The organism is Herpetosiphon sp., from assembly GCF_003512625.1.
GTDB classification, from domain to species: Bacteria; Chloroflexota; Chloroflexia; order Chloroflexales; family Herpetosiphonaceae; genus Herpetosiphon; species Herpetosiphon aurantiacus.
The window spans coordinates 26,349-121,687 of the sequence record NZ_DOPT01000024.1; the positions used below are offsets into that span (position 1 = coordinate 26,349).

General features: G+C 50.7%; 72 protein-coding genes and 1 pseudogene. 47 read left to right on the forward strand and 26 right to left on the reverse strand.

Going from position 1 to position 95,339, the window contains the following annotated elements; translation table 11 throughout:
* The 3 genes from DEF47_RS05720 to DEF47_RS05730 all read right to left on the reverse strand — a co-directional run.
* Positions 1–197, reverse strand: a 197-nt coding sequence (locus DEF47_RS05720) for a hypothetical protein (protein WP_287045023.1), incomplete at its 3' end; no start/stop codon positions are given.
* 42 nt (positions 198–239) lie between these two features.
* A complete protein-coding gene (locus DEF47_RS05725; protein WP_012190633.1) occupies positions 240–1,334 on the reverse strand; it encodes a magnesium chelatase ATPase subunit I in 1,095 nt (364 codons plus the stop codon).
* Positions 1,335–1,619: 285 nt separating this feature from the next.
* Positions 1,620–2,477: a DUF1028 domain-containing protein gene (locus tag DEF47_RS05730; protein WP_012190634.1), complete on the reverse strand. Its 858-nt coding sequence runs from the start codon at positions 2,475–2,477 to the stop codon at positions 1,620–1,622.
* A gap of 115 nt (positions 2,478–2,592) precedes the next feature.
* On the opposite strand from DEF47_RS05730, the gene DEF47_RS05735 reads away from it, so the two are divergent.
* The 3 genes from DEF47_RS05735 (at position 2,593) to DEF47_RS05745 (ending at position 4,858) form a co-directional block, all read left to right on the forward strand.
* Entirely contained in the window at positions 2,593–3,684 is a 1,092-nt protein-coding gene (locus DEF47_RS05735; RefSeq protein ID WP_041304589.1) for a methyltransferase, read from the forward strand.
* A gap of 72 nt (positions 3,685–3,756) precedes the next feature.
* On the forward strand, positions 3,757–3,915 hold the full coding sequence (locus DEF47_RS05740; RefSeq protein WP_287045024.1) for a hypothetical protein: 159 nt from the start codon (positions 3,757–3,759) through the stop codon (positions 3,913–3,915).
* Positions 3,902–4,858 (forward strand): SPFH domain-containing protein, encoded by a 957-nt coding sequence (locus tag DEF47_RS05745; protein ID WP_012190636.1) that lies wholly within the window; start codon positions 3,902–3,904, stop codon positions 4,856–4,858. The genes DEF47_RS05740 and DEF47_RS05745 overlap by 14 nt, the downstream gene beginning before the upstream one ends.
* A 56-nt stretch (positions 4,859–4,914) precedes the next feature.
* On the opposite strand, the gene DEF47_RS05750 is transcribed toward DEF47_RS05745, so the two are convergent.
* The gene (locus DEF47_RS05750) at positions 4,915–5,532 is read right to left on the reverse strand and encodes a sulfite oxidase-like oxidoreductase (protein WP_012190637.1); all 618 of its coding nucleotides are present in this window, start codon (positions 5,530–5,532) and stop codon (positions 4,915–4,917) included.
* Positions 5,533–5,748: 216 nt separating this feature from the next.
* Here DEF47_RS05750 and DEF47_RS05755 point away from each other — a divergent pair, with 216 nt between their 5' ends.
* The gene (locus DEF47_RS05755) at positions 5,749–9,378 is read left to right on the forward strand and encodes a GAF domain-containing protein (RefSeq protein WP_041304591.1); all 3,630 of its coding nucleotides are present in this window, start codon (positions 5,749–5,751) and stop codon (positions 9,376–9,378) included.
* A 72-nt stretch (positions 9,379–9,450) separates the two neighbouring features.
* Here DEF47_RS05755 and secF read toward each other — a convergent pair whose 3' ends face one another.
* The 3 genes from secF to DEF47_RS05770 all read right to left on the reverse strand — a co-directional run bounded on the left by secF (position 9,451) and on the right by DEF47_RS05770 (position 14,096).
* Positions 9,451–10,419 carry a protein translocase subunit SecF gene (secF, locus tag DEF47_RS05760; RefSeq protein ID WP_012190639.1) on the reverse strand — a complete coding sequence of 323 codons (969 nt, stop codon included), beginning with the start codon at positions 10,417–10,419 and terminating at the stop codon, positions 9,451–9,453.
* Positions 10,420–10,461: 42 nt separating this feature from the next.
* Positions 10,462–11,982, reverse strand: coding sequence for a protein translocase subunit SecD (gene secD, locus DEF47_RS05765; protein ID WP_287045025.1), 1,521 nt, complete (start codon positions 11,980–11,982; stop codon positions 10,462–10,464).
* A 215-nt stretch (positions 11,983–12,197) separates the two neighbouring features.
* Positions 12,198–14,096 carry a M14 family metallopeptidase gene (locus DEF47_RS05770; protein WP_012190641.1) on the reverse strand — a complete coding sequence of 633 codons (1,899 nt, stop codon included), beginning with the start codon at positions 14,094–14,096 and terminating at the stop codon, positions 12,198–12,200.
* Positions 14,097–14,670: 574 nt separating this feature from the next.
* Between DEF47_RS05770 and DEF47_RS05775 the strand changes: the two genes are divergently transcribed.
* The 6 genes from DEF47_RS05775 (at position 14,671) to DEF47_RS05800 (ending at position 20,672) form a co-directional block, all read left to right on the forward strand.
* Entirely contained in the window at positions 14,671–14,997 is a 327-nt protein-coding gene (locus DEF47_RS05775; RefSeq protein ID WP_012190642.1) for an FmdB family zinc ribbon protein, read from the forward strand.
* Between the two features lie 82 nt (positions 14,998–15,079).
* Positions 15,080–15,841 carry a serine O-acetyltransferase gene (gene cysE, locus DEF47_RS05780; protein WP_012190643.1) on the forward strand — a complete coding sequence of 254 codons (762 nt, stop codon included), beginning with the start codon at positions 15,080–15,082 and terminating at the stop codon, positions 15,839–15,841.
* A 25-nt stretch (positions 15,842–15,866) separates the two neighbouring features.
* A complete protein-coding gene (gene cysS / locus DEF47_RS05785) occupies positions 15,867–17,267 on the forward strand; it encodes a cysteine--tRNA ligase (RefSeq protein WP_012190644.1) in 1,401 nt (466 codons plus the stop codon).
* A 137-nt stretch (positions 17,268–17,404) separates the two neighbouring features.
* Positions 17,405–18,370 carry a 50S ribosomal protein L11 methyltransferase gene (locus tag DEF47_RS05790; protein ID WP_012190645.1) on the forward strand — a complete coding sequence of 322 codons (966 nt, stop codon included), beginning with the start codon at positions 17,405–17,407 and terminating at the stop codon, positions 18,368–18,370.
* Positions 18,370–19,113, forward strand: coding sequence for a 16S rRNA (uracil(1498)-N(3))-methyltransferase (locus tag DEF47_RS05795; protein WP_012190646.1), 744 nt, complete (start codon positions 18,370–18,372; stop codon positions 19,111–19,113). The genes DEF47_RS05790 and DEF47_RS05795 overlap by 1 nt, the downstream gene beginning before the upstream one ends.
* 140 nt (positions 19,114–19,253) lie before the next feature.
* Positions 19,254–20,672 carry a S41 family peptidase gene (locus tag DEF47_RS05800; RefSeq protein WP_012190647.1) on the forward strand — a complete coding sequence of 473 codons (1,419 nt, stop codon included), beginning with the start codon at positions 19,254–19,256 and terminating at the stop codon, positions 20,670–20,672.
* A gap of 46 nt (positions 20,673–20,718) precedes the next feature.
* Here the strand turns inward: DEF47_RS05800 and DEF47_RS05805 are convergent, their stop codons facing one another.
* The 4 genes from DEF47_RS05805 to pepF all read right to left on the reverse strand — a co-directional run bounded on the left by DEF47_RS05805 (position 20,719) and on the right by pepF (position 25,829).
* Positions 20,719–21,897 carry a copper amine oxidase gene (locus tag DEF47_RS05805; RefSeq protein WP_012190648.1) on the reverse strand — a complete coding sequence of 393 codons (1,179 nt, stop codon included), beginning with the start codon at positions 21,895–21,897 and terminating at the stop codon, positions 20,719–20,721.
* Positions 21,898–21,907: 10 nt separating this feature from the next.
* Positions 21,908–22,672 (reverse strand): hypothetical protein, encoded by a 765-nt coding sequence (locus tag DEF47_RS05810; protein WP_012190649.1) that lies wholly within the window; start codon positions 22,670–22,672, stop codon positions 21,908–21,910.
* A 179-nt stretch (positions 22,673–22,851) separates the two neighbouring features.
* Positions 22,852–23,955: an aminopeptidase gene (locus DEF47_RS05815; RefSeq protein ID WP_012190650.1), complete on the reverse strand. Its 1,104-nt coding sequence runs from the start codon at positions 23,953–23,955 to the stop codon at positions 22,852–22,854.
* 62 nt (positions 23,956–24,017) lie between these two features.
* Positions 24,018–25,829 carry an oligoendopeptidase F gene (pepF, locus tag DEF47_RS05820; protein WP_012190651.1) on the reverse strand — a complete coding sequence of 604 codons (1,812 nt, stop codon included), beginning with the start codon at positions 25,827–25,829 and terminating at the stop codon, positions 24,018–24,020.
* Between the two features lie 392 nt (positions 25,830–26,221).
* On the opposite strand from pepF, the gene DEF47_RS05825 reads away from it, so the two are divergent.
* The 5 genes and pseudogenes from DEF47_RS05825 to DEF47_RS25150 all read left to right on the forward strand — a co-directional run.
* Positions 26,222–27,202, forward strand: a complete 981-nt coding sequence (locus DEF47_RS05825) for an ABC transporter ATP-binding protein (RefSeq protein ID WP_012190652.1) — start codon at positions 26,222–26,224, stop codon at positions 27,200–27,202.
* Positions 27,199–29,481, forward strand: a complete 2,283-nt coding sequence (locus tag DEF47_RS05830; RefSeq protein ID WP_012190653.1) for an ABC transporter permease subunit — start codon at positions 27,199–27,201, stop codon at positions 29,479–29,481. Before DEF47_RS05825 ends, DEF47_RS05830 begins: the two co-directional genes overlap by 4 nt.
* Before the next feature lie 70 nt (positions 29,482–29,551).
* Complete coding sequence (locus DEF47_RS05835; protein ID WP_012190654.1) at positions 29,552–31,633, forward strand: CHAT domain-containing protein; 2,082 nt, start codon at positions 29,552–29,554, stop codon at positions 31,631–31,633.
* Positions 31,634–31,706: 73 nt separating this feature from the next.
* Positions 31,707–32,270, forward strand: coding sequence for a hypothetical protein (locus DEF47_RS05840; RefSeq protein WP_012190655.1), 564 nt, complete (start codon positions 31,707–31,709; stop codon positions 32,268–32,270).
* Between the two features lie 289 nt (positions 32,271–32,559).
* A pseudogene (locus DEF47_RS25150) lies at positions 32,560–32,859 on the forward strand (YbaN family protein); the annotation flags it as partial.
* Between the two features lie 4 nt (positions 32,860–32,863).
* Here DEF47_RS25150 and DEF47_RS05845 read toward each other — a convergent pair.
* Positions 32,864–34,243 carry a replication-associated recombination protein A gene (locus DEF47_RS05845; RefSeq protein WP_012190656.1) on the reverse strand — a complete coding sequence of 460 codons (1,380 nt, stop codon included), beginning with the start codon at positions 34,241–34,243 and terminating at the stop codon, positions 32,864–32,866.
* A 41-nt stretch (positions 34,244–34,284) separates the two neighbouring features.
* Here DEF47_RS05845 and DEF47_RS05850 point away from each other — a divergent pair, with 41 nt between their 5' ends.
* From DEF47_RS05850 to DEF47_RS05910, 13 genes are all read left to right on the forward strand, one after another.
* On the forward strand, positions 34,285–35,541 hold the full coding sequence (locus DEF47_RS05850; protein ID WP_012190657.1) for a PQQ-dependent sugar dehydrogenase: 1,257 nt from the start codon (positions 34,285–34,287) through the stop codon (positions 35,539–35,541).
* Positions 35,542–35,856: 315 nt separating this feature from the next.
* Positions 35,857–36,441 (forward strand): putative pterin-binding protein, encoded by a 585-nt coding sequence (locus DEF47_RS05855; RefSeq protein WP_012190658.1) that lies wholly within the window; start codon positions 35,857–35,859, stop codon positions 36,439–36,441.
* Positions 36,441–37,580 (forward strand): STAS domain-containing protein, encoded by a 1,140-nt coding sequence (locus tag DEF47_RS05860; protein ID WP_012190659.1) that lies wholly within the window; start codon positions 36,441–36,443, stop codon positions 37,578–37,580. The genes DEF47_RS05855 and DEF47_RS05860 overlap by 1 nt, the downstream gene beginning before the upstream one ends.
* A 449-nt stretch (positions 37,581–38,029) precedes the next feature.
* Entirely contained in the window at positions 38,030–38,671 is a 642-nt protein-coding gene (locus DEF47_RS05865; RefSeq protein ID WP_012190660.1) for a cysteine hydrolase family protein, read from the forward strand.
* 2 nt (positions 38,672–38,673) lie between these two features.
* Positions 38,674–41,562, forward strand: a complete 2,889-nt coding sequence (locus DEF47_RS05870; RefSeq protein ID WP_012190661.1) for an FAD-binding and (Fe-S)-binding domain-containing protein — start codon at positions 38,674–38,676, stop codon at positions 41,560–41,562.
* Between the two features lie 244 nt (positions 41,563–41,806).
* On the forward strand, positions 41,807–43,696 hold the full coding sequence (locus DEF47_RS05875) for a non-ribosomal peptide synthetase (protein WP_012190662.1): 1,890 nt from the start codon (positions 41,807–41,809) through the stop codon (positions 43,694–43,696).
* Entirely contained in the window at positions 43,693–45,006 is a 1,314-nt protein-coding gene (locus DEF47_RS05880) for a glycosyltransferase family 4 protein (RefSeq protein WP_012190663.1), read from the forward strand. Before DEF47_RS05875 ends, DEF47_RS05880 begins: the two co-directional genes overlap by 4 nt.
* A complete protein-coding gene (locus DEF47_RS05885; RefSeq protein ID WP_012190664.1) occupies positions 45,003–50,453 on the forward strand; it encodes a non-ribosomal peptide synthetase/MFS transporter in 5,451 nt (1,816 codons plus the stop codon). Before DEF47_RS05880 ends, DEF47_RS05885 begins: the two co-directional genes overlap by 4 nt.
* A gap of 135 nt (positions 50,454–50,588) precedes the next feature.
* Positions 50,589–51,287 carry a 4'-phosphopantetheinyl transferase family protein gene (locus tag DEF47_RS05890; RefSeq protein WP_287045027.1) on the forward strand — a complete coding sequence of 233 codons (699 nt, stop codon included), beginning with the start codon at positions 50,589–50,591 and terminating at the stop codon, positions 51,285–51,287.
* Between the two features lie 89 nt (positions 51,288–51,376).
* Positions 51,377–53,167, forward strand: coding sequence for a polysaccharide deacetylase family protein (locus DEF47_RS05895; protein WP_012190666.1), 1,791 nt, complete (start codon positions 51,377–51,379; stop codon positions 53,165–53,167).
* Positions 53,134–54,846: an ABC transporter permease gene (locus tag DEF47_RS05900; protein WP_012190667.1), complete on the forward strand. Its 1,713-nt coding sequence runs from the start codon at positions 53,134–53,136 to the stop codon at positions 54,844–54,846. Before DEF47_RS05895 ends, DEF47_RS05900 begins: the two co-directional genes overlap by 34 nt.
* A gap of 8 nt (positions 54,847–54,854) precedes the next feature.
* Positions 54,855–56,129, forward strand: coding sequence for an ABC transporter ATP-binding protein (locus DEF47_RS05905; RefSeq protein WP_041304593.1), 1,275 nt, complete (start codon positions 54,855–54,857; stop codon positions 56,127–56,129).
* A gap of 66 nt (positions 56,130–56,195) precedes the next feature.
* Complete coding sequence (locus tag DEF47_RS05910) at positions 56,196–57,311, forward strand: DUF3048 domain-containing protein (RefSeq protein ID WP_012190669.1); 1,116 nt, start codon at positions 56,196–56,198, stop codon at positions 57,309–57,311.
* Positions 57,312–57,481: 170 nt separating this feature from the next.
* Here the strand turns inward: DEF47_RS05910 and DEF47_RS05915 are convergent, their stop codons facing one another.
* From DEF47_RS05915 to DEF47_RS05925, 3 genes are read right to left on the reverse strand one after another with little or no spacing between them, the layout of a single operon-like run.
* Entirely contained in the window at positions 57,482–58,498 is a 1,017-nt protein-coding gene (locus tag DEF47_RS05915) for a lysylphosphatidylglycerol synthase transmembrane domain-containing protein (RefSeq protein ID WP_012190670.1), read from the reverse strand.
* Positions 58,495–59,412: a glycosyltransferase family 2 protein gene (locus DEF47_RS05920; RefSeq protein WP_012190671.1), complete on the reverse strand. Its 918-nt coding sequence runs from the start codon at positions 59,410–59,412 to the stop codon at positions 58,495–58,497. Before DEF47_RS05920 ends, DEF47_RS05915 begins: the two co-directional genes overlap by 4 nt.
* 38 nt (positions 59,413–59,450) lie before the next feature.
* On the reverse strand, positions 59,451–60,086 hold the full coding sequence (locus DEF47_RS05925) for a TetR/AcrR family transcriptional regulator (RefSeq protein WP_012190672.1): 636 nt from the start codon (positions 60,084–60,086) through the stop codon (positions 59,451–59,453).
* 98 nt (positions 60,087–60,184) lie between these two features.
* On the opposite strand from DEF47_RS05925, the gene DEF47_RS05930 reads away from it, so the two are divergent.
* Complete coding sequence (locus DEF47_RS05930; protein ID WP_012190673.1) at positions 60,185–60,733, forward strand: peroxiredoxin-like family protein; 549 nt, start codon at positions 60,185–60,187, stop codon at positions 60,731–60,733.
* Positions 60,734–61,030: 297 nt separating this feature from the next.
* Here the strand turns inward: DEF47_RS05930 and DEF47_RS05935 are convergent, their stop codons facing one another.
* From DEF47_RS05935 to DEF47_RS05945, 3 genes are all read right to left on the reverse strand, one after another.
* Complete coding sequence (locus tag DEF47_RS05935; protein ID WP_012190674.1) at positions 61,031–62,407, reverse strand: UDP-glucose dehydrogenase family protein; 1,377 nt, start codon at positions 62,405–62,407, stop codon at positions 61,031–61,033.
* Between the two features lie 202 nt (positions 62,408–62,609).
* Positions 62,610–63,245 carry a ribosomal protein S18-alanine N-acetyltransferase gene (gene rimI / locus DEF47_RS05940; RefSeq protein ID WP_012190675.1) on the reverse strand — a complete coding sequence of 212 codons (636 nt, stop codon included), beginning with the start codon at positions 63,243–63,245 and terminating at the stop codon, positions 62,610–62,612.
* 25 nt (positions 63,246–63,270) lie between these two features.
* Positions 63,271–64,083 (reverse strand): hypothetical protein, encoded by an 813-nt coding sequence (locus DEF47_RS05945; protein WP_012190676.1) that lies wholly within the window; start codon positions 64,081–64,083, stop codon positions 63,271–63,273.
* A 266-nt stretch (positions 64,084–64,349) separates the two neighbouring features.
* Here DEF47_RS05945 and cmk point away from each other — a divergent pair, with 266 nt between their 5' ends.
* The 7 genes from cmk (at position 64,350) to DEF47_RS05980 (ending at position 71,401) form a co-directional block, all read left to right on the forward strand.
* Positions 64,350–65,039, forward strand: coding sequence for a (d)CMP kinase (gene cmk, locus DEF47_RS05950; RefSeq protein WP_012190677.1), 690 nt, complete (start codon positions 64,350–64,352; stop codon positions 65,037–65,039).
* A gap of 152 nt (positions 65,040–65,191) precedes the next feature.
* Positions 65,192–65,851 carry a lysophospholipid acyltransferase family protein gene (locus DEF47_RS05955; protein WP_012190678.1) on the forward strand — a complete coding sequence of 220 codons (660 nt, stop codon included), beginning with the start codon at positions 65,192–65,194 and terminating at the stop codon, positions 65,849–65,851.
* Positions 65,852–65,862: 11 nt separating this feature from the next.
* Positions 65,863–67,146 carry a PH domain-containing protein gene (locus DEF47_RS05960; protein WP_012190679.1) on the forward strand — a complete coding sequence of 428 codons (1,284 nt, stop codon included), beginning with the start codon at positions 65,863–65,865 and terminating at the stop codon, positions 67,144–67,146.
* Positions 67,147–67,187: 41 nt separating this feature from the next.
* The gene (locus DEF47_RS05965) at positions 67,188–69,074 is read left to right on the forward strand and encodes a DUF8726 domain-containing protein (RefSeq protein ID WP_012190680.1); all 1,887 of its coding nucleotides are present in this window, start codon (positions 67,188–67,190) and stop codon (positions 69,072–69,074) included.
* A complete protein-coding gene (locus tag DEF47_RS05970) occupies positions 69,074–70,033 on the forward strand; it encodes an ABC transporter ATP-binding protein (protein ID WP_012190681.1) in 960 nt (319 codons plus the stop codon). Before DEF47_RS05965 ends, DEF47_RS05970 begins: the two co-directional genes overlap by 1 nt.
* Entirely contained in the window at positions 70,030–70,905 is an 876-nt protein-coding gene (locus DEF47_RS05975) for an ABC transporter permease (protein ID WP_012190682.1), read from the forward strand. Before DEF47_RS05970 ends, DEF47_RS05975 begins: the two co-directional genes overlap by 4 nt.
* 64 nt (positions 70,906–70,969) lie before the next feature.
* Positions 70,970–71,401 (forward strand): response regulator, encoded by a 432-nt coding sequence (locus tag DEF47_RS05980; protein ID WP_012190683.1) that lies wholly within the window; start codon positions 70,970–70,972, stop codon positions 71,399–71,401.
* Here DEF47_RS05980 and DEF47_RS05985 read toward each other — a convergent pair.
* Positions 71,394–72,989 (reverse strand): ATP-binding protein, encoded by a 1,596-nt coding sequence (locus tag DEF47_RS05985; protein WP_012190684.1) that lies wholly within the window; start codon positions 72,987–72,989, stop codon positions 71,394–71,396. The two genes, DEF47_RS05980 and DEF47_RS05985, sit on opposite strands and share 8 nt — an antisense overlap.
* Between DEF47_RS05985 and DEF47_RS05990 the strand changes: the two genes are divergently transcribed.
* Positions 72,988–73,245, forward strand: coding sequence for a helix-turn-helix domain-containing protein (locus tag DEF47_RS05990; protein WP_012190685.1), 258 nt, complete (start codon positions 72,988–72,990; stop codon positions 73,243–73,245). The two genes, DEF47_RS05985 and DEF47_RS05990, sit on opposite strands and share 2 nt — an antisense overlap.
* A 496-nt stretch (positions 73,246–73,741) precedes the next feature.
* On the opposite strand, the gene trxA is transcribed toward DEF47_RS05990, so the two are convergent.
* Entirely contained in the window at positions 73,742–74,083 is a 342-nt protein-coding gene (gene trxA / locus DEF47_RS05995; RefSeq protein WP_012190686.1) for a thioredoxin, read from the reverse strand.
* Between the two features lie 105 nt (positions 74,084–74,188).
* Between trxA and DEF47_RS06000 the strand changes: the two genes are divergently transcribed.
* Positions 74,189–74,584 (forward strand): helix-turn-helix domain-containing protein, encoded by a 396-nt coding sequence (locus tag DEF47_RS06000; protein ID WP_012190687.1) that lies wholly within the window; start codon positions 74,189–74,191, stop codon positions 74,582–74,584.
* 70 nt (positions 74,585–74,654) lie between these two features.
* Entirely contained in the window at positions 74,655–75,419 is a 765-nt protein-coding gene (locus tag DEF47_RS06005) for a sporulation protein (protein WP_012190688.1), read from the forward strand.
* Between the two features lie 123 nt (positions 75,420–75,542).
* Here the strand turns inward: DEF47_RS06005 and DEF47_RS06010 are convergent, their stop codons facing one another.
* Positions 75,543–76,307 (reverse strand): hypothetical protein, encoded by a 765-nt coding sequence (locus DEF47_RS06010; protein ID WP_012190689.1) that lies wholly within the window; start codon positions 76,305–76,307, stop codon positions 75,543–75,545.
* A gap of 168 nt (positions 76,308–76,475) precedes the next feature.
* Here DEF47_RS06010 and DEF47_RS06015 point away from each other — a divergent pair, with 168 nt between their 5' ends.
* Positions 76,476–78,629 carry a DUF5107 domain-containing protein gene (locus DEF47_RS06015; RefSeq protein WP_012190690.1) on the forward strand — a complete coding sequence of 718 codons (2,154 nt, stop codon included), beginning with the start codon at positions 76,476–76,478 and terminating at the stop codon, positions 78,627–78,629.
* Between the two features lie 316 nt (positions 78,630–78,945).
* The gene (locus DEF47_RS06020) at positions 78,946–80,238 is read left to right on the forward strand and encodes an aminotransferase class III-fold pyridoxal phosphate-dependent enzyme (protein WP_012190691.1); all 1,293 of its coding nucleotides are present in this window, start codon (positions 78,946–78,948) and stop codon (positions 80,236–80,238) included.
* A gap of 126 nt (positions 80,239–80,364) precedes the next feature.
* Here the strand turns inward: DEF47_RS06020 and DEF47_RS06025 are convergent, their stop codons facing one another.
* Positions 80,365–81,192 (reverse strand): SDR family NAD(P)-dependent oxidoreductase, encoded by an 828-nt coding sequence (locus DEF47_RS06025; RefSeq protein WP_012190692.1) that lies wholly within the window; start codon positions 81,190–81,192, stop codon positions 80,365–80,367.
* A 91-nt stretch (positions 81,193–81,283) separates the two neighbouring features.
* Positions 81,284–83,728: a tetratricopeptide repeat protein gene (locus DEF47_RS06030; RefSeq protein ID WP_012190693.1), complete on the reverse strand. Its 2,445-nt coding sequence runs from the start codon at positions 83,726–83,728 to the stop codon at positions 81,284–81,286.
* Positions 83,729–83,859: 131 nt separating this feature from the next.
* On the opposite strand from DEF47_RS06030, the gene DEF47_RS06035 reads away from it, so the two are divergent.
* On the forward strand, positions 83,860–84,357 hold the full coding sequence (locus DEF47_RS06035) for a hypothetical protein (protein WP_012190694.1): 498 nt from the start codon (positions 83,860–83,862) through the stop codon (positions 84,355–84,357).
* A 90-nt stretch (positions 84,358–84,447) separates the two neighbouring features.
* Here the strand turns inward: DEF47_RS06035 and DEF47_RS06040 are convergent, their stop codons facing one another.
* On the reverse strand, positions 84,448–84,882 hold the full coding sequence (locus tag DEF47_RS06040; RefSeq protein WP_012190695.1) for a zinc-ribbon domain containing protein: 435 nt from the start codon (positions 84,880–84,882) through the stop codon (positions 84,448–84,450).
* Positions 84,883–85,194: 312 nt separating this feature from the next.
* Here DEF47_RS06040 and DEF47_RS06045 point away from each other — a divergent pair, with 312 nt between their 5' ends.
* The 3 genes from DEF47_RS06045 to DEF47_RS06055 all read left to right on the forward strand — a co-directional run bounded on the left by DEF47_RS06045 (position 85,195) and on the right by DEF47_RS06055 (position 89,577).
* Positions 85,195–85,782 carry a TetR/AcrR family transcriptional regulator gene (locus DEF47_RS06045; protein WP_012190696.1) on the forward strand — a complete coding sequence of 196 codons (588 nt, stop codon included), beginning with the start codon at positions 85,195–85,197 and terminating at the stop codon, positions 85,780–85,782.
* A 131-nt stretch (positions 85,783–85,913) separates the two neighbouring features.
* Positions 85,914–87,830, forward strand: coding sequence for an STAS domain-containing protein (locus DEF47_RS06050; protein WP_012190697.1), 1,917 nt, complete (start codon positions 85,914–85,916; stop codon positions 87,828–87,830).
* A gap of 94 nt (positions 87,831–87,924) precedes the next feature.
* A complete protein-coding gene (locus DEF47_RS06055) occupies positions 87,925–89,577 on the forward strand; it encodes a VWA domain-containing protein (RefSeq protein ID WP_012190698.1) in 1,653 nt (550 codons plus the stop codon).
* A gap of 60 nt (positions 89,578–89,637) precedes the next feature.
* Here DEF47_RS06055 and DEF47_RS06060 read toward each other — a convergent pair whose 3' ends face one another.
* Complete coding sequence (locus DEF47_RS06060; RefSeq protein ID WP_012190699.1) at positions 89,638–91,686, reverse strand: protein kinase domain-containing protein; 2,049 nt, start codon at positions 91,684–91,686, stop codon at positions 89,638–89,640.
* Positions 91,687–92,031: 345 nt separating this feature from the next.
* A complete protein-coding gene (locus DEF47_RS06065; RefSeq protein ID WP_012190700.1) occupies positions 92,032–92,739 on the reverse strand; it encodes a hypothetical protein in 708 nt (235 codons plus the stop codon).
* Positions 92,740–93,079: 340 nt separating this feature from the next.
* Between DEF47_RS06065 and folP the strand changes: the two genes are divergently transcribed.
* Both folP and DEF47_RS06075 read left to right on the forward strand, forming a co-directional pair.
* Entirely contained in the window at positions 93,080–94,336 is a 1,257-nt protein-coding gene (gene folP, locus DEF47_RS06070) for a dihydropteroate synthase (protein WP_012190701.1), read from the forward strand.
* 3 nt (positions 94,337–94,339) lie between these two features.
* Positions 94,340–95,260, forward strand: coding sequence for a cytochrome c biogenesis CcdA family protein (locus DEF47_RS06075; protein WP_012190702.1), 921 nt, complete (start codon positions 94,340–94,342; stop codon positions 95,258–95,260).
* Positions 95,261–95,339: the final 79 nt, after the last annotated feature.

A 95,339-nucleotide genomic window follows, 5' to 3' on the forward strand; every position in this document is an offset into this window, starting at 1 on the left:
ATAACGGCCTTGCTTGCGCTCAGTTCGAGTGCGGGTGCGGCGACCACCAGCCTTGCGCCGCATTGAATCGGCTTGGGTTTCCAAACGCTTGGGGCGATATTCTTGGGCAATATTAAAGACTTTGCCATCGCCTTTTTCTGCTTGGCTACTGGTTTGGGGTGGCGAGCCTTTCGGTGCCCCAGTCGGTGGTTCTTCATCGCCCGCTTCTTCGCTATCGCTGGACGCTTCCTCCGACGGGGCTAAGCTTTTTTTAGCTCGTCACGCCCCGCTGTCTCTTCGTTGCCGCGTTGGCGCTCTTGAGCCGCCTTATTCAGCACATCGCTGAGTTGCTGCTCATCAAGCCGCACTTCGGCAAACGGTTGGCGACGCATGCGGTGAGGCAAGGCCAATTGAGCTGCGACCCGAATATCTTCGAGCGAAATCGTAGTGCGACCCTCTAAGGCGGCATGAGTTCGCGCCGTTTCGAGAATTGCCAAGTCGGCACGGTGACCATCAACGCCCAATTCGAGCGAGAGCATTGCCACCGCTGACATATCTTGCTCAGAAATTTGTACCTGGGGCAAGAGTTTTTTGGCCGCCGCAATTTCTTCAGTCAAATGATGCTCGTTGCTGCTCCAGCGTTGCACAAATTGCTCAGGATCAGCATCGTATTCCATGCGCCGTTGAATCACATCAACCCGTTCGCGCACATTTTTCAAGCCACCAATTTCAACCACCAAGCCAAAGCGATCAAGCAATTGAGGTCGGAGTTCGCCTTCTTCGGGGTTCATGGTGCCAACCAAAATAAAGCGAGCTGGGTGTGAAATCGAAATGCCCTCGCGTTCGACCGTGTTGATGCCCATTGCCGCAGCATCGAGCAAAATATCAACCAAGTGATCATCCAAAAGATTCACTTCATCGACATATAGCAAGCCACGATTAACTTGAGCTAATAGGCCAGGCTCGAAACGGCGTTGACCTTCGACCAAAGCATGTTCGAGGTCAAGCGAGCCAACCAAACGATCTTCCGAGGCACTGACAGGTAATTCGACCAAACGGGTTGTCCGTTGTTGCAACGGTAAATCTTCGCCAGCTTGCAAACGACCGCGACATGAACCACACATACGATCAAGCTGATCTGGCGGGCAGCTATAGGGGCAATCGGCTACCACCGTGATTAATGGCAGCAAATGTGCCAACGCCCGTACAGCCGTCGATTTAGCAGTGCCTTTTTCGCCACGAATGAGCACACCGCCGATTCGAGGATTGACCGCATTAAGCACCAGTGCTTGCTTCAAGCGAGGCTGACCAACAAGCGCACTAAATGGGTAGGTTGGTCGAATATATGGTTGCATAGTCGTCTTTCGTTACCACAAGCGGTTACACAAAAATAAGCCCGCATCACAGGGCTGCCAATTGGAGGATTCCAAATAGTGAGGGAATGTGTTTACGCTTTTGAGGCAGAGGATGAATCCCGTCAATGTTCACGATCCCAACGCATGTCCCTACTGTCTGGCCCTTCCAGACACCGCACGCGCCATTATCGCACACACCTGAGCCTGAGTCAACTAGCTCAAGGCCGTTTTTAGGGCCAATTTGGCGCTTTTTTTAACCAATTTTGGCCCCAAGTGTTTATTCAATCAGCGCACAAAGTGTTGGCGCAAATAATTCAAGACCTGTTGATCGATGTGGGTTTCACTGACCAAGCGTTCTTCGAGGTTTTCAACCCCGCCATAAGCCTGCAACGCGGAATGGGTCGCAGCATCATAAACGCCTGAAAGCTCACCCTGATAATAGCCAACCTGCTGCAACATCGTCTGGATTTCGAGCGCAATCGCCTGATCGATCGGCAGTAAATCTTCGGGTTTGGGTGGTGTGAGATAGAAACGATGCAGTTGGAGCAACCGTTGCAATTCTGGTACAGGATTGTGATGATCATCGACCCGCAGATCGATATAGCGATCAAGCACGCCACCATAGGCTCCACCTTTACGCGCCACATACAGCGCTGCTGATTGCCGCCCCCGCTGATCGCCGCCCGCTAAATCGCCAGCCAGCAAGGCCGCTAGCAAACGTTCAGCCAACTCGCCTTGGGTTTGTTCGAAGGTTGTTGCCATGGCTTCAACTACATCGGCTCCGGTTAAAATGTTGCCTTGGGCGGCATAACCAGCGCCAGTGCGACCACCCGCCCAGCTATGGCAAGCGTTGCCCGTCCAGGTTGCGGCGTTACCTTGGGCATCGACCACCCCAACTTGGCGTTGCTCACGGCCCTCATCAGCAGCCAATAATTGATCAAGCGTGGCCTGAGCTGAGGTTCCTTGAGCCAACAACGCCAAGCCATCGGGGCCAAAGCTTATATTGGCATACGATTGGGTGGCAATCGCGCCTGCTCCCGCCTGCGCCCACGAAACCACCGAGCCAACCGCCAAAAATTTAGAAGCGACCGCCACACCCAAATCACCAGTCGTCGGATCGTAGCCTATAATCGAAAATGTCATGCTAGCCTTCCTCAAAACGATCAATAGCGCAACCAGCCAATCGCGATTAAAATGATGCAGCTATTCTACCAAAAGCAGGTGGGCTACCACTGTATTATTTAAGGATGTAATGCGTATGAATGCATGGTTGTTGCCAGTACCCTTTGATACCGAACGTGACGATTGGGGCGCAACTTTATTGGCTGAATGGGGAGCCAGCGTGGTTACGCCAGGCCAGCAAGCCTTGGTGATCGGCGCAGGCACTGGCCGGATTGGCTTGGCATTGGCGCGAGCAGGCGCACATGTCAGTTTTGCTGATGATTCAATTGTGGCCTTGGCCGCTGCCCGCCAGAGCTTTGCCCAAGCCAAGTTGCCAGCCCAATTTTTTAGCACCACCGACTTAACCCCAAGCAAACCGTTTGACCTGGTGTTGATTAACATTTTGTGGTGGAGCGATAACCAGCGTGGCGCAGAACTGATTAATTTGGCAGCGCAACACACCAATGCTGGCGGGATTGTGGCGATTGGCGGTGGTAAACAAGCTGGATTAAGTGGAGCAACCACGTTGCTCGAACAGATTGTCGGGCCAAGCGTCAAAACGCTCTATAAAAAAGGTCATCATGTGGTAATGGCATTTCGGCCTTTACACTGGCAAGCTCAGCCAAGCCAAACAACCCAGCATCAGCTCAGTCATGGCGACCATGCATTAACTATCGAGGCAACTGCTGGCGTATTTGCTCAAGGCCAACTTGATCCAGCCAGTGCTATGTTATTGGATGCAGTGCACATTCAAGCCAACCAGCGCGTGCTTGATCTTGGCTGTGGCGCTGGAATTTTGGGCATGTTTTTGCAACAGCGCGAATCCACTCTTGCTTTAACCTACATCGATAGTACCATGGTAGCAATTGAAGCCACTAAACGAAACTTACAAACCAACCAATTAACTGGCCGAGTGCTGGCATCTGATGGAATTCAAGCCGTCAATGGCGAGCAATTTGATCTGGTCGTGTCGAATCCACCATTTCATGTTGGTCGAGTTCAAAGCCCACAACTGGCCGAAAATCTCTTAAAGCAGGCTGTCCAAGTGTTGGCTCCCAATGGCCAATTGGTGATTGTTGCCAATCGCTTTTTGCGCTATGAACCATTGCTAGAAACTGTTTTGAGTAATGTGCATGAGCTAGCAGGCGATCAACGTTATAAAGTTTTGGTTGGTACAAAAGCAAATTAGCTCATTAATGCAACCTAGGTTTAGTAATTGCGTATTCCATGCTGTGAGTATTTGTGCTCACAGGAGGCTGTTATGAGTATGACGCTGGGCGAGATCGCTATCGCAATCGTAGTGCTCGTCTTATGCTATCGCCTAGGCCTCGAACTTGCGCCGATGATTATGGATTGGTGGCGTGGGTTCCGGTCTGTTAGCCCTGATGATGATGAAAGGAATGACCATGAGCAACGCTAGCCGTCGCCCGTCGGGCCGTCGCATTGGCAGCATTGCCATTGCAATTGTTATTGCAGTCATAGGCTTGGTGCTGTTAACCGCATCGTGGAAAACCATTCCACCAGGCTATGTCGGGATTGCCTTCAATAAGGCTAACAATAATGTCACAACGGCAATTGATCCTGGTTGGACGTTAATCAACCCATTTACCACTGCTATCCAGCAATATCCAGTGACCATCCAGACCTATATCATGGTCCAAAGCGATAACGAGGGTCAAACTGCTGGCGATGATTCGATCAAAATTCAATCGAGTGAGGCTCAACAACTTAATCTTGATGTGGCAGTGCAATATCGAGTGAAAAAAGAAGAAGCTGCGGTGCTCTACACCGATTGGGGTGGCCAAAGCCTTGATGTGATCGAACTGCAAGTTGTGCGTCAACAAACCCGTTCAATCTTAACTACTTTGGCTGGCCGCTATTCCTGGGAAGATATCAGCGGTGAGAAACGGGCTGAATTAGCTGACAAAGTTAAAGAACAATTGACAACCGAATTTGAACGTCGGCACTTGATTTTGGAAGATTTTGTGATTCGCGAAGTGCACTTGCCCGATAATTTGAAGCAAGCCTTGGAGAACAAAATTACCGCCCAACAAGCAGCTGAACGCCAAAAATACGAGCTTGAACAGGCCCAAATCAAAGCCGAACAAGATAAGGTTGAAGCCCAAGGTCGCGCCGAAGCTCAACGCGCTACTGCTAAAGGTGATGCTGACTCGATTTTGATTCGTGCCGAAGCTCAAGCTGATGCCAACCGCCTGCTGGCCGAAAGCGTCACCGAGGTCTTGATTCGCTATCAAATGGCGCTGCGCTGGGATGGCAAGCTGCCAGTGTTTAGCGGCGGCGGAGCAACACCCTTGGTTGATGTTAGTGAATTGATCAATTCAACCCAACCAATTAGCCGCTAAAATTAACCAATAAAGAACGCTGGTTATAGCTTAACCAGCGTTCTTTGCGTTTAAACCTATTCAGCGTGACGTTCTTCTTGCCATGGGTCGGCGTTGTTGTGGTAGCCGTAACGCTCCCAGAAGCCCAAGCGATCGGCGCTCATAAATTCGATGCCACGCAGCCATTTGGCGCTCTTCCAAAAGTATTTTTTGGGCACAAACAAACGTAACGGAAAGCCATGATCAGGCGCTAGCTCCTCGCCCTCGTACAAATAGGCTAGCAACACATCATCATCAAACATAATTTCTAGGGGCATGTTGGCGGTGTAGCCGCCCTCAGAGTGGGCCAGCACAAATTGGGCACTGGGTTTGAGCGCTGGAATATGGGTGAGAAAATCACGAAAGCGCACGCCCGTCCAGGTTGTGGCGAGTTTGCTCCAACGCGTGACGCAGTGAATATCGATATTTTCAATGGTGACGGTTGGCAAAGCGCGAAATTCGTTGTATGAAAAGGTTTTTTGGGCTTCAATTTCGCCAAAAACCCGTAAATCCCAGGTTTGCTCAAGCTCTTTGTAGATCGGAGTCTCGCCATAGTGCAAGACTGGAAATTTCTGGGTAACGTACTGGCCAGGTGGAACGCGTTCTTCCATTCCTTCAGGGGTTGCATCAAACTTTCTTTTGAATGCATCAAACATGAATTGACTCCTTCTTGCACAATATAATTATTGTAGCACTGCTTATGCCAGCAACCAAGCTTTCGGTTTACAATTCAAGCATTCGTGCAATTTGTGTAATTCGTGGCTAGAACCCTCGCGGTTTCTCAATCACTAGGCCAGCAACCAAGCCACGAGCTTTGTCAAAACCCCTAAGGTTTGGTAAGATAGGCCAGTCACATGTGAGGCGTGATGTGTATGCAATCCCAAAAACAGGCATTTGAAGATTCCTCAGCCCACTTTTTGCGCGAGTGGCTCCCACGTTTGGCAACCGCCACGAGCATTAATGGCTTGCACACAAATTTAAGCGCCGCCCTTCGCCAATTTCGCCATAATCCCCACTACCATTTGATTTGGCTTGATCTGGCCGAAACTCAGCCCGAAATTCCTTTAGAATTAATGCTCTCCAGCAACCAACAGGAGCAGCTTGAGCAAGGTGCAATTTTAACCATCACCACCGCTGATGCCACGCAATGGACGATGCTGCCCCTGTTGCACATTACTTTGCGCGGTTGGTTGGCCTTGCCTGAAGCAACCCAAAATGATCAATTGCTCTTGCCCTTAGCGCTGCAAACTGCCGCCAGCATGTGTACGATCACCAACAATCAACAATTGGTGGCCGAACTGCGCGAGCTGACCCAATTTAATTTGATCAGCCAACGCCTGAATAGTTCGCTCGAGCTTGGGCCGTTGATCGAGGCGGTGTATCGCGGCATCCAACAGATGTTTGGTCCGCAAAATCTGTTTGTCTCGTTGTATGATCCTGAGTCGCAGCTGTTTCAAGTGGCAGCGCATTTTTACGCCGATGGCCGCAGCACGACCCCCAATTCGCAATGGACAGTTGCCCATGGCTTAACTGGGGTGATTATTCGGCGCAACGAGCCAATTATCACCGATCGCTATCTCGAAACTTGTGCCCAATATCATGTTACGCCATTGTTTATTGATGATGATATTCCGCCGCTGTTTTGGGCAGGTGTGCCGCTACGCTTCGGCGAACGGGTGCTTGGCACGTTAGTGATCTACACGCTTGAGCCAGAGGTACGCTACAACGCCGACACGTTACGCAAATTGGAGATGTTGGCTCATCGTGCGGCTGATAATTTTGAGCAGGCACGGCTCTACGAACGCACCACACGCCAAGCTCGCCAACTTGAATTATTAAACGAACTTGGCCGCACCATCACTTCAACCCTCGATTTTGAGGCCGTGCCATCGTTGATCATGGGGCGGGTGCAAGAGCTTTTAAATGTTGAAGAGGGTTCGTTGTTGTTGCTCGACGAAGCCACCAACGAATTAGTCTTTCGTTATAGTCTGAGTCCAGTTGGCCAGCAACTTTTGGGCAATCGTATCCCGTCTAATGTGGGGATTGCTGGCTTGGTGTTACGTACAGGCGAATCATTGATCGCCAATCGTGCTGGCGATCATCCGGCGTTTTATACGGGCATTGATATGTTGGTGGGCCATGAAACCCGCGATCTGCTGTGTGTGCCGTTGCTTGGCGCTGGCGGAGTCAAAGGGGTGATCGAAATTCTCAATCATCGCAATGGCTTGCCATTTACTGCCGCCGACCGCGCCTTGCTCGAAGCAGTGGCCGATCAAGCAGTAATTGCGATTGAAAACTCTAATCTCTACACCCAAACCGACCAAGCCCTGACTCGCCGAATCAGCGAACTCGACCAGCGTAACAAGCAATTTCAAGAGATTGTGCAAATTGGCAATGCGCTCAAAGCTGCTTCAAACCTTGGGTCGGTCTTGCCAGCCTTAGCCGAGGCTGTGCAAAGTGCTACGGGCTTCAACCAAGTGACGATTAGCCTCGTTCAAACTACGCCAGGCCATAAAGCAATTATCAAACGGGTCGTCAGCGCAGGTATCGATCGCCAAATTTTCGAGGCCCAAGCTAGCATTACGATTGAGCCTGAGCGCGTCGAGGCTTTGCTCAAACCGCAATATCGCCGGGGTGAATCGACCTACTATATCGATCATCGGCGCAATGGTGATGCGCGTTTATGGCCTGATCCCTCAAATGGAGTCGATGTGCCAGAGCTACGGACTGGCATGTGGCATCCCAACGATAGCTTGTTTGCGGTGTTACGCAGCACCAGCGGCGATCTTTTAGGTCTTTTGACGGTCTATGCACCAAAAAATGGCCTTCAGCCAACCACTGATCAAATTCAAATGCTGGAGATTTTCGCCACGCAATTGGCAGTTGCGCTCGAAAACAATCGGCTCTACGAACGCCAACGCCAAACCGTCGAAGGCTTGACTGCCTTGAGTGCGCTTGGCATGGCGATCAACAGCACCTTCAGCAATGCGCAATCAATTTGGCAATTTACAGTTGGCGGGATGGTCGATTGGACTGGCGCACTCGGCGCTGGGGTATTACTCAGCGATCCCAATGATCCCACGACATTGCAACCAATTGTCGGCTTGGGAATTGAGCACACACCTGACGAGGCGATTATTCAATTTGCCCATAAAGTGCTGGAGCGTGATAAGCCCTTGTTGCTTGGCGATCGCAGCAAATTGCCGAGTGTCTTACGCGATTTAGGTGGTCAAGCCTTGGTGATGTTACCGTTGCTAGCAACCCACCAAACCTTGGGCGTGATCTACTTGTGGTATCCCGAAACCTTGCCCAACCGCGAAGCCCAAGATTTGCTCTCGCTGTTTGTGGGCCAAGCCGCTGTGGCGGTCGAAACTCGGCGTTTGGCCGAAGAAGTGAGCAATGGCCGCGATCGCTTAGCCTCGATTTTGGCTTCAACCGAAGAAGGCATTATTTTGCTGAGCGCCGATTTGCGGGTGGTCGAGGTCAATGCCGCCGCTCAAACCATGATCGGCAGCAACGAAGTCGCCGAATTGTTGGGAGAGCCAGTCGATTTGCTGCTTACCCATTGGTGCGCCCAGTGGAATAAATCTGAGGAAGCTTGGAGCGAACTAACGCTGGCGATCTACAAAGTTAGTCGCGGGCGTTTGGCTGAGGCGCGGGGCCAGTTAGAATTGGGCGGTTTGCGCAGCCAATGGCTCGAATGGACAACTCTGCCAGTTCAAAGCGCGGCGAACCAAAGCCCTCACCCGATTATTATTGTGCTACGCGATATTACCACCGAGATCGAGGCCGAAAATCTGCGCCACGACCTGACCTATATGATGATTCATGATTTGCGTGGGCCACTGAGTTCGGTGATGACCTCGTTGGATATGCTGGCCAAAAAGATGGTTGGCGACCTCAGCGAAGGCCAAGATAAAATTGTCAAAATCGCTTTGCGCAGTAGTGCTCGTCTGCTCGATATGGTTAATTTGCTGATGGATATTAGCAAACTTGAAGCAGGCCAGATGCCAATCACACCAATTACGGTGGCGGTTGATGATGTGGTGCGTTCGGTGATGCAAAATTATGAGCCATTGCTCAACGAGCGCAAAGTCCATGTAGCGCTGAATATTGCTGAAAATACCCCTAAAGCCTCGGTTGATATCCAAACCCTAGAGCGGGTCGTGCAAAACTTGCTGGATAACGCGATTAAGTTCAGCCCAGCCTTATCAACAATCACGATTAGCGCCAACAAAGTTCAAGCCAATCAACTACCAAGCGATCACCCAACTGGTCAATGGATTTTGTTGGGCGTGCGTGATGCTGGGCCTGGCATTCCAGCCCAATATCGCGAACGGGTCTTTGAAAAGTTTGCCCAAGTCAAACAAACTGGGATCAAAGGCACTGGGCTAGGCTTGACCTACTGTCGCTTGGCGGTCGAAACCCACGGCGGGCGCATTTGGGTTGCCAATGACGATGGCCCTGGGGCGCTCTTCCTGCTGACTATTCCGATAGCCTAACATCATATAACAGAAAACCCCGCTCGTAGCAACGAGCGGGGCATTTTTGGATCTGCGATGGGCAGGATCAATTTAGGCAGCGGTGGCTGGCTTAACCTTATCTTTGCCACGACCAAACCAGTTGCGCCATTCGCGGTTTTCCCACACCACCAACAATTGGGCAGCGTTGAAAATTGACGAATAGGTACCGCTGATCAAACCAAGCAACAGAATCAAAACAAACGAGCGAATGCTTTCGCCACCAAACAACAACAAGGCGGTCAAGGTAAAGAACGAGGTAAATTGGGTGTTGATCGAACGCGTCAAGGTTTGAACGATCGAGCGGTTGACCACCCGTTCGTAATCGTCGCTTGAGCGGCGCACGTTTTCGCGCACGCGGTCGAACACCACAATCGTATCGTGGACCGAGAAGCTAATCACGGTCAAGACGGCGGTCATAAACAGCGCATCAACTTCAAGGCCAATTAACCAGCCGAGAATTGAAGCCATCCCGATCACCACCAACACGTCGTGCAACATCGCGATGATTGCACACACGCCGTAGCGAATGGGGTTGGGAGTGCCACGGAAGGCCGCCCATAAATAGCCCATGATCGCCAATGAGGCAATAAAGACAGCTACGATCGCATTGCGAATTGAGCGCCCACGCACGGTTTCACCGACGGTTTGCACTGTTTCGATCCGCGTATCAGCACCAAACTTGCTGGTCAAGCCAGTTTCTACTGCTTTACGCTCAGCCGAATCGCTTTGCACCGACTTTGAGCGCACAAAGGCGATCACAAATTGTTGATTGTTGGTCGTACCTTGTGATAGCTGAGTCCGTGCACCTTCGATGCCGCTTTCAGCAAACACCGCATTGACATCATTTTCTAAGCCATCGCGGGTTTCGCTAATGCTTGGGATATGAATTTCCCAGCGAGCGCCACCCGAGAAGTCCACCCCAAGGTTCAAACCAAATACCAGCATGCTAATCAAGCCTGGAATAATTGTCAGGATTGAAATTGCAAACCATAAATAGCGCCGACGCACTAAATCTAACATAGCCCAATCCTTTATCGATGGTATAGTTGAAAATCAACTAAATTAAGCTTGCTCTGACGATAAGGCTGCCACTTCAGCAGCATCTTCTTCGGGGTTAACCCCAAACCAACGTGGATTCGAAACCCCAAGATCAATCGTCAAGCGCAACAACATGCGCGAAACGGTGATTGCGGTAAACAAGCTGACGATAATCCCCAAGGCCAAAGTCAATGCAAAGCCTTGGATGATACTTACGCCAAGCCCATTACCCAAGACATACAAGATAAAGCTTGTAATCAAGGTTGAAGCGTTGGAGTCGCGGATTGATGGCCATGCATGGTTGAAGCCATCTTCGACTGCCCGTTCCAATGAGCGGCCACGGTGCAATTCTTCTTTGATCCGCGCGAAAATCAACACGTTCGCGTCAACGGCCAAACCAATCGACAAAATAAAGCCTGCGATCCCTGGCAAGGTCAATGTGACCGGAACCAAGTTGTAAATCGCAAATGAGAGGATGGTATAAACGATTAAGGCAATGTCGGCTAACAAGCCAGGCAAGCGATAGTACATCAACATAAACAGCATAACCGCAATCAAGCCAATTGCGCCAGCAATTTTGCTTGCGTCAATTGAGTCGTTGCCAAGGGTTGCGCTGATGCTGCGGTTACTATCTTCGATCAAGGTTACTGGCAAAGCGCCATATTTGAGCTGGTTTTGCAGTGCTTGCGCTTGTGAATTTTGCTCAGCAACCGTCGTGCCAGTCGAACCCATCGTAATGATCCCTTCGCCAGGCAAAGAGCCATTAATTTGAGGGCTTGAAATCACGCGGTTATCAACCACAATCGACATAGGCCGGCCAATGTTTTGGCTGGTAAAGCTAGCGATTTGGGTGGCCGAATCTGAGTTGGTTTGGAAGCGGAAGAACACTGCTGGACGGCCAGCTTGATCAGTTGTCAAGGCAACTTGGCTGGTGTCGAGATCGCTACCACGAGCAATTGTGGTATATGGCGATTCACAAGGCCGCTCAGTAGTAGTGGTTGGAGTGGTTGTGGTCAAATTATTGGTTGACGACAACGGGTTGGTGTTACTCAAGCTGTCGGTGGTGGTTACGCCAGTTGTGCCAGTGACGCTGCTTGGCAACTGCACCGTGATTGGGTAACGTGGCGTAGCGGTGGTACAAACTTCGGTGCCATCGGGCAAATACTGACCTTGAGGATCAATAAATTCGAGGTTACCAGCGCCTTTGAGCGCTTCCGAAGCTGCCGCAGGATCTTTGACCCCTGGCAATTCGACCACAATACTATCGCTGTTGACAACTTGGACAACCGATTCGCTTACGCCCAAGCCATTGACACGACGCTCGATCACACCAGCGGCATTTTCGAGTTTGGCGGCCAAATCGGCTTCGTTGGGATCGGCGGGACGTAAAAAGATTTGCGAGCCGCCTTGTAGGTCGAGACCTAAGTGGGTTGAAACATCGCGACCAGTCAGGCTTTGGAACGACTTAGGAAAGAATACAATCCAAGTCGCTAAAGCAACTGCCACAATCGTCACGACGAGGGCACTAATTACTTGCTTACGCACGACGAACGCTGCCTCCGTGTTTGGTGAAGGATGGGCGTGGCGAGGAATACAGCCCACCCAGAGATACCTAAAGAAACTCCCATCGCAACAGCGCATTATAGGCGCGATACCCACTCGCGTCAAACGCCCTTCCACATTATGACGAGTTAAATAGACCCCGCCTGTGTGGTTTAGGCACAGGCGGGGCTAGCTGGAAATTGCGCTGGGCTAGAGCTTTAGCGTTGGGTCACGCTAACATTATCCACAGCAGCTTCTACCAAGCTAGCAGTGCTGGCATCGGAAGCTTCAATCAAGATTCGCACCGATTGACCAGCGTAGCTGTTTAAGCTAACAGTAGCGGCTGTCCAGGCGGCATCAACATCGGTTGCGCTGCCCAATTTTTCAAAGACTTTGACCGTGCCAGAGCTGGTGACGAGCGACACGCGGAAGTAATCGGCGCTGCTGGCATTCGAGCCATGAGCCAAGTAGTAGCTGAAACTCAAGCTCAAATTACCAGAACTTGGCAAGGTGAAGGCTGGCGAACGGACTGACGATGAGCCACCATCAAGGTCGTAGGCTCCAGCTGAACTGCCAGCCAAACGGCCCGTTACAAGGTCGTTGCTGCCGCTGACAGTTGTGCCAAGCTGCTTGGCTCCGCTGCTATCGGTTGCTTCAGGGTCGCCCCGTTCCCATGCGCCGGTGGTTGCGCTATCAGTCGCATTGGGATTGGTTGTCCAGCCTTGATTGGCTTCAAAATCGTCGCTAAATACGGTGACGACTGGGTTTGGTGTAGCGGTTGGGCCTGGGGTTGCGGTTGGCCCAGGTGTCGCGGTTGGGGTTGGCGTGCCACCGCCGCTACAATATTGAGCTTCTTTGCCAATCACGCGATAGGGACAATCGGTTTGTTCCAACAAATACAAGACCGATTCACGGTTACGGGTGGTTTCACGGCTAATCACTTCGTCAGGTGGGTAGAAACCTGGACTCGAAGAGCGAGGATACATTTCAAAGGTATAGGCAAAGATTCGATGCACCCCATACGCCCAATCTTCATAGGTGCCATCAGCAACATACAAATCGCTGGATTGTTGTGGTGTATAGCCATTGCTCGATGCCATAGTGCGGCCAAGCGCGGCCATTGCATCATAATCGTCGCGTACCATATCGCTCGGATAGGCATCGTAGGTGTAGCCATATGGCCATAACACCAGTTCGCTATAGGTATGGAATGAAATCGAGGTTTTGATTTGTTGTTTACCGCCAACTACCCGACTAGCGACGAAATTACGAATCGCTTGGGTTTCGGGAGCGGTAAAGGCTGCCGTGCCCCGATAGGTATCGCTCGAGGTTGAGCCACTTGAGCCACCACAGCAGCCCCATTTGTAGCTATAGTTGCGGTTAAGGTCGATGCCAACGTAGGAAGAGCCACTGTTGGGTTGGCGATTTTTGCGCCAGCTGCGATAGCTGCCAGTTGCTACGTCGTATTCGCTGCCATCAGGGTTCAAGCTGAAAACGATGTAGATTTCGCGGCTATTGACAATGTTGGTAATCCGATTGTCAATGCCATAGTTATCGACCAGCAAATGTAACAGATACAGGGTCATTTCGACGGTCAGGTGTTCGCGGGCATGGTGCTGGCCGATGAACAAGGCTTCTGGCTCGTTCTCATCGGTTGCGACATTATCGCTAATTTTAACCGCAATCAAATCGCGATTTTCATACGAGCGGCCAATGCTAAAGCGGCTCACAATGCTCGGCTTGCTGGCAACAACTGCCGCAATATTGCTGGTCATCTCAGCATAATTATGGTAGGCCGAATCTGCGCCTGGAAAATCGGTCAGTTCAGGTAGCTCGACCAATTTAAAGCCTAAGCGCTCAATCGCCGCAGCTTCTTCGGCATTGGCGGTAATATCCAACACCTTGCCATGAACTGCATCAATTGAAGCACCAGTTGCGGCAATTGCATTGCGATCTTCGCGCGTGGTTACGCCTTCAAGATGATAGGCCCGCGCCTGATCAAGCGGCTCCGTTTGCTGAACTGGCTGCCGTGTTTGCCCCAAAGCACTCAACGGAGCCATCAGCCCTGCGGCTAATGCGAGTGAACCAACCAACCGAACGATGCGTGACGGCTTCATGAACCCTCCTGTAGAGATAGGGATTGCACCAACCACACGAACAACCTTGTTCGCTCGATAGTGTCCAAATGCCACTAATTCGACACAGATGGTGTTGTCACTTGCTAGTGGTGTCGTTTGATGGTTTGGGGTGGATAGCGAATATATTAAATGATCTTAATACAATTGTCAAAAAAATATTAATAGATAAAGAGAACAAAGGGCATAGAACATAGAACATTAGGAGTTGGAGATCGATATTAATTAACGCAGAGGCGCAGAGCGTTGAGAAGGATGAATTATGAATTATGAGGGATGAATTGTGAGAGGATAGGGATCAGGGGTTAGATAATCAAGCAAATCTGAGCAATCTGTGGCTAAACATACCCTTCGCGATCTCCGCAGTTCCCATCCTTCGTGCCATTCATGGATCAACACCGATCCCTAGCGCCTGATCCCCGACCCCTATGTTCTATGTTCTTTGCTCTTTATTCTTCGTCTGGTTGATCAGCAACCATAATTACGGTAAAATGAGCCAGAGTGCCTTTTGGGGCTTTATTCCGTTAAACTTTCATCCTGTCGGAGGTATGGTACCGTGCCAACCTATGTATATGCGTGCCAAGCATGTGGCGCACAATTCGAGCAATTTCAACGCTTCTCTGACGAGCCGCTGACCATCTGTCCGCGCTGTCAAGGCACGATCAAGCGTGTGTTTCAACCGGTTGGCGTGGTATTCAAGGGTAGTGGATGGTATATTAATGATAGTCGTTCAGGCAATAACAATAGCGCTAGCAGCAAATCAAGCACTCCAGCACCAGGTAGCAGCGATGCTAGCAGTGCCGCGCCTGCTGCTACTAGCGAAAGCAAGCCTGAAGCACCCAAAGCCGAAGCCAGCAAATCAGAATCATCGGCTGCGGCCTAAAGCGACATTCAAGAACCCAAGGTACTTGGCTTAAGGCTAATGGCCTTGGGCTTTCTTTTTGTCTGCGAAAGGATGGATCAGTATGCGGCATTGGTGGCGTTTGGTTCGTGAAGATATTCGGACAATTTTACACAATGATCCTGCTGCTCGTTCAATTTTTGAGGTGTTGCTCTACCCGGGCTTTCAAGCAGTACAAATCCATCGACTGACCCACTGGCTTTGGGGTCTGAACTTGCCGTTTATCCCGCGCTTGCTCTCGCAAATTACGCGCTTTTTCACAGGCATTGAAATTCACCCAGGGGCCACGATCGGGCAGCGCCTGTTTATCGACCATGGTATGGGCATCGTGGTTGGCGAAACCGCGATTATCGGCGATGATGTGGTGATGTATCAAGGTGTGACCCTCGGTGGAACGGGCAAGGAAACTGGCAAGCGCCACCCAACCATCGGCAATAATGTGGTGATTGGGGTTGGAGCCAAGGTGCTCGGGGCAATTACAATCGGCGATGGCGCTCGGATCGGCGGCGGCGCGGTGGTGGTTAAGCCTGTGCCCGCCCATTCGACGGCGATTGGCGTGCCTGCGCGGGTCGTCGCCACCCGTGATCCGCAAACCGGCCAAACCAACCGCGTCGAAATGTTGCCCGACCCAGAGGGCGCGATGTTGCGCTCCTTGCACGAATCAGTTCAACATTTAAATCAACGGGTGATCGAGCTTGAAAGCGCCATGGGCAGCCAAGCTTATCATATTGCCGCGCTCAGCGCCCAACGCACCAACGGCGATGATCCCTTCGATTGCCTTGATGATTTGCAAAGTTACGAGATGCACTACGCTGACGGTATTTAATTTTTTGTGTTGAGGAGCCACATCTATGGCATTAGCAATTTACAACACGCTTACCCGCCAGACCGAGCCGTTTACACCGTTGGTTGCTGACCATGTGTCGATGTATGTCTGTGGGCCGACGGTGTATTCTGATGCCCATATTGGTCATGCCATGTCAGCGGTGGTGTTCGATGTGGTGCGGCGCTATTTGGAATGGTCGGGCTATACGGTGCGCCATGTGATGAATTTTACCGATGTTGATGATAAAATTATTCGCCGCGCCAACGAGCAAGGCCGTGATCCCATGGAATTGGCCGAGAGCTATACCTTGGCCTTTCTTGATCAATTGGGCCAATTGAATGTGCTGCCCGCTACGGCCTACCCCCGCGTTTCAACCACGATTCCGCAAATTATTCAATTTATCGAAGGCTTGATTGCCAAAGATGCGGCATACCACGCCAGCAATGGCGATGTCTATTTTCGGGTACGAGCCGACGAAGATTATGGCAAACTTTCGCGCCGCGCTGTCGATGATATGCGCTCTGGTGCGCGAATTGCTCCCGATGAAGCCAAAGATGACCCGTTAGATTTTGCGCTGTGGAAATCGGCCAAACCAGGCGAGCCAGCTTGGGAAAGCCCATGGGGTCAAGGCCGACCTGGTTGGCATATCGAATGCTCGGCCATGAGTTTGCACGAATTAGCTGAGCAAATTGATATTCATGGTGGTGGAAACGACTTGATCTTCCCCCACCACGAAAATGAAATTGCCCAAACCGAATCATTAACTGGCAAAAATTTCGCCCAAGTCTGGATGCACAATGGCATGCTGCAATTGGCTGGCGAGAAAATGAGCAAATCGCTGGGCAATTTGATCACGATTGATCAATTTTTAAGCGAACACTCCGCCGATATTATGCGCTTGCTGGTGCTTTCTGGCTCGTATCGTGCACCATTGGTTTATAATGATGAGGTTTTGGCTGATACCCAACGCAAACTTGAGCGAATTATGTCGGCGTTGAAACCAGCCCATGGCACGGCAACCAACGGCCCAGTCGTTGAGACGCTAAATGCAATTGTTGCCAAAGCCCCAGCCGATTTCCGTGCCGCGATGGACAGCGATTTCAATAGTGCAGCAGCCTTGGCGGTCTTGTTTGATTTGGTGCGTTCGATCAACGCTGCCCGTGATGCAGGCGTTGGTGGCGAGCCATTCGCAGCAGGTCAAGCCCGTTTACGTGAATTAGCTGCGGTGCTCGGCTTACGCTTAGAAGCGCCCAGCGCCAGCAAAACCGATGCTGCACCTTTTATCGAATTGTTGATTGAGCTACGCGCCGAGTTGCGCAAAGCTAAACAATGGGCACTCTCCGATTTAGTACGCAACCGCCTGAGCGAGCTTGATGTACAACTCGAAGATAGTCCCAACGGCACAACCTGGACGACGAAAGGCTAAAACCAAAAGGCAGAAGGCAAAAGTCAGAAATCAAAACAGAGCATACTCTGAACTTTCAACTTCTGCCTTTTGACTTTTGATTTCTGACTTTTGACAAAGGTTTTGCCTTTTGACCTTTGCCTTGAATAGGGGTTTTTATGCAGTGGCTCGAACTGAGCGTGACCGTCGATACCGAAGCGGTCGAAAGTGTGTCGGAATTATTTGCCCAATATGGCTATAACGGTGGTGTGGCCGTCGAAGAGGCGATCATTCCATCACTCGACTCACCTGAATATCAAATTGATACCAATAAACCAGTGATTGTGCGCACTTACCTGCTGGCCAACGAGCAAGCCGCCGATGCCCAAACCCAGATCGAGCGCGGTTTGTGGGTGCTGGGAATGATGCGTCCAGTCGGCGATTTGCAGGTTAAAACCATCGCTGAGGAAGATTGGGCCAATGCTTGGAAGGAGCATTATCGCACCCGTCGCATCGGCCAACGCTTCGTGATTGTGCCCTCGTGGCTGGAATACGAGCCAGCCGAAAACGATGTTGTGCTCAATCTCGACCCAGGTATGGCCTTTGGCACTGGCTTGCACCCCACCACCCAGCTCTGCCTTGAGTTGATGGAATTGATCGAATTTAACAACACAACGGTGCTTGACCTTGGCTGTGGCTCAGGGATTTTGGCGGTTGGCGCTGCTAAACTTGGCTCACAACGTGTTTTGGCTTTAGATACCGACCCAATCGCGGTTGAAGCGACTGCTGAAAATGCTCGTATCAATCATGCCGAAACCTTGGTAACTGCCTTGGAAGGTAGCTTGGGCGATGCACCCTTGGAGCATTGGCTCGGCTGGGAAGGCGCACAACTCGGCACGCCGCAAAGTTATCGCCACCACAACGAGTTCGATGTGATTTTGGCCAATATTTTGGCCAAAGTGCATGTGGTGTTGGGCAATGATTACCTTGCGGCGCTCAAACCAGGCGGCGTACTGATTACTTCAGGCATTATCAACGAGCGCGAAGCTGATGTAGTAGCCGCGTTTGACGCAGTTGGCTTAGAGCAAGTTGAACGGCGTACCCAAGGCGATTGGGTCGCTTTTACCCATCGCAAACCTGTCTAATGAAAAATACCTATCGTTTTTTTGTGCCCGCCGAGGCGATTCAGGGCGAAACGTTGGCAGTGGCCGAGCGCGAATTGCTGCACCAATGGAACAACGTGCTGCGTTTGCGCGTTGGTCAGCATATTGCCTTGCTCGATGGCCTTGGTATGGGCTATATTGCTGAATTGACTAGCCTGAACAAGCGTGAAGCGCAAGGTCGGATTTTGCAACGCTACGCAGCGAACGGCGAGCCAAGCATCAATGTGACGCTTTATTTAGCGCTGACCCGTGGCGAGCGTTTTGAAATTGCCTTGCAAAAATGCACCGAATTGGGAGCGACCGCCTTTGTGCCCTTGCTGTGTGAGCGTTCGCAAGCCGATGTTTCGGCCACCAAACGCGAACGCTGGCAACGGATTATTCGCGAGGCGGCTGAACAAGCAGGCCGTGGGCGTTTGCCAAGCTTACACGAAGCCCAAACTGTGGCCCAAGCCTTGCCTCAAGCCCGTGGCCATTTGCTGTTAGCTGAAACTGGTCAGACCTTATCGTTTAAGGCAGCTTTGGCGTTAGAACCACGTCAAGAACTAGCAATTTGGAGCGGGCCTGAGGGTGGTTGGAGCGACAACGAGCTTGAGGCAGCTCGCCAAGCAGGCCTCGTCAGCGTTAGTTTAGGCTCGCGCATTTTACGCGCCGAGACGGCTCCGATTGCCGCCTTGGCCGCAGTGATGTTTCAATTTGATCAGTGGTTTAGCCCAAATTCGTGCTAGCATGAACCATAGCCTGAGCGGCAACGCGGCCCACCCATTCGATTGCTAATGCCAACCTAACCTACAACTCGGTGCTTAAGTTGTACACTGCTATACAGGCTGGATTAGCCTAGGTTAAATTGCATGAAACGAGGTTTTCTATGAGCGAATTCCAGCCCACCTCGGGCGGTAGCTCAACATCATCAGCAAAGCTATGGGTGGTGTTGAGTGGGATTGTTGGAGTCTTGTTGGTGGTCGCGATTGCCCTTGGGGCTGGCTATTATTGGGGTAGCTCATCGAAAGAGCAGACGATGACGGCGGCGAATCAAGCTTTAGCCACCGAAACCGCCCAAATTATGCAAGCAACCCAACAGGCGCTGCCCCCAGCCAATGCCGATGAAAACTTTCAAACCTTTTGGGAAGTTTGGAATCTGGTCAACAAAGAGTTTTATCACACCGAGCCAATCGACGAAAAACAAATGATGTATGGCGCAATTCGCGGCATGCTCCAATCGCTTGGCGATGATTTTACTGGGTTCCAAGAACCCGAAGCCGCCGAACGCTCGCGCGAGGATATGCGCGGCAATTTCGAGGGCATCGGAGCCTATGTCGAGTATAAAGATGGCCAGATCCTAATTGTTTCGCCAATTGAGGGTTCGCCTGCTGAAAAAGCCAATGTGCGAGCTGGCGATATTGTGGTCGCGGTCGATGGCAAGCAAATTAGTGAAGTCATCGAGAATCTTGAACGCGATCAAGCGCTTGCAGAAGCCATTAAGCTGATTCGTGGCCCCAAAGGTTCGCAAGTCGTGATTACGGTCTATCGTACCAGCGAAGAAAAGCAAATCGATATTACGATTATACGCGATACGATTCCGTTGATCAGCGTGCGCTCAAGCATGATTGGCGATATTGGCTACATTCAATTGAGCGAATTCAAGCAAACATCCTACGATGAATTAGACCAAGCAATTGCCAAACTCAAAACCAATAACCCTAAGGCAATTATTTTTGATTTGCGTAACAATCCAGGCGGTTATGTCAATCAAGCTCAAAATGTACTTGGACGCTTTACCAAAGATGGGGTAACCCACTATCAAGAAAATAGCGATGGTACGCAAAAGGAATATCGAACTTTGCAGCAAGGCGATGCCCAAGAATTATTTGATCTCCCAGTTGTGGTCTTGGTAAATGGTGGCTCAGCCAGCGCCTCGGAAATCGTCTCTGGTGCGATGCAAGATACCAAACGCGCAACCCTGATTGGGGAAAAGACCTTTGGCAAGGGTTCGGTCCAAAGTGTGCATACCCTGTCGGATAAATCGGAAGCGCGGATTACGATTGCCCATTGGCTTACTCCCAACAAACGGGCAATTCATACGCTGGGGATTACCCCCGATTATGTTGTGCCGTTCTCGGATGATGCAACCCAATATCCAATTGAATGTATTTTGAATCGCACACCTGCCGATGGGGCAACCAGTTGTGCTGATTCACAATTGTTCTGGGCGCTAAAGTTCTTGAACGAACAACAAACCCCACCGCCACCGCCAACCCCAACGATTACACCAACCCCTGGCAAATAGCCATAAAAACGCCCGCTCAAGTAAGTTTGAGCGGGCGTTTGTTGTTTTAGCGTTGTTGGCTGGCGTATAAGTCGCGTGGTACCATTTGGAAGCTGCTCCAGTGTGATGACATTAACGGGTCATCTTCGTCGCGCGGTAAGTGATGGAAGGTGATTCCAAACCAAACGATCGGGTCAGTTAGGGTTTGGTTATTGACAAAACCACTGACATCATCGGCACAACCACTGCCATCGTTGTGCGAAACCCAACGTTCACAAGGGTTATTTTCGGTCACATACACATCGTTATTCGTCCATGGCTCGAAGGTTGGCCCACGAAATACATGATCTGAATTGCCGATCAACTCATAGGAGATCGCATGACCGTCGCTGTTGGTAACCGTTTTGTTCTTAACCCGCCATGAGCGGAAGGTTTCTGGGCTGAATTTAACTGCGGTTTCGGCGGTGTAATCTTGCAATTGAAGATTACGCTGAGCAGCACCGCTCGAATCGAATTCGATTTGCTCCACTACGTTATTGGTATTGCCACCGAGGGCAAAATCGATTCGCCAGTAGTAATTGTGAATGTGCGATGTGCCATATTGGCAGCTGCTTGCATCGATTTTCCAGCCATATTTGGCGACATTGGTACATTTTTGTAATTTACCAGTCGCGCCGATGCCTGGCTCAATCGTGGCATCGTCGTGAAAAATCCATTGGCTGACGTAGTTATATGCACCAATATGCGAAACCGAGCGTAATACCAAGGCCGAGCCTTGTTTGACTTGGGCATAGTATTTGTAGGCGTAACCAGTTGGTACAACCGTCATACACAGCACATTCCGACTGTTGTTTTGAATCAAGGTACCATCGGGGCAATCTGCTGCCACCATATTATTGAGATGGCCACCACCCAAGCCATAATCCGAGAGATCATGGAAACGGGCAGTGTTATCGTCGTAGGGTACGTGAATTTGGGCCAAATTGATTTGATTGATTACTGAGATTTGGCTACCACCTGGTGGTGTATAGCGGATGCCGCGCAACACGATGCCTTCGCTGCTACGTTCTTCCCAACATAATGTCCAATTAGCGCCATTTGCCAAGGTTTTATTAATCACGAAACTGCCGCCTGAGCAGCGGTCGCGGGTCTGGGCATTGGCTTCTTGCTGAGTCTGGGTGCTAAACAAACTGACCGCAATTAATAGCATCCCGAGCAGCATGCCCCAACGTGCTGAAAGCTTCATCACCAAACTCCTAACGATTTAAACTGACCACAAGGCCATTCGAGAGATCGACAATCGGGGTGCTATTGACCGCCCATTCATTATCGGCGCTGAGCAACAATTGCACACAACGATTTTGTTGGCAACTTCGCAGCACTGCGGCGTTATCAATTTGGGGTTCGGCGATATAGACAAAACCAGCAGCATGAAGTTGGCTGGCTTTGGTCAAGCTCTTTTTCGTCAAGGCTTGGTATTCACCGCGCAGTTGTGGGCCAAATGCTGGATGATCAAGCACTAATTGTAAAGCGCGAGCAGTTTCACGATCGGTTGGGTGGGGTTGGCTGCCACGGGCTTGCTCCAAGGCATCAACTTTGCCTGTGCTGAGATTGACTAACACAGCGACCAAGCTATTTTTGGCATAATCGAAAATCAGTACATCGGCACGACGTTGCCATGAACCTTTATCATACACCGCTTGGATTTCTTCGTGGCGCTCGGTTTTGACGAACTCCAATTGGGCATCAGCAGGTACGGCCTTGTTTTCAACAACTTTGCCGCGTTTGGCTTGCCATTCAGCTTGGGCTAGCTTTTGGGCTTGTTCGATTTCGGCTAACGACAGTGGATCATAGCCAGCCCGATTGCTCTGGTTGGCAATTTCGACCTTACCAGTGGTGATGTTCGGGGCGGCGGTGGCCTGCGGATCACGCCGCAGATAGACGATCAGCAGGGCGATCAACGCGCCGCATGTCAGCCATGCAACGTTTTTGAGCACTGCCCGTGAGCGAGATACGACCATCGGACTCTCCTTACAGCAGAAATGGTTCAATAATCAAGCAGCCGCATTTGCGATGGGTGTTGGGCCAGAAACCAACATAACCCAAAACTTGCGTCACTGCCTGAACGATAGCCTAAAGGGTATGAACAGTGCTGTTCATACCCTCGAACATGCTTTAGTTGGGAGGAAAAAGGGAAAGTTTAGACCACGAATGTGCCATTTTTTTGGAACAATTGACCATCGACATACACTTCGCTGTTTTGACGTAAATCGCAAACCATGTCCCAGTGGATTGCCGATTGATTCAAACCGCCAGTTTCAGGGTAGGAAGCGCCGACTGCCATATGGATTGTACCACCCATTTTCTCATCGAATAAGATGTTACGGGTGTAATTTTTGATGTTGGGGTTGGTGCCAAAGGCAAATTCGCCCAAAATCCGTGCGCCAGCATCAACATTCAACATTTGCTCAAGGAAATCTTGGCCACTCTTAGCGGTTGCCTTGACAACTTTACCAGCTTCGAAGGTTAATTGCACGTCTTCGACTTCGCGTCCATTATAGATCGCTGGGAACGAAAAGCGTACAACACCATTGACGTTAGTTTCTTCGGGGCCAGTAAAGAACTCGCCATCAGGGAAGTTGGCATCGCCTGCACAGTTGACAAAGCTGCGCCCAGCAATCCCAACCCGAATATCGGTGCCTTCACCTAGGATATGCACTTCGCGCTTATTTTGCAAGTAATTGATCAAATGTGCTTGCATATCGTGAAGTTCTTGCCATTTGGCGATTGGGTCGGCTTCGTTCAAAAAGCACACGCCATACACAAAATCCTCAAAATCAGGCAAGCTCATATTGGCATCTTGAGCCAAGCCCTCGGTTGGAAAGAGCGTGACACACCAGCGAAAATCGCCAGCATGGGTGCGTGACATCAACGTGCCCATCAATTCGCGGCGTGATTTTTGAAACACCGATTGGCGCTCAGGGTCAACCTGCGAGAGTTCGCGGGTGTTGCTTTGAGCATCGATCCGAATCCGCACATCAGCAGTTTCAATCCCCAAACGATCGTAGGGCGAGATCCACTGCAATTGCTTATCGTTGCCATGATTGAGCAAAATTCGCGAAAGCCCAGGCATAACCGTATGGGCAACTGGATGCCCGCCAGCCAGCAAAATTTCGCGATACATTGCTTGAACTAAGGGCGCAGCAGCAGGCTCACTCTGCAAAACCACCAATTCGCCCTCTTTGATTTTCATCGAATAATTGACCAACGTATGAGCCATTTTGAGAACCCGTGGATCGGCCATGCCAACTCCTTACACAACACAAGCACTCGCCCTTCACAACGAAGGGCGAGCATGAAAGGCGATTAGGCGGTTAATTCATCGAGTTTGGTCACCAAATCGCCAAAGCGATTCATGGCTCGATGAATTGGGTCGGGGGTGGTCATATCGACCCCAGCACCCTTGAGTAGATCGATTGATGATTTGGAATTACCACCTCGCAAGAAGTTGACGTAGTTTTCAGCAGCACCAGCGCCTTCGGTCAAAATCTTATCGGCCAAGGCCAAGGCAGCTGAAATGCCAGTGGAATATTGATAGACATAGAACGAGCGGTAGAAGTGAGGAATCCGTGCCCATTCAATATCCAATTCTTCATCGATGACCAATTCGGGGCCATAGTATTGCTCGATCAAGCGGCGATACAAGGCACTGAGGTTATCGGCAGTTAGCGCTTCACCTTGCTCGACCATGCGATGGGTTTCGCGCTCGAACTCGGCAAACAAGGTTTGACGCAACAACGTGCCGCGAATATCATCAATTTGCTGGGTGACCAATTGCAAGCGCAAGGCTGGGTCATCGCTGGTTTTGAGCATATATTCGGCCAGCAAAGCTTCGTTTAAAGTTGAAGCGACTTCGGCCACAAACAAGGTGTAATGGCCATAGGTATAGGGTTGATATTTACGGGTCATCAACGAGTGCATCGAGTGACCAAGCTCATGGGCCAGGGTAAAGAGACTATTCAAGTTATTTTTGTAGTTCATCAAAATAAAGGGCTGTGAGGTGTAACAACCCCATGAATAGGCTCCTGAGCGTTTATTTTTATTTTCGTAGCGGTCAACCCAGCGCGATTCCAGCCCATGACCGAGGTTGGAGCTATATTCAGCGCCAAGTGGCTCCAAGGCGCTCAAAATCAACGAAGCACCTTGTTCAAAGTCGATTTTGGTTGGGGCTGCGCCGTTTAATGGCACAAACCAATCGTAGGCATGCAGGCTATCAACCCCCAAAATGCGCTTGCGCACTGCGCCATAACGATGCAATTTGGGCAAGTGCTCGTGCACCGTGCTGATCAAATTATCGTAGACGCTCATAGGAATTTCTTTGGGTTTTAGGCTGGCATCTAAGGCTGAATCGTAGCCCCGCGCTTTGGCATAAAAAATATTACTGCGCACATTGGTCGCATAATTGGCCGCCAACATATTACGAAATTGGCGATAGGTGCGGTGAATGCTCATAAAAGTATCGCGGCGAATGCGTTGGTTGGGGTTTTCCAGCAACACTGCGTAGCGGCCCATCGTCACTTCGAGCGGCTTGCCCTGTTCATCTTCAATCGGCGGGAATTTGAGGTCAGCATCGCTAAACATGTTGAAGGTGGTTTGAGCGCCACGGCTAATCTCGCCAGTTTGGGCCAATAATTCTTCAACTTCGCCAGAGCGGGTGTGTTGGCGCAAACGAATTTGCTCTTCTAAGGCGCGGCGATAAAGTTCGAGGGCGGGCAAACTGCTCACATAGCCCAAAATTTGCTCATCGGAAAGGGCTAAAAGCTCTGGCTCAATCCAAGAGGTAGCGGCGCTTGCCTTAATCGAGAGGGCGGTGGCCCGTTCTTCGAGGGCTTGGTAATGTTGGTTGGCCGTATCTTCATCGGCTCGTAAACTGGCATAGACATAAATTTGTTCGAGCACCATGCCAAGGGCTTCTTGGGCTTGAAACACTGCCAACAACGCCTCAGGACCATTGGCGAGCGTGCCTTGCAAATTGGTCAAGGCTGGCAGCAAATCGCTGCTAATTCGTTCAACATCAGCCTCCCAAGCCGCTTGGTCTGCATAGAGACTACTAATATCCCAAGTGTCTTCGGCGCTTACTTCCTCGCGGGTTGGTACCTGTTCTTCAACCATGGTCATGAGGGGTTCTCCAGTTTCATGTCAATGCTTCAGTACTGCACCATTGCAACACTGCTCCAGCAGGCGTAATTATCAATGGATATAGTATGCTGATTTTAGCATAAACTCGATGATTTGTACTACCCGACTTTTGACTGAACTGCTGTTAATTTGCTACAAATCTGCTACTACGGGCCAGCCGCATCATTATAAAGTATAGCAAGATCGTTGAATTACCCAAAAACGCCGATGTACTAGGCGATCCTCGTTGCAGTTGCATCATTCATGGCCCAATTGAAAGCAGCACTAGCAGCACAATTGGACTATTGAGCCCTTGACAAGGAGGCGTTTTTGCGGTCTGGTATTGATACGCCCTTTTTGATGATGGTGGCGGTTTGGATAGGAGTTCTGCAATGATCATTGCTGAAGAGTTACGTAAACAATTTGGAGATTTTCACGCTGTAAAGGGCGTATCGCTTGAAGTAAAGCCGGGCGAAGTCTTGGCGTTGCTTGGCCCGAATGGCGCAGGCAAAACTACCAGCATCCGGATGTTGGCAGCAATTCTCAAACCGACCAGCGGGCGGGCAGTTGTTGGCGGCTTTAATGTAGAAACCCATGCCCGCGAAGTGCGCCATGCTGTCGGCTTGCTCACCGAATTTCCAGGCCTCTACCATCGCATGAAATCGCTTGATTATTTATTATTTTTTGGGCGTTTGCAAGGCATGAATGATCGTGATTGTGGTAATCGGGCAGTGCAACTCCTCCAACAATTTGGCCTCTGGGAAGCCCGCGAAAAACGCATCGACGGCTATTCCAAAGGCATGAAACAAAAACTAGCCTTGATTCGGGCAATGATCCACGATCCCAATATTTTGTATCTCGATGAGCCAACCACGGCCATGGACCCGCACTCGGCCCGCACGGTGCGCGATGCAATTGCAGGCCTGCGCTCAGCCCAGCGCTCGATCATTTTGTGTACCCATAATTTGAACGAAGCCGAGGAGCTGGCCGACCGCATTGCGGTTGTCCACGATGGTGGAATTGCTGTGCAGGGCACAATTGCTGAGCTAAGCCAACAATTGATGGGCGACCCAATTTGGGAGTTACGTCTAGCCCAACCACAACCAGAGCTAGCTCAACGCCTGGCCGATTTGCTAACCATTGAGGAAGTTGGTGATAGTTGGCTCCGTTATCGCACAACCGAGCCACAGACGCTTAATCCGGTGCTGATTCAACGAATAAGTGGTTGGGGCTGGCCATTGTTGGCAATCAACGAAGTGCAGCGCTCGTTAGAAGATGTCTATCTGACGATTGTTGGCCAAACTCACCGCGAACGGATGAGCAGCCCACTTGAGCAGCCCAATGCGGCGGCAGTTGCCGAGGTCGCCTTATGAGGAACCAAGCCTTAACCATTACACGCCGCGACTTACGCGATACGCTCAGCGATTGGCGCACATTGATTCCGTTATGCATTCTTTCGGTGTTGTTGCCGCTAATTCTGCGGGCGGGGGTAGCGCAAGCAGTGAGTTTTCTCGACGATGAATTTATCAACCGCAGTTTAGTGCCATTAGGTCTGTTGATTGCGGGATTCTTGCCAGCCTCACTCTCCTTGATTGGCCCCTTGGAATCGTTTGTCGGCGAACGTGAACGCTCAACCCTGGAATCGTTGTTGGCCATGCCAATGAGCGATCGTGGACTCTATCTAGCCAAGTTTTTGGCGGCACTATTGCCACCAATTGGCTCCTCGGCAGTGGCGATGCTGATGTATAGCCTAGCGATTGAGCTTGGGCGACCAGTACGCGTAGCCTTTGTGCAAAAGCTGCTCAGCGACTATTTAACCAGCGGCTGGATTATTGGCATCACATGTATTTTGTTGATTAAAGTTTTTACCATGGTTGCGGCAGCTGTCTATGTTTCGTCACATACTACCAGCATTCGGGCAGCCAACTTATTAGCCAGTTTCATCCTAATTCCAATGGCAATTTTGGTCCAGATCGAAGCACTGATCATCATCAACGGCATGTTTTTGCCAATTGTGTTGATTAATGGTTTGTTGCTCGTGGTTGGTCTGACCATGGTTGGTTGGGGCATGTATAGCTTTAATCGCGAAGAATTGCTCTCACGTGAGCATGAAAGCATCAGCAAACGAGCCTCAACCCAACGCCTGAGCCAATCGACCCGCACCTATGGCCCTGTGATGACCATTGTACAGCGCGAGGCTGTTGACACGCTCAGCGACTGGCGAATTTTGGTGCCAATTGGCCTCTTGACCTTTTTAGTGCCAATTGGCGCTTTGTTTGGGGTCATTTATGCTTTTGCTAATGTCGATGACCCGACTGGGGTGGTTAATCTATTGCCCTTTATCGTGTTGCTGGTGGGCTTCTTACCAGCCTCATTTTCGCTGATTGTGGCACTTGAAGTTTTTGTTGGTGAGCGCGAACGTGGGTCGCTGGAGTCATTATTCTCAATGCCGATCAGCGATGGTCAGTTGTATCGAGGAAAGTTATTGGCGGCGATCGTGCCACCAATTGGCGCAAGCTTGGTTGGCATGCTGTTGTTTGGGGTTGGACTGAGCGTCTTTGCCCCAACTGCCTTGCTGGGACGGATCAACTTAAGCATTTTTAGCCAAATGGTCTTGCTGAGTATTGCCCAAGCCTTGACGATGGTTTCAGCAGCGGTGGTGATTTCGTCGCATACCAACACCGTGCGCTTAGCCAATTTATTGGCAAGCTTTATTTTGATCCCAGTGGCGATTATGGTACAGCTTGAAGCGGTGCTGATTATCGGCGAACGCTTCGACGTGCTGAATGCGATAATGGCAGTAATGTTAATTTTGACAATCGTCTTGACGCGTACCGGCATTGGTAGCTTTAAGCGTGAATCAATTCTATCGCGTGAGCATTTAGCCCTCAATTTTAGTCAAATCAATCGAGCCTTCAAAGCCTTTTTCAGCGAAATTCGCCCAGCAGGCAGCAACCCCGATAGCCATCTCGGCTTATTCAATGTTGAAACTACTAATGGCCCACAACGCAATCTAGGACTGTGGCTCAAACGCTTCTATCGCCAAGAATTAGCTGTCGTTTGGCGCGAGACCCGACTAGCGCTGGTTGTGGTGCTCCTCTTTTGTGGCGCAGCAATCCTTTTTGGTAGCCAATTTAATCCAGTCAGTAGCCGCGAACAATCATTGGCCAATGTTATGACGCGCTTAGACGTAGGTCAGGGCACACTCTGGGAGCCGCCATTAAGCTTTATTGTCATTAGCAATAGCTTTGCAATCTTTTTTGCTGGGCTATTTTCAAGCATCACTTTAGGCTTTTTTGGCTTGATTCTGCCAGCCATTAACCTAATGGGATTGAGTTTTCGAACCAGTAGTTTAGCCGCAAGCGGCGGCCTAGCAACTGCTCTCAATTATCTAGTGGGCTATGAATTGCCGCATGGGTTATTGGAAATTCCGCTAAGTATATTTGCGGCAGCCTTGGCATTACGTATGGGTGCGGCTTTGGCGTTTGTGCCACCAACCTATAGCGCTGGGCGGCATTTGCTCTGGGCTTGGGCCATGTATCTCAAAGTATTTTGCTTGCTAATTGTGCCTGGACTCGTGCTGGCGGGCTTGATTGAAGTGTTGGTAACCCCAGCTGTGCATCAGATGGTCTATGGGTTTCTGTGGATTTAGCCTGTTGACAAGCCATGAAGCTGCTACGTACAATGGAGCCATCACTTGGTACTGCTAGGAGGGTACTTCGATGGTGGCTCCTTCTGCGCTTGCGTTAATTTTACCGGCGGGTATGCCATTGGCAACCGCGTTAATGATCGTCAATCAACGCCAAATCGATTGGGTGGTGATCACGCCTACGCCCAACCCCAAAGAGGGCGATGCAGCGACGCTGATTGCTGTAGCTGAGCTGAAACAAAGCAATGTTTCGGTCGTTGGGGCATTGGCTGGCCTAACCGTTACGATCACACGAATCTTTCCGGATCGCACGGTGCATTGGCAAAGCGAAGCGATCACAACCAAACAAAATGATGATCGGCGTGGCGATAACGAAGGCATTGAGCCAGAGCCAACTACGCCACGGGTGGTTAATGCAGCGCTGTATTATGCCGATGATCCCCCCGACCTTGTGCCACCAACCACAACCTTGGCAGTAGCAAGCCGTTACCATTTGCGGATTAATATCGGTGAACGGCGGAGCGATTCGCGCTTAACTGATGCCCAAGCCTTGCCAACCCCCGAAATAAGCGAAGATTTACCCTTATTTATCAGCGTTTCAAGTCGTGGCGAATATATGGTGTTTGATGCGCCGATGCAGCGCCTGAGTTTGCCGCCTGTTGGCGATAGTGCCAGCTTGCAATTTAGCCTAACTGCCAAACAGGCAATTGATGATATTCCAATTTGGATCAATGTTTATTACAACTGGACCTTGCTGCAAACGCTTGAATTGCATTTCAAAATTACGCCCGTCGAAGGCGATTTGGCTGCGCCCTTGTTAGCGCGGGTCAGCTATTCGCGCACCGCTGGCTTTGCTGATTTAGTGGCAATTCGCCCCAAAAAAATTACTTGTAAATTAACTGGCGATGGCGAATTTTATCGTATGAGCGTGGCGTGGCCCGATGAAGGTACGAGCACCCGTCGCGAACAACGTGGCTTGAATTTGGTGCTGCCAATCAATGCCGCCAGCTTGAGCAACGAAATTGTCCAAGCGCGAAACACGCTCTACGATATTACCTGGCAACCATCGTATCGCCAAGGCAGCCGTGGCAAGTTGGCCGAGCGCCGCGAAAGTTTGTATCAACTAGCGGTTGTGGGTAATCGCTTGTATGCTGCTTTGTTTGCGCCCAGTGGAGCCAGCGCCGAGCAAGCTGAATCGTTGGCGGCACTGCGAACATGGCTTGAAACAATTAGCGCCGATCAGACCTTGCCAGCCTTGCAAATTATCCACGAAGGCATGCCCAGCGGTGTGCCATGGGGCTTGCTTTACCCTGAGCCAGTCAACGATCCCAACAACGTTGATCTGAACAAATTCTGGGGTTGTCGTTATCGTTTGGAAATTATGACCCCGCAACTGGCCCAAAATGCGCAGCAAGCGCCAACTGCCCAAGCCCAATTGCAGATTAGCGGCGGAACCTACAACTTCCGCGTGCCAATCGCCGATACAGTCGTTGATGTGACTCAACAACATCGTGAAGCGCTGCAAACGTGGAGCACAACCCGGGGCAATGTGGCGCTCGATTTACGCGAATCAGGCGATAAAAATAGCCTTGGCGGCTTATTCGGTAAAAGCGATATTGTCTATATGTATTGCCATGGCCACACCGCCAAAACTCCCGACGATACCTCAGATTGGCTAGCCAAGTTTCGTGATCAAATGGCGCGTTTGGATGATAACGTGCGCAGCAACTATAGCGATTTGCTCAGTTTGAGCCAGAAAGAATATCAACCAAGCGACCCAAATATTAGCGATAGCTGGCTGAAATGGAATCAAAGCCTGTTGCCGTTGCGCTTGCTGAGCCAGTGGGGATTAAAACTCGAACGCAAACCGTTGGTCATTTTGAATATGTGTGAATCGGCCCAAGTGCTGCCAACCTTGAGTAGCGGCTTTATTCCATTTTTCAGCCAATTGGGGGCGCGAGGCATTTTAGGCACCGAATGCCCAATGCTCGCACCATTTGCCGCCGCCTTTGGCCAAAAACTGATCGAACGCTTGGGACAGGGCGAGGCGATTGGCGATATTTTGCCAGCGCTACGCCGCCATTTTATCGAAGAAGAGCGCAATCCCTTGGGCTTGGCCTACACTTACTATGGCGATGCCGATGCCCATGTTTAGGAGTGTGACGTTGGGGCTGTGCGATAACCTTTATCAGCAGCCAAGCATCATTGAGTTATTTTAAGGAGTTGCTGTGAGCGATTCAACCAATCAACAAGCCGTGTTGGAAAGCCAAGTTCGGTCTTTGGTGGAGCTTTCGGAAGATGATTTGTTTCGCAAACTTGGGATTCAGGTCAAACAAGCTGAAGAAGCCGATGCTGCCGCGCTCGAAGTAGCCCAAGCTGAAGGCGCATTTGCCGAGCCAGTTGGGGTTGAAATGGGCTTGGGCGAAAATCTGCGGGCTTTTGGGGCACGCTGGTGGGCCGAAATCGAGCCAAAACTTTACAATTTGCTGTGTGCCAGCGAAAGCAAAGAGCGCAGCCAAATTTTGGCTCAATTGCCCGAATCGAAGGGCGGCACAGCAGCGGCAGTGGTTGGTGGCGATAGTGGTAATGCTGCGGCTGATAATATTGCCACAGCCCTAGCACCATTATTGATTGGCCTGTTGCCCTTCAATTTGCCAATTATTGCCTCAGTTGGCGCAACAATTGCCGCCAAAATGATTTTGAGTTCAGGCCTCAAAACGACCTGCGAAATGTGGCAAGAATCAATTGAGGCTCGTGAAGAAGCCAAGGCTAAAGAAAACCCCGCTGAATAATTGGTTCCCTCACCCCCTAGCCCCCTCTCCCGCCCCGCAGGCGAGGGGCAACCACCAAACCAAACGCCCTTCTCCCACCGCAGTGGGAGAGGGGTTGGGGGTGAGGGATCTTAAAATCTACAAGAGGGTGAGGGCATCGCCATAAGCATTTAGCGCAGCAGAACATTGACCTGCTGCGCTTTTTTGTGACATTCGTAATGATGTTTGAGCAAATTAGCCAACAAAAGTTACGGAAACTGCTCCCAAGCAGCGCTATAATAGCAGTAGTATAGATTGAAGGATTCATGGTATGACATCAATTCGCAAACTGCTTTGGATTAGTCTTGGGACTATTTTTCTAATATTAGGTGTAATTGGCATTTTCGTGCCGTTAATTCCCACCACTGGGCCGTTGTTGGCCTCGGCGGCCTGCTATATGCGTGGTTCGCAACGCTGGTACAACTGGCTGATCAACAATCGCTATTTGGGCAGCTATATTCGCAATTTTCGCGATAAACGGGGCATGCCCTTGCGAGCTAAGGTGGTCACGTTGGTGGTTTTGTGGCCAACCTTAGCAATTTCAGCCTGGGCCAAACCAGTTTGGTGGCTGTGGCTCATCCTTTTGGCGGTGGGGATTGGGGTGTCGTGGCTGATGTGGAAGCTTCCGACGTTGCAGCTTGATCCTCAGGGTAACGCCATGCCAAGCGTTGCTGAACCCGCGCTTCATAGCCATGATCAGTCGGGTAGTAATAGCGATGCCCCGCTAAATTCGGCGGTAGATGCTCCTGTTCAACCTGGGCATCTTTGAAATCGTGGGCATATTGGTAGCCCGATCCATAGCCTAAACCCTTCATCAAGCCAGTGACCGCGTTGCGTAGATGCAGCGGCACTGGTTCGTTGCGGGTAGCCTCAACATCGTGCAAGACTGCGCCATACGCCCGATAGACCGCATTGCTCTTTGGTGCTTGGGCCAGATAAACGACGGCTTGCGCCAAGGCCAATGCCCCTTCACCAGCACCCATAAAATGCACAGCTTGCTGGGCTGCCACACAAATTCCCAAAGCCAGTGGGTCGGCTAAGCCAATATCTTCGACTGCCATACGAATCACGCGGCGGGCCACATACAGCGGGTCTTCGCCGCCCTCAAGCATACGAGCCAGCCAATATAAGCCGCCATCGGGGTCGCTATCACGGACTGATTTATGCAAGGCTGAAATTGCGTCGTAATGCAATTCGCCAGTTTTGTCGTAGGCCACGTTGCGGCGTTGGTAGGCCTCAACAATCGCCTCAAGATCGATCAGGCGTTGGCCGTTTGGCTCAGGAACTTGGGTTAATGCGGCGGCTTCGAGCGCAGTCAAGGCGGCGCGGGCATCACCACTTGCCAGATGAATCAACATATCGCGGGCTTCGGGGCTAAGTTGCACCTGCTGTTTGCCCAAACCGCGTTCGTTGTCGTTTAATGCGCGTTCGATGATCTTATCGATTGCGGCATCTTCCAAGGCTTCGAGCACAATCACCCGACAGCGTGAAAGTAAGGCGCGATTAATTTCAAACGATGGATTTTCAGTGGTTGCACCAATCAAGGTGACCGTGCCATCCTCAACCGCTGGCAGTACGGCATCCTGTTGCGCTTTGTTCCAACGATGAATTTCATCGATAAACAATACTGTGCGTTTGCCATACATTCCACGGCGCTCGTTCGCCTCTTTAACGACTTTGCGTAATTCGGCTACGCCAGCGCTGACCGCCGATAGTGGCTCGAAATGTGCCGAAGAAGCTCCAGCGATAATTCGCGCGAGGGTGGTTTTGCCAGTGCCAGGTGGCCCCCATAAAATCAACGAAATCAATTGATCGCGCTCGATCAGGCGACGCAGCAAACGCCCTTCGCCCACAATTTTGGTTTGGCCCTCGTACTCGGCGAGAGTTCGCGGGCGCATACGAGCCGCCAAGGGGGCATCATTGCTTTGGCTAGCTTGATAGCTAAATAAATCCATGAGTTGTGATACCTTTCTTATGATGATGTTTAGGAGGTACCATGCGCAAAGCTCTGCTTTTGATCAGTTTGCTTGGTTTGTTGGCCGCTTGTGGCGAGCAACAAGTCGATGCGCCGATTGCACCAACCACCGTGCCGCTCAACCAAGCCGCTGGCAGTTCCACCACACCTGTTGCCACCGCAACAACTAGTATTGTACCAAGCCCTGAGCCAACAACAAGTGCAGGCAAGCCAGCACGCAACGCGCCAACCGCCGTAGTCGAGCCAACCGATGCGGTTACTTTGCCCGATGGCTTTGGCATTAGTGTGTTTCAAAGTAAGCTGGCTGGCCCGCGCATGTTGGCGATTGGCCCTGATGGCGCGATTTATACCGCTGAGCGTGGGGAGGATCGGATTGTCCGCTTGCCTGATCGCAACGCCGATGGTTTGGCTGATGGCGTTGAGGTGATTGCTGATGGCTTCGATTCACCCTCAAGCATGATTTTCGACCAAGCTGGAAATTTATATGTCGCCGAAACCACCAAAGTGATCAAATTAACCCAGCCTGATGCTGAAGGCAAATATACTCAACGCCAAACGATCATCGATGGCTTGCCTGCTGGCGGCCATAGCACCCGCACCTTGCTATTCAGCCCTGATGAAAGCAAATTGTATGTGGCGGTTGGTTCATCGTGCAATGTTTGCAACGAAGAAGATGAGCGACGGGCAACCGTGATGGAATATGATCCCGATGGCAGCAATGGCCGAATTTATGCCAAGGGCTTACGCAACGCGGTGGGCATTACTTGGCGGCCTGGCACGAATGAATTGTGGGCTACCAACAATGGTCGCGACATGTTGGGCGACGACCAACCACCAGAAACTGTCAACGTGGCAACCAGCGCTGGCCTGGATTTTGGCTGGCCTCGCTGTCACTCAGGGCGGATTGCCGACCCTGAATTTGGCAAAGATGCCAATGCCTGCCAAGGTGTTACGCCGCCTGCGGTCGAGATGCAAGCCCACAGCGCTCCGCTCGGTTTGGCATTTGGCAACGGCAGCAACTTCCCCGAACCCTATCAAAGCGGCTTGTTTGTGGCTTTCCACGGCTCATGGAATCGCTCAAGCCCAACGGGTTATAAAGTGGTGTTTATTCCCGTAACTGATGGCAAAGCTGGCAATGCCCAAGATTTTGCCACTGGCTGGCTGACCGATGCTGGAGCGGTTTGGGGCCGACCAGTTGATGTAATTGTGGGCCGTGACGGTAGTTTATATATTTCCGATGACGCTGGCGGCGCGATTTACCGCGTCTTTGCCAAATAACCAAGTTCAGGTTTGCTTACCAAGGGTTGTTGCATAACAACCCTTTTTTAGTTAAATCGGCGCTAAACTAAGCCCAAGCCAGCGTTTGGCGTAATTGTTGTTTAAGTGTAAAACGTTATTGGCTTGCAGCATCCCCTATTTGGTGGATGAATTTGGTTCAACTATTCCCAATAATGGGGGATGACGGCTAAATTAAGACACGACCTTGGGCAAATTGCACAAATTACTATCTTGGCGTAGCATAGGTATAAGCTATATTGCGCTTAACATTACTTTACACTTTGTTGTCTGCCGTTGGTTTGAGGAGGCTGCCGCATGGGCCGCTCGTTGCACACTGGGTTTCGGTTATTGATGGTTACTATGGTTGTTTTGGGGAGTTTGGTTGCTTGTGGCGAAACCACCATCGATCCGGCGAGCACCTACAAAGTTATTACTCCAGCCTCGATCAAAGCTGGTGAGGCGATTCCAGCCCCTAATTCAGAGGTTATTTTGAGCCTCAGCGGCCTAATTGGCCAGACCAACAATGCCCAACAACTCGATTTTAGTATGGAAACGCTTGAGCAATTGGACGTGGTTGAATATACCCTCGAAGATCCCTTTTTGGGTCGCACCGTCACCTACCAAGGGGTTTTGATCAGCAGTATCTTTGAGGCGGCTAAGGTTACTGAGGGAGCCAAAACGGTCAAAGCTGTAGCGCTGAATGATTATAGCGTTGATATTCCAATCGATGAATTACGCACAATGCCTGTCATCTTGGCGACTCGGATTGATGGTGAGCGCATGGCCGTCGCCGATAAAGGCCCGTTGGAAATTGTTTTTCCATACCACGCCTACAAGCTTGAGCATGAAAAATATGTTGGTATGTGGATCTGGCAGTTGCGGAGTATGGAGATTAAATAATGCAACCTCGCCGCTGGATTCATCGATTGGTACTGGCAGGCACAAGCTTGATCTTTTTGGTCTTGCTTGTGCTGTTGGGCTTTAATTTACAAACTTTAGGCATGGCAACGCGCTTTTTTACCCTTGATGGCGGTATTTGGAACCCAACTCAGCTTGAGCGCGAAATTCTACGCTTGCGGGTAATTGCCAACGAAATTAGTATGGGCACGCCCAATTTAGGCAACGAGTTTGTGTTGCGACGTAATTTAGTTGGCAGCCGAATTAATGTACTGAGTGATTTTTATCGGGTTGAGCATGAAGATCAGCGCAGCATGCTCGAACGCAGCTCATTTGAGGTGATTAAGCGTGAATTTTTTACGCTGGAAAATCAAACTCGCTTCAATATCTCAGATCATTCGGTACAAGCATTAATTCCTGTTTTAGTAAACATGGAATCCAATGCTCGCGTAATGGTCAATGAGCGCCGCCAAATTGTTGATCGAGCCTCGCAGTTTCAACGCCAATCGCTTGAACGCTTGCGAGTTACGCTCTTATTTATGCTTGGTGGCATTTTAATTCAAGTACCGATTTTCTTTTTGTTGACGCGCCGCCGCTTTGATACGACCTTGCAAAAAGCCTATAGCACTTTGCAAGAGCGTTCAACCGCGCTTGAGCAATCGCAACGCGAATTAGCAAGCTCACATACCCATGCCCAACAACAAAACGAGGCCTTGCAAAAAACCTTGGCCGATTTAGAGCACAGTATGGCTGAACGCAGCGCATTGCAAACCACCGTGCAGCAGATGCAGTTTCCGATTATTCCATTGCGCAATCGCATGGCAATTATGCCCGTAATTGGCAATTTGTCAGCTGAACGGATCAAAATTGCTACCGATTCGGCTGGACATTATGTTGAAGCCAAACGGATCAAAATCTTGCTGTTTGATATAACTGGGGTTTCGGCGATTGATCAAGCGGCGGCGGCTAGTATGCAGCAATTATTGCAAATGTTGCGTTTGCTCGGCTGTGAGCCAGTTTTGGTTGGGGTAACGCCCGCTGTAGCCGAAGAATTGGTGCACACTGGCTTGATTCAGCAAAACTTACAAACCTACGCTAATTTGCAACAGGCAATTGAGGTTACCGCCAAAACAATTGAGTAGATGCCAGTTCGGTTGTTGATCCACGAAGGACACGAAGAGCACGAAGGATACAGCAGGCGATGGGCTTTTGGCTAGCGACAATCATGGGAATACCTAAACGTGTTCCGATAGCCCATAGCTGGAATGGTTCATTCGGTTGGCAACCATGCCATGCCCTCACCCTCAGCCCCTCTCCCACGGCGGCGGGCGAGGGGAGCACTCCTGGGGCGGTTCACCTCGCCTTGCGGGCGGTTGTTAATGCGATAAACCATTACAGATAGCCGATAGCCATACTTTTCTCTGCGCTGCTGCGTTAAACGAGTAATCTATCTTCTGCCTTTTGACTTCTGCCTTTTGATTTTCTTGCTCTTGATCTTCAATTAGTTCTTTGTGATAATGGGCTTGGGCAATGTAGCTCACATCGATGCCGCCCGATCAGCGTTCTCCATTTCAGCCACAAGGGAGATAGTATGCAGATCGATCCATCCACAACCGCACTGGTCTTGATTGAATTTCAAAACGATTTCACCTCGGAAGGCGGGGCGCTCCACGGTGCTGTTGCCGAAAGTATGCAAGCTACCAATATGCTGGCCAACGCGATCGAAACGGTCAAACAAGCGCGTGAAGCAGGCGTGACGATCATTCATGCGCCAATTTCATTTGCCGAAGGCTACCGCGAAATTACCAGCCATCCCTATGGCATTCTCAAGGGCGTGGTCGATAACAATGCCTTTCGCAAGGGCACATGGGGCGCAGAATTGGTCGATGTGCTGACCCCAGAAAGCAGCGATATTGTGATCGAGGGCAAGCGTGGCCTCGATACCTTCGCCAGCACCAACCTCGATTTTATTTTGCGCAGCCGTGGCTTGACCAACTTGGTTTTGGCGGGCTTTTTGACCAACTGCTGCGTCGAATCGACCATGCGCTCAGGCTATGAACGTGGCTACAATGTCATCACTTTGACCGATTGCGTGGCCGCCACCAGCGCCGAAGAGCAACAAGGCGCAATCAGCAAAGATTATCCAATGTTCTCGCATCCCATGGATCATCAGCAATTCCTCGAAATTTTGAGCGGACGCAGTGCCATGGTTAATGCTAGTCGCGGCTACTAACGATGAATCACGCAGCAGAACTTCAGGCTGAGGTTTTGGCTGCACTTCAGCGGTCGGTTCGTGGCAAGGTTCACGCCGACCGCTTGACATGTGCGCTGTATAGCACCGATGCCTCTTCCTACGCCGTCATGCCCAAAGCGGTGGTTATTCCGCACGATCGCGCCGATTTGCAGGCAATCGTCGAAATTGCTCAACGCTACCATGTGCCAATTGTGCCGCGTGGCGGTGGCACAAGCCTCTCGGGCCAAGCGATTGGCGCGGGCATTATCGTCGATCTTTCGCATTCATTCGGCCAAATTGGCAAATTCGATCCAAGTAGCCGCCAGATTTGGGTTGAAGCTGGCTGCACGCTTGATCGCTTGAATAATTTCCTCAAACCACATGGCCTAATGTTTGGCCCCGACCCTTCGTCGAGTGCTTCGGCCACGATCGGCGGCATGCTCGGCAATAATTCAACTGGCTCGCATTCAATTGTCTATGGCATGACTGTTGATCATACCCTCGCCATGGAAACGATTTTAGATGATAGCTCGCTGGCGATTTGGTCAACCCAAGCAGCCAATAATCCGCGTCAGCAACAGATTCAAGCTCAACTTGGCCAAATTGTTGAGCGTTATGCTCCCAACATTGAGCGCGATTATCCACAAGTTTGGCGCAATGTGGCAGGCTACAATCTCCAACGCCTGCTGCAACGCCAGCAACAGCAACAACCATTTAGCGCTGTGCCAATTTTGGTTGGTAGCGAGGGCACGCTCGGCTTGACGGTTGCCGCCCAACTCAGCTTGGTACCACGGCCAAAGGTCACACGGTTGGCACTCTGGCATTTTGATGATCTTCAGCGAGCCTTGGCTTTAGTACCCGAAATTCTGCGCTTTCAGCCAAGCGCTGTCGAATTATTTGATCGCTATTTTATTAATTTGACTCGCCAAAACCCTGAGTATGGTTCGCGCCTGAGTTTTGTGGTGGGCGAGCCACGGGTGGTCTTAATTGTTGAATGGGCGGGAACCGATTCCACTGAATTAGCTGCCAACGATGCGGCCTTAGAAGCTCATTTACGCGCGTTGGGCGAAACTGGCCTGATTGTGCGCGAAACAACACCCGCTGCCATTGCCAATGTTTGGGCGGTGCGCAAGGCTGGATTAGGCTTGTTGATGAGCCAGCGCGGCGATGCCAAACCCCTGGCTTTTGTTGATGACGCAACCGTGCCAGTCGAACGTTTGGCCGAATATGCCCGTGGCGTTGAAGCGATTTGCCGCGAAGCTGGCACTGAAGCCACGTTTTATGCTCATGCCTCGGTTGGCTGCTTACACATCAATCCATTAATTAATTTGAAAACTGAGCATGGTTTAGCCCAGATGGCTCAAATTTCGCAGGCCGTTGCTAGTTTAGCAATTAGCCTTGGCGGCACAACCACGGGCGAACATGGCGAGGGTTTGGCTCGATCTGCCTTCAATCAAAAATTGTATGGCACGGAACTGCATCAAGCTTTTGGCGAAATCAAGCAATTGTTCGACCCAAACCAAATCTTCAACCCAGGCAAGATTTTGACCGCACCCCAGCCGTGGCAACCTGAAATCCTGCGCATCAACCCCAGCTACCAAACGCCGCATGCGCCCAGCGTAACTTTTTTTGATTTTACGCCTGATGGCGGTTTTGCTGGCTTAGTCGAGATGTGCAACGGCCAAGGGGTTTGCCGCAAAGATGATGCAGGCGTAATGTGTCCATCGTATATGGCGACTCACGACGAGGCCAACTCGACTCGTGGCCGTGCCAATGCCCTACGTGCAGCCATGACTGGTCAGCTTGGAACGGCTGGATTGAGCAGCCCTGAATTGCACGAGGCCATGGATTTATGCCTTGAATGCAAGGCTTGTAAACGCGAATGCCCATCGATTGTTGATATGGCGCGGCTCAAATCGGAGTGGCTAGCGCACTATCAAGCAACTCATGGCGTGCCCTGGCGCAGCCGTTTGTTTGGCCAGATCGCTAAAATCAACCAACTCGGCATGTTGGTTCCACGCTTAAATAATTGGGTTTTGGCGCAACCAATCACCCGTTGGCTACTCGATCGCAGTTTGGGCATCGATCAACGACGGCAACTGCCAGCTTTGGCGCGTAGCTCATTTCGGACATGGTTTAAACGCCAAACCCAAAACCAAGCTGCGCCGCTTGGCCCATTGATTCTGTGGGATGATACCTTTACGCTCTACAACGAACCTCAGATCGGCCAAGCAGCGGTCAAAATGCTTAGCGCAGCAGGCTACAAGGTTTATTTAATCGAAGAACGGCATTGTTGTGGCAGGCCATTAATTTCTAAGGGAATGTTGGCCGAGGCTCGGGCAAATGCTGAGTATAATATCGCACTACTCGCGCCATTCGCTGAGTTGGGCGTGCCAATTATTGGGCTAGAACCAAGTTGTATTGCCAGCTTTCGCGATGAATACCCAGCGCTGGTGACGACCAAGGCTGCCAACATCGTGGCAGCACAAAGCTATTTCATTGAAGAATTTTTGGTTAAGCTGGCGGCTGAGGGCGTTACTTGGCATTGGAAAGAGCAGCTACCAGCCGATCAGGTTTTGGTGCATGGTCATTGCTATCAAAAAGCCTTGATCAGCACCAACCCTCTGTTGGCGATGTTGCGGCTCGTGCCAAACTTAGCAGTCCACGAAATTGAGAGCGGTTGTTGCGGAATGGCTGGCTCGTTTGGCTATGAACGTGAGCATTATGAAGTTTCAATGGCTTGTGGCGAGCAGCGCCTATTTCCAGCGATTCGCAGCAGCCACCAGCCAATTCTTGCAGCTGGCATGTCTTGTCGCCATCAAATTGAGGCTGGCACAGGCGTAATCGCCCAGCATCCGATTGTTTTTTTGGCCGATTGTTTAGCCGATTAAGCTACAAGCAAGCGTAGAATTTTCATAGTTGTTCAATTGTTTGTTCATCCAACAAATTGACAAAAGCCATGGCTTTGGCGTATAGTATGGACTTGAAGAGTCGTGTGTATTTGATGATTCCCCTAACCGATCACCATGCCCTGCCTACGGGGCTATTTGGCGGTTGCGCTGAGGCTATCGCTGCTCCATAGGCATCGCAACAATTCTAAAACTACAATCTAAAACGATGCGAAGGAGCCGTGTTATGTCAATAGCGACATTAGCGCCGATCACCGCCGACCGCACAGGCACAGTTTTTGTGCATGATGTTATCAGCACGCACGCCCAGCATTCGCCACAGGCTATTGCCATTGCTACCAGCACATTCAAGTTGAGTTACGCTGAATTCGAACAGCGCACCAATCAGCTTGCCCATTATTTACACCGCCAAGGAGTGCATCGTGGCCACACAGTTGGCGCGTGCTTTGAGCGCTCAGTCGAGGCAATGATCGCCGCCGTGGCGATTTGGAAGGCTGGCGCAGTCTACTTGCCGCTTGATCCAGGCTATCCCCAAGAACGGCTTAAATATATGTTGGGCAATAGTGGCGCGAGTTTGGTACTGGCAACCCAACTCACCGCCAGCCAGTTTCCTGAGCAACAATTGCATATTTTTGAGCAATTAGCCGCTGAGCTTGCACAGCAACCAAGCCATGCCCCTGAACATCAACTTACACCCGACGATCTGGCCTATATCATTTATACCTCTGGCTCAACTGGCAAGCCCAAAGGCGTGCTCGTGCCGCATCGCGGTTTGGCCAATTTGGCGGCTGCTCAAACCGAGCGCTTTGGCATCAACAGCCAATCACGAATTTTGCAGTTTGCCTCGCCAAGCTTCGATGCTTCGATTTCTGAGATGCTGACGGCTTTTTTTCAGGCTACAACTTTGTTTGTAGCCCCAACGAACGATCTTTTGCCCGGCCCAGACTTATTGACAACCCTGCGTGATCACCACATCACGGTTGCCACCCTGCCGCCTTCGGTGCTGGCGTTGCTCGATCCACGCGACTTGCCCAATTTACAAACCATCGTTTCGGCAGGCGAGGCTTGCACCGCTGAAATTGTGGCCCGTTGGGGGACAAACCGCCGTTTTATCAATGCCTATGGCCCGACCGAAGTCACCGTTTGCGCCACCATGAGCCAGTCTTTACGCTACGGTATGGCCGTCAGCATTGGCAACGCTATCAGCAATAGCCAAACCTATATCGTTGATGAGCACTTAAATTTGGTCGAAGGCGAGGCGGTTGGCGAATTATTGGTCAGCAGTGTTGGCTTAGCCCATGGCTACCTTGGCCTTGGCGATCAAACTGCCGAGCGCTTTTTGCCCAATCCATGGAGCGACCAAGCGGGCAGTCGGATGTATCGCACTGGCGATTTGGTGCGGCGCTTGAGCGATGGCAGCCTTGAGTTTCGCGGACGCATTGATCATCAAATTAAGCATCGCGGCTATCGCATCGATCCAGGCGAAATTGAAATGCTCTTGATGGAATATCCTAATGTGCGCCACGCCGTCGTCACGCTGCATCACGACCATAACCAGACCGAGCGGTTGGTCTCGTATTTGGTGTTACACGGCGAAGTTATGCCCTACTATCGCGATATTTACCGCTATTTGGAGAGCATGCTGCCCAAATATATGGTACCGCTCTCGTATACGGTCGTGAAAGAATTGCCACGCACGCCCAATGGCAAACTCGATTTAGCAGCCTTGCCTGAGCCAGATTTTGCCTTGCTGACCGTTAGTGAAAATTATGTTGCCCCACGCACACCGCTTGAACAGCAGATCGCCGCGATTTGGGAAAATATTTTGGATACTCCCAATATTGGTGTGCTTGATGATTTCTTTGATGCTGGCGGCCACTCGCTGTTAGCAACCCAAATTGTTTCAGCGATTCGCAGCACGTTTGCGGTGGAAATTCCACTTTCAGTCTTGCTTGGCGTTGAGCCAACCATCGCCGCCACGGCCCAATTGATCGAGCAATATCAAATTGCTAATGCCGATGATGCCGAACTCGCCGACCTGTTGAACGAACTTGATGGCCTCTCCGATGAAGAAATTCAAGCCTTGTTAGCTGATGAAGGAGCGCTCACCGCATGAACTTTTTGCTAATTCAGCCGCTTGATTATTTGTTCGTCTCTGGCGGGGCGCATAAAGCCAATCGTTTTTTGATGGAAGGCCTCGTCGAGCGCGGACACAAATGTATCGTGCTCTACCCGCTGGAAGAAAATCGCGAGAAAAACGGCAAAGAAAAGTTGCTCAAGCAACTGGAGCAACGCCAAATTCAGGTGGTCGATGCTAGCCATCCCGATCTGGTGCATTATCACATGAATGGGGTTGATGTTTATGCCTCAGGCGGCTCGCTGAGCTTCTTCACCAAACTCATTCATCGCATTACCAACGAATTTCACATCGATTGGACGATCGTCACCGAAGATCGCTCATTTTTATGGGTCGAGGTGGCACACGAAGCAAATCCAGGCCGCGCTATTTTTCTTTCGCATAGCCAAGCAACTCTGCCATTCGGCCCCGAATGCTTCGTTGACGACCCAACCAAAACCCGCACCTTGCAACAAATGGCCGATTTAATCTGTGTCAGCGAATACTTGCAACGCTACGCCAAAGAATGGGGCAATCTCGATTCGACTGTACTACGCTTCCCATCGTATGGCTCAGGCCCGTTCCCGTTCCTTGCCAACTTCGATCAAGGCGCGGTCACGATGATCAATCCGTCGATGCTCAAGGGTAGCCCGATTTTTATTGAATTAGCCCAGCGCATGCCCGAGGTGCAGTTTGCCGCCGTGCCCACGTGGTCAACCACCGGCAAAGATCGGGCAATTCTCGAAGCCTTGCCAAATGTGCAATTTATTCAGCCCTCGCCCGATATGAACGAGGTGCTCAAGCATGTCAAAGTGCTGTTGGTGCCATCGCTGTGGGGCGAATCGTTTGGTCAGGTGGTGGTTGATGCGATGCTGCGTGGCATCCCAGTGCTGGCGAGCGATGTTGGCGGCTTGCCCGAAGCCAAACTGGGTGTGGAATATCTGCTGCCAGTCACCCAAATTCGCGAATATAGCAGCATTTCAGCCAAAGTTTATACGGCAATTCCAGTTGTGCCGGCCCAAGATGTTACGCCTTGGGAAACCACCTTGCGCCGTTTGCTGAACGATCGTGAGCATTACAACGATTTGGCTCAACGTTCGCAAGCCGCCGCGCTGAATTTTATCAACAACATTGGCATCGAACATTTCGAACGCTATTTTCTCAACCTGCAACCACGCCAAACTAGCGTCGTGCCAAGCTTGACTCCCGACCCCAAAGTGCAACGAGCCGCTCAGTTGGCAGCCCTGCCCGCTGAACAACGAGCGCTCTTAGCTCAACGCTTGAAACAACGCCGAGGTGAGCAAGTATGACCGAAGTCGCACGCCAGCTTGAAGATCTTTCGCCCGAACGCCGCGCCTTGTTGGCCCAACGTCTGCGCCAACGCCAAGCCGCCAAGCCAGTGCCCAGCATTCCAGCGCTGGCTCGGATCGGCGAACATCCAGCCTTTGAACTTTCGTTTGCCCAACAACGGCTGTGGTTTTTAAGCCAGTGGCAACCAGAAAGCGCCGCCTATCACATTCCAGCCACATTTAGCATTGCTGGTGAAATTAATGTTTCTGTATTGCAAACTTGTCTTGATAAAATTATTCAGCGCCATGAAGTGCTGCGTAGCACGATCGAAGTGCTCAACGACCAGCCAATGCAGGTTATTCAGCCATTCCGCAGCCTTGATTTGGAGCTTGTTGATCTCCGTGGGCTGAGCAATGAGCAACAAGCCAGTCAACGCCAGCAGCAGATCGAACGCCACAGTCAGCAGCCGTTTGATCTCAGCAAAGATTTAATGCTACGCGGATTGTTGCTGCACACGGCTGCTGATCACGCTGAATTGGTATTGACGATTCACCATATTGCCTGCGATGGTTGGTCGATTGGGGTCTTGTTGCGTGAGCTAGGCCAACTTTACGAAGCTGGGCTACGCGGCGAGCAACTTGAGCTACCAGCGCTGCCAATTCAATATGCCGATTTTGCGGTTTGGCATAAACGTTATGTGCTTGAGCAAGTGTATCAGCAACATTTAAATTTTTGGCAAGAACAATTAAGCGGCACGCTACCCTTGCTCAATTTGCCAACCGACCATGCGCGACCAGCGGTCAAACGCGACCTTGGGGCAACCGTCGAATATCATCTACCTTGGAGTTTGGTCGAGGCGGTTGAGCGCTTGAGCCGCCAAGAGCGAGCCACGCCGTTTATGCTGTTTATGGCGGCTTTTCAGGTTTTGCTCTATCGCTATTCAGGCCAAAGCGATCTGATTATTGGTACGCCGATTGCCAATCGCACCCGCCGCGAAATCGAAAATCTGATTGGATTTTTCGTCAATACCTTGCCAATTCGGGTCAATTTGGCTGGCTCGCCTAGCTTTCGTAGCCTAATTGCCCAAGTGCGCCAAACCTCGTTGGCCGCTTTCGAGCATCAAGATATGCCGCTCGAACACTTGATTGATGTGCTCAAAGTCGAACGCAGTTTGAGCCATAACCCACTGTTTCAAGCCCTGTTTGTGCATCAAACCACCAGCATCCAAACTGTCGATTCAGGTGAATTTGGCTTGCAATTTGGCGGGGCAATTGAAACTGGCAGCGCTAAATTTGATATTAATCTGAATTTGGCCGCCAATCGTGCCACTTTTGAATACAATACCGATCTGTTTGAGCGCAGCACGATCGAACGCATGGCCAGCCATTTCCATAGCTTGTTGGAATATGCGGTGACCAATCCCGATGCCAGCATCGAGCATTTGCCTTTGCTGAGCAGCAGCGAACGCCAACAATTGCTGCAAACCTGGAACAGCACCAGCGCCAATTATCCTGCGGTTGATTCGATTGTGCGTTTGTTCGAAGCTCAAGCGGCGCGAGTCCCAGAGCGCACGGCCTTGCATTTTGAAGGCCAAACCCTGAGCTACGCCGAATTGAATCAACGCGCCAACCAACTAGCACATAGCTTGCGCCAACGCGGCATCGGCTGCGATATGCGAGTAGGCTTGTTTATCGATCGCTCGTTGGATTTATTGGTTGGCGCGTTGGGAATTCTCAAAGCGGGCGCGGCCTATGTGCCAATCGACCCAATTTACCCCCAAGATCGCATCAGCGCTATGCTCGAAGATGGTGCAGTGAGTTTGCTGCTTACCCACGCTGAGCTAGCCGCCGAATTGCCAAAACTTGATCTTGAGGTGCTGTGCCTCGACCAAGCATGGCCGACGATTGCCCAAGCGCCAACGCACAACTTGAATTTGGCGCTTGAGCCGCGCAGTTTGATGTATGTGCTGTTTACCTCTGGCTCGACTGGCCGCCCCAAAGGTGTGGCAATCGAACACCATAATTATGTCAACTATATTCAAGGCTTATTGCAACGAATTGAAGCCGAAGATGGCTGGAGCTATGCCTTGGTTTCGACCTTCGCGGCAGATCTTGGCACAACCAATGTGTATGGAGCCTTGTGCAGCGGCGGCGAATTACATATCGTGGCCTATGAACGCGCCACTGATCCCGAAGCGTTTGCAGCCTACTTTCGCCAGCATCGCATCGATGTGATGAAACTTGTACCCAGCCATTTCGAGGCCATGCGCGGCTTGAACAACTTGGCCGATGTCATTCCCAAGCAGCGCTTGATTTTGGCGGGCGAAGCCAGCCTTTGGGAGCAGCTTAGCGATATTCGCCAACTTCAGCCTAGCGTGCAACTGCAAAACCACTATGGACCAACCGAAACCACGGTTTCCATGCTGACCTATCCAATTCCCAGCCAACCACACTACCCCAGCAGCACCGTGCCACTTGGCAGGCCATTGGGCAATGTGCAAATTTATGTGCTCGATCGCCGAATGCAGCCAACGCCGCAAGGTGTACCAGGCGAACTCTACGTTGGCGGCGCTGGTGTGGGGCGTGGCTACATCGGGCGGCCCGATCTGACCGCCGAGCGTTTTGTGCCCAATCCATTTAGTACCGAAGCTGGAGCGCGGCTCTATCGCAGCGGCGATTTGGTGCGCTATCAGCCTGATGGCGCGATTGAATTTTTGGGTCGGATCGATCTACAAGTCAAAATTCGTGGCTATCGGGTTGAGTTAAGCGAGATCGAAACCGCGATTCAAGCTCAGGCACAGGTTGCCAATAGTGTAGTGATTTTGCGCGAAGACACGCCAGGTGATAAGCGCTTGGTCGCCTATATCGTGCCAGAAGCAGGCCAAAGCCTGAATATTGGCAGCATTCGCGAGGCCTTGCGCAATAGTTTGCCCGATTATATGGTGCCAACCGCCTTTGTTGAATTAGATGGATTGCCGTTGAACCCCAATGGCAAAATCGAACGCCGCGCCTTGCCCGCCCCCAGCAACGAGCGCAATCTCGATAGTTACGTTGCGCCACAAACCGCCACTGAACATGAATTGGCAGGAATTTGGGCCGAGGTTTTGGGGCTTGATCAGGTTGGCATCGACGATAATTTCTTCGATTTAGGCGGCGAATCATTTAAAGCGATTCGGGTGGTGCGCAAAATTGGCAGCCATATCAGCGTTATGACGCTGTTCAAATATCCGACAGTGCGTGAATTGGCCGCTCATCTCTCGGGTGCAAGCAGCGCTGAGAGCGGCGGCATGCTCTATGAATTGAGCAAAGCACAGGCTAAACAGCACACCACGATTGTGGCAATTCCCTATGGTGGCGGCAGCGCGATCACCTATCAACCATTGGCCCAAGCCATGCCCAAGGGCTATCGGTTATTGGCCGCCGAGCTACCTGGCCACGATTTCAGCCGCCCCGACGAGCCATTGCAAGCCTTAGAAGTCGTGGCGAGTCAGCTTGCCAGCGAAATTCAAACCAAAACCCAAGGGCCAATTGTGTTGTATGGCCATTGTGTGGGCAGCGCCATGACCGTGGAAATTGGCCGTTTGTTGGAGCAAGCAGGCCGCGACGTTCAGGGGATTGTGCTCGGTGGCAATTTTCCGGCGGCTCGCGTGCCAGGCCGCTTCTTTGAATGGCTCAACAAACTTATGCCCGCCGATCGTTGGATGTCGGATCGGACATATCGCGATTTTCTCCGCGCGTTGGGTGGCTTCACCGAAATTGTCGATCAAGCTGAACAAACCTTTGTGATGCGCAGTTTGCGCCATGATGCGCGTGAAGTTGAGCGCTATTTCACCCAAGCCTTTGCCCAAAAACAGTCGCAACAACTCAAAGCTCCAATCGCCTGTATCATCGGCGAGATGGATCGAGCGACCGAATATTACCAAGAGCGCTACCGCGAATGGGAATATTTCAGCAACAATGTGACGCTGCATGTAATTCCCCACGCTGGCCATTATTTTCTCAAACATCAGGCCAGCGAATTGGGCCAAATTATCGAGCAACAAACCGAGCAATGGCAACAACCACGGCCAATTCAGCCAACTGCCGCCAAATCAAAATCGCATAAAACCAGCATGCCCAGCCTACGAATTTTCTTTATGGTTGCGTTAGGCCAATTGGTTTCGATGCTTGGCTCAAGTTTATCAAGTTTCGCCTTGGGCATTTGGATCTATCAACGAACTGGCACGGTCAGCGATTTTGCCTTTACCGCGATTGCCTCGATGCTGCCAAGTTTGCTGGTTTCGCCATTGGCTGGAGCAATTGCCGACCGCTGGGATCGGCGCTGGATTATGATTATTGCTGATACAATTTCGGCGCTTTCGACAATTGTGATTGCAATGTTGCTGTGGGCCAATAAACTTGAGGTTTGGCATATTTACCTCACGGCGGCAATTAGCTCGATTGCCGGAACCTTCCAGCGCCCAGCGTATGCCGCAGCCATGACCCAGCTTGTGCCCAAACAATATCTGGGCCATGCCAACGGCGTGATTCAGCTTGGCTCGGCTACGGGCGGACTGATTGCACCGTTTATTGCTGGCGGCATGGTGGCCTTCTTTGGCTTGGGCGGGGTCTTTTTGCTCGACTTCATCTCGTTCAGCTTGGGAATTGGAGTATTGTTCTTGGTGCGCTTCCCCAACACGCTCTATCACAAGCGCGAGGAGCCATTGCTGCGCGAAATTGTGCGCGGCTGGGAATATATCATCAAGCGCCCAAGTTTGGTGGCGATGGTGCTGTTTTTCGCCTTGGGCAACATCTGGTTTGGCATCGCCAGTATCAGCATGAGTCCGTTGGTGCTTTCGTTTGGCGGGCCTGCCGAATTAGGCATTGTCAGCGCAGCTTGTGCTTTGGGCGGCTTCCTCGGCGGCTTATTTATGAGCTTATGGGGCGGTTTGCAGCGTCGTGCCGAAGGCATGGTTGGCTTCGTCATTCTCGAAGGCTTTTTCATTGCCTTGGCCGGGTTGCGGCCTTCGGTATGGTTGGTAGCCTTAGCGATGTTTGGAATGTGGTTTGCGATTTCGCTGGTCAACGCCCACTGGCAAGTGCTCATTCAAACCAAAGTTGGCCTGGAGCTACAAGGGCGGGTGCAAGCAACCAACCAAATGCTGGCCATGCTCAGCATCCCGCTGGGCTATTGGCTGGCTGGGCCATTGGCTGATAACTTGTTTGGCCCTTTGCTCGAACCAAACGGCGCACTCAGCAGCAGTTTGGGTTGGCTCTTCGGGGTCGGGCCTGATCGCGGGATTGGCCTGTTGATGGTGGTGGTTGGCTTAGGTGCAGCAATTTGGGCCTTGATTGGCTTCAACTATCGCCCCTTGCGCTACATGGAAGATGCCCTGCCCGATGCCATCCCTGATGCTGAAATCGCCAGCGACCGCGATACGATTCAAGCCCAAGCCGATGGTATAATCGCTGTGACAGCAAAAGGCTAAAATCAAAAGTCAGAAGGCAAAAATCAAAAAAGCTCAGTTATAACCGCGAAGAACGCGAAGTTGCGCTAAGAGATAAAAAATTAAACATTCTTCGTGCGCTTCGTGTCCTTCGTGGATCAAATGATCCTATGTTCTATGCTCTTAAGCCCTAACACTATCGACATTTGGTTGCTTGATTTGACGCGGCTGCGACCCCAACGTAGCCGCTTTTGGGCTGTGCTCAACGTCGAGGAGCAAGCGCGGGCCTTGCGCTTTCACTTCGAGCATGATCAAGTGCGCTACACGATTTGCCGTGGAGCAATGCGCCTGATTTTGGCCGAATACCTTGGCCGCGACCCAAGCAGCCTCGAATTTAGCCAAAACAACTATGGCAAGCCCTTATTGGCCGATGTCGATTTGAGCTTTAACCTCTCACATGCTGGCAACTACGGCATGCTTGGCCTCAGCCAACTTGCCACCATCGGCGTGGATATCGAAGAACAACGCCAGCTTGACGATTTGGCAGGGATTGCTCAGCATTATTTTGCCCCCAGCGAACGCCAAGCAGTGCTGAATGCTGATGATCAGACCGCCGCCTTTTTTCGCTGTTGGACGCGCAAAGAAGCCTATATCAAAGCCCATGGAATGGGCTTGTCGCTACCACTCTCCAGCTTTGCCGTCTCGATCGAGCCAGAAATTGCCCAAGCCCTCGAATGGAACCGCGAAAACACCGTCGCTCAATGGCATGTCCAGCCGCTCAGTGCGCCCGCTGGCTACGCCGCCGCGCTCGCTTGCCCTCGCTCGACCGAAGAAATATTTGTGCAGCAGCGTGAGTGGCTGGGCTTGGCTGAGTAAATCGTCGAAGCCTGATTTTTTGTCAAGCCGCCAGCCCTGTGTTAAAATGCGCTATTGCGTTGAACACGCACTAGCTTGAAGGGCTTTTGATGCAGCGGTTTCGCCAATCTTCGATCATTCTGCTTCTGACCATGGCTTTGTTGGGCCTTGGCAGCCTGTTGATCGCTCAGTGGTTACGCCCCGATCGTTCGCCACGCATCTGGACAGGCGGCAATATTTTGGCTAATGCCGATTGGCAGAGCGCCGCCGATAACGGGATTCCCGATGGTTGGTCGGGCAATGGCATCAAACGCGCCGATACCACCAATGGCTATGTGCTCGATGATCAATATAGCTTGCAGTTGTATGGGGTCAATAGTTTTGCCCGTTCGCCACGCTTAACTGCCCAAGCAGGCCAGCGCTATCGACTGGGCTTTCAAGCCCTGATCGATCCCGGCACGCAGCGAAGCAGTTTGGGCGCACAAATTCAGGTTTGGGTGCATTGGGTCGATACTGCTGGCGATGATATTCGGCTCGATAAGCAAGCTCCAGTTTTGCTGGGCTTCGATAGCCAAGGCGCAGCAACCTGGACTCCAGTGTTGGTTGAAACTGAACCCAGCCCCAATCAAGCCGCTTGGCTAGCAATTTCAATCCACGCGCTTTCTGATGACCCAATTTATCTTGATAATTTGAGTATGGCAGCGGCTGGCATTTACATCGAACCCTATCCGCAGGGCGCGATTGCTGCTGTGAGTTTTAGTGTCGATTGGGAAACAGCCATGGGCGGGGCGATTCACTCGCTCAGTTTGTCAACCGATGCGATCAGCAGCGCCACGACCTTGGGTTTACAAGCTCGCCAAGGCACATACAATTTGCTGGACTTGTTTGCGCCGCATCACATTCGCGGCACATGGTTTGGCAATGGCTATAATTTTTTATTCGGCAACCAAGAGCGCCGCACCTGGATGGACGACCCAACCTTTGCTTGGGCTGCCAGTACGCCGCGCCGTTGGCAAACCATCGATTGGTCACAAACGCCGTGGTTCAGCCACGATCCCTATGGCACGGTCGAGAGCGATCCAGCCTGGTATTTTGGCGATTTACTTGAACCGCTACGAAACGCTCAGCAAACGATCGAAAGTCATACATTTAGCCATATGTACATTGGCTTTGCCCATGCCAAAGAGTTAGCTAGCGATAGCAATGAGTGGCAGGCAGTGACAAGCAGCCAAGGCATTGCGCCCGCCAGCAGTTTAGCTTTCCCGTATGGCGGCAGCGATGGCATGACCGAAGCCCATTGGCAAACCTTGCAAGCCGCAGGTATTCGCACCGTCGTGCGCACCCGCGTGCTTGATGCCACCAACGTGCAACGTGGTGTGAATGATCGCCATTTGTTGATCGATCGGCGTTGGTGGCAACCGCGCCAATTGCCAGGCCACGATCTGGTTGCCTTGCCCGATGTTTACCTGACCCCGCAAACCGCTATGACTGCAACCAATTACTTGCAGCAAGCCATCGCTAGCGGCGGTGTGATCGATATCTATGCCCATAATTACGAAATTTACAACCCTGAGCAAATTGGCGTTTGGCAAACGGCAATTCAACAGGCAGTTGAAGCCCAAGCGTGGATCGCCACAGTGCCGGAAATTGCCGACCGCTGGCGAGCACGCCAAACGCTCCAACTCACCATCGAACAAACCCCTGATCAACTTCGGCTTCAGCTCGCCAATCCCAGTCGTTTCGATTTAGCCCAGCTTAGCTTGCGGCTTCCGGCTGAGAGCACTGGCAGCGATAAAGGCAATTTTGATCAGGCTAACCATCGGCTGATTCTTGATTTACCAGCAAACTCCGCCGAGGAGATTACGATATGGCTCAAACCATCAACGCCGCACGTACCATAAATGGCCAACGTCGTCGGTTGGGCGGCTTTCATTGGTTTTTGTTGTTACTGACGATTGGCATGACCTTGCTGATTTCAGCGCCAACTCTGTTTTTTCAAACGGTTCAATACGATGCCAGCGCAACGATTCAGCTCGATACCCAGCGCTATCGCAGTTTTATGGCCGAGCAAACTTTGCAAAATCAGTTGTGCGATGCTAGCCGCAATGTAGTCAAAAGCATTTTGCCCAAATTTGGCAGCAATACCTTTGGCTCAGCCTGCGCCGCACTCGCCGCTGACGGTAGCTTGATCCTGACTGCTCAAGCCACTTCGCCCGAAAATGCCCAAGCTGCCGCTGATTACACCGCCCAAAAGCTGATTCAGCACATTCGCGCGGCTGGTGGGCGTGATAGTTTGCGCCGTTTGATGGAGTATGAGCTAGGCTTATTACTCAAAAATCAACCTGCCAACGACGAACTTGGGCGACGCTTGCGCGAATTGATCGGCGTGCAAGCCTTTGATTTTTCGCTGCACGCCAGCACTGATCTACCAACGATCAACGCCGAAGATCTGAACGATCTGATTCGGGCATTCGAAGTGCGCTTTGATCAAATTGCGTTTGAGTTACGTCAACCAGATTTACCCGCCGAACGGGCACGCGATCTCAAAACTGCCCGTGGTTTGATTGGCACAATCTTGACCGATGTGCTCTACTCCGACCCGCGCTATCAATCAGATGATAGCCAAATCAGTGCCGCGTATATCAAACAAGCGGCGATCTTGCCAACTCAAGCCCGTTCGCAAAATTTTGCGCTCAAATTTGGTTTAGCTTTGGTTGTTGGGATCGTTGGCGGGATTTTGTTGGTGCTGGCCGATCGAGCAATCGGCATCGTCGATAAAGTTCGCGAGCTGTGGGAATATCGTGAACTCATTCGCAACTTGGTGCTGCGCGATTTACGTTCACGCTACAAAAACTCGGCATTGGGCTATGTTTGGTCGTTGCTCAACCCATTGTTGATGATTTCCATCTTCTATTTAATTTTTGGCTTGCTGCTGAATTCCAATATTCGCCATTTTCATATTTTCTTGATGGTGGCGTTATTACCGTGGAATTACTTTATCGGCGGCATGGCTGAAGGTATGATGAGCGTCATCAGCAATGCTAATTTAGTTAAAAAAGTGTATTTCCCGCGTGAAATCCTGCCAATCACCACATTAATTTCCAATTTGGTGAATTTTATGTTGGCCTTGCCAATCATGTTTTTGATTATGTTCATCACTGGTGCACCAATCAAAGCTACGCTTTTATTGATGCCCGTGATTATTGTGATCGAAAGCATGTTTATTTTGGGCATGATTTTATTCTTATCATCGGTGATCGTGTTTTATCGCGATGTTTCGCATATTATGGGGATTGTGTTGCAATTGTGGTTTTTTATCACGCCAGTATTTTATCCCTTAGATAATATTGCCAGTGCTAATTACGCCAAACTGGTGCGTTGGCTCAATCCAATGGCCTCGATTGTCGATTTCTATCGCGATATTGCCTATGGTGGGGTCACGACGATTCCCGATTATCCAACGCCTGGCTTGCCCAGCCTCGATGGAGTGGCCCGAACTGGCCTGACCGCCTTGATTGTGCTGTGTTTCGGAGCCTATGTGTTCAACCATTACAGCGCCCGATTTGGCGAAGAACTCTAAGCGAGGCAATGATGATTATTTTCGAGAACGTTTCCAAGCATTTTACGATCAAACGTGATCGACGTAATAGTATTCAGGAACGGATCGCCGGTTTATTCAAGCCGCAAGTGCTGCCTGACGAGGATTTTTGGGCGTTACGCGATGTCAGTTTTACGATCAATCGTGGCGAAACGGTTGGCCTAATTGGCCATAATGGTTCAGGCAAATCGACCACACTCAAGCTAATTACCCGTATTTTGCAGCCCAACAGCGGCAAAGTAATTGTCGATGGCCGGGTTTCGGCCTTGCTTGAGCTTGGTTCAGGCTTCCACCCCGACCTAACAGGCCGCGAAAATATCTTCTTGAATGGCTCGCTGCTCGGCTTCAATCGGGCCGAAATGGCCGAAAAAGTGCCAGCGATCATTCGCTTCTCCGAGATGCAAGAATTTATCGACATGCCCGTCAAGCACTATTCATCGGGGATGTATATGCGCTTGGGCTTTGCCGTGGCGATCAACGTCGATCCCGATATTTTGATCACCGACGAAGTGCTCGCGGTTGGCGATGAGTTGTTTCAGCGCAAATGCTTGGATCGGATTTACCAACTCAAACGCCGTGGCAAAACGATTTTGTTCGTCTCGCATGCCTTGGGCCAAGTGCGCGACTTATGCGATCGGGCCTTGTGGTTTCATCATGGCAATTTAATGACCGATAGCACACCCACCGAAACAATCGACAATTATTTAGCCGAAACCAACCAACGTGATGCTGAGCGGATCGAGGCCGAAAAAGCCGCCGAAAACCCTGAACCAGAAGCACCAAGTACTGAAATCGAAACCAAGACCGAAGAAGAAATCGAATTTGATGCTCGGCGCTGGGGCAGTCGTGAGGCTGAGATCTATAATGTAGAATTGTTGAATGCTGCTGGCGAAGTGATTCAAACCGCTACCACCGGCCAAGCTCTGACCATTCGCATGCACTATCAAGCCCACCAACCAATTGAAAAACCGGTCTTTGGCGTGGCAATCCATCATCGCACAGGCTTTCACATCAACGGGCCAAATTCGCGCTTTGCTGGGCTTGAAATTCCCCAAATCGCCGAACAAGGCTATGTTGATTATCAGATCGAAAATCTACCGTTGCTTGAAGGCAACTATGAACTTTCGGTGGCGTTGTATGACCATACCTTGACCCATCCGTATGATCATCACGATCGCAAACACAATTTACGGGTGTATGCGGCCTCAATTGGTGAACAATTTGGCACAATTTATATTCCTTCGCAATGGTCTTGGCATAAATAAGCAAGCGCCCACATCGTAGGATCAGCTCCAATTCTTGCAATTGGATTGTTGTTAGGGAGTTTTTGTATGCGTCGATGGTTTTCGATTAGCTTATTGCTTTTGTTGGTAGCATGTAGCACCACGGGAGCGCCAACCGCCACTGTGCCAGCCCAACCCAGCCCAACCGCAACAACCCAACCTAGCCCAACGACTGCACCAACGGCAACAACCCAACCCAGCCCAACCATTGAGCCAACCGCAACCCCCATCAGCAGTGACCCACGGACTGGGCGGCCTGCTATGGCACGGGGCACACTAACCCAACGGCCCTATATCACGATGATCGATAACTTTCCAGCGGCATACCCGCAAACAGGTCTCGATCAGGCAGCCATTGTATTTGAGGCCTTGGCTGAATATGGCGTAACCCGCTATATGGCTGTCTTCACACCCGATTTGGCCGAGGTTGCAGGCGATTTGGGGCCGATTCGCTCGGCGCGGCTCTATTTTGTGCAATGGGCTATGGGCTTTCGGGCAGTCTATACGCATGCTGGTGGCAGCCCCGAAGGCTTAGAACGCCTCGCCGCCGATGCTAACGATTTGGTGATTGATATCGATTTGGTGAGCCTGGAAAGCCGCCAGATTTTCGATTACTCACGCCGCTCGTTGGCGCGTGAGGCTCCACATAATTTGTATACCAGCGCTGCTGAAATTGCTCAATATGTTGATGATCGGGCTAGCAGTAGTGCGCAAGCTGATGTGAGCGAAGTAGGCTATTTGTTTGCGCCCGAGGCTGCGATAGCTGAGCCAATCAGCACAATCGATTACTTCTTCATCTATCCCGAAGATCCTGCGGGCTGGCGCTACGACGCTGACACGAACGAATATGCACGGTTACGCCGTGGAACAGCGCATATCGATGCAGTCAGTGGCGAGCAACTAACCTTCAAAAGTATTGTAACGATGGAAGTGGTCGAAGCCCCAATTATCGGCGATGATAAAGGTCGCATCGATCAGCAGGTGATTGGCGAAGGCCGAGCGTTGGTTTTTGCCAATGGCTCGCTTCAAGAGGCTACTTGGCGCAAGGATTCCGAATCAGCTCCGTTACGGTTTTATGCTGCTAACGCTGCCGAAATCGTCTTTCCTGCCGGCCCAATCTGGATCGCTGCCATGCCTAGCCTGGATAATGTGAGTTATCAGTAGGGATCAGGGGCTAGAGGTCAGGGGTCAGTTTTGATCCACGAAGAGCACGAAGGACTATTATTTATCGACTAGCAGGTTCAAAATCCAGCCATACTAATCTATGACAAAACAGCCTTAGCGATCTTCGTGTTCTTCGCGGTTCTAAAATTCTGCTCCCTAGTTCCTCACAACTATTCTTCAACCGTGGCTAAATCGGTTTTGAGTAAAGCATCGCCCAGCGGGTAGCGCAACGAAACTAAAAAGCCCAGCATCACATTAATCACATTCAACACCAAAAACAGGGTTGAAATGCCTAATGCCAAACTGGTCGCTTGGTCGCTGGTGAAGCTACCACCTGCCACAGGCACCATCTGGCCAGTTTGAGCTAAGTTGGTCATAATCAAAATCATCACCACATCGCGAATGCCAATGCCAGCAATCGAAATCACGCTGACCAATGAGATAATCGCAATCATGGCCATATACGGGCCAATATCAATCTTGACCCCTGTTGCCAAAAACAGCAAATACAGTCGAATAAATGTCCAGCCCAAGGTCACGAATGAGAACAAAACCAAGGTCACAATCCGGCTGAGCGGCATATGCAACACGCGATCTTTGAGGCCAGCTTTGACCGCGAGTTGGCGTAATTTGGCAGGCACAACCACTGGCACAACTTTGGTCGTAAACCAACGCCGCAAACCAGCGCTCGCCAAAATCGCCACACCAACCACCACGCCCAAGAGCGAAGCCACAATCAAAAGTTGCACATTGCCAGGCAAAAAGGTACGGTAGAAATACAAGCCTGAGCCAGCAATAATCCCCATAATCGCCACATCGAAGAAGCGATCAACCACGATTGAAAGCAAACTTGGCCCCAGTGGATGGCCTTCGCGACGCAAATACCAAGCCTTGACCGCATCGCCGCCCTGCCCAGGCGTAACTGATCCAACGAAAATGCCCAAGGTATAAAGCAATGAAGCAAACCATGGGCTAATTTCAATATTCCAGCCTTGCAAGATCAAGCGCCAGCGCCAGCCCTTGGAATAAAGAAACGGCAATACCAAGACCACCGACCAACCAAACAACCAAGGATCAGTGGTGCGAATCACATTCCAAATGCTAGCAAGATCGTTGGTAGCCAGAAACCAAATCAAGATCGCTGGACCCAAGGCTGTCAAAAGCCCATTGATAATTCGTTTTTTCATTGGCGAATCCGTTCAAAGCGCAGCGCTGCAATCGTTTCGGCCAACAAGCCAAAACAAAAGAAAAACATGGTCGCAATCAAGCAAAACAGCGCCGTCGGCGGCAGATGCAACCAATTATTATCGTTCAGCGCTCCCAACACATACGAAATAATACATAGCACAAAGAAAAAGCCGCTGACCGGGATAAACACCCGAATCGGATTAAACAAACTGATAATCCGCAGGATGATGATTGTAAATTTAAAGCCATTTTTCAGCAGCTTTTGCTTAGAGCGACCACCTTGGCGGCGTTGCATGGCGATTGGCTCGAAGCGCACGTGGTAGCCAGCTTTGGCAAAAGCCAAGGCGCTGGTGGTTGGCCACGAAAATTGGTTCGGCAAGAGATGAATATAATCAAGCAAAATTGAGCGGCGAAACGCCCGAAAACCTGAAGTCAAATCTTGCATTTCCATGCCTGTCAGATACGAGCCAAGCCCATTCAAGGCGCTATTGCCCAACCAACGCAGCCAATTTTCTTGGCCTGAGCGCGAACGAGCGCCAATCACCATATCGTAATCGCCGATATAGCTCAATAAGCGTTCGATGTCGGCGGGGTTGTGCTGGCCATCGCCATCCATAATAATCACGATTTCGCCAGTTGCAGCCCGAACACCAGTTTTGACCCCAGCACCGTTGCCAATGTTATAAGGACGGGTGATCACGCGTGCTCCGGCAGCGGTGGCAATTTCCACGGTTGCATCAGCAGAATGATCATCAACCACGATAATTTCAAGTTCAGGGTAGCGTGTGCGAACCTCGTGCACCACCCCGCCAATTGTTGCGGCTTCATTAAAGGCTGGAATCACAATGCTCACCGTCCAAGGAAACGGTGATGACGTTGTGGTTAGAGCACTTGCAAGCGTTGTGCGTTCCACAGTTGAACCTCCGGAGAGGCATTGTACCAGAAACTAGCCTAGCGCAAACGCATGGTTTGCGGCCACAATTGCAGCGCATTCGCAACAATCGCTTGGAGTTGATTGGTGCTGGCTCCCAAGCGTGCTTGCAACGACATGCCTTGTAGCACACAAATGAAAAATTGAGCTAATTCATCAGCGTTAGTCGTAGCTGGCAGCTCGCCTGTTTGCACGCCCAACTCTACCAATTCGTTGATTTTGCTCATACGTTGCTGGCAGCGATCCACAATTGCTTGCTCAATTTCATGCGAATCGTAAGTTGTGGCAATGCTAGAAAGCACAAAACAGCCCGCTGGATAAGCCGCATCGCTGAAGGCCTCAGCAGCTCGTTGCAGCAGTTGGGCCAACATCGCTCGCGGCGAGCTTTGGTCGCTAGGCACGGCGTAAACGTAGGCTCCACGCGTCGCCAGATAATGGTCGATCGCTTCGAGAAAAAAGGCTTGCTTGCTACCAAAGGCCGCATACAAACTAGGCGGATTAATTCCCAAACAGGTTGTCAGATCAGCCATCGAGAGCGTTTCGTAGCCATGCTGCCAAAATTGGCGCATCGCACACTCCAAGGCATTGGTTCGGTCAAATTCGCGTGGTCGGCCACGTCGTTGGTTATTGGCTAATGGAAGTTCTTGCGCAGACATCACAGTCCTCTTGCTTTCTTTGCTTAGGCCTATTATACTATTCTGTAATAATCACTACATAATTCATTATACCCAATCTATTAGCAAGGAGCAAGCCGATGCCACGCTATCAAGCAGGCCAAACGATTAATCCCCGCAATTTGACCAGCATTGCCAATCAAGCGCTGAGCATTCCGCACCCGCAGCAATTGACTCACCTGCAATTTCGGCGCTTTGCAGGCTGCCCAATGTGCAATCTACATATTCGTGCCTTTATTCAGGGCCATGCGGCGCTAGCTAAGGCAGGTATTCAAGAAATTGCGGTATTTCACTCATCAAAAACTGCAATGTTGGCGAGCCATGCCGAGGCTCCATTTGCCCTAGTGGCCGACCCCTCCAAAAAACTCTACGCAGCCTTTGGAGTTGATAGCTCGATCTGGGCGGTGTTGCACCCTAAATCATGGCTGCCAATGCTGAAAGGGCTATTCAAGCATGGCGTGGGCATGCCCGAAAAAGGCCAGAACCCGCTGGGTTTACCCGCCGATTTTCTGATTGCCCCTGATGGTACGATTGTGGCTTGCAAATATGCGGTGTATGGCTACGATCAATGGTCGCTGAGCGAGGTCTTGCAACTAGCCCAGCAATATCAACAGCGCAGCGTGGGCTAATAGTTCCCTCACCCCCAACCCTATTTTCAAGGATAGGTTTTTATCGAGTTCCACTTCAAACTAACAATTCACTGGTTCATCGATGGATGCTTGATGACTCCTAATTGCCCTTGAGGGGGTGCAGGGGGATTAAAGCCCCCTGCGTTTCCCGCCTTGAGGCGGGACGGAAGGGTGGTGATCGTTGATGAATGCCGCTGTTCAATACTTGGTTAAAAACCTATTGGTTAAGGAACCAGCTAAAACAACCAACCGCCCTTGATCTTAACCAATCAAGGGCGGCTGAAGCAACAATAATCGCTATTTGTTCAAGTAGGGTGAGCCAACCGCCAAATAGCTATAGCCGCGTTCGACCAACTCATTGTAGTCGGGAATCATGCGGCGACCATCGATGATCAGGTATGGTGCTGGCACGGTGCTTTCAATGGTGCTCGAAAGTCCGCGGAATTCTTCCCAGTCGGTCGAGATAAACAGCATATCGCTGCCTTCGAGCGCTGCTTTGGCCGAAGGGTGGTAGCTAATGCGCTCGAACAAGTGGTTGTGTTCGGGGTTGAAAAAGCGCTTGGCTTCTTCTTCGGCCATTGGGTCGTAGGCGCGAATTTCCTTGACCCCACGGCCAAGCAAGCTTTCGACAACTTTCAAGGCTGAGGCATCGCGCATATCGTTGGTGCGTTGTTTGAAGGCCAAGCCCAACAATGCCACAACTTTATTGTTAAACTTCACGCCAGCTTCGGCCGCTGCCCGATCGATCAAATAGGTCTTTTGGTATTCGTTAATTTCATAGACCGATTCGAGCAAATCGGTGCTTTGGTTGCGGCTCTTAAGTTGATAGATCAACGATTGAATGTCTTTGCCAAAGCACGAGCCACCAGCGCCGTTCGAGACGAACGAACCCCATTTGCTAATGCGGGTATCGGCGGTTACGCCACGCTTGAGATCTTCCATGCGCACATTTGAGACCGATTCAGCCAAACGTCCGCCAACCCCGTTCCAGAATGAAATGTAGGTCAACAACAAGGTATTGGCGACATACTTAATCGATTCAGCAGTTTCAGGGGTGGTTTCGATAAAGGCAATTCGCACATGGTTGATAAATTGCGAGTAGATCCGGCGCAAAATCCGGAAATCTTCCTCGGTATCAGCCCCAACCACGACCCGATCAGGATGGCGCGATTTTTCAACCGCGTTGCCTTCGGGCAAAAATTCAGGGTTCGAGGCAATCCCCACGTTTGGCACATTATGGCTTTTGAGCACTTCCTCAAGTTGGCGGCCAGTGCCAACTGGCACTGTGCTCTTATTGATAATCACCACGCGGCGTTGATCAGCACGTTTAGCCAACAACTTCGCTAAATGATTGACAGCATCGAAATAGTAGCTCAAATTCGAGGAGCCATCGCGATTTGGCGGGGTTGGCAAACACAAGAAAAAGGCATCGACCCCTTCGATTACCGGCTCAAGATCATCAATGAAATGCAGAGAACGGTTGATATTTTCTTGGATAATGCTGGCCAAGCCTGGCTCATTGACATATTTTTCAATTTCTTCGCGCTTGGCGGTTTTGTAAGCCGCAATCCGCTTCGTATCAATATCATAGGCATAGACTTCATGACCATATTCTGAGCAGACCGCAGCGTGGGGCAATCCCACAAAGCCTGTTCCTGCAACGACGATCTTCATGCAAGCTCCTTCGGTAGGCCACTTCGACGGTGGAAGCAACCTCAACCATTAATAACAAACGGCACCGTCCCATGTGAACCAGCGAACAATGACCAACATCCTCGTTGATGGTAGAGCGCCCTCGCCGCACCTGACAACCACAGCGGGTCATCAGCCATGAATTTATGCATCATAGCCAACATCAAGCATTTGTGCAACAGGACTATTCGACCATCCCAGCCTGACGCTGAAGGCGTAACGCCAAACGTTCGCGCAGCTCACTCAAACGGTGTTGATAGCTTGGCTCAGTGATTACATCAGTCCACATAATCAGGGCATCTTCGCCGTTATCGGTGTAGTAGCGCACCCGCGTGCCGCTTGGCTCGAAGCCATATTTCAAATAGAGCTTTTGCGCCGATTCATTTGAAATCCGCACTTCTAAGGTCAGGCGGGTTGCCCCCATATCGATACCTTGATCGATCAAGCCATTCAGCAGCAACTCGCCGAGGCCTTGGCCGCGCTGCGAGGGAGCCACGGCAATCGTGGTGATATGGCCTTCATCGACCATCAACCACAAGCCAGCATAACCCACCAAGGGAAACGGGCTGACTGGCTGCGGCTTGGTAAACACCGACGGCAGCAAGGTCTGGAGCAACGAGCGCCGTGGCACATACGGCATAATTGGCTCATCGGGCGGCAAGCTTGGGCTAGAACGCGCCACAATATAGCGGCTGGTCGCAGGCGAACTTAATTCACGACGATAGGTATTGGCCGACCATGGCGCTGAAAAACTTTGGCGCTCAATTTCTTGGACACGCGGAATATCATCCTCGTGCATAGCCTTTAGGAAGTAGTACATTGCAGCCTTCTATGCTGATGAATGCTTATTTGATCGGTTTAACTGATGCTGGGTCGAGAATCAATTGTGAGCCATGACGACCTTCTAAGCCAAATTGCCCGCCCGTTTGGAAGGTGCCAGTTACTTCAACCAAGCCCCAAACAAAGCCATTACCAGGCCCGACGTTGAGTTGGCTCGAAAGATCAGGTGGAAATCCTTCCATCGAAATTGGCGTGCCCATTGGCTGCGGATTAACCCCACTTGCCACGTTGTCGCCGAGGGGCTTTTCGCTTTGCACCCCAGTTGTCAACAAACCAGAGCTGGCTTGAGTCCAATAATACATGCCACGGGTGGTCACAGTTTGGCCGTTGTAGGCCGAAGGATTTTTCTCGAGCTCATAGATTGAAACTTGGTTGGGCTGAGCTTCGGTTGGCGCTGGATACTCAACCCGCTCAACGCGCTCAATCGCTTCGGCAGATTGCACTACCAAACGGCTGGTAAAACTGCCATCTGGGCCAAACGCGCCAGTTTCAAATTTGCCCTTGACCCGCACCGCGCCATAAACACTATCGATTGGGCGATGCAAATTAGCGCTAGCCTCAGCCGGAAACTCATCAAGCCAGACGAGGCTATCAACGGGCTGAGCATCAGTACCATCGTTGCGGGTTGAAACCGCCTTGGCCAACACCGACAACCCAGGATTACCTGGCTTCCAGAGGTACACGCCTTCGACCGTAATTTCTTGACCGTTATAATTTGCAGGATTGCTGGTAATATCGTAGATGGTCAGGCTGCTGCCGCAACCTGTCAGAAATACTAAGAGCAATAGACAACAACTTCGCCAGATGCCAGAGCGCATCGCAACCTCCAACTATGATCATGGTTCGGCGTGCGATTATAGCAGATCGTCTGGCTCGTTGCCATAATCTAAGCAAAATTAGATCATTATGCTACAATAGAACCATGGCCTTTCTAGCCTTTTCATGATTTATTGTCCCCTCACTCGCGTAGTGGGGTATTGCATACGCTGGGTACTCAACAGGAGAGTGGTTGCGATGTGTACCCTTCACCTTTCAGCATGCGCTCAAATATTGCCTGTTCGGAGGTATCCAGCAAGGAATATCTGTGTTTTTCACTATGACTACACCACATACAATTGCAATTGATGGCCCTGCAGCGTCGGGGAAAAGTACGCTCGGCAAGTTGTTAGCAGATCATTTTGGCTATATCTATTTTGATACGGGGGTGCTCTATCGCGCCTTGACCTATGTAGCCCTCGAACAAGCCGTTGATCTCGCTGATGCCGCCGCTCTCGCCAAACTCGCCCAAACCAGCAACTTCGAAGTGCTTCCGCCAACCATCGCCGATGGCCGTCAATACACAGTGTTGGCCAATGGCGAGGATATTACTTGGCCATTACGCGCCGCCAATGTTGAACGCAATGTTTCGCAAGTCGCCGCTCAATCAGCAGTTCGCGAGGCACTTCGCGATATTCAACGCCAAATTGGCAAAGCTGGCCATGTCGTGATGGCTGGCCGGGATATTGGGGCAGTCATTCTGCCCGATGCCCAGTTGAAAATTTATCTTGATGCCTCGGTTGAGGAGCGTGCCCAACGCCGCGCCCAAGAACTCAACGCCCGTGGCCGCTCGATCAGCTACCGCGAGGTGCTTGACGACTTGACTCGGCGCGATGCCAAAGATGCCGCCAATACCTTCTTAGCCGCTGACGCGATTACCATCACTACCGATGGCCGCTCGCCCGAAGAGGTGTTTCAGGCAATTTTGGGGTTAATCGGGGTTGAAGCCCAAGCTTAATTTCGGCAAACGACGGCGTGGAGATTGCTCCACGTCGTTTTTGTTTAAGCATTGTTACATTGGCTGGGAGCAACCACAACTTTTGGCGCTTGACGATTGGCTCACAAACAAAATACTATAGCAATAGCAACGCTGATGTGGGAGGGTAATCGATGAGCCGCTTTTATCGTTTTTATCATTATCTCGCCAAAGTGCTCTTTTTTATCTTCACTCGCCGCGTGATTGTCCGAGGTAGCCAGCATATTCCCAAGCATGGCGCGGCAATTTTGGTTTCCAACCACATTAGCTACTCCGATCCAGCCACGATTATTGGTTATGTCAAACGTCATGTCTATTTTATGACCAAAGCCGAGATGTTTGACGGTGGGTTTATGGATTGGGTGATTACGAGAGCCGGGGCATTTCCGGTTCGGCGTGGCGAGGCTGATCGCACGGCGTTTCGGCGGGCACTCCAATTGCTCAGCCAAGGCCAATGCATCGGCCTCTACCCTGAGGGCACACGCTCAACCACGCGAACCTTGCAACAAGCGCGGGCTGGCGTGGTGTTGCTGGCGAAACAAAGCGGTGCGCCGATTATTCCAATTGCAATCACTGGCATGGAGCGGGTGTTTTTGGGCAAATTTCCATGGTTTGGGCGGCCAACAGTTACGATTACGATCGGCGAACCACAAACCTTGGAACAACTTGCTCAAAGCAACTTGCCAATCGCCCACCAACGCGATTATTTGGCTGAGCAAATTATGGCCCAAGTTGCAGCTCTATTACCGCAGGCCTATGGCGGCACGAATGTTAGCCAACTCAGCTATGAATAGGATGGGATGTTATGCCAACCAACGTGCCTCAACTCAGTTTTAATATCAATCTCCAAGCTGATGAACGGGTCAAGTTGATCGCCTATCGCCATTGGCTAATCTTGGCACGCAATCTGTCAATTTGGTTTACCTTTTGGTTTATTTGTACCGTGATTTTCTTGTGGCGGGTCTCGGTGGTTGGCGTTGATACCCTGAATACTGTGCTGTTTGGCGCTGGTACGATCTTTTTCGGGGCCATGATTTATAGCTATTTCGATTGGCGCAATGATGCCTTGGTCGTTACCAATCAGCGGGTTATTTCGTATAACTCGCGTTTTTTGATCAGCGTGCAGCGCAATGAGCTGTATGTGCGCGAAATTGAAGATGTAAAAACCGTCACCGAGTCGGTGGTTTCACGCTATTTCGATTATGGCGAAATTGAAGTCCAAACTGCCAGCCGTTTGCGCAACATTGCCTTCGTGGGAATCGTCAATCCTACGTTGGTACGTGACACAATTCTCGAATTTGTTGCGCCGCTCAAAGAAGTTGAGCATGTTGAGCATATTCAGCAAATCGTCAGAGCCAAAGTGCTCAAACAAGGCACAATGCCAAGCTTGCCACCATTGAGCGATTTTATTCCACCAGAACAAACTGGCCGTACACTTTTGGGCATTATTCCGCCAAGCCCCGAGGTGCGCGGCAATTCGATTATTTGGCGCAAACATTGGCTTTTTCTCTTTGTCGAGGCAGCTAACCCAATTTTGCTGTTTCTAATTATCAATTTGTCGTGGTCACTGTTGCTCGGCTACGATTTTATTCGGTCTGGTGGCTCGTTAGTATTTTTGGCAATCCTCGATATCTTTTGTCTCGGCTGGCTGATTTACGAGGTGATTGATTGGCGCAACGATGAATATATTGTCACCCCAATCAACATTATTGATATTGAGCGCAAGCCCTTGGGCCGTGAAACCAAACGGGAAACAACCTGGGACAAAATTCAGAATGTTTCGCTGAATCAAGAAAATTTATGGGCACGCATTTTGAAATACGGCGATGTCGAGCTATTTACCGCAGGTCAAAACGAAAATTTCACCTTTCGCGGGGTAGCCGCACCCGATAGCGTGTTGGCAGTCATTTCGGATTATCGCGACCAATTTGAGCAGCGGGCGCGTGACCGTGAATTTGATAGCACCTTAATGCTGTTGCAACATTATCACCAACTACAACGCGATGAACTCCAAGTGCTGTTTGATGATCATCGCAGCCATATCGAAGCCAAATTGCCGCCAACCGAGCGGTTGGAAACTGGAGTGTAATCCTAATTGGGAGTCAGAATCTGTTGTGCGAAGGAGTTTTCATGGCGCAGTCAGCCCGGTGGCGTGGGTGGTTTTGGCTTGGTTTAGGCCTAATCTGCCTACTTTGGCCCAACCTAAGTCATGCCCAAAATGCCGATGCCATCACCATCACTATCGATCAAGTTGGCTTTGATGCCCAAGGTCATGTAGCGAATGGTGGTTGGTATCCAATTATTACAACGATCGAAAATAGCGGAGCCGACCTTCAAGCCCAAGTTGTGGTTACCACAGGCTTTGGTCAGGCCGATTTGCTGCAAAATGTCGATTTACCTGGTGGTTCGCGCAAACAAGTGCGTTTACTCATGCGGGCCAATCTCAATCAAACCGTTGTCGAAATCAAAGTTATTGATGCTCAAGGCAAGCAGTTAGCCCGCAATCGCAGTAATGTGCGGGTACACGATAGCCAAGAAATTTTAGTAGGCGTATTTGGCGGGCCAGCCTCAAGTTTAGCTGGCGCTTCAGTTCCTGGCCGCCTCACCACGGTGATGCCGCTTGACCCAGCTCAACTGCCAAGCACCGATGGCGAATTGTTTAACTTTGCAGCAATCGTGCTCCAAGATGTTCAACCGACTGCCGAGCAGGCCGCCGCTCTCGAACGTTGGGTCGCAACTGGTGGAACATTGATCGTCAGCGGTGGCCCGAATAGCGCCGAACTGCCCAAAGAACTAGCCTCACTCTTGCCTGCGAGTGTTAGCCGCAGCAATAGTTCGGCGGTGTTAACCACGCTCAATGGGCGCAATACTCCCGCTTTTGCCCAAATCAACCTACGGGTTAACCAACTTCAACCAACCGCCGATGCTAGCATATTCGGCGTTGGGGCCAATAACGAAGCCTTAGTGATCAGTCGCAAGCTGGGCATGGGTCAAATCTTAGTCACAGCCTTCAATCCCAGTGACTTACCCGCCGAAGTTAATGATCGGTTGGTTTGGCCAGTGCTCTTACAACCCCAACTTTACCGCGATTGGAATGTAGCGCTCTCGCCATGGTCAATCCAGATTCGCGGCACTGATCAAAATTTGCCTTCAGTTTTAGGCTTGATGGGAATTTTGTTTGGCTACATTCTGCTGATTGGCCCGATCAATTACTTTATTTTACGACGTTTGGATCGGCGGGAATGGGCTTGGTTTAGTATTCCATTGGTTGTACTTGGCTTTGTGGGTATTATGTATTTAGCTGGTGGCGATTTACGTACTGGCAATATCAATGTCACAACGATTAACATTATCGATAGCCAACTGGGAGCCGATCAAGGCCGTCTAAGCGTCAATTATGGCTTCAATGCAGGGCGACGCGGCGCATGGAATGGCAGTATTGATGCCAATTTAATTGCTGGCAACCAACCAATGCAAGGCTTTGGCGATGAGGGTTCGGGCACAATCGAGCAAACCAACGATGGCAAAACCCGCTTGCCCAATTGGCAAAGCAACATCGGCCAAATGCAAACCCTCGCCGCGATTGGCTCAAGCGCAGTTCCCTACAATTTTGAGGTTAAAGTAGCCAAAGCCAATTCGTGGGAAGGTGCAACCATTACCAACCGGAGCGAACGCAAGGTTGAATATGCGATTCTGTTCAATGGCGAAGAAAGTATTATTTTGCCAGCACTCGAACCAGGTGCTTCGATTACGATCGATAACAGCCTTGATCGCGTTATGCAAAGCAGCCCCTATCTCAACAACAACGACCAATTAACCCAAGCCCTACAATTGCTCTGGAATGCTGGCAACGAACGCACCAACTACAGTGGACTGCCCAAAAATTCGCTGTATACCAAGCCGCATATCACGGTGCTTGATACCGAAGTGCTCAACGAAATTATGGTCGATGGGGTCGCCGCTCCGCAAAAGAGCAGCAATATCTATAATTTGTATGTTGATTTGGAGCAACGCTGATGGAATTGATCGTTGAAACCCACAATTTAACCCAGCGTTTTGGCACACACCTAGCGCTCAATCAGGTCAATTTGAGCATTCCCAAAGGCGCGGTCTATGGTTTTATTGGGCCAAATGGCGCTGGGAAAACCACCACCATGCGCATTTTGACCACCTTGCTCCAACCAACCGCTGGCGAAGCCTTTGTCAATGGCATTTCGGTGCGCCAAGATCCCGATGCAGTGCGCAAAATGATTGGTTTTATGCCTGATTATTTTGGGGTTTACGAAAGCATGCGGGTTTGGGAATATCTCGATTTCTTTGCTCATATCTATGGCATCAAACAGCCACGCCGCACGAGTTTGATTCAAGAATTATTGCAACTAGTCGATCTGACCGAAAAACACGATAGTTATGTGATGAATCTCAGCCGTGGTATGAAACAGCGCCTCAGTTTGGCCCGCACCATGGCCCACGATCCCAGCTTGTTAATTCTCGATGAACCAGCCAGCGGGCTTGACCCTCGTGCCCGAATCGAGCTACGCGAATTACTGCGCGAATTAAGCCGCATGGGCAAAACGATTATGGTTAGCTCACACATTTTGTCGGAGCTGGCCGAAATGTGTAGCCATATTGGCATTATTGAGCGTGGCACATTGCTGGCAAGCGGCCCAGTCGAACAAATTATGCAGGATTTACGCCCGCATAAATTGATCGAAGTGCAAGTGCTTGAACGAGCCATGCCAGCCTTGCAAATGCTCAAACAACTGCCAACCATCAACGATGTGCATTTAGCCAATGAGCTAGCCGATGATCAGGCAGGCGGCAAATTGGCGATCAACTTCAGTGGCACAGCCGAAGAAAGCAGCGCAATTTTGAGCAACCTGATCAGCCAAGGCTTTCGGGTCAATCACTTTGCCGAACGCCAATCCGACCTTGAAGAAGTCTTTTTGCATGTGACACAGGGAGTGGTGGCATGAAGGCAATTTTGCAAAAGGAATTTCGCTCGTATCTACGTGGCAATCGAGCGTTTACCACCCTCAGCATCTACTTATTCATTCTCAGTGGCTTGTGTGTGCTGATTTACGCTGGTCAAAGCGAAAGTGGGTTTGTCGATCGCAGTGAGATTGGCTTAAGTTTATATAGCACCGCCGCCGCCGTAGCCTTGTTTCAGCTGACCTTTTTTGCGCCATCGCTGAATGCTTCATCGTTGGGCAGCGAACGCGATCGCCAAACCATCGACGTGTTGATGGTCACGCCTGTGCGGCGCTACCAAATCATCTTGGGCAAGCTGATTGCGCCTTGTTTATTCCTCTTTTTGCTTAGTTTAGCCAGCCTGCCAATTGGCGCATTGGCCTTGCTGATTGGCGGAATCGAAGCCCGCGACCTATGGATTGCCCTAGCGATTCAATTGGTTACAGTTTTGGGCTATGGCAGCATTGGAATTTGGGGAGCTTCGTGGGCTAAAACCAGCCGTGGTGCAATGATGGCAACCCTTGGCTTAGCATTGGTATTGGCGATTGGGCTGCCGTTACTGGCGATCTTGGTCTTAGCAGTGCTCTCGAATGATCAACCATTGTTTGATTCCATCATGAACAATGGCTTTATTCGCAATCTTGGGGTTGTGGCCTTATCGTTCAGCCCGTTTTTCAGCCTGATAATGTGGATTCAGAGCGTTACCGATGGTCAAGCAACCACTTGGACTTTAGATCTCCAAGGCCAACTTGGTGGTGGCACAATTTTACAACCATGGGTTATTTCGGTGCTGCTTTGGCTAGTGCTCATCCCCTTCTTGATTTGGCGTAGCTCCAAGCAATTGCAAAAATCGGTTGCCCATTCGAGCGGCGGCTAGCAATCGTTGAGCAGCGGCATGCCCTATTGCTCATGCCGCTGCTTTCGCGGTACAATTCAGCCACATGCTGAAATCCAAGGAGGCTGGTATCGCTACACTTGTTGTGATCGAAGACCAACCAGATACGCTATTAATTATTCGGAGCACATTGCACCAACAAGGCCATCAATTACACTTCTTCCCCAATGGCCGCGTGGCGACGGCTCAAGCCGTGCAAGCTCTGCACCCTGCCCTGATTTTGCTCGATGTGCAGTTGCCAGATCAATCGGGCTTCGATTTGATTGGTTCCTTGCGCTCAATAGCTCCCTGCATTGCCTTGACAGGATTTAGTGATATGAGCATTGTTGAACGTGCCAAGGCTTTGGGCTTTTTTGGTTTTTTAGGTAAGCCAATTCGCCCAGCCTACTTTCCACAACAAATTAGCCGTTTGTTGGCTGGCGAAGCGGTTTGGGAACACACGTGGGCAGGCGATGTGCCAGTGCCAATCTTCAGCTAAACAGCAATAGAATTTGTTGTAATTCGCTGCGTTGCTGATCGCTCGCCATACTCATGGCCGAACGCAGCCATAAACGACCCTCGGGGCTTTCATAATGCAGCCAAAACTTCCACAAACCGCCGACTAACTCCAATAATTGCGTATGCTCATAGATCGCCGCCCATTGCAAACAGCCACGAATCGTTGTGTAGCTCTCGCGCAACAACGAAAGATCGTTCATCGGCGTGAGCAATTCGCCATGATCTTTGGCGCGTTCGATCGTTTGCTCCCAGCGTTGCAAAATCTGCTTAATTTCATTGGCCCAATATTGGGTAAATTCCAGCATCAATTGATGATAGACATCGCGTTCGAGCGCTACTTGCCGAGCGTAGAGCCTAATCACAATTGGCATACTAAACCGCGTTTCGCCACGGCTATCGACACTGCCCTCTAAACACGATGCATCAACCAAACCGCTAGCCACCCGCCAATTGACTTTAAAGGCTTGGGTTGCTTGGGCCAAGCTAAAATGATGTTCAAATAGTGCTAAGCGGAGGCAAGCAGCTTGAACATCATCATGCAACAACGAAAACGTATACTCAACCATTTGGCGCAAGGTGCGATGCGAGGCCGAGCCATTCGCCAACGATTCGATCTCCAGCATTTCGACGTTGGTCATGGCCAAAATATCGTTGAGCGAAACCAACAACAATTGTGAAGCGGCAATTTCAATCGCCAAGGGATGCCCCGCCAACCGCTGGACAATTTGCTCAGTTTGACGGCGCTCAACCTGACGGTTCAAATCGCGAGCACGTTGCTCAAACAACAAAATGCCTTCTTCGAGGCTCAAGGCTGGCACGGGAAAGCGTCGTTCGCCATTGATGCTCAAGGCAATTTGCGTGGTGGTAATAATCGAAATATTGCCAAAATTGAGCAATGGCAGCAGCATCTCAGCAACTGCCCGAATATGCTCACAATTATCGATAATCAAGACCGTGCGGCGATTGGATTGCTGAATATAACTGGTTAAATCGGCTTTCGGGTCGCCGAGCCAGCGATTAAGCAAGGCATGCCAGCTATCATGCACCGTATATTCATTGCGTAAATCGATAAAAACGACTTCTTGGGCAAAGCCAGCATTAGCAATATAGCTAGCGAGGGCAATCGCGAGGCGGGTTTTGCCGATCCCACCAATGCCATGCAAGGTTACTAGGCGATATTCGCGGCAAAGCTCAAGCAACTCTTGCAACACTGCTTGGCGGCCAACCAACGGCGTAAGCGGAATCGGCAGACCAATGATCGTGGTAGGACGCAGGCTAGGCAGATGATCGAGCAAATGGCGTAATTGCTCATAAAAACGGCCACGTTTGGCATAGTAGGTGCTATCGGCCATATTAAGATTTGCAGCTTTTTGGCTTTCTGTGGTATAACGATTTACCTGCTGTTCAAAGAAGGCAAGTGCATCAACATCGTGGCTCATGCCATCGCGCAACGTTTGCACAACTACCTGCCGACCACCATGATTATCGACCCACTGCTGCAACGTTTGCGATAACATCTCGCCGCGGAGTAATTGGCGGAGCATTTTATTTGGCCAAGGATGTGGCATGGAACAGCCCTCTGGTCTAACCTACGACCCACCAGCCAGCCAACTGCTCTCCTTGCAGCAGGCGGCGGCCTATACCCGTGAATATTACCCGGCTCAATCGCTCACCGAAGGCACCTTGCGCGTTTACCTTAATAAAGGTAAAATCCGTGGCATCAAACTTGATCGCTATTGGTACACAACGGCAGCTGAGCTTGAGCGCTATCTTTCTCAACCAACATCAGCCACAATCACCCAACCCTCAGTTACGGATTCGTAATTTCTCCAAGATTCTCCCGCCAAACTCTAGACACAATAAAGAGAGATATTGCACTCTCTTGGTTTGATTGTATGCTATCGTAGCATTATCGACGATTAATTCAACCAACAACTTAATAAAGCACCGAGCCAGTGCGAATGTGGTTGCGCATAGCATCATTATATCCGACTATCGATTTCAACGAACAGTCTGTGCTAGGCAAATAGCCAAATTCAAGCGTCGCAGCACTCCATCGGTCACCACTAGGAGGTCTCATGGTCGCCAGCCGTGCGCTCTGTAGCTGTAGAGGGCTACATTGCCAGCCATTGCAAACCCACAGTGGCCGTTGTAACACTGTTACACCAGCCGCCATCAATCTATCGTCAACGCTTGTGGGAGAGAAGAACAATGGAGTAGGTTGGAAGAATGCCAATAGTCCGCTTGTGGGAGCCTAGATAATTTACCGAGGAAGAATAAACAGGCAGGCCGCCGTGAGAAGCAGCCTGCCTGTTATCATTTAACGCCCAAGCAGCTGTTGCACACGTTGCTCGAACGCAGCTTCGCTCATCGCCCCAATCCAGCGATCAACCTCTTGACCATGCTGAAATACCACCATTGTGGGCAAACCACGCACACCTAAACGGCTGGCATATTGCACGTCTTCGTCGGTATTGATTTTGGCAACCACAATTTCGCCTGCATAGCGCTGTGCCAACTTGGCCAAAATTGGCGCAATCACGCGGCAATGCCCACACCAAGGTGCCCAAAAATCGACAATGACTGGCGTATCCGATTGCAATACCTGCGTTTCAAAGCTGGCATCGCTAACCTGAACTGGCTGATCAATCACGGTTTGCATGAACGCGACCTCCACTTGACAGCTATTGCATGATTACAGTAGCTCGTTGGCAGTCTACAAGTTCAAGTTAACTGGAAGTCAAGCAGCAATTTCAGGGGTCGGCATATGCAACAACTGAGCATCAGTATGGTCGCCAAACAGGCGGGCATCAAAGCCTCAACCATTCGTTATTATGAAGAAATTAATCTATTGCCGCCTGCTGCTCGCCAGAATGGTCGGCGTTATTACGATCAACAGATTTTCGAGCGTTTAGCGTTTATTCGCACAACCCAACGCCTTGGCTTTAGCCTCAACGAAATTCAATTGCTATTTCAACATGAACAGCAACAGGCTCCGTTAGCAGGCTTATGGCGGCAATTAGCCAAGCAAAAGTTGGCCGATCTCAGCCAATTGCTCGAACAAGCCAGCCATGTGCAACAATTACTCCAGCGCGGGCTACGTTGTCGCTGCGCCACCCTTGAAATGTGTGTCCATTGTGTGTTACAACATTGTCAAGATTAAATCGTGAAACCTTTTGATACTGTGTCTACGTATAACGCCTTAACAAATCGATCAACTTAGGAGGATGTGCATGTTCCGTAAATTGCTCGCCAGCGTTGGTATTGGCAATGCTCGTATCGAAACCCATCTCCACAATAATACAACCGCTCCAGGTGGCACGATCACTGGCGAAGTGCATATTATGGGCGGTGATGTCGAACAAGATATCGAGGCACTGTATTTGTTTTTGGTCGCTCGCTATACCCGCGAGTACGACGATAGCAAAATAACCCAAGATCACACGATTGGGCAATATCCACTGACGCAGCGGTTTCAGCTTCAACCAGGCGCTCAACAACGCATTCCCTTTAGCATTAATTTGCCGCTCGATACGCCCTTGACCATGGGCCATCAACCGGTCTTTATTCGCACTGGTTTATCGATCAGTGGCGGGGTCGATGCAGGTGATGTTGATCAATTGCAGATTCAGCCGCATCCTTCGCAAGCAACGATTATTCAGGCCATCCAACAAATTGGCTTCCAACTTTATACCGTGCATAACGAATACAATTCACGCTGGCGCGGCCCCTATCCATTTGTGCAAGAGCTTGAATTCAAGCCTTATGGCCACCAAAGTTTCCATATCGAAGAATTAGAGGTTGTGCTCGATTTGCAAGATTATGGGGTCGATGTCTATTTGGAAATCGACAAGCGTTTGCATGGCTTTGCTAAGCTGTTTGCCGATTTTGATCTCAACGAGCGTTACGCGAAGTTGACCTTTACCCATGCCGATATTCAACGCCCTGATTTGGCCCATATCATCAGCCAAACCATCCAATCGCGCATGCGCCACTAATTCCCTCACCCCCTAGGCCTCTCATGTCAAGGGTAGGTTTTAACGTTCCCCACCTCCAACCCCTCTCCTACTGCGGCGGGAGAGGGGACGGGGTGAGGGCATGCACCCAAATCCATCATGTCGCTAACCTAAAACATATTGCGCCAAGGCTTTGTGCAATAAATTACGCAGCATCTGGCCAAAATGGCGATTCAGATCGGCTGGCAATAAGGCTAATTCTTTGGTCAGCGGCTGTGGTTGCCAGCCTTGAATCACCAACATCAAGGCCGCCTTCTGAAATTCAGTCAACACGGCTTTGGCTAAATCGCCGCCTAAGCACCAAACCTCAAATTTTTCTAAACCCTCAGCCGTTTGACGGTCATGCAAATCGACCAACGAATAAATATCAATATTCGTCCAGAGTGCCCCAGCCTTGGCTTGCTCCAAAAGATGTCCACCATGAAACACGATTAAATCGCGGAAACCCTCGCCCCCAGCCACACAAAACACCGCATCAAGCGCCGCCAATTGCTCAGGATGGCGTTTGGCAAAATGTTCAAGCGCCACTTCGATACTGCGCAGGTAGGCGGGCAAAACATACGGCTTGCTAGCTTGGGCATATTCAACAATCCGATGCGCCAAATTCGGCAATAATACTTCGCGCAAACTAGCCAACGCCGCCATAATTGCAGGCAATTGAGCAGCATCAAACGACGATTCAACCCCAATTGCGTTGATGCCTGGATAGATTGTCGCCAGATGTTCGCCATATTTTTTGGCATACACTGCATGCATGCCATGGCGTGGGCAGCCACCACGTTCGACTCCAGGCCCACGAAAATGCGCTCGGATCGGCGCAAACAGAATATAACTTGCTTGCAATTGTTCAGCAATCTGCAGATCGTTCATCGCAGCAGCCCCCTTTTGAGCATTCACACACTAGCCATACTATAGAGCATAATCGCCCCAAACCTGGCAGAGTTTTCAGATTTCTCAGGCCAACTTCAGCCGCAAACTATGGTTTTTGGCCCACCACAGCGCTATACTCACCATAGCTATTTGATGTTGGAGGGATTTATGTTTCGTCGAATAACTCTGAGTTTTTGCTTATTAATTGTCAGTTTGAGTTTCGTGCCCCAACGCCCAAGTTATGCTGCATTTACTGATGGTTTTGCCGATTCGGCCTTTCGCCAACGCTGGCAGCGTGCCGATCAAGCAGTGGCCGAAGGTCAAACCAGCCGTTCGTGGGTTTGGGGTCAAAACATCGGCCCACGAATAATCGAGCGCTATCAGCAATCGCCCCAAGCCAGCCGCCTCGTGCAATATTTTGATAAAGCTCGCATGGAAATTAGCCAGCCCGCTGCTGATCGTACCAGTGAGTGGTTTGCCACCAATGGTTTGTTGGTCGTTGAACTGATCAGCGGCCAGATGCAAACAGGCGATCAACGCTTCGAACCACGGACAGCAGCTAATGTGCCAATTGCTGGCGATCCTGCTAGCTCAAGCCCAACCTATGCTAGCCTTGCGCCAATCGCGACCACCAACGGCGATCATCGCAGCGAAAATCGCCAAGGCCAACGGATTAGCAGCCTGCTCGCGGCAAACGGCCAGATCAGCGATCAGCCAAATTTGGCAACTGCCAACACCACCATCGTGCAGTATGAAAGCGTCACGGGCCATAACGTGCCCAAAGTATTTTTCGATTTTCAGCAATCGTTAAGCACTGTAACCAATGTGTTAGGGACGTTTGGCTACCCAATCACCGAGGCATACTGGATCGACACAACGATTAACGGCCAAGCCCAACGCGTGCTATTCCAAGCTTTTGAACGCCGTGTGCTGACCTACAATCCCAATAATTCGGCGAATTGGCAAGTTGAAATGGGCAATGTGGGCAGTCATTACTATCGCTGGCGCTATACCACGCCAATGTATTATTTTCAGGATAGCAGCATTGCGGCTAAAGTTTCTGAGGCTGGCACATTGGCCATCAATACCGAAGGCTATCAGCCAGCGCTGGTCGATAGCCTACCCAACGATCCAATTTACCCCTACAAACGGATTGATCGCAGCAAAATCACAGGCTATCAACCCAAACATTATCGTTTGCTCAAGCTTGAAAATCGTTATGTCACGCTAACGATCTTACCAGAACTGGGCGGACGAGTTTATCAGCTGATCAACAAAGCTACAGGCCAGAACTTGCTCTATCAAAATCCGGTGATCAAAGCCAGTCATTTAGGTCAACGGGGTTGGTGGCTGGCCGCAGGTGGTATCGAATGGGCCGCCCCAACCGAGGAGCATGGCTACCTCGAATCCGAGCCATGGGATTATCGCTTGGAGCAAACCAACGAGGCCGCACGGGTGATCGTTTCAACAACCGAGCGCCACACTGGCATTCAAATTGAAATCACGATTGAGCTAACCAACGATAGCCAAATTGTGAATATGCGCGGCAATTATCGCAACCCAACTGCTAGCCCACAACCATTTCAATTTTGGATGAATGCCATGATCGCACCTGGCGGGATCAACCATTTGCAACGTAGCCTACATTTTGCCGTGCCAACCCAGCAGATGATTGTGCATGCAACGCAAGATGCAGCGCTGCCAGCACCACAACAAACGATCAGCTGGCCTACTTTCAATCAGCGTGATCTTAGTCGTTATGCCACCTGGAACGGCTACATTGGCCTCTTTGCCGCCGACAACCTGAGCGGAAAATGGGCTGGCGTGTACGATCCAGCGCTCAACCAAGGCTTGATGTTGGTTGATCTTGATCCAAACTTGCCTGGGATTAAAACCTTTGCCTTTGGCGACCAATTTGATCGCAGCCTCTATACGACCGATGGCAGCGATTATGCCGAACTATGGCATGGTGCACAAGCCACATTTTGGGATTACCCAAGCCTAGCCGCAGGCCAAAGTCGTTCGTTCGAGGCCCATTGGCTGCCCTTGCACGATTTGGGCGATTTGAGTGCGGGCAATCGTTATGGCGCGGTTGGCTTGCAAATCAGCAGCAACGGCAATGTGAGCGTGGCAATTCAGCCAAGCCAAGCCTTCGTTGCAACGCCAATTCGCATTAGCAAGGCAGGCCAAACGCTCTGGCAAGGCACGTTTGATCTCAAGCCGCAACAGCCACTACGGATTGAATTAACCCAAAATATTACGCGTGGCGAGCTGCTTGCAATCGAATGGGCTGGGCAAACTCAGCAAATCGTTGTTCCTTAGCAAAAATCTGTTTTTAACAACCACGAAGTTTATTTTTTGATCCACGAAGGACACGAAGGTTAGGTTCTTAGCCACGAATTGCACGAATAAGCTATGCATCCCTCATCCTTCATAATTCCCTTTGCGCCTCTGCGTTGAAACCTAGCCCCTGACCTGCAAAGAATCCGCAAGCTGGGGCTAGCTCAAAGATTTTGACAAACCAGCGCCGCTTCCGTATACTAGCGCTCAAATAAAATCTATTTAATCCGACTAAATTGATTTTATTCTACATAATCATATAACCAAACGTCGAGCATATATGGAAGGATCGAGCAGCATGAGTGCAGCACAACTGCCCAAGGTCAGCGGCGAAGCCCTAAATCTCACCAAATCGATGGAATTGTTAGTCCAAGCCGAAGCGATTGTTCCAGGAACAACCCAATCGTTGATGAAACGGCCTGAGCAATTTGCCTATGGTTCGTTTCCAGTTTTTATTGATCATGGCGATGGCGCGTTGGTAACCGATGTTGATGGCAATCAATATATCGATTTTATTTGTGGCTTGGGTGCAACCACCTTGGGTCACAACCATCTAGCAGTGGTCGAGGCAATTCGCAATAACTTGGATAAAGGGCTGATTCATTCGCTGCCCACCGAAGTTGAGCTACGCGCAACTCAAGCATTGATCGATATTATTCCGAATGCTGAAATGGCTCGCTTCTTCAAAACTGGGGCTGATGCCACTTCGGCTGCTGTGCGTTTGGCTCGCCACCTGACCAAGCGCGAACGGATTATCACGGTCGGCTACAATGGTTGGCACGACCATTTTATGTATTACACTCCTGGCGTGCCCGCAGTGCTCAGCCAATACACCGAACAAGTATCGTTGATGGCTCCCCACGAAAAGCCCAACTTGATCGCTGCCATCAACAACCATGGCGATCAATTGGCCGCCGTGTTGCTTTCAATGCCCTACAAACACTGCTTGGATGCTGAGTATTTGAACGAAGTTAAGGCTGCTTGTCATGCAGTTGGCGCATTATTTGTGCTCGATGAAGTGGTAACGGGCTTCCGCTTGGCGTTGGGTGGGGCGCAAGAATTCTATGGCGTTGATGCAGATTTCGTCTGTCTCTCAAAGGGCATCGCCGCAGGTATGCCACTTTCTGCGATTACTGGACCCAAAAAGCATCTCGAACGCTTATCCGATTTGCAAGTTTCAACCACCTTTGGCGGCGAAATGCTCTCGCTGGAAGTTTGCTACGAAGTGATTAACATCTATCGCAACACTAACTATTTTGAGCATGTGGCCAAGCTTGGTCAACGCTTGCGTGAAGGCGTGAACGCCAAAGCTGAGGCGCTTGGAGTGGCATTGCGCGTCTGTGGCTATGATGCAATTCCCTTCTTCTCCTTTGCACCTGATATGCCAACCCATGCTCGTTTGATGGAAGCCTTGTTGGGCACATTGGCCAAACGTGGAGTCATTTTGCGTCGCGATGTCAACTTCTTGACCAGCGCCCATACAGTTGAGCAAATTGATTTCACGATCGAGGCTGTCGCCCAAGGTTTACAAGAATTGCTTGATCGCGGCATTATCGAATCGACCAACGGCAAAGAACAAGCTGCTGGCTAAATTGATTGATCCACGAAGGACACGAAGGGCACGAAATTAAGGATTAGCGTTACTAAGAGCAATTCGCAATCTATAAAACAGAGGTGCAGGGGCTATTTTCCCTGCACCTTAAATATTTTAGATTAACTAAATCCCCATACCACCAGTTACCTCGAGAATTTCGCCGTTCACATAATTAGCCAAGCTCGAAGCTAAAAAGACCATCGGGCCAGCCGCTTCTTCCGGTGTACCAGCCCGCCCCATGGGATGAAACATGGTAATTCCAGCCATGAGATTTTCGGGCACACCAAGTTTAATCGCCTGATCGCCGCGTTGAATCGTCTCGCCCTGCTCTTTGGCAGCGGTCAAGCGAGTTTCAATAAAGCCATAGCAAACCGCATTGGTTTGGACATTAAAACGGCCCCATTCCTTGGCAAGAGTTTTGGTTAGGCCAATCACACCTGATTTAGCCGCCGAATAATTGACCTGCCCAGCATTGCCATACACGCCCGAAACCGAAGAAACATTGATAATTTTACGGGCTTTGGCCGCGCCATGAGCCTTAATTTCGGCTTTGGCGGTATCGCGCAAATAGGGAGCCGCTGCCCGAATCAGCCGAAAGGGAGCCGATAAATGCACATCGAGCATGGCTTGCCATTGGGCATCATCCATGGTGTGCAACACGCCATCCCACGTATAGCCAGCATTGTTGACCAATACATCTAAGCCGCCGAAGTGCTCCAAAGTGGCGGCAATTGCTTGCGGCGCAAATTCAGCACTGGTCACATCGCCAGCAAACGCTAAGGCTTGGCCGCCAGCAGCTTTTAATTCAGCCGCTAATTGCTCAACGGGCGCAGCATCCAAATCGCACAAGACTACCCGCGCCCCGTGTTGGCTAAACAATCGCGCTGCCGCCGCTCCAATCCCACGCCCAGCCCCAGTAATTAACGCCACTTTCTCGGCCAATAACGCCATTGTCTACCTCCAAAAACAGCTAGTATATGGAGATCATACTAAACCTTGGGCCAAAATGCCATTGAGCAATTGCTAATGCTTGTTTTAGGCGTTACTTCCATTGTTTAACGTGATCATCGTTGGTATGTTTGCCACTGGATCGTTTGGCTGCCGATTGGTCGAAGGCTTCTTGAATCGCTTGGACGGTTCGGGCATGGCTAGCACGAATCCGTTGGCTCGTCTGATGATTATCGCCAAAAACTTTTCGGCTAATGGTCAATGCCTGGGCATGCAACTCTAACGCTTCGCGGTATTGGCCGCGCCGCTCCAATGCCACCGCCAAATTTGCCATAGCAGTGATCGTATCGGCATGCTCTGGGCCAAACACCAATTCACGAATCGTCAGCGCCCGTTCATACAAGGCCTGCGCGTCAGTATAGCGTTTTTGTTCGATCAGCAATCCCGCCAGATCGTTCAGGCTAGAAGCAACGTCGGGATGTTCTGGCCCCAAGGCGGTTTCGCGAATTGCCAACGCCTGTTGATAGAATGGCAGAGCTTGTGAATATTTGCCTTGATGTTCCAACAAGCGGGCCAAACTGTTCAAACTTGCCGCAGTATCGGGATGCTCTGGCCCTAAAGTTTTTTTCCATACCTTCAGTGCTCGTTCCTGTAACACCTGCGATTCGGCATAGCGCCCTTCGCGCTCCAAGGCTACCGCCAGATTGTTGATACTAATCGCGGTATCGGGGTGCTCTGGGCCTAAGGCTGCTTCCCAAACTACCAATGCTTGTTCAAGCATCGCCAAGGCCTCGGCATTCTGTCCTTGTCGCCCTAAAGCCGAGGCCAGATTGTTCATACATCGCGCGGTATCAGGATGCTCTGGGCCAAAAGTGACATTCCAAATCCCCAAAACCTGCTCATACAAGGCCTGCGCCTCGGCATAGCGCATTTGCTCCAAACGAATACCTGCCAAATTATTCATCATGCGGGCAGTATTTTGATGCTCTGGCCCTAAGACCTTTTGCATAATCGCCAAGCCCCGTTCATACCAGCGCTCGGCCTCACCATAAACGCCACGCAAGTGCTCCCAATAGCCCAGACTATTACACAAACGCGCGACCCGTTCATCCTCACGCGCCAATGCTCGCACGGTCACATGGCGCAAATGTGGCTCAAGTGGCAGCATCTGCTTTGGCACACGCGTGGCACTAATTCGCACAGCATGCTCGTTAATTCGATATTCGGCCAGTTCGCGGATTTGTGCTGAGCCGCGATGAACCTGAACAACTTGCGCCAACAAACGATGCACAACCAGCGCCTCGCTCCCATCAATTAATCCACGTTGCTCCAACAATTGCAGCGCTGCGAGTGCAGTTTCAGCATTCGTTTCATCGGGAACAAAATCGAGCACAAGCTGACGGGGGATTGGCACACCTGGCGCACACCAAGCCGCACCATCCAACATATCTAAGGCCAACATCTCCAGTGCATTAGCCGAATCAAACTGGTGCAAACTGAGCATAAACGTCGCTTCAACATCTTGTTCATGGCGGGTTGGCGAGGGCAATCCCGCACCACCTTTGAGCGAATGATGAGTAACCGCCAAATCCTGGCGATATTGAGCAACACTCTGTTGATCATAAGTATTGAGGTAGCTGCCTGCAAGCTGCAAGGCCAACGGCAAATGCCCAAGATCGGCGGCAATTGCCTCGGCTTCAGCAGTTGTCAGGCGTGGGCAAAGCTGTTGTAGTAAGGCACGGCTTTCGGCAGGAGCCAAAACTCCAAGCCGAATCGCGCTCATCGTTGCTAATTGATTGCGGGCGGTCACCAACACCCGACAACCGCCCAACGTCGGCATCCAACGCTCAAGGATCACTGGATCTTCACAATTATCGAAAATGAGTAGGCGCGGCAGCGGCGCTTGCCATGCTGCTAAAACGTGTTGCACCTGGGCATCAAGCGTCAAACCTGTTGGATCGATCGCCAGCGCCTCGGCACATGCAGCAATTTGATTTTCAACCTGCTCAGGATCAGCGCAGTTGATCCAAAATACGCCGCCGTGGAAATAGCTGCCATAGCGATAGGCAAACTCAGTGACCAAGCTGGTTTTGCCAATTCCGCCAAGGCCAGTTGCCACGGCGGGCAGCACAATCGTAGGCTGAGCATGGCTAAGCGCGGCGGCCAGCGCCAACAATTCTTGCTCACGCCCAACAAACGTGCTACTTGATTCAAATGGTAGTCGCGAGGCCGCTGGTTGATCGGCACGCGGGGCAGGCACAGTTGTCAGTGGCAACGAGGCGACCGCCGCTAGCGCTACAACCAGCGGGTCAAGCGGCTCAGCCAGCTCAACAGCAATCGTCTGGCCTGCATACACGATTGTCGCATGGGATTGAGCGCTCGATTGATCAATTAGCAGCGATAAAGGAGCATCATCAAGTAGCGTTGGTTTACCTGCCAACATCGCACCAAACGCCGCTTCAATGGTCAGGCGATCAGCGGCAGGCGACACAGCAAGCACAGCATCAACGAGCAATCCAATTAGGGCTGGCATCTCCATAGGGAATCCTCACATCACGAGTAAGCGGGGGTCTCACTCTACAAAGATCCTTGTTGATCATATTTCTGGCATAATTTGACTAAAATTGAGCAATCATTCAACTAAATTACGAGAGCCAATGAGGTAAACCGATGGCAACAACCTTAGAACACTATGATCAGGCAGGTTTAGAACTTGAAGGCCAAATCTTTTACGAGCCAAATTGGTATTTGTTAAGGGTTGCGGCTGAAGCTCATGCCAGCCTATTGTATTTGGTCGAAACCGCCAATATTGCCTGCAAACCTGCTGCTCGTCCACATATTTCGGTGATCAAGGGCGAAGCTCCCAACCGCAACCAAGCCGATTGGGGCGTGGCATTTGTCGGCGAGACAGTCAGATTTCGCTATGTGCCAGTGCTACAAGCTGAAAACGGCCTACATTTATGGATTGATTGCCACAGCCCAGGCTTGTGCACGATTCGTGAACATTTTGGTTTGCCAACCTTGCGGCGCAACGATGGAGCTTATTTGGTCAATTTCCATCTGACGCTTGGCCGCCGCAAAAAAGCGGTTACGCCACAGCTGCGCCCGCAACTACGGTTATCGCCACAAAGCCATATTGATCTTGAAACTGGAATGCAACACCTGTGAAGAATACAAGATTGTGGTTAAAACAATTCAGCCGCCACAATTGGCGACTGAACGGCTGCCCCACCAAGATTTATACTACGCTACCCGACCCTACCAACGTGAAGAAGTTCGTTGCTTTTGAAAACAATCGCGGCAATAGACCGGACGGCCTTGAGTTGGCTTGAAAGGCACTGTCGTGGTACGCCCACACTCAGCACACACCGTATCGTACATTTCGCGTGAAGCTTGGCCAGCAGCATCGCGGCGATTGCCACCACCGAAGCTAGAACGCCCACCACCACCAAAACTATCGCGACCGCCATACTCGCGGCTGCGCTCGCGACCACCACCAAAACTGCTATCTCGGCTAAATGATGAGCGGCTACTTGGCTCGCTCCGCTGTTGTTTTTTGCTTTGACGACATTGAGTACAGCGACGTGGTTCGTTGGTAAAGCCTTTTTGTGCGTAAAACTCTTGTTCACCAGCAGTAAAAACGAAGTCATTCCCGCAATCGACACAGACGAGGGTTTTGTCGGTGAAACTCATAGGATTCCTTCCAAAAAAGGTTAAGACCAGATTTCGGGGTGAAAGGGTTCGGGTCAACGCAAAACTCAAGCGAGGAAGCCGATTGCGTGTGGGGCAGCAGAGCTACATTTGAGCTCGCGACCAAAACATTCACTTGCGGCCAGTATATCATAGCTAAAACGCTGTGCAAGCCACTTTTTAGGCAATTTTAGCCCTTCAGAATGGGCTAAAATCATTCTTTAGTTGCAATTTTTAGCGCTTGAGCCAGCATGGAGTTTTGCTATAATCAATCCAAGATCGCTAGATTGTCCAAATGTTCAAAGGAGCCAACGAGTGGCACGCACCGCCGATCCGCACCGCCGCGAAGCAATTCTCCGCGCTGCCCGCGAAATTTTTATGGAACAAGGCTATACCAAAGCCCGCATGCTCGATATTGCCGCCCGCGCCGAGATGGCTACTGGCACGCTTTATCTTTATTTTGATTCTAAGCAAACCCTCGCCATGGCGCTGGCTGATTCCGTTTTAGAGGGTTTGACCGAGGTGATTTTGCCGATTTTGGCGCTTGAATCAACCCCAACCATGATTCGCGCATGCGTGCAAACGGCGATTCGCTTTTCGCTGCAACATACCGATTTATTTCGCTTGTTGGGGCTAGAAGCTGGCTTGAGTATCGAGGTTGAACACCAACAGCCTGCTCGCCTCCGTTTGCACGCCCTGCTGGCCGAAGCACTAGCTCAACGCATGCAGCAAGGCACAATCTATACCTATCAACCACTGGCTTTGGCCGAAATTCTGGCGGGCTTGATTGAATGGGTTGTGACCATGGCCATGATTCGCGGTGAAAGCGATGTCAGCCATTACGAACCAACCTTATTGCAATTTATTGAGCAGGCCTTACTACCACCAAACCCAACCCACTAACCTAGCGCGTTTCAAGCTACGACAACGCCTCAAGCCCAGCCAAATAGGGGATGCAAAGTCCTACTGCACAAAAATATCCAGATATGCTATGATAAGGTGCAACCACACCTCAGCCATTAGGTATCCGAACCATGCGTGCATTCTTTACTCCAGCCACATGGCTGATGAAACGCCTAACCTATCCCCAAAAATTTGGGTTATTGAGCTTGGTTTTCGCCATTCCATTAACCTTTTTGCTGAGTGCCCAATTAACTGAAATTCAACGCCAAATTAATTTCACGCGGAGCGAACTAACTGGCACAACCTACCTGCAACCGCTACGTGAAATTTTGCAAGATATTATCGAGCAACAATTAATCGCCGAGCAATATCTTGGTGGCGATCAAGCATTTTTAACCCCACTTTTGCTTAAAAACGAAGAGCTTGCCCAACATCTTGAGACATTTAAAGCCTTCGATTTACAATATCAGGATCGTTACGATACCCAAACGCAAGTCACAATTCTTTTTAATGAATGGGAGCGGCTGCAAGCTCAATTAACCTTACGCAGTGTTCCCGATAGTAATGCCGCCCACGATCGGCTAATTCAGGCGGTTCGCGCATGTATGCAGCGTATCGGTGATCAATCAGGCTTAATTCTCGACCCAAACATTGATAGCTATTATTTAATGAATGCCTTGATTGAAACCTTGCCAGCCCATCAAGCTGCTACTGCGCGGGTTGCTGGCGCTGGTGGTAATGCAATCACTCGTGGCACGGTCAGCAGCGAAGAAAAAAACACGCTGACGGTCGTCAATAGCCAACTCCAAGAAACCAATACCAAAATTAACTATAGCTTAGGCGTAGTATTTAGCAATAATGAAAGCTTACGTCCATTACTAGAAAGTGCAGTCCGCACCTTTATTCAGGCGACTGAAGAATTAAGCTTCCAAATTATTTTGCAAGTGATTCGCGTTGAAACTCCAACGATTGATCCAAGCATTTTTCGCCAAGAAACTGAGCGCACCCTCAATGCAAGCTTTAGCCTATGGGATCAAACATCAATTCAGCTTGATAATGTGCTCAACCAGCGTATTGGCCAAGCTCAAAATCGTCGAATCTTTTTCATCAGCCTGATTACGATTCTTGTCTTAGTGGCAGTATATCTCTTCCTTGGCTTCTATCGCGCAGTAATGGATACAGTTCGCGCTTTTCAACAGGCAGCTGGCAGTATGCTAAGCTCAAATACCTTGAGCAATGTAGCAATTGATACCCGCGATGAATTAGGCCAAGTTGCAACGTCGTTTAACTCAATCGCCAGCGCCATGGTCGAATCGAGCAGCCAACGCCAAGCCATCGTTGATCACGCTGCCGAAGCAATTATTACCTACGATCAACAAGGCATTATTCGCTCAGCCAATCGCGCTGCCGAACGCATTTTGGGCCGCAACGTCGATCAACTAAATATTGCCGAAGTGCTGGGAGTCGAATTAGCCAACATCCAACAACAAACCACGACCTATGAGTTTGATGTACGCTTACCAACCAATGAGATTCAACCGGTTGAAATGGTGTTGGGCACAATGCAGCTCGGCGAGCAGCAACTCTGGATCGCCTTCCTGCGTGATATTCGCATCCGCCGCCGCACAGAGCAAGAACGCAATCGGCTGCAAGATGAGATTATTCGTGGCCATGCCGCCGTGCTCGCTCGCCTGAGTGCTCCATTAATTCCGCTCAGCGATAATGTGGTAGTCATGCCGTTGGTCGGGGCGCTTGATGGTGAACGTTTACAGCAAATTACCAATAATTTGCTCGAAGGATTGTCGAACCAACGGGCGCGGGTGGCCTTGCTCGATATGACGGGCGTACCAAATGTTGATCGTGAAGTTGCCAGCCGTTTGTTACGTGCCGCCCAAGGCATTCGCTTACTTGGCGCAGACCTCATTTTGACCGGAATTCAGCCCGATGTGGCCCAAGCATTAATCAGCGTGGGCGGCGATCTCAGCGACCTCCAGACCTACCCCACCTTGCAACAAGGTATTCGGATGGTGCTGCGCAACCTAGCGTAACCCCAGCCATCCAATCCACGTACCAGCAACGAACCTATCTTAACGCCTCACAAAGCGCTACAATAGAGCTTGACAGTTTAAGGAGAATAAGCTTATGCAACGCTTCTTCCGTAGTTTTCTAATCGTTATTATGCTGGTGCTTGCAGCTTGTGGCGAGGCAGCCCAACCTACCACCACCACTAACCAAACCAGCGGGCCAGTTGTAGGCGCAAATGATCTACTGATTAGCATCACCTACAGCCCAGAGAAAACCAAATGGCTTGAAGAACGCATCACCACTTTCAACAACCAAAATGTGCAATCCAACGGCAAACGGGTCATCGTTGAGGGCAAAGAGCTTTCCTCAGGCACAGCCCGCACTCAAATTCGCGCTGGCCAACTTCAGACAACAATCTGGACACCTTCGGCCTCTACCTGGCTGGAAGTGTTGAAGAAAGAAAGTAATAATCCCACGATTGCCGAAGCCGATCCTCAATCGTTAGTGCTCACACCAGTGGTTATTTCGATGTGGAAACCAATGGCCGAAGCCATGGGCTACCCGGGCAAAGAGGTAGGCTGGTCGGATATGTTGGCGCTGATTCAGGATACCGAGGGCTGGGGCAAATTCGGTCAACAAGATTGGGGCCGCTTCTCGTGGGGCCACACCGACCCCGACATTAGCACCACCGCGCTTTCAACCGTGCTGGCTGAGTTGTATGCAGCCAACGGCAAAACCAGCGATTTGACGGTCGAAGACATCAATCAAGAAAAAAGCCAACAATTTTTGCGTGATTTAGCCCAAGGCATCAAGCACTATGGCTCAAATACCTTGGTGTTCAGCCAAAACATGCAAAAATATGGCATGGCCTATATTTCAGCCTTTCCGATGGAAGAAATTACCCTGATTGATTTCAACAAACAGGCTCCCAATGTCCCGTTAGTGGCAATCTATCCCAAAGAAGGCACGTTTATTCACGATAATCCCTTTATTGTGATGAGCGATGCAACTGCCGACCAAAAAGCTGCTGCCAGCGTTTTCTATGATTTCTTGCTTACGCCTGAAAGTCAAAATTTGGCCATGCAGCAAGGTTTTCGGCCAGCGAACGTTGATGTAGCGTTGGCATCACCATTAACTGCCCAATTCGGCGTAGATCCCAATCAACCACGGAATTCGTTGGCAACCCCACCAGCCGATGTGATTGTGGCTGCCAAAAATGCTTGGGCTAATAATCGCAAGCCCGCCAATATTATGTTGGTGGTCGATAGCTCTGGCTCGATGCGCGACGACGACAAGATGGATCAAGCCAAACTTGGGGTTGAGGTGTTTCTCAATCGCTTGCCAAGCAAAGATAACGTCGGCATGATCGGCTTCTCATCAAGCCCAGCCGTGTTGGTGCCATTGGCAACTCGTAGCGAAAACATGGCTAATTTGCAAATGCAAACCCAAGGACTCGTGCCCGATGGCAACACCTCGCTCTACGATGCGATCGATTTGGCTCGTCAGGAATTGGAAAACCTCAAACAACCTGATCGGATTAACGCGATTGTGGTGCTAAGCGATGGTGCTGATACGGCCAGCCAGCTTTCAATCGATCAAATGCTCGGTAATTTTGGCGAATCGAGCATTCAAATCTTCCCGATTGCCTATGGTGCTGATGCTGAAACTTCAATTTTGCAACAAATTGCCGATTTCTCCCGCACCGAGTTGGTTCAAGGTAGCACTGGCGATATTGATAAAATCTTCGAAAATTTGAGCCGCTACTTCTAAAAATAAGCGCGGTGGGGTTGGAATCAACCCCACCGCGCTTATTTAGCCGAACTAGTTGCCCTAGTAAACAAAGATAATAAAGATAAAGGTGATCACGAAGGCAGCCGCTAGCAAGCCAACTCCCAGCCAACTCATAATTCGCGACCAATCGCGGAATACTCGCGACTCTTCTTCGCTAATGCTATTTTTGAAGCCGAGCAAATGCAAGGTAAACAGATCGCTTGGCAATTCGCCTGGCTCTTCGACGATCACTGGCACACTGGGCGTATCTGCGTCGTTATCATCATTATAGAGCTTGACCACATCGCCATCATCAAGCTGTTGGCCGATTGAAAATTGCAGCTTGGTGACAGGCACCATATGCGCCACCAATCGCGCCAAAACGATCCGCTTATCTTTAGTAACTTCAGTCATGGCTTTTTCAACCAAGCTATCAAGTTTGGGAATTAACGCCCATTCTTTGGGAATCATGCTGAGCGTATAATTACAGACCTCGACTGCTTCGCTTTGCAACACAGCCTCATCAACCGCTGGTAAATCATCGTTGATCTGCCAGGTTTGCGGAATCCGTTGCCAATTGAAGGCTTTGCGCTTGACGATCATGCCAATCCCCTGACAATCGGGGCAAACCAAATAGCCTTTACCTTTACAATCGCTACAGGTTTGAACTTCGTTTTCAACAACTTGGGTTGGGGTTTGCACCTTATTGCCATTGGCATCGGTCACGTCAACCATCTTTTCGACAGTTTTGGTGATGGTTACCCGACCGTTGCCTTTACATTTTTGGCATAAGATGTTGCATTTGCCAGCACAACGCCCACATTGGCTGACCTGTTCCGAGCCTTTGATCCGATCAACCAAGCCTTCGGAAGCGACGAAATCGGTGATCTCAGGCAGCTTAACCTCCCAAACCCCCAGCTCCATATCGCCGGTCATGGGTTGGCGTTCACGATCAGCCTCTTGCTTAACAAAAGCTTCGCCGCGCACTTCATACAGCACATCAAGCTTGTAATAATAGATATTTTGGCTTTGCACGCGATAGAAGGTTGCTAAGCGGCCAATGTTACGGCGGCGAAAGCGTTCGCCCATGCTCCAAGCTTCCAGCAAATTGACCAAATGCTCAGGCTGGCTCAAAATCGCGGCCCGGCGATGGGCACGTTTGATGTGTTCGGCTTTCAGGTGTGGACCAAGATATTCTTCGACGGCGTTTGGTTGGAGACCTTCCGCTTGGAAGGATGGGGCTAGATAGAGCGAGTGGCGCTGCACAGAGACGCTCCCTTCACTGGTAGTCAAGGCAGGATGCTCCGAAAAAATCCGACGTAGCGCCGCACTCGCTTCGGCCACTGTCCGATAGCGCTGAGCGGGATCAACCGATAACAATTTGGCAAGTATCGGGTCGATGTCAGGCGAAAGACCAACTAACGTCGAGATGGATGGAAACGGTTGAACATGCTCAGGGTCGGCATAATCCAGCGGGTCGGCCCATGGCAAACGGCCAGCCAACATCGCATATAAAATCAAACCAAGCCCAAAAATATCGGATTGAGCATTGACTTCGCGTGCTCCACGCAGATGCTCAGGCGAGAAATAGCCAGGTGTGCCCATAACCACACGATTGGTCGTGTTGCTGTGGGTTTGCTCCGAGCGGGCAATCCCAAAATCGCAGAGCATGGCCTGCTGTAAACCCTGATCAAACAAAATGTTGCCAGGCGAAACATCACGATGAATAATGCCTTGGCTATGGGCAAAATCCAAAGCCTCGCCAATTTGGTAAAACACGCTGAGCGCTAGATCAGGGCTGAGCCGTTGTTGCGGAGCGGTTTCGAGCATACGCTTCAACGAACCACCCAGCGCTGCCGCCATCACCGTATAGGCAAATGGCCCTTGCATCCCATGATCATAAATTTCGATAATTTGGGGATGGCGCAGCTTGCTGGTGATTTCGGCCTCACGCTGAAAACGCTCAACCAGCTCCTCGGTATGATTAAGCAACACCTTAATTGCCACTTGGCGCGGCAAGGCCCGATGCTGACCAAGAAAAACTGCTGCAACCCCTCCCCGATCTAGTTCACGCTCAATCGTATAGTTGCCAAACGTTCGAGGTAGCACGATCCGGCTCCTGTTCAGCAGACAGCTTCAAAAACTCAATCCAAGCGCAGATTATAGCATAGCCGTCACACATGTGGGGGAGGAGCGCAAAAGGCAAAAGGCAGAAGGCAAAAATCAAAAGGAGGGATGAGGGATAGAACAAAGATGTAATGGTTTATCGCGTTAACAACAGCCAGTATGCCCTCACCCCAACCCCTCTCCCACTGCGGCGGGCGAGGGGCGATTTTAGCTTATCGGTTCCCCCTCGCCTCGCGTGCGGGAGAGGGGGCTAGGGGGTGAGGGAACGATGACCGCTGTTAATGCCATAAACCATTACCGATAGCCTATAGCCAGTAGCCAATAGCCCTACTTGGTGCTGGTTGGCGTGGCGGTCACGGGAATGGGCGTGCCATCAAGATTAGCCCATTGGTAGGTTTCAAGATTGAATAAAACTTCATAGTGATCGCCCACCGAAATGACCAAATAGGGCGAGAGTTCCTGCACGATGGTTAATGCATTTGTATTTGAAGGAAGCAAATATCTGCCCATTGGTATATCGTTTTCAACGACCCCAATAGAGCCACCCACGATTTTATTATTGGCAGCTTTATTCCGGATCCCATGGCCATAAACCACAAAGTCTTTATTGTTAATCACGCCATGCCAGCAATTCGTGACAAATATTGCTGGCCCAGGCTCATCGGTTGTGCATTCAAGATGCGCAAACAAGCGATATTCCCTAGTTGGCGATGGGGTTACGGGTTCGTATGTAGGCCATGGGGGTGCAGTAGAGGGCAGCTCTGCAAGGCTCGTCGCCGTTTTATCAGCAAGGTATTGTTCGAAGGCTAAATACTCAGCTTCTTTAGTCGCGCCTTCTACTATAGCAGTTTGATCAAGGATCGTGGCGGTAAGATCAACGGTGGTAGTAGGCACAACAACAGCGGTGATTGGCTGATTTCGACTCTCTTGAGGGCGAAGAATCGGTTCGGTATTTGGCAAACTGGTTCGACCACAGGCCGCAACCGAGAGACTTCCAAAGACCATAAAGCTTACAACTATTCGGTAATGTTTCATCTGCAATCTCTCCAAACTCATTCCAATTCAATGATATGCTAGCACGCCAGCATTGGAGTAGGCAATGACAGGAAGCTGAAACATCAAAAGGCAGAATGATCAATGAGAGAACTAGGCTTTGGGCTTGGTGCTATCAGAGATTGGTTGGAAATGCCAACAATTGTTCCGCTAGCCAATAGCCTAAAACCCTACTTCGTGCCCTTCGTGTCCTTCGTGGATCACCATCGCTATTGCTGATTGGGCAGAATGCGGATTAACCCTTAAAATCAGCTATTGAACTGAGTCGCACGCAACGACATATCAGCTAGAATAGCCATGGCTTAGCACGAAAGATTGAATCATGCCTGAATTTGCCTATAACATCCGTCAATATTATCCTCAGCAACGCCAAGAACTGTTGCAGATGATCGCCCAAATTGAAACCTATCCCAATGCTGCTGAGCGCGTATTGACCAAAGCCAACTTGATTATGCTGCATTGCGATCAGGTTGATCCACATACGGCCATGATTGTGAAGCAAGAATTATTGGCGCTCGATGGCGATGCCTTGGTTAGCCCACACGTCTATCTGGGCCAAAGCACGCAGCCAACCAATCTGCTGGCGTGGGCCAATGAACGCTCGTGGCGAGCCTTATGTGGCAAGTTTCAAGCGATTCCTTTACCTGCCTTGCAAGCCTTAGCCCAACAAATTGGCGCGTTGCTGTTGCATAATCAAGCACGAGGCAGCCTCAAACTTGGCGCAACTCAATGGGATTGGGGTCGAAAAACCTTGGTGATGGGCATTGTCAATGTTACACCCGATTCTTTCTCTAACGATGGATTGCTTGAGGTCGGAACCAGCCAGATTCAGCAGCAAGCGCTTGAGTTTGCCGCAGCTGGAGCCGATATTTTGGATGTTGGCGGTGAATCGACGCGGCCTGGAGCCAGCAGTGTCAGTATCGCACAGGAGATTGCGCGGGTTGTGCCAGCGATTCAAGCGATTCGTCACGTTTGCCAATTGCCAATTTCGATTGATAGCTACAAAGCTGAGGTTGTGGCGGCTGCGCTTGAAGCTGGTGCAAATGTGGTTAATGATATTTGGGGTTTGCGCCAAGCCGATGGTAGTTGGAATACGGCACTGGCGCAGTTGGTGGCACAAGCAAACGTGCCAATTATTTTGATGCACAATCGAGTCAGCACGGTTGAGCAATTTGCCCATGGCACAAATTACGCTGCTAGCGACTATGGCGATATTATCGGCGAAGTTTGTGCCGAATTACGCCAAAGCATCGATTTCGCCCTGCAAGCGGGCATTGCCAACGATTTAATTGTGCTTGATCCAGGCATTGGTTTCGGCAAAAGCCCTGAACAAAATCTACAAGTATTACGTCAACTACGGACAATTGCAAGCTTAGGCTACCCGTTGTTGGTTGGCACTAGCCGAAAATCCATGATTGGGATAACATTAAACCGACCTGTTGATCAACGCCTGTGGGGCACAGCCGCCACCGTGGCCTATGCAATTCAGGCAGGAGCCGATATTGTGCGGGTGCACGATGTTGCGGCAATGGTCGATGTTTGTCGAATGACCGACGCTTTAGTTCGTCACGAAGGATAGAATATGCAACAAGCGCAAACACAGCGCCAACCCTCCCGACTGTTTACCATGGCTATCATTGGGCTAGCCGTGTTTGTGGTAGCCGCAATTTTGCTGATTGGGGTCGCTCAAGGTGGACAAAATGTGATCACTTTGGCGGTTCCAGCCTTTATGGCGGGAGTTTTATCGTTTTTATCGCCCTGTACCTTGCCCGTGCTACCAGCCTATTTCGCTTGGACGTTTGGAATCAATAGTGCTGGTGATGAAAGCCTGGCGCAAAAACGCCAACGTACAATTATCTCATCGTTGGCCTTTTTTGCGGGCTTGGCAACCACGATGGTGGTGTTGGGTATGGCGATTACGGCCACTAGCCAAGCCATTCGCGGCATTTCATCCAACAAAGATTTGTTCGCCCAAATTGGCGGGGTAATTATCATTGTCATGGGTGTGATGAGCATTTTTGGGATTGGCTTCACCGGAGCGAATATCAAACGTAGCTCCAGCGCCACCGTTGGCAGTGCATATCTGTATGGATTAACCTTTGCGCTGGGCTGGACGGCTTGTATTGGGCCAATTCTTGGGGCAATTTTGACCCTGTTGATTTCAACCGGAGCTTCGATTATTGCTGGCGCAACCTTGACCTTTATCTATGTGCTTGGCTTGGCTTTGCCCTTGATGATCGTAGCGACCTTCTTCAACAAACTTGGCCAAGGCTCCAAGGGCTGGAAGCTTCTGCGTGGGCGGGCTTTGGAGTTCAACATTGGCAAGCGCGTCGTGATTTTGCACTCCACCAGCGTGATCAGCGGTATTTTGTTGATTGCCGTGGGGATTTTGCTGGTAACTGGACAAATGAGCACATTGAATGATATTGCCCTCGATAACCCCATTAGCAAATGGGCCAACAATGTGCAATACGATATTCAAACCTTTTTTACTGGCGAGTAGGCAGTTATCTTCACCATTCAAGGGTAGGTAATTAACAAACATCATTAACATTAATCGGCGATCACCACCCTTCCGTCCC

Bases quoted from the DNA above. Each gene is read 5' to 3' on its own strand.
- DEF47_RS05725 (WP_012190633.1), bottom strand. From the start codon at position 1,334: ATGCAACCATATATTCGACCAACCTACCCATTTAGTGCGCTTGTTGGT.
- DEF47_RS06055 (WP_012190698.1), top strand. From the start codon at position 87,925: ATGCAACGCTTCTTCCGTAGTTTTCTAATCGTTATTATGCTGGTGCTT.
- DEF47_RS05890 (WP_287045027.1), top strand. From the start codon at position 50,589: ATGCTCTTAAGCCCTAACACTATCGACATTTGGTTGCTTGATTTGACG.
- DEF47_RS06065 (WP_012190700.1), bottom strand. From the start codon at position 92,739: ATGAAACATTACCGAATAGTTGTAAGCTTTATGGTCTTTGGAAGTCTC.
- DEF47_RS06075 (WP_012190702.1), top strand. From the start codon at position 94,340: ATGCAACAAGCGCAAACACAGCGCCAACCCTCCCGACTGTTTACCATG.
- DEF47_RS05810 (WP_012190649.1), bottom strand. From the start codon at position 22,672: ATGGTCGTATCTCGCTCACGGGCAGTGCTCAAAAACGTTGCATGGCTG.
- DEF47_RS05875 (WP_012190662.1), top strand. From the start codon at position 41,807: ATGTCAATAGCGACATTAGCGCCGATCACCGCCGACCGCACAGGCACA.
- DEF47_RS05905 (WP_041304593.1), top strand. From the start codon at position 54,855: ATGATGATTATTTTCGAGAACGTTTCCAAGCATTTTACGATCAAACGT.
- DEF47_RS05990 (WP_012190685.1), top strand. From the start codon at position 72,988: ATGGAACAGCCCTCTGGTCTAACCTACGACCCACCAGCCAGCCAACTG.
- DEF47_RS05835 (WP_012190654.1), top strand. From the start codon at position 29,552: ATGGTGGCTCCTTCTGCGCTTGCGTTAATTTTACCGGCGGGTATGCCA.
- DEF47_RS05740 (WP_287045024.1), top strand. From the start codon at position 3,757: ATGAGTATGACGCTGGGCGAGATCGCTATCGCAATCGTAGTGCTCGTC.
- DEF47_RS05790 (WP_012190645.1), top strand. From the start codon at position 17,405: ATGCAGTGGCTCGAACTGAGCGTGACCGTCGATACCGAAGCGGTCGAA.
- DEF47_RS05855 (WP_012190658.1), top strand. From the start codon at position 35,857: ATGGGCCGCTCGTTGCACACTGGGTTTCGGTTATTGATGGTTACTATG.
- rimI (WP_012190675.1), bottom strand. From the start codon at position 63,245: ATGTACTACTTCCTAAAGGCTATGCACGAGGATGATATTCCGCGTGTC.
- DEF47_RS05915 (WP_012190670.1), bottom strand. From the start codon at position 58,498: ATGAAAAAACGAATTATCAATGGGCTTTTGACAGCCTTGGGTCCAGCG.
- DEF47_RS06035 (WP_012190694.1), top strand. From the start codon at position 83,860: ATGGCAACAACCTTAGAACACTATGATCAGGCAGGTTTAGAACTTGAA.
- DEF47_RS05955 (WP_012190678.1), top strand. From the start codon at position 65,192: ATGAGCCGCTTTTATCGTTTTTATCATTATCTCGCCAAAGTGCTCTTT.
- DEF47_RS05845 (WP_012190656.1), bottom strand. From the start codon at position 34,243: ATGGATTTATTTAGCTATCAAGCTAGCCAAAGCAATGATGCCCCCTTG.
- DEF47_RS05880 (WP_012190663.1), top strand. From the start codon at position 43,693: ATGAACTTTTTGCTAATTCAGCCGCTTGATTATTTGTTCGTCTCTGGC.
- DEF47_RS05910 (WP_012190669.1), top strand. From the start codon at position 56,196: ATGCGTCGATGGTTTTCGATTAGCTTATTGCTTTTGTTGGTAGCATGT.
- DEF47_RS06040 (WP_012190695.1), bottom strand. From the start codon at position 84,882: ATGAGTTTCACCGACAAAACCCTCGTCTGTGTCGATTGCGGGAATGAC.
- secF (WP_012190639.1), bottom strand. From the start codon at position 10,419: ATGTTAGATTTAGTGCGTCGGCGCTATTTATGGTTTGCAATTTCAATC.
- DEF47_RS05980 (WP_012190683.1), top strand. From the start codon at position 70,970: ATGCTGAAATCCAAGGAGGCTGGTATCGCTACACTTGTTGTGATCGAA.
- DEF47_RS05975 (WP_012190682.1), top strand. From the start codon at position 70,030: ATGAAGGCAATTTTGCAAAAGGAATTTCGCTCGTATCTACGTGGCAAT.
- DEF47_RS05815 (WP_012190650.1), bottom strand. From the start codon at position 23,955: ATGGCCGATCCACGGGTTCTCAAAATGGCTCATACGTTGGTCAATTAT.
- DEF47_RS05945 (WP_012190676.1), bottom strand. From the start codon at position 64,083: ATGCGCTCTGGCATCTGGCGAAGTTGTTGTCTATTGCTCTTAGTATTT.
- DEF47_RS05935 (WP_012190674.1), bottom strand. From the start codon at position 62,407: ATGAAGATCGTCGTTGCAGGAACAGGCTTTGTGGGATTGCCCCACGCT.
- DEF47_RS05925 (WP_012190672.1), bottom strand. From the start codon at position 60,086: ATGTCTGCGCAAGAACTTCCATTAGCCAATAACCAACGACGTGGCCGA.
- DEF47_RS05750 (WP_012190637.1), bottom strand. From the start codon at position 5,532: ATGTTTGATGCATTCAAAAGAAAGTTTGATGCAACCCCTGAAGGAATG.
- cysS (WP_012190644.1), top strand. From the start codon at position 15,867: ATGGCATTAGCAATTTACAACACGCTTACCCGCCAGACCGAGCCGTTT.
- DEF47_RS05960 (WP_012190679.1), top strand. From the start codon at position 65,863: ATGCCAACCAACGTGCCTCAACTCAGTTTTAATATCAATCTCCAAGCT.
- DEF47_RS05885 (WP_012190664.1), top strand. From the start codon at position 45,003: ATGACCGAAGTCGCACGCCAGCTTGAAGATCTTTCGCCCGAACGCCGC.
- trxA (WP_012190686.1), bottom strand. From the start codon at position 74,083: ATGCAAACCGTGATTGATCAGCCAGTTCAGGTTAGCGATGCCAGCTTT.
- DEF47_RS05730 (WP_012190634.1), bottom strand. From the start codon at position 2,477: ATGACATTTTCGATTATAGGCTACGATCCGACGACTGGTGATTTGGGT.
- DEF47_RS05825 (WP_012190652.1), top strand. From the start codon at position 26,222: ATGATCATTGCTGAAGAGTTACGTAAACAATTTGGAGATTTTCACGCT.
- DEF47_RS05930 (WP_012190673.1), top strand. From the start codon at position 60,185: ATGCCACGCTATCAAGCAGGCCAAACGATTAATCCCCGCAATTTGACC.
- DEF47_RS05970 (WP_012190681.1), top strand. From the start codon at position 69,074: ATGGAATTGATCGTTGAAACCCACAATTTAACCCAGCGTTTTGGCACA.
- DEF47_RS05745 (WP_012190636.1), top strand. From the start codon at position 3,902: ATGAGCAACGCTAGCCGTCGCCCGTCGGGCCGTCGCATTGGCAGCATT.
- DEF47_RS05795 (WP_012190646.1), top strand. From the start codon at position 18,370: ATGAAAAATACCTATCGTTTTTTTGTGCCCGCCGAGGCGATTCAGGGC.
- pepF (WP_012190651.1), bottom strand. From the start codon at position 25,829: ATGACCATGGTTGAAGAACAGGTACCAACCCGCGAGGAAGTAAGCGCC.
- DEF47_RS06020 (WP_012190691.1), top strand. From the start codon at position 78,946: ATGAGTGCAGCACAACTGCCCAAGGTCAGCGGCGAAGCCCTAAATCTC.
- DEF47_RS05850 (WP_012190657.1), top strand. From the start codon at position 34,285: ATGCGCAAAGCTCTGCTTTTGATCAGTTTGCTTGGTTTGTTGGCCGCT.
- DEF47_RS05965 (WP_012190680.1), top strand. From the start codon at position 67,188: ATGGCGCAGTCAGCCCGGTGGCGTGGGTGGTTTTGGCTTGGTTTAGGC.
- cysE (WP_012190643.1), top strand. From the start codon at position 15,080: ATGCGGCATTGGTGGCGTTTGGTTCGTGAAGATATTCGGACAATTTTA.
- DEF47_RS05865 (WP_012190660.1), top strand. From the start codon at position 38,030: ATGCAGATCGATCCATCCACAACCGCACTGGTCTTGATTGAATTTCAA.
- DEF47_RS05735 (WP_041304589.1), top strand. From the start codon at position 2,593: ATGAATGCATGGTTGTTGCCAGTACCCTTTGATACCGAACGTGACGAT.
- folP (WP_012190701.1), top strand. From the start codon at position 93,080: ATGCCTGAATTTGCCTATAACATCCGTCAATATTATCCTCAGCAACGC.
- DEF47_RS06015 (WP_012190690.1), top strand. From the start codon at position 76,476: ATGTTTCGTCGAATAACTCTGAGTTTTTGCTTATTAATTGTCAGTTTG.
- DEF47_RS05900 (WP_012190667.1), top strand. From the start codon at position 53,134: ATGGCTCAAACCATCAACGCCGCACGTACCATAAATGGCCAACGTCGT.
- DEF47_RS05770 (WP_012190641.1), bottom strand. From the start codon at position 14,096: ATGAAGCCGTCACGCATCGTTCGGTTGGTTGGTTCACTCGCATTAGCC.
- DEF47_RS05800 (WP_012190647.1), top strand. From the start codon at position 19,254: ATGAGCGAATTCCAGCCCACCTCGGGCGGTAGCTCAACATCATCAGCA.
- DEF47_RS05755 (WP_041304591.1), top strand. From the start codon at position 5,749: ATGCAATCCCAAAAACAGGCATTTGAAGATTCCTCAGCCCACTTTTTG.
- DEF47_RS05870 (WP_012190661.1), top strand. From the start codon at position 38,674: ATGAATCACGCAGCAGAACTTCAGGCTGAGGTTTTGGCTGCACTTCAG.
- DEF47_RS05985 (WP_012190684.1), bottom strand. From the start codon at position 72,989: ATGCCACATCCTTGGCCAAATAAAATGCTCCGCCAATTACTCCGCGGC.
- DEF47_RS06005 (WP_012190688.1), top strand. From the start codon at position 74,655: ATGTTCCGTAAATTGCTCGCCAGCGTTGGTATTGGCAATGCTCGTATC.
- DEF47_RS06030 (WP_012190693.1), bottom strand. From the start codon at position 83,728: ATGGAGATGCCAGCCCTAATTGGATTGCTCGTTGATGCTGTGCTTGCT.
- DEF47_RS06025 (WP_012190692.1), bottom strand. From the start codon at position 81,192: ATGGCGTTATTGGCCGAGAAAGTGGCGTTAATTACTGGGGCTGGGCGT.
- DEF47_RS05805 (WP_012190648.1), bottom strand. From the start codon at position 21,897: ATGAAGCTTTCAGCACGTTGGGGCATGCTGCTCGGGATGCTATTAATT.
- DEF47_RS05895 (WP_012190666.1), top strand. From the start codon at position 51,377: ATGCAGCGGTTTCGCCAATCTTCGATCATTCTGCTTCTGACCATGGCT.
- DEF47_RS05860 (WP_012190659.1), top strand. From the start codon at position 36,441: ATGCAACCTCGCCGCTGGATTCATCGATTGGTACTGGCAGGCACAAGC.
- DEF47_RS06050 (WP_012190697.1), top strand. From the start codon at position 85,914: ATGCGTGCATTCTTTACTCCAGCCACATGGCTGATGAAACGCCTAACC.
- DEF47_RS05830 (WP_012190653.1), top strand. From the start codon at position 27,199: ATGAGGAACCAAGCCTTAACCATTACACGCCGCGACTTACGCGATACG.
- DEF47_RS06000 (WP_012190687.1), top strand. From the start codon at position 74,189: ATGCAACAACTGAGCATCAGTATGGTCGCCAAACAGGCGGGCATCAAA.
- DEF47_RS06010 (WP_012190689.1), bottom strand. From the start codon at position 76,307: ATGAACGATCTGCAGATTGCTGAACAATTGCAAGCAAGTTATATTCTG.